The sequence below is a fragment of the Ornithinibacillus liuyingii genome (assembly GCF_055550225.1).
Window position 1 is genome coordinate 115,343 of sequence record NZ_JBPWOS010000009.1, and the last position, 101,040, is coordinate 216,382.

84 protein-coding genes, 1 rRNA gene, 1 pseudogene, 1 riboswitch and 1 other annotated feature (1 of these 88 running past the window's edge) are annotated in these 101,040 nt (G+C 36.4%); of the genes and pseudogenes, 72 read left to right on the forward strand and 14 right to left on the reverse strand.

The window, feature by feature from the left end:
* The 4 genes from ACSKT4_RS13395 to ACSKT4_RS13410 all read left to right on the forward strand — a co-directional run.
* Positions 1-421, forward strand: the final stretch of a protein-coding gene (locus ACSKT4_RS13395) for an ATP-grasp fold amidoligase family protein (protein ID WP_465823572.1). Its footprint begins 1,022 nt before the window's first position; the window shows 421 of its 1,443 coding nt (coding positions 1,023-1,443); its start codon lies off the left edge, out of view; its stop codon occupies positions 419-421.
* 38 nt (positions 422-459) lie between these two features.
* Positions 460-2,082, forward strand: coding sequence for an acylphosphatase (locus ACSKT4_RS13400; RefSeq protein ID WP_465823573.1), 1,623 nt, complete (start codon positions 460-462; stop codon positions 2,080-2,082).
* Positions 2,083-2,114: 32 nt separating this feature from the next.
* The gene (locus tag ACSKT4_RS13405; RefSeq protein WP_465823574.1) at positions 2,115-3,755 is read left to right on the forward strand and encodes an acylphosphatase; all 1,641 of its coding nucleotides are present in this window, start codon (positions 2,115-2,117) and stop codon (positions 3,753-3,755) included.
* An 85-nt stretch (positions 3,756-3,840) separates the two neighbouring features.
* On the forward strand, positions 3,841-4,872 hold the full coding sequence (locus ACSKT4_RS13410; protein WP_465823575.1) for a CapA family protein: 1,032 nt from the start codon (positions 3,841-3,843) through the stop codon (positions 4,870-4,872).
* Between the two features lie 206 nt (positions 4,873-5,078).
* Here the strand turns inward: ACSKT4_RS13410 and ACSKT4_RS13415 are convergent, their stop codons facing one another.
* Positions 5,079-6,731 carry an ATP-binding protein gene (locus ACSKT4_RS13415; protein ID WP_465823576.1) on the reverse strand — a complete coding sequence of 551 codons (1,653 nt, stop codon included), beginning with the start codon at positions 6,729-6,731 and terminating at the stop codon, positions 5,079-5,081.
* A gap of 368 nt (positions 6,732-7,099) precedes the next feature.
* Between ACSKT4_RS13415 and ACSKT4_RS13420 the strand changes: the two genes are divergently transcribed.
* The 4 genes from ACSKT4_RS13420 (at position 7,100) to ACSKT4_RS13435 (ending at position 16,211) form a co-directional block, all read left to right on the forward strand.
* Entirely contained in the window at positions 7,100-8,551 is a 1,452-nt protein-coding gene (locus tag ACSKT4_RS13420; RefSeq protein ID WP_465823577.1) for an acylphosphatase, read from the forward strand.
* Between the two features lie 431 nt (positions 8,552-8,982).
* The gene (locus ACSKT4_RS13425) at positions 8,983-11,193 is read left to right on the forward strand and encodes a peptidoglycan-binding protein (RefSeq protein WP_465823623.1); all 2,211 of its coding nucleotides are present in this window, start codon (positions 8,983-8,985) and stop codon (positions 11,191-11,193) included.
* A gap of 168 nt (positions 11,194-11,361) precedes the next feature.
* Positions 11,362-14,946 (forward strand): peptidoglycan-binding protein, encoded by a 3,585-nt coding sequence (locus ACSKT4_RS13430; protein WP_465823578.1) that lies wholly within the window; start codon positions 11,362-11,364, stop codon positions 14,944-14,946.
* Between the two features lie 179 nt (positions 14,947-15,125).
* A complete protein-coding gene (locus ACSKT4_RS13435) occupies positions 15,126-16,211 on the forward strand; it encodes a glycosyltransferase family 4 protein (protein WP_186868392.1) in 1,086 nt (361 codons plus the stop codon).
* Between the two features lie 228 nt (positions 16,212-16,439).
* On the opposite strand, the gene ACSKT4_RS13440 is transcribed toward ACSKT4_RS13435, so the two are convergent.
* On the reverse strand, positions 16,440-17,474 hold the full coding sequence (locus ACSKT4_RS13440; protein WP_186868393.1) for an LCP family protein: 1,035 nt from the start codon (positions 17,472-17,474) through the stop codon (positions 16,440-16,442).
* 455 nt (positions 17,475-17,929) lie between these two features.
* On the opposite strand from ACSKT4_RS13440, the gene ACSKT4_RS13445 reads away from it, so the two are divergent.
* Positions 17,930-19,096, forward strand: a complete 1,167-nt coding sequence (locus ACSKT4_RS13445) for a nucleotide sugar dehydrogenase (RefSeq protein ID WP_465823579.1) — start codon at positions 17,930-17,932, stop codon at positions 19,094-19,096.
* Between the two features lie 162 nt (positions 19,097-19,258).
* Here the strand turns inward: ACSKT4_RS13445 and tagD are convergent, their stop codons facing one another.
* The gene (gene tagD / locus ACSKT4_RS13450; protein ID WP_186868395.1) at positions 19,259-19,657 is read right to left on the reverse strand and encodes a glycerol-3-phosphate cytidylyltransferase; all 399 of its coding nucleotides are present in this window, start codon (positions 19,655-19,657) and stop codon (positions 19,259-19,261) included.
* Between the two features lie 230 nt (positions 19,658-19,887).
* Between tagD and ACSKT4_RS13455 the strand changes: the two genes are divergently transcribed.
* From ACSKT4_RS13455 to ACSKT4_RS13585, 27 genes are all read left to right on the forward strand, one after another.
* A complete protein-coding gene (locus ACSKT4_RS13455; RefSeq protein WP_465823580.1) occupies positions 19,888-20,820 on the forward strand; it encodes an LCP family glycopolymer transferase in 933 nt (310 codons plus the stop codon).
* On the forward strand, positions 20,798-20,938 hold the full coding sequence (locus tag ACSKT4_RS13460; RefSeq protein WP_465823581.1) for a hypothetical protein: 141 nt from the start codon (positions 20,798-20,800) through the stop codon (positions 20,936-20,938). Before ACSKT4_RS13455 ends, ACSKT4_RS13460 begins: the two co-directional genes overlap by 23 nt.
* Positions 20,939-21,176: 238 nt before the next feature.
* A complete protein-coding gene (locus ACSKT4_RS13465; protein WP_465823582.1) occupies positions 21,177-21,401 on the forward strand; it encodes a DUF1659 domain-containing protein in 225 nt (74 codons plus the stop codon).
* Between the two features lie 48 nt (positions 21,402-21,449).
* Positions 21,450-21,665 carry a DUF2922 family protein gene (locus tag ACSKT4_RS13470; RefSeq protein WP_186868398.1) on the forward strand — a complete coding sequence of 72 codons (216 nt, stop codon included), beginning with the start codon at positions 21,450-21,452 and terminating at the stop codon, positions 21,663-21,665.
* Positions 21,666-21,728: 63 nt separating this feature from the next.
* Complete coding sequence (locus ACSKT4_RS13475; RefSeq protein WP_186868399.1) at positions 21,729-21,863, forward strand: YvrJ family protein; 135 nt, start codon at positions 21,729-21,731, stop codon at positions 21,861-21,863.
* A 104-nt stretch (positions 21,864-21,967) separates the two neighbouring features.
* A complete protein-coding gene (locus ACSKT4_RS13480; protein WP_465823583.1) occupies positions 21,968-23,203 on the forward strand; it encodes a serpin family protein in 1,236 nt (411 codons plus the stop codon).
* 81 nt (positions 23,204-23,284) lie between these two features.
* Positions 23,285-24,025: a hypothetical protein gene (locus ACSKT4_RS13485; protein ID WP_465823584.1), complete on the forward strand. Its 741-nt coding sequence runs from the start codon at positions 23,285-23,287 to the stop codon at positions 24,023-24,025.
* A 427-nt stretch (positions 24,026-24,452) separates the two neighbouring features.
* Entirely contained in the window at positions 24,453-25,190 is a 738-nt protein-coding gene (locus ACSKT4_RS13490) for a YveK family protein (protein WP_465823585.1), read from the forward strand.
* Between the two features lie 2 nt (positions 25,191-25,192).
* The gene (locus tag ACSKT4_RS13495; protein WP_465823586.1) at positions 25,193-25,885 is read left to right on the forward strand and encodes a CpsD/CapB family tyrosine-protein kinase; all 693 of its coding nucleotides are present in this window, start codon (positions 25,193-25,195) and stop codon (positions 25,883-25,885) included.
* 238 nt (positions 25,886-26,123) lie between these two features.
* Positions 26,124-26,900, forward strand: coding sequence for a tyrosine-protein phosphatase (locus ACSKT4_RS13500; RefSeq protein ID WP_465823587.1), 777 nt, complete (start codon positions 26,124-26,126; stop codon positions 26,898-26,900).
* 187 nt (positions 26,901-27,087) lie between these two features.
* Positions 27,088-27,855, forward strand: a complete 768-nt coding sequence (locus tag ACSKT4_RS13505; protein WP_465823588.1) for a tyrosine-protein phosphatase — start codon at positions 27,088-27,090, stop codon at positions 27,853-27,855.
* A 54-nt stretch (positions 27,856-27,909) separates the two neighbouring features.
* On the forward strand, positions 27,910-28,566 hold the full coding sequence (locus ACSKT4_RS13510) for a response regulator (RefSeq protein WP_465823589.1): 657 nt from the start codon (positions 27,910-27,912) through the stop codon (positions 28,564-28,566).
* Positions 28,567-28,698: 132 nt separating this feature from the next.
* A complete protein-coding gene (locus ACSKT4_RS13515) occupies positions 28,699-28,995 on the forward strand; it encodes a hypothetical protein (protein ID WP_465823590.1) in 297 nt (98 codons plus the stop codon).
* A gap of 13 nt (positions 28,996-29,008) precedes the next feature.
* Complete coding sequence (locus tag ACSKT4_RS13520) at positions 29,009-29,266, forward strand: response regulator transcription factor (RefSeq protein ID WP_465823591.1); 258 nt, start codon at positions 29,009-29,011, stop codon at positions 29,264-29,266.
* A 7-nt stretch (positions 29,267-29,273) separates the two neighbouring features.
* Complete coding sequence (locus ACSKT4_RS13525) at positions 29,274-31,097, forward strand: polysaccharide biosynthesis protein (RefSeq protein ID WP_465823592.1); 1,824 nt, start codon at positions 29,274-29,276, stop codon at positions 31,095-31,097.
* A gap of 24 nt (positions 31,098-31,121) precedes the next feature.
* Positions 31,122-32,003 (forward strand): UTP--glucose-1-phosphate uridylyltransferase GalU, encoded by an 882-nt coding sequence (gene galU, locus ACSKT4_RS13530; RefSeq protein ID WP_465823593.1) that lies wholly within the window; start codon positions 31,122-31,124, stop codon positions 32,001-32,003.
* 71 nt (positions 32,004-32,074) lie between these two features.
* The gene (locus ACSKT4_RS13535) at positions 32,075-32,710 is read left to right on the forward strand and encodes a sugar transferase (RefSeq protein WP_465823594.1); all 636 of its coding nucleotides are present in this window, start codon (positions 32,075-32,077) and stop codon (positions 32,708-32,710) included.
* Positions 32,707-33,573: an NAD-dependent epimerase/dehydratase family protein gene (locus tag ACSKT4_RS13540; protein WP_465823595.1), complete on the forward strand. Its 867-nt coding sequence runs from the start codon at positions 32,707-32,709 to the stop codon at positions 33,571-33,573. The genes ACSKT4_RS13535 and ACSKT4_RS13540 overlap by 4 nt, the downstream gene beginning before the upstream one ends.
* 68 nt (positions 33,574-33,641) lie before the next feature.
* Positions 33,642-34,445 carry a glycosyltransferase gene (locus ACSKT4_RS13545; protein ID WP_465823596.1) on the forward strand — a complete coding sequence of 268 codons (804 nt, stop codon included), beginning with the start codon at positions 33,642-33,644 and terminating at the stop codon, positions 34,443-34,445.
* 43 nt (positions 34,446-34,488) lie between these two features.
* Positions 34,489-35,742 (forward strand): TolB-like translocation protein, encoded by a 1,254-nt coding sequence (locus ACSKT4_RS13550; RefSeq protein ID WP_465823597.1) that lies wholly within the window; start codon positions 34,489-34,491, stop codon positions 35,740-35,742.
* Between the two features lie 36 nt (positions 35,743-35,778).
* On the forward strand, positions 35,779-36,930 hold the full coding sequence (locus ACSKT4_RS13555; protein WP_465823598.1) for a polysaccharide pyruvyl transferase family protein: 1,152 nt from the start codon (positions 35,779-35,781) through the stop codon (positions 36,928-36,930).
* A gap of 23 nt (positions 36,931-36,953) precedes the next feature.
* Positions 36,954-38,432 (forward strand): flippase, encoded by a 1,479-nt coding sequence (locus ACSKT4_RS13560; protein WP_465823599.1) that lies wholly within the window; start codon positions 36,954-36,956, stop codon positions 38,430-38,432.
* Positions 38,429-39,580, forward strand: a complete 1,152-nt coding sequence (locus ACSKT4_RS13565; protein WP_465823600.1) for a glycosyltransferase family 4 protein — start codon at positions 38,429-38,431, stop codon at positions 39,578-39,580. Before ACSKT4_RS13560 ends, ACSKT4_RS13565 begins: the two co-directional genes overlap by 4 nt.
* The gene (locus ACSKT4_RS13570; protein ID WP_465823601.1) at positions 39,581-40,909 is read left to right on the forward strand and encodes a hypothetical protein; all 1,329 of its coding nucleotides are present in this window, start codon (positions 39,581-39,583) and stop codon (positions 40,907-40,909) included. It abuts the gene before it with no gap.
* The gene (locus ACSKT4_RS13575; protein ID WP_465823602.1) at positions 40,875-41,987 is read left to right on the forward strand and encodes a glycosyltransferase family 4 protein; all 1,113 of its coding nucleotides are present in this window, start codon (positions 40,875-40,877) and stop codon (positions 41,985-41,987) included. The genes ACSKT4_RS13570 and ACSKT4_RS13575 overlap by 35 nt, the downstream gene beginning before the upstream one ends.
* Before the next feature lie 59 nt (positions 41,988-42,046).
* Complete coding sequence (locus tag ACSKT4_RS13580; RefSeq protein ID WP_465823624.1) at positions 42,047-43,072, forward strand: GDP-mannose 4,6-dehydratase; 1,026 nt, start codon at positions 42,047-42,049, stop codon at positions 43,070-43,072.
* A 51-nt stretch (positions 43,073-43,123) separates the two neighbouring features.
* On the forward strand, positions 43,124-44,290 hold the full coding sequence (locus tag ACSKT4_RS13585) for a nucleotide sugar dehydrogenase (RefSeq protein WP_465823603.1): 1,167 nt from the start codon (positions 43,124-43,126) through the stop codon (positions 44,288-44,290).
* 408 nt (positions 44,291-44,698) lie between these two features.
* Here the strand turns inward: ACSKT4_RS13585 and ACSKT4_RS13590 are convergent, their stop codons facing one another.
* Together ACSKT4_RS13590 and ACSKT4_RS13595 are read right to left on the reverse strand one after the other, a co-directional pair.
* On the reverse strand, positions 44,699-45,439 hold the full coding sequence (locus ACSKT4_RS13590) for a YdcF family protein (protein ID WP_465823604.1): 741 nt from the start codon (positions 45,437-45,439) through the stop codon (positions 44,699-44,701).
* Positions 45,440-45,505: 66 nt separating this feature from the next.
* Positions 45,506-46,222, reverse strand: coding sequence for a metallophosphoesterase family protein (locus ACSKT4_RS13595; protein ID WP_211741162.1), 717 nt, complete (start codon positions 46,220-46,222; stop codon positions 45,506-45,508).
* Between the two features lie 203 nt (positions 46,223-46,425).
* Here ACSKT4_RS13595 and ACSKT4_RS13600 point away from each other — a divergent pair, with 203 nt between their 5' ends.
* Both ACSKT4_RS13600 and ACSKT4_RS13605 read left to right on the forward strand, forming a co-directional pair.
* Positions 46,426-47,655, forward strand: coding sequence for a Bcr/CflA family efflux MFS transporter (locus tag ACSKT4_RS13600; RefSeq protein ID WP_465823605.1), 1,230 nt, complete (start codon positions 46,426-46,428; stop codon positions 47,653-47,655).
* A 190-nt stretch (positions 47,656-47,845) separates the two neighbouring features.
* The gene (locus tag ACSKT4_RS13605) at positions 47,846-48,403 is read left to right on the forward strand and encodes a PepSY domain-containing protein (RefSeq protein ID WP_465823606.1); all 558 of its coding nucleotides are present in this window, start codon (positions 47,846-47,848) and stop codon (positions 48,401-48,403) included.
* Between the two features lie 193 nt (positions 48,404-48,596).
* On the opposite strand, the gene ACSKT4_RS13610 is transcribed toward ACSKT4_RS13605, so the two are convergent.
* Positions 48,597-49,085, reverse strand: coding sequence for a pyridoxamine 5'-phosphate oxidase family protein (locus ACSKT4_RS13610; RefSeq protein ID WP_343458021.1), 489 nt, complete (start codon positions 49,083-49,085; stop codon positions 48,597-48,599).
* 764 nt (positions 49,086-49,849) lie between these two features.
* Between ACSKT4_RS13610 and ACSKT4_RS13615 the strand changes: the two genes are divergently transcribed.
* Complete coding sequence (locus ACSKT4_RS13615; protein WP_186868488.1) at positions 49,850-50,110, forward strand: CPCC family cysteine-rich protein; 261 nt, start codon at positions 49,850-49,852, stop codon at positions 50,108-50,110.
* Positions 50,111-50,274: 164 nt separating this feature from the next.
* Here the strand turns inward: ACSKT4_RS13615 and brnQ are convergent, their stop codons facing one another.
* On the reverse strand, positions 50,275-51,588 hold the full coding sequence (brnQ, locus tag ACSKT4_RS13620) for a branched-chain amino acid transport system II carrier protein (protein WP_465823607.1): 1,314 nt from the start codon (positions 51,586-51,588) through the stop codon (positions 50,275-50,277).
* A 53-nt stretch (positions 51,589-51,641) separates the two neighbouring features.
* Positions 51,642-51,889 (reverse strand) — a binding site (T-box leader).
* Positions 51,890-52,386: 497 nt separating this feature from the next.
* On the opposite strand from brnQ, the gene mbcS reads away from it, so the two are divergent.
* From mbcS to ACSKT4_RS13635, 3 genes are all read left to right on the forward strand, one after another.
* Complete coding sequence (gene mbcS, locus ACSKT4_RS13625) at positions 52,387-53,964, forward strand: acyl-CoA synthetase MbcS (RefSeq protein ID WP_343458023.1); 1,578 nt, start codon at positions 52,387-52,389, stop codon at positions 53,962-53,964.
* A gap of 953 nt (positions 53,965-54,917) precedes the next feature.
* Positions 54,918-55,859, forward strand: coding sequence for an LCP family glycopolymer transferase (locus tag ACSKT4_RS13630; RefSeq protein WP_186868420.1), 942 nt, complete (start codon positions 54,918-54,920; stop codon positions 55,857-55,859).
* Between the two features lie 247 nt (positions 55,860-56,106).
* The gene (locus tag ACSKT4_RS13635) at positions 56,107-56,832 is read left to right on the forward strand and encodes a hypothetical protein (RefSeq protein WP_465823608.1); all 726 of its coding nucleotides are present in this window, start codon (positions 56,107-56,109) and stop codon (positions 56,830-56,832) included.
* A gap of 243 nt (positions 56,833-57,075) precedes the next feature.
* Here ACSKT4_RS13635 and nhaC read toward each other — a convergent pair whose 3' ends face one another.
* The gene (nhaC, locus tag ACSKT4_RS13640) at positions 57,076-58,455 is read right to left on the reverse strand and encodes a Na+/H+ antiporter NhaC (RefSeq protein WP_465823609.1); all 1,380 of its coding nucleotides are present in this window, start codon (positions 58,453-58,455) and stop codon (positions 57,076-57,078) included.
* A gap of 234 nt (positions 58,456-58,689) precedes the next feature.
* Positions 58,690-58,862, reverse strand: a riboswitch (Lysine riboswitch).
* 263 nt (positions 58,863-59,125) lie between these two features.
* On the opposite strand from nhaC, the gene ACSKT4_RS13645 reads away from it, so the two are divergent.
* Complete coding sequence (locus tag ACSKT4_RS13645; RefSeq protein ID WP_465823610.1) at positions 59,126-60,811, forward strand: DUF2207 domain-containing protein; 1,686 nt, start codon at positions 59,126-59,128, stop codon at positions 60,809-60,811.
* 75 nt (positions 60,812-60,886) lie between these two features.
* Here ACSKT4_RS13645 and ACSKT4_RS13650 read toward each other — a convergent pair whose 3' ends face one another.
* Together ACSKT4_RS13650 and ACSKT4_RS13655 are read right to left on the reverse strand one after the other, a co-directional pair.
* Complete coding sequence (locus tag ACSKT4_RS13650) at positions 60,887-61,870, reverse strand: NAD(P)H-quinone oxidoreductase (RefSeq protein ID WP_186868424.1); 984 nt, start codon at positions 61,868-61,870, stop codon at positions 60,887-60,889.
* A gap of 151 nt (positions 61,871-62,021) precedes the next feature.
* The gene (locus ACSKT4_RS13655; protein ID WP_465823611.1) at positions 62,022-62,873 is read right to left on the reverse strand and encodes a MurR/RpiR family transcriptional regulator; all 852 of its coding nucleotides are present in this window, start codon (positions 62,871-62,873) and stop codon (positions 62,022-62,024) included.
* 216 nt (positions 62,874-63,089) lie between these two features.
* Here ACSKT4_RS13655 and ACSKT4_RS13660 point away from each other — a divergent pair, with 216 nt between their 5' ends.
* Together ACSKT4_RS13660 and ACSKT4_RS13665 are read left to right on the forward strand one after the other, a co-directional pair.
* Positions 63,090-64,472 carry a 6-phospho-beta-glucosidase gene (locus tag ACSKT4_RS13660; protein ID WP_186868426.1) on the forward strand — a complete coding sequence of 461 codons (1,383 nt, stop codon included), beginning with the start codon at positions 63,090-63,092 and terminating at the stop codon, positions 64,470-64,472.
* 165 nt (positions 64,473-64,637) lie between these two features.
* Positions 64,638-64,766 (forward strand): hypothetical protein, encoded by a 129-nt coding sequence (locus tag ACSKT4_RS13665; RefSeq protein ID WP_465823612.1) that lies wholly within the window; start codon positions 64,638-64,640, stop codon positions 64,764-64,766.
* Positions 64,767-64,925: 159 nt separating this feature from the next.
* Here the strand turns inward: ACSKT4_RS13665 and yidA are convergent, their stop codons facing one another.
* From yidA to ACSKT4_RS13680, 3 genes are all read right to left on the reverse strand, one after another.
* Positions 64,926-65,756 carry a sugar-phosphatase gene (gene yidA / locus ACSKT4_RS13670; protein ID WP_186868428.1) on the reverse strand — a complete coding sequence of 277 codons (831 nt, stop codon included), beginning with the start codon at positions 65,754-65,756 and terminating at the stop codon, positions 64,926-64,928.
* Between the two features lie 251 nt (positions 65,757-66,007).
* Positions 66,008-67,177 carry a hypothetical protein gene (locus tag ACSKT4_RS13675; RefSeq protein ID WP_246521276.1) on the reverse strand — a complete coding sequence of 390 codons (1,170 nt, stop codon included), beginning with the start codon at positions 67,175-67,177 and terminating at the stop codon, positions 66,008-66,010.
* A 142-nt stretch (positions 67,178-67,319) separates the two neighbouring features.
* Positions 67,320-68,585 (reverse strand): metal-dependent hydrolase family protein, encoded by a 1,266-nt coding sequence (locus tag ACSKT4_RS13680; protein WP_465823613.1) that lies wholly within the window; start codon positions 68,583-68,585, stop codon positions 67,320-67,322.
* Positions 68,586-69,634: 1,049 nt separating this feature from the next.
* On the opposite strand from ACSKT4_RS13680, the gene ACSKT4_RS13685 reads away from it, so the two are divergent.
* From ACSKT4_RS13685 to ACSKT4_RS13760, 16 genes and pseudogenes are all read left to right on the forward strand, one after another.
* A complete protein-coding gene (locus tag ACSKT4_RS13685) occupies positions 69,635-70,723 on the forward strand; it encodes an NAD(P)-dependent alcohol dehydrogenase (protein WP_186868430.1) in 1,089 nt (362 codons plus the stop codon).
* 697 nt (positions 70,724-71,420) lie between these two features.
* Positions 71,421-71,531 (forward strand): annotated as a pseudogene (locus ACSKT4_RS13690) (family 1 glycosylhydrolase); the annotation flags it as partial.
* A gap of 267 nt (positions 71,532-71,798) precedes the next feature.
* On the forward strand, positions 71,799-72,824 hold the full coding sequence (locus ACSKT4_RS13695) for an STAS domain-containing protein (protein ID WP_186868431.1): 1,026 nt from the start codon (positions 71,799-71,801) through the stop codon (positions 72,822-72,824).
* Positions 72,825-73,529: 705 nt separating this feature from the next.
* Positions 73,530-74,477 carry a hypothetical protein gene (locus tag ACSKT4_RS13700; RefSeq protein ID WP_465823614.1) on the forward strand — a complete coding sequence of 316 codons (948 nt, stop codon included), beginning with the start codon at positions 73,530-73,532 and terminating at the stop codon, positions 74,475-74,477.
* A gap of 527 nt (positions 74,478-75,004) precedes the next feature.
* Positions 75,005-75,916 (forward strand): DMT family transporter, encoded by a 912-nt coding sequence (locus tag ACSKT4_RS13705; protein WP_255488053.1) that lies wholly within the window; start codon positions 75,005-75,007, stop codon positions 75,914-75,916.
* 257 nt (positions 75,917-76,173) lie between these two features.
* Positions 76,174-77,283 (forward strand): CdaR family transcriptional regulator, encoded by a 1,110-nt coding sequence (locus ACSKT4_RS13710; protein WP_465823615.1) that lies wholly within the window; start codon positions 76,174-76,176, stop codon positions 77,281-77,283.
* A 139-nt stretch (positions 77,284-77,422) separates the two neighbouring features.
* On the forward strand, positions 77,423-78,838 hold the full coding sequence (locus ACSKT4_RS13715; protein WP_186868491.1) for an FAD-linked oxidase C-terminal domain-containing protein: 1,416 nt from the start codon (positions 77,423-77,425) through the stop codon (positions 78,836-78,838).
* Entirely contained in the window at positions 78,831-80,156 is a 1,326-nt protein-coding gene (locus ACSKT4_RS13720; RefSeq protein ID WP_186868435.1) for a (Fe-S)-binding protein, read from the forward strand. The genes ACSKT4_RS13715 and ACSKT4_RS13720 overlap by 8 nt, the downstream gene beginning before the upstream one ends.
* Positions 80,157-80,169: 13 nt before the next feature.
* On the forward strand, positions 80,170-81,177 hold the full coding sequence (locus tag ACSKT4_RS13725) for a DctP family TRAP transporter solute-binding subunit (protein WP_186868436.1): 1,008 nt from the start codon (positions 80,170-80,172) through the stop codon (positions 81,175-81,177).
* Between the two features lie 19 nt (positions 81,178-81,196).
* Positions 81,197-81,676, forward strand: a complete 480-nt coding sequence (locus ACSKT4_RS13730; RefSeq protein WP_465823616.1) for a TRAP transporter small permease — start codon at positions 81,197-81,199, stop codon at positions 81,674-81,676.
* Positions 81,673-83,022 (forward strand): TRAP transporter large permease, encoded by a 1,350-nt coding sequence (locus ACSKT4_RS13735; RefSeq protein ID WP_211741176.1) that lies wholly within the window; start codon positions 81,673-81,675, stop codon positions 83,020-83,022. The genes ACSKT4_RS13730 and ACSKT4_RS13735 overlap by 4 nt, the downstream gene beginning before the upstream one ends.
* Before the next feature lie 23 nt (positions 83,023-83,045).
* On the forward strand, positions 83,046-83,810 hold the full coding sequence (locus tag ACSKT4_RS13740) for an SDR family oxidoreductase (protein WP_186868439.1): 765 nt from the start codon (positions 83,046-83,048) through the stop codon (positions 83,808-83,810).
* Positions 83,803-84,294: a PPC domain-containing DNA-binding protein gene (locus ACSKT4_RS13745; protein ID WP_255488054.1), complete on the forward strand. Its 492-nt coding sequence runs from the start codon at positions 83,803-83,805 to the stop codon at positions 84,292-84,294. The genes ACSKT4_RS13740 and ACSKT4_RS13745 overlap by 8 nt, the downstream gene beginning before the upstream one ends.
* Positions 84,295-84,299: 5 nt before the next feature.
* Complete coding sequence (locus ACSKT4_RS13750; RefSeq protein ID WP_186868441.1) at positions 84,300-85,793, forward strand: class I adenylate-forming enzyme family protein; 1,494 nt, start codon at positions 84,300-84,302, stop codon at positions 85,791-85,793.
* Positions 85,790-86,920 (forward strand): thiolase C-terminal domain-containing protein, encoded by a 1,131-nt coding sequence (locus ACSKT4_RS13755; RefSeq protein ID WP_465823617.1) that lies wholly within the window; start codon positions 85,790-85,792, stop codon positions 86,918-86,920. The genes ACSKT4_RS13750 and ACSKT4_RS13755 overlap by 4 nt, the downstream gene beginning before the upstream one ends.
* Positions 86,921-86,924: 4 nt before the next feature.
* Complete coding sequence (locus tag ACSKT4_RS13760; RefSeq protein WP_186868443.1) at positions 86,925-87,230, forward strand: Zn-ribbon domain-containing OB-fold protein; 306 nt, start codon at positions 86,925-86,927, stop codon at positions 87,228-87,230.
* Between the two features lie 178 nt (positions 87,231-87,408).
* On the opposite strand, the gene ACSKT4_RS13765 is transcribed toward ACSKT4_RS13760, so the two are convergent.
* A complete protein-coding gene (locus ACSKT4_RS13765; protein ID WP_465823618.1) occupies positions 87,409-89,187 on the reverse strand; it encodes a PrpR N-terminal domain-containing protein in 1,779 nt (592 codons plus the stop codon).
* A 221-nt stretch (positions 89,188-89,408) separates the two neighbouring features.
* Between ACSKT4_RS13765 and ACSKT4_RS13770 the strand changes: the two genes are divergently transcribed.
* The 11 genes from ACSKT4_RS13770 to ACSKT4_RS13820 form a co-directional block, all read left to right on the forward strand.
* Complete coding sequence (locus ACSKT4_RS13770) at positions 89,409-90,434, forward strand: zinc-dependent alcohol dehydrogenase (RefSeq protein ID WP_186868445.1); 1,026 nt, start codon at positions 89,409-89,411, stop codon at positions 90,432-90,434.
* Between the two features lie 18 nt (positions 90,435-90,452).
* A complete protein-coding gene (locus tag ACSKT4_RS13775; protein WP_211741181.1) occupies positions 90,453-91,451 on the forward strand; it encodes a TRAP transporter substrate-binding protein in 999 nt (332 codons plus the stop codon).
* A 65-nt stretch (positions 91,452-91,516) separates the two neighbouring features.
* On the forward strand, positions 91,517-91,993 hold the full coding sequence (locus tag ACSKT4_RS13780) for a TRAP transporter small permease (RefSeq protein WP_211741182.1): 477 nt from the start codon (positions 91,517-91,519) through the stop codon (positions 91,991-91,993).
* Positions 91,993-93,255, forward strand: a complete 1,263-nt coding sequence (locus ACSKT4_RS13785) for a TRAP transporter large permease (protein ID WP_211741183.1) — start codon at positions 91,993-91,995, stop codon at positions 93,253-93,255. The genes ACSKT4_RS13780 and ACSKT4_RS13785 overlap by 1 nt, the downstream gene beginning before the upstream one ends.
* Positions 93,256-93,299: 44 nt before the next feature.
* Positions 93,300-94,577 (forward strand): 3-oxo-tetronate kinase, encoded by a 1,278-nt coding sequence (gene otnK, locus ACSKT4_RS13790; RefSeq protein ID WP_465823619.1) that lies wholly within the window; start codon positions 93,300-93,302, stop codon positions 94,575-94,577.
* Positions 94,570-95,172: a class II aldolase/adducin family protein gene (locus ACSKT4_RS13795; protein ID WP_211741184.1), complete on the forward strand. Its 603-nt coding sequence runs from the start codon at positions 94,570-94,572 to the stop codon at positions 95,170-95,172. Before otnK ends, ACSKT4_RS13795 begins: the two co-directional genes overlap by 8 nt.
* 51 nt (positions 95,173-95,223) lie before the next feature.
* Positions 95,224-95,355 carry a hypothetical protein gene (locus tag ACSKT4_RS13800; protein WP_255488055.1) on the forward strand — a complete coding sequence of 44 codons (132 nt, stop codon included), beginning with the start codon at positions 95,224-95,226 and terminating at the stop codon, positions 95,353-95,355.
* 175 nt (positions 95,356-95,530) lie between these two features.
* The gene (locus ACSKT4_RS13805) at positions 95,531-96,778 is read left to right on the forward strand and encodes a SulP family inorganic anion transporter (RefSeq protein ID WP_211741185.1); all 1,248 of its coding nucleotides are present in this window, start codon (positions 95,531-95,533) and stop codon (positions 96,776-96,778) included.
* Positions 96,779-96,913: 135 nt separating this feature from the next.
* Entirely contained in the window at positions 96,914-98,878 is a 1,965-nt protein-coding gene (locus ACSKT4_RS13810) for an acetate--CoA ligase (protein WP_465823620.1), read from the forward strand.
* Positions 98,879-99,502: 624 nt separating this feature from the next.
* Positions 99,503-100,444, forward strand: coding sequence for a nuclease-related domain-containing protein (locus ACSKT4_RS13815; protein ID WP_465823621.1), 942 nt, complete (start codon positions 99,503-99,505; stop codon positions 100,442-100,444).
* Positions 100,445-100,943: 499 nt separating this feature from the next.
* A 16S ribosomal RNA gene (locus ACSKT4_RS13820) occupies positions 100,944-101,040 on the forward strand; the annotation flags it as partial.

Here is a 101,040-nt window from a genome sequence, read left to right on the forward strand (position 1 = left end):
GCTTCCCTCACGTGATATAAAATTTTATTGCTTTTATGGTAGGGTTGGACTTATATTGGAGATATCTCGTTATCCAGAGTTGAAGTATTGCTGGTGGACAGAAAATGGTGAACGAGTAAAAACAGGAAAATATACGAATGATTTGTTTAAAGGGAAGGGATGCACTCAAGCGGAAGTTCAGCTTGCAAAGGAAATTAGCCAATTAATCCCCGCTCCATTTATTAGGATTGACTTCCTCCGTTCGGATAAAGGACTAGTGTTTGGGGAATTTACGCCTAAACCAGGAAACTATGATGAATTTGATGAAGCCACAGATAAGTGGTTAGGTGATTATTTTAACGAAGCTGAAGGTCGATTAATAAATGATTTACTAAATGGTAAGGAATTTAGTTATTTTAATGAGATGATAAAAACGTTTTAAGCACAACTACTTTGGAGAGAAATTTAGGAGGATTTTCAATGGAAGATGAGAAACAATGGCTACCACACCTTTCGAGTAAGTTTGTTTCAGATGTACATGGTAATCTGTTAGATGCTTATGCTGTTTCACTAGAAGGGTGGAGAAGAGGTCTGAAATTAAGATGGCATGTGAAAGATTCTGAAAAGTTTAAGGAAATGAATACTTGGTTTGTAGATAAGCCTGGGCAGCTGTTTTCATTAAGTTCTGACGAGAAAACGCATTATTTCTTTAGAACAAGAGGAGACCTGGTTACGAACGAAGCCGTTTCCATTGGGATGAATAAAGAAAAAACGAAACAAATGCTAATGCAAGCAGGGATTACAGTTCCTGAAGGAAAACGTTTTTTACCAGAGGATTCGAATCAAGCTATTATTACATATGCTGAATCTTTAGGCTATCCCATTGTTTTAAAGCCAACAGATGGTAGTTTTGGTAGAGGGGTTATTGCTAATATAACAAGTGCAGGTGAATTGGAATTCTCTTTAGATTATGTTCGAAATGAATTAAATTATAAAGATGTCATCGTAGAACAATTTGTTACAGGCGATGATTATAGAATATATGTTATCGATAATGAAGTGATCGGCGCTATTAAAAGGATGCCTCCAAACATTATTGGAGATGGGATCAATTCGATAAGGTCCTTAATTGAATTAAAAAATGAGGAACGTAGTCTAAATCCACGTTTAGCAAGCTGTCCGATCAAAATGGAAAAGGAATTAGTCGAATTTATAAGCAGAAAAGGATATACATTAGATTCCATATTGGATAAAAATGAGCAATTATTCTTGAGTGCTAAAAGTAATATCTCTCTCGGTGGAGATCCAATAGATGTAATGGATGAGCTTCCTGAAGATGTAAAGAAAACGGCAGTTGAAGCATTAAAGGCAGTTCCCGGTCTAATACATGGTGCAGTAGACTTAATGTATGATCCGTCTACCTCAAACAATTCCGGAGTTATTATTGAACTTAACCCAACAGCACAGCTAGGTGGGATCTTGTATCCAATTAAAGGTAAGTCAAGAGATGTACCTGCTGCTATAATTGACTACTATTTCCCAGAGACAAAAGGAGATATAGAGAATAAAGGGAAGGTTTACTTTGATTTCCATGATGTTTTAGACCCTTTAAATTCGAGACAAGGTTATATTACTACTGTAACGCCATGTCCAGTAGGAACCATATATGCAAAGAAATATACAGTTTCTGGAGATGTGCAGGATATTGGATATCATCGTGGTTTAAGAAAGCAAGCATTCGAAAGAAATTTACAAGGTTTTGTAAGTAATCTTGAAAATGGTGATATTGAGGTAGTAGTAGCTGGAACAAATATAAAAATGGTTGATGAATTTAGACATGCTTTATTAGAAGATCCAGAAAGAGCACATGTAATAGAAATTCAAGAAGAAATCTATCATGAACCAATAAAAGTAGGCTTTGAAATAAAAGCAGACTTAAAAACGCAGTTAGAGGAATTAAAGCTATTACTTCAAGATTTAGAAGTTACGGAGCTTGCTCTAAAAAAAGCAGAGGTTAAGAATCGAAAACTAGAACAAAGTTTTTCTTGGAGAATTTCTAAACCAATTCGTTTTGCGGGAGCAGTCTTTAAGAAGTTCAAATAATTTTTCGTGTTTTTTTGAGGAGGAAATCATCCATGAAAGAAGAACAGGGTATCAGTTTACCTCAATTACCCAATGAAATCGTAGTTAACGCACAGAAAACAAGATTAGATTCTTTTGCTATAGCTCTGGAAGGTTGGAGAAGAGGACTAAAATTAAAATGGTATACGAAAGACTCTGAGTATTACAAGGATATGATTATATTTGGGGTTAACCCTCCAGGAAGATTATACTCACTTAGCTCGGACAAGCGTACCCACTTTTTCTTCCGTTCAAGAGGGGATAAAGTTTCGAATCAGGCAGTTGAAATAGGTTCAGAAAAGGACGATACAAAAATCTGGTTAGAAAAAGCAGGTGTTCCTGTTCCTCAGGGGAAAGGCTTCGATTATGAAGCAACAGATGAAGAAATCATTAATTTTAGTAAATCAATACCATACCCACAAGTATTAAAGCCGACAAATGCAAGCTTAGGAAACGGCGTTGTAACGAATATAAAAAATGAAACCGATTTTCAAAAGGCATTGCATTATGTTCGAGAAGAACTAGGATACCGAGAAGTGCTAGTGGAGCAGCATATATCTGGAAAAGAGTATAGAGTATATGTAGTTGATAATAAGGTAATAGCAGCCTATAATCGTGTGCCTGCCAATATAAAAGGGAATGGTTTTAGTACCATTGAGGAATTGATAAACTTAAAAAACCTTGAACGAAAAAGAAATGCACGTTTAAAAAGCTGTCTTATAGAAGTTGATAAAGAAATTCTAGAATTTGTCCAAGAAGCGGGATATTCCATGCAAGATGTTCTTGAAAAAGGTGAGGTCTTATACCTTAGAGAGAAAACGAATGTATCTTCTGGGGGGGACCCAATAGACGTTACAGACACCATGCCGGATGAAATAAAACAAGTAGCTATTGATGCTTTAAAGGCTATTCCTAACTTTCCTCATGGAGGAGTAGACATTATTGTGAATGAAAATCCCGATATTAAAGATCCGGCAGTTGTAATTGAACTAAACCCAACCGCCCAAATTGGTGGAGCTTTGTATCCGTTAAGAGGAAAGGCGAGAAATATTCCTGCTGCCATAATTGATTATTATTTTCCGGAAACGAAAGGAATAGATACTTCTAAATCAAAGATATATTTTGATATGACAACGGTATTAGAACCATTAGAAAATCGTTCGGTAGTAGAAGTAGAAGTTTCTCCAGCTCCTATTGGCGAACTGTATGCCAAAAAGTATGTTATTTCGGGAAATGTACAAAGATTGAGTTATCATCAATGGCTTAAGCAGCAAGCTTTAGATCTTGGACTAAATGGGCATGTAAAAAATAGACTATTTAACGAGATCGAAGTTTTAGTAGCAGGAACCGATAGATCTGTTATAAATGAATTCAGAAATGTTATTCAAAAGTATCGAAATATTAAGATTGACAAAATGCATGAAGAGGTCTGGAAGGAACCAGTAGTTATAGGATTTGAGATAGAGGAGAATTATAACACATCGAGTCTAAAATCGATCCAATACAAAATTAGAAAAATAGAAAAAGACCTTGGAAATAAAGTGAAACGTAAAAATCGCTTAGAGAAAGATAATCGTTATATAATAAATAGTACTTCTTGGAGAATTACAGCTCCATTTAGGACTATAGGTTCAATATTAAAGAAGAGAAAGTAATATATTTATACTGTCTATCACTAAATGTTATTCTATAATAAGAGAATATGTAAGTTAGCAGTTCTCTTTAAAACGGAGGGAAAATATGTCAAAATTAAAACTTGTAGCTACTGGTGATGTGTTACTTCATGATAGAATCTATAATTTATGTAAAACGAATAATGGTACCTATGATTTCACAAAGAAAATGGCCCCAGCAGAAAAATTACTTAAATCAGGAGACATTACGTTGGTAAATCTAGAATCGATTGTTGCCGGGGAAGAATTAGGGCTAGCATCGTTTCCTAAGTTTAATAACCCAGTGGAGTTGGCTGAGAATTTGAAGCAATTTGGAACGGATATCGTCTCCAACTCTAATAACCACACAATGGATTTTGGAGAAGAAGGTGCTCTAAAGTCAATTGAAAATCTAGAGAAGATTGGCTTAATGTATGTGGGTTCATATAAATCAGAAAAAGACCGGAAAAAATATCGAATTATTGAAAAGAACGGAATTAAGTGTGCATTCCTATCCTATACTTGTGTAACTCTAGGAAGTAATCCACCAAAAAACAAAGATTATTTGTTAAATAGAATTGTTAAAAATCAAACGAAGGATGTCAGAAGAGAGATTGAACGCTTGAAGGAGGCACATTCACCAGATGTAGTAATTGTTTCTTTACATTTCGGTAGAGAGTACCCATTATATCCGGTTTCTTCTCAAAAAGAGGTAGCAGCCTCTATTTCTGATGCAGGTGCAGATATAATCATTGGTCACCATCCACATGTATTGCAACCAGCAGAATGGATTACGAACTCTCGTGGAAGAAAGACATTTGTCATATATTCGTTAGGGAATTTCTATACAGGTCAAAAAGGACTTTATAGACAAATAGGTGGAGCATTATCTCTAGAGATTAGCAAAGATTCTTATGGTGCAGTGGTAAAGAAACCTACTCTTGATCTGACATTTGTTGATTCTAATAAAGGTGGGGGATACCAAATGTATCCGTTTATAGACTATATACAGAAAAACCCATACATTAAAACGCCACATGGGGAGTTTGATTCCTTAGAAGTGTATAGTGAAATTTCTAATCGATATAAAGATTGGATGCCGGAAATAGAAATAAAATAAGAATAGCTTAAGTATCTTTCAGACTGTCGAGAAACCCTCGATAGTCTTTTTAGTTATAAGAAATTTTAAAAGCTTATCGTGTAAAAGTAACACCGAAGGAAGAAGTAGAATTTCTTGTGCTTACCTTACCGTCATGCCAAAATGAAAAGAAGTCCCAAGCAATTAGTACTTGGGACTTGATATTTAGTGCTTTAACACTTTTGTTCTTATTTGAAAACTTTAAGTACTTTTCTTAGTGGTTTTGTTACTTTCCACGAGGTGCTGGATTCCATCTGTTTTAATCTTTTCTTCAGTTGTTTATTTTGCTTCATCGTGATGTCTGTAAGTCTTTCTCTTTGTTCATACTCTGCAACTTTACGAACCAGTCTCTGATAGTCTCCTTTTAGATTACTATATTTCTTCATATAAGAGATATCATTTGATTCATTCGAGTTATTAGTTGGCTCTAGAATATGGAAGCCATGTTGAATTGGTGTTTTGCGTACTTTCCTAATTATTTCTGAACCAGGTGCACTCTTTGTTACTAAGCTTTCAAGCTTTTTCTCAAATATTCCAAGTTTTGCTTTACTTGAACCAGCTATAATGGCGATATTCCCGTTTTCTAAGTGTTTAATATACCCATTAATCTTATGGTTAAAGGCCAGACGTTTTACTTTTTGAGCAAACTCCTCTGTATATTCACAATTTGTTATGAGAAATCTCCTTAAAACAATTGGAAAGTTTGATATTTTTGGCACTTTAATTTCTGCTGCATTCCTAGCTATACAAGCATCATAAATAAAATCATAATCTATATAGAGCTTATTGGCCTCAGTACGATTGTAATTGACTGTTTCTGGGAAGTAAAAGTCTATGATATGGGATGGAATGTCTCTAGCAGCACCTTCCATAGGAAATAAATGCTGCGTTATATGTGCTCGAGAGTTAATCTCGATTACGACACCACTATCATTTTTTTCATCAACTATCATATCAATTCCGCAATGAGGTAATGAAGGAATACTGTTTGTGGCTGCTACTGCAATTTGTTTAATGTTATCGGATATGCTATCGGTAATATCAATTGAGTCCCCACCAGCAGACACATTGTTCTTCGTTTTTAGATAGAAGACTTCTCCTTCTTTTAACACAGTATCCATATCATAGTTTTTGCGTTTTAATAATGTTCTTGTTTCCTTATCAACTGTAATAGGACGATTAGTTAATGAAGGAAGAGCAGAACGCTTCTTGTTTTTACTATCAATTAACTGTTTGATAGTTGATTTTCCATCACCTATTACGTGTGATCGAACTCTCTTTAAAGCTCCTACGACTTTACCATCAATGATATAAAGTCGATAATCATCACCTTCAAAATATTTCTCTACAATTATATGAGGACGTTTTAACTCTCTTCTAACGTACTCCAGTGCTTCTATTAACTCATCCTCATTTTTGATGTCCGCTATTACCCCTTTACCACCAGTTCCGTTTAATGGTTTAACGACTAACGGGTATTGAAGTGTATTAGCATATTGAATAATGTCTTGATCTGAGATAGTTTCATCAAATTCCTTACCAACAGGTGTTGGAACATTATTCTTTAATAAAAGCTCTTTAGTAGTTTGTTTGTTTTTGGTTAATTCTTTAGCTTCAACAGAAACTAAATCTCCACGAGTAGCAGAAAAATGATGTGTTTTATTACCATCGGAAATGGAATAATAGGGTTCTATTGCTCCCGATTTTTCCAATAAGATTCTTATATTAATCTCTAGTCCTCTTCGCCAAGCCTCTAATATAATACTATAAGTACTTAGCATATAATTATTTGCTTTCTCAGGAATACAGTTTTCTAAATGGCTTAAATATCTTTCATTCATATAATCAAATTCCTTCCTAATACAAGGTAATAGATGTTTATTTAATATGTAGATTGCCTATTTTATTTTAACATAAAAGTGGAAAATGAAAAATTATTATTCAATAATACATGTATTATTTCTTTACTAATGGATTAATTTAAAGATAGACTACTTGTAATGAATCAGGTCCTTGAAAGAAGATAGAATCTAAATTCAAAACTAAAGCATAAACGATATATAATTATACCCTATTTTCACATTTTTAGTTATAGTAGAAGAATAAGATTAGTTGGATTATACGTTTCCAAATAGGAGGTAGCTATTTGTATAATATCTTGTCTTTTTTAAAACGTAATCCGAAGAATACATCTAGGAGGAAATCGAATATGGAACAAAACAGTATTGAATTGTTTCCACACTTAACACATGAGGTTGTTTCAGATATTACTGGATTCAAGCTTTGTTCTTATTTAGTAGCATTAGAAGGTTGGAGAAGGGGATTAAAGCTTACTTGGTATAAAGATGAGACTGATCTTTGCAAATTAGATAGACTAAAGAGCAGTACCCAAGGGAAGTTTTTCTCGTTGAGCAGTGATACGTCTACACATTACTTTTTCAGATCAAGAGGAGACTTTGTTTCTAATAAATCTGTTCGAATCTGTCAGAATAAAGATAAAACGAAAGAATTATTAGCTCAAAAGAATGTACCAGTACCAATTGGGGATATATTCAACCCAAATAATGAAGAAGAAATAATTAACTATTGCACTGAAATTGGTTTTCCGGTCGTTTTAAAACCTTTGAATGGAAGTATGGGTAAAGGCGTATTTACCAATATAAGTAATCAGGATGAACTGAAAGAGATCTTGGAAAACATAAAGAAATTATATAATTACAAGGAATACCTTGTTGAAAAGTATTACCCGGGTAAAGAATACCGTATTTACGTAGTAGGTGATAAAGTAGTTGGAGCTACAAATCGAGTACCTGCAAATGTCGTTGGAGATGGAATCCACACGATAAAAGAGCTAATAGATCAAAAGAATGAAGATAGAAAGAAAAATCCATATCTTGCTCCAAAACCAATTAAAGTTGATTTCGAAGTTAAGCAAATCCTTAAAAAGGCTGGTTATACAACGGACACCATCCCTTCAAAAGGTGAGGTTGTTGATCTTAGAGAAAAAAGTAATCTATCTTCAGGTGGGGATCCAATCGAAGCAACAGACGAATTATCTGAAGGAGTTAAACAAATTGCAGTAGATGCTTTCAAAGCACTTCCAGATATACCACATGGTGGGGTAGATATTATTGTAGACCCGGTTTCGAAGGATAAAGGAGTCGTATTAGAAATTAATGCAACAGCAGAGATAGGGTTTCACTTATTCCCATTACGTGGGAAAGCAAAAGATGTTCCGGGAGCTATTATTGACTATTATTTTCCTGAAACAGTAGGTAAACCAAGAAGTAACTTTTATTTCGATTATAATAGTATTTTAGAACCATTAAGCAAGTGGGCTACGGATCAAATAGTTGTTAGTAACCCAATTATAGGACAAGTTTATGCTCGGAAATATATCGTTTCTGGAAAAGTACAAAAAGTTGGGTATTTGACTTGGATTAGAAGACAAGCTTTAAGAAAGAATATAGTAGGATTTGCTAAAAAATTGGAAAACGGCTCAGTAGAGATACTGGCGATAAGTAATTCGGAAAAGGTATTAGATGATCTTAAGGAACTATGCTTTAAAGGCTCCAAAAAATCAAAGGTAGAAAATGTTGTCGATGAAGTCGTAACATTGTCTAATCAGCCCATTAAAATTGGATTTGATCTGATACTTTGACCATAGAAACATGGGGAGCTGGGGACATATGTAATAGAATAAAAGTAAAAGTCAACTAAATTTATGGTGAAATATACGAAGTTAAAGCGACGAGGATCGGATATGTTGGGAAAATTCTACGGTGTAACGCATCCCTTGGGATGAGACTAGTGTAGTAACTAACCTTAACAATACAGGGAGGAAAAATTAGACACTGCGAGGCTATTTTTGCTAGATGTCGCTCCCTTGTATTGGATAGGACAGAAAAGTAAACTTCAGGGGCGGTCTTCCTTAGCGTTTGGCTTATTTTACTGTAATGCATGTGACTCATGTTCTTTCCCATTTATTAATAGAAAAATAGGAAAAATTTATAAATGATGTGCAGATAGTGACTAGTTTGAGCTATAATAAATTGGTAGAAATGAACAAGTGGGGGAGAGCTACAGGTGAAAATGATAAAGAAAGCTATTATTCTATCATTTGCAATAGTCATATTATTATTCATTCATTCCAAAACAACCTATGCAGAGAATATTGACGATGGCGTTGAAGGTTTTACTGCTGATTCATCTGATGTCGTGGTAGATACAGAAGATGAAGATCTTGTAGAAGAAGATAAAGAAGATAGTATAGAAGAAACTGAAACGCCAGTAGAAAATGATACGGAATATGATTCAGGAAGTACGGATTCGACTGATGAGAAGGAAGAAGTAGCAAAGGATAACCAAGAGGAACATGATAATGTAGTAGAGTCCGAATCTGATCATCATTCACCTGATGAAGTAGAATCAGAGGAGCAGGTAAGTCAAGAAATCCAAGAAAACGTTACAAATGAGGTTCTATTAAAGCAAGATACTAATTTGATAGAAGAACAAAAGACGTATAAGTTAGGTGACAGAAATGTTCATCTAATAAGGATTAAAGAAAAATTAAACGCTATTGGTTTTGATAGAATAAGTGAAACAGACTATTTTGGTAGTTGGACTGAAACAAGAGTAAAACAATTCCAAGCTAATTATGGATTAGGAGTAACAGGGGTTCTTGATGAGAGAACAATATCTAAATTAGATGAGGTATATAATTCCCCTTTCCAACTTGGTGGTAAAAGTTCACAAATTATTGATTTAAAAGTTAAACTAAATGCAATTGGATTTAATGGTATTAGTTTAACTGCTAATTATGGTAGTTGGACAGAAACAAGGGTGAAGCAATTTCAAAGACATATTGGTCTAAAAGATAATGGAATAGCAGACGCGTATACGAGACTAAAACTAGATGAATTTTTAACAATAGGCTTTCAAACAGGTGACCGTCATACTTCTATAGTAGATTTAAAGGTGAAACTGAATAAATTAGGATTCAACGGAATTGCAGAAACGGACTATTTTGGTAGTTGGACCAAAAAACGTCTGACAGAGTTTCAAACGTATTATGGATTAAAGGCAACTGGGACAGCAAACGTAGACACGCTTAAGCTATTAGACGAAATTGCTAATACTCCGTTTCAAGAAGGGGTTCGAAGTGAAGGTACCAAAAAGTTAAAAAACGATTTAAATAATTTAGGGTTTGGAAAAATTACCGTATCAACATTATATGGTTCATTTACTAAAAAACAAGTCAGCAATTTTCAAAAGTATTACGGTTTGAAAGTAAATGGCATTGCTGATACAAAGACGTTGGCTAAGATAGAAGAAATTTTAAAAAGTCCTTTTCGAAAAGGTGTACGAAGTGAAAAGGCGCTTCAATTAAAAGAAAAATTAAATCGTCTTGGGTTTGGTTATATAACGGTAACTACCCTATACGGTTCCTTTACAGAAAAGCAAGTACGTAAATTCCAGCAACATTATGGTCTACGAGTAACTGGTATAGTAGATAATATGACCAATAAAAAGATAGATGAGTTGATAAATAGTCCTCTTCAAAAAGGGAAGCGCCATAAAGATGTCATTCCAGTTAAACAAAAATTAAATGCACTTGGCTATGATGGAATAGCCTTAACGGATTTATTTGGAAGTTGGACAGAAACGCGATTAAAACAGTTCCAAAAAGATTATGGATTACCTGTTAGTGGAATTGCGGATAAGGAAACTGTAAAAGCGTTGGAAAACAGCTCAGTACATATATTCATAGATCCAGGGCATGGAGGTAGTGATCCAGGAGCTTCAGGTTATAGCCTTAAAGAAAAGTCCGTCGTGTTAGATATAGCATTACGAGTAGGAGAAGTATTATCATCTAAATATCGTGGTGTAGTAGTTAACTACTCTCGACAAACCGATACTTTTATTCCATTAGAAGAAAGAGCTAATAAGGCAAATAATGGGGGGGCAGATTACTTTGTGAGCCTGCATTTGAATGCCTCTAATGGACAAGGGAAAGGCTTTGAAACTTATATTTACAATGGAATAGTAACGAATGAAACAATTAGAAGGCAAAATGATATTCATTCTTATTTAATTGATAAGATCAATATTATGGATAGAGGAATGAAACAGGCAAACTTTAGCGTTCTCCGAAATACTAATATGCCTGCTCTATTAATAGAATATATGTTTATTGATAATAAAGCAGAGAATCAAAAGTTGAGTAGTAAGCAATATCGCAACTGGCTAGGTGAAATTACTGCTGATGCAATTGCAAAATCATTTGGATTAAAGAAAAAGTAGATGAAACGTATCAATGAGAAGAGAGATAATCCCTCCATGGATGTCTCTCTTTTTACTTGGATAAGATTCGATAAAATAATACAAATAACAACAAAATCTATTGAAAAAATGCTAGATTTGGACGATACTAGAGTAGTGATAAAATAAGTAAAGGAGGTGAAACTAAAGTTGAAAAATAGAAAATCCTTTATGCTCTTTTTAAGTATGGTTTCTATAATCTGCTTTAGTCTACAACCTATTAATGTATTATCTGCTGAGGATTCTGAAAATTCAGAAGATGCAGGGGCCGTAACAAATGCTGAATCACTAGAAGAACCTGATGTTATAGAAGAATCCGATGCTAATGAAGAAGAAGCAATGGATGAGGTTAAGGAATCAAGTGAAGAAGGATTTGAATCACCCCAAGATACTGAAATAACGGATGAGGAAGAACCAGTGGAGCAGTCGACAGAGGAAAAGGCTGCTAACGAAGAAGAGGAGTCTAAGCAGCAAGAAGAAGTGACTGCTGAAGAGACAGAAGAACCTGAGGTATCTACATTTACAACAAAGTCTGTCCAAAACGGTTATACCGTATTTAAGCTTGGAGATAGACACGAAGGCATTATTGAGTTAAAAGTGAAATTAAATGCTATCGGTTTCGATAATATTAGTGAAACCGATTATTATGGTAGCTGGACTGAGACTCGGGTTAAACAATTCCAAGCCAATTATGGTTTATCCGCTACTGGTGTAGCAGATGAAGAGACGCAAGCAAAATTGGATGAAGTATATTATAGTCCGTTTCAGCGTGGGGGAAGTTCCGAGGAATTTATTGATTTAAAGAGAAAATTAAATCTAATGGGTTTTGATGGAATTAGCTTAACCACTAATTATGGAAGCTGGACTGAGACACGAGTTAAACAGTTTCAAAGCTTCATCGGTCTAAAAGCTAATGGTATAGCGGATGCTTATACTAGACAAAAGCTAGATGAGTTTTTAGCAGTCGGCTACGGTATGGGAGATCGACATCATTCCTTAGTTAACATGAAAAGGAAGCTAAATACTATCGGGTTTGATAGAATATCAGAAACCGATTTATTCGGAAGCTGGACTAAAACTAGAGTAGAACAGTTTCAGGCTAATTACGGTTTAAAAGTTACAGGAAGAGCAAATGCTGAAACCTTGTCTACACTGGACGAAATAGTAAATAATTCATTCCAGGTTGGTGATCGGGACGAAGCAATTATTGAATTAAAGAAAAAATTAAACCGTATGGGCTTTGATAGAATATCAGAATCTGATTTATACGGTAGTTGGACAAAAACACGTGTGAAGCAGTTTCAAGAGTTTATTGGATTACAACCTAACGGTATTGCGGATGCATATACAATCCAAAAACTAGATGAGTTCATGAACAAAGGGTATAAACTAGGAGATCGTCATGAAATCTTAGTCACCGTTAAAGAAGGGCTAAATAAAATCGGTTTTAGTGGAATTCAAGAGACAGACTATTTTGGTAGCTGGACCGAAACACGTGTAAAACAGTTCCAAGAATATTATGGAATTGAAGTAACAGGAACCGTCAATGCAACTACTTTAAATAAACTTGATGAGGTTCTAAATAGTCCACTTCAATTAAATAAGCGCCATGCTGATTTAATCCAATTAAAACATAAACTGAATTGGTTAGATTATGGATATATTACTGTTACGGATTTATATGGATCCTTCACAGAAAAAATGGTGAAAAAATTCCAGAAAGACCATGGACTACCTGTGAGTGGTATTGCTGAACCTAATACGATTGCCAAGATTGATGAAGTATTAGAAACAACATTCCAACCAGGACAAAGACATGATGGAATTGTTGTGTTAAAGAAACATCTAAATAGTATTGGTTTTGGTAATATTTCTCTAACTACGCTATATGGAGACTTCACTACGAAAAAAGTAAGAGACTTTCAAGAGTATTATGGTCTAAATGTAACAGGGTCTGCTGATTTTGCTACTTTAGAAAAGATTTTAAGTATTGTAGATAGTCCTTTCCAGGAAGGGAAGCGCCATAATGACACGGTAACGTTAAAAGAGAACCTAAATCAACTTGGATTTGGTTATATTACAGTTTCAACATTATATGGTTCATTTACAGTACAACAAGTAAAAGCATTCCAAGAATATTACGGTTTAGTTGTAAATGGAATTGCAGATGATAGAACCATTGCCAAAATAAATGAACTACTAGAAAGTCCTTTCCAAGTTGGTAAACAGCACAAAGATACAGCAACTCTCAAAGCGAACCTAGACAGATTAGGCTTCGGTCCATTGGATTCAACGAGCACGTATAATGCTTCCACTGCACAAGCAGTTACAAACTTTCAGAAGCATTACGGATTAAGAGTGAATGGAATAGCGGATGAGGTTACCTTAGCAAAGGTGAATTCTATTCTTGCTAGTCCGTATCAACTAGGAAATCGGGATAATTATATCATTACCATTAAAGAGTACTTGAATTATTTGGGTTATAATAATATTCAGGTCTCAGATTACTTTGGTGATTGGACAGAAACGCGATTAAAACAGTTCCAAAGAGATTATGGCTTACCTGTAAGTGGTATAGCAGATGAGATTACGTTAGCTGTACTGGAAGAGGCTGCTAGTGTTAAAGAGATTTATATGAAAACACAATATAATATAACGCTTGATAAGGCATTGGAATTACAAATGGCATTAAAAAACCCAGCTCCTCAAACCGATAACTCAACTGGCTATATTAGTAGCAAGTATTTAGATGTATACAGCGGTGGTAGAATTACTGGGATAGTTGTCAATCTGCGTTTATCCCCAGAAATAAAAAATGGGAATATATTAATTAGTGTTGAAGCAGGTACTCAGTTTGTCGTGTTAGATGATAATGTTACAGGAAGCATGTATGATGGAAGTACTAGATGGATCAAGGGGCAATATCAAGGTGAAGTGGTATATGTTCACAGCTCATTAGCGGCTGTTAGTGGGAAAGTAGGAATCACTAATGGTAGAGTAAATGTTAGGGCTGGTCAAAGTACTAGTACGTCCATCTATCAAACAGTAGATCCAGGTACTATATTCACTGTGAAACAGGAAGGGAATCTTTGGCATAAAGTACAACTAAGTTATGCATGGAGAGACGCGAATCCAGAAGATACGAAATACTACTTGGATCCAACGAATTTTGTTAATGATGCAACACAGAAATACCAATTCCTAGACTTACGCCATTTTACAGGAGTTCCAGCTTCAGAACTTAATGAACTTCTTGTAGGTGCTGGGGTATTGGAAGGTAAAGGTGAAGTATTTAGAGAGGCAGCACGACTTGCGGATATTAATGAAATTTATTTAGTATCCCATGCGCTTCTTGAAACAGGAAGAGGAAAATCACCTTTATCTACAGGTGAAATTAAGCATAATGGTAAGCCGGTATATAACCTTTTCGGTATTGGTGCTTTCGATGGTTGTGCTAAGGATTGTGGTACGCAAAGAGCGATTGCTGAAGAATGGTTTACTGTTGATGATGCCATAATGGGTGGTGCGCAATTTGCTGGGAACTCCTATATTTATGCTGGACAGCATACGCTATATTTAATGCGCTGGAATACACCTTCTATGGATAAGAATGGTAGAGCATCTCATCAGTATGCAACAGACATAGCCTGGGCATCGAAACAAATCTCCAATTACAAAAGGATTTATGATAAAGGAAATTATAAACTAATTTTCGATATACCAGTTTACAAGTAATCTATAAGTCTAGTTCTTCGTTACGATGGAGAACTAGACTTTTTATTTTCTCATTCATCTACTAGAATACAATATTCTATCAAGTTTTAATTAACGTGGTTACACCTTAAAATTAAGAGCTACATTTCGAATAATATGTTAGAATACTAATAGAAAAAAATTATTAGAGTTGGTGCATTATGTTTAATGTGAAGGAATTAATTATCGCTTTTTGTATAGCAACATTAACCACTTTATTCATTACTCCTCTAATCAAAAAAATAGCATATAGGTGTAATGGCGTTGATAAACCAGACCAAGACAGAAAAATGCACGGTAAAGAGCGTGCGAGTATGGGAGGTTTAGCTATTTTTATTGGTGCCTCTGTGGGGTTTCTATATTTGAAGCCATATGACCCGCACATGAACGCCATTATCATTGGTGCAGTGATTATGATTATTACTGGCTTGATAGATGATATTTTTAACCTTAAACCGTTACTTAAACTGACTGGTCAAATTATGGCTGCAGTTGTAGTGGTCTCCTCTGGATTAATTATAGAAAAATTGACCATTCCTTTTATTGGAACAGTTTATATAGATTATTTCGGAATCGTACTAACAATCATTTGGATTGTTGCTGCTTCTAACGCAATTAACCTGATTGATGGGTTAGATGGATTGGCTGCTGGCGTTTCAGCGATTGCGTTAATTAGTATGTTAGTTATGGGGATAATGGACGCGCGTTTAATAGTCGTGTCATTATGCATTATTTTAATTGGAAGTTGTCTAGGTTTTTTATTCCACAACTTCTATCCAGCCAAGATATTTATGGGAGACACCGGGGCATTATTTTTAGGCTATTCTATTGGAATTATATCCATGCTAGGTCTATTTAAGAATGTTGCCTTCTTTAGCTTTATTATTCCTATTATCGTAATAGCTGTCCCAGCTTTTGATACCGTTCTTGCCATAATAAGAAGAATTCTGAACAGGCAGGGCATTGCTACTGCTGACCGAGATCATATCCACTATCGTTTAATGAAAATGGGATATTCACATCGTACTACAGTACTTATTATATACGGATTTAGTGCGTTTTTTGGTAGTATGGCAATTATATTTAACAGTACAAGGCTCCTTACTTCATTAGCTATTTGCTTTTTTATTAGTTTAGGAATCCAGTTAATTTCTGAATTAGCAGGGATTACACGTGATAACCGACAGCCGCTATTAAATAGCTTACGAAAGATATCCTTATTTAGTAAGGGACCAAGGGTAAAATAAGAAAGAACAACTTAATCTTAAGCGGTAATGCCCACTGAAAGGGAGAGTTTCAAATCTTACTTTCAGTGGGATTTTTAGTTTGGTTAAATATCATGAGAAACGTAGATATTCATAATGGAATGGAAATATTTCTAAGGAGATGGAAATTAAAACTAGGGATAATAAAAAGTACCGCTCCCTAAAAGATTTACTTTTAGGGAGCGGTGCCTAGATTGAGTTTATCTATACTTAAGGAGTACTATTACTATTATCTATAGATTGGTTAACTACTTCAGTATTTTCCAACTCCAAATGGTTCTTAAGCAGTGTTTTTACATCATAAAGTGATGTTTGATCTAACTGCCAGTAGTAAACCGATCCTGGTTGATAATCTGAACCTTGTACGGTCATCGATTCCATATCCAGGCCGTCTCCATTTAAGGCATAGGAAACTAAACTTGTCATTTCATCAAATGTCATATTTGTTGTCATGTTGGACCCTACTGCTTCAATCACATCTCCTAGTTTTAGAATGGAACTAGCAGACATGGATTCTTTAACTACTGCTTTGATGATTTCCATTTGGCGTTTTCCACGTTCTATATCGTTATCTAGCTTTCTAGTACGAGCTAAAGCTAGTGCCTCTTCACCGTCTAATACTTGCTCACCTGGTAATAGGTGGATAGAATTTTTCTTGTCTTCTGAATTGGATTCCCAAAATTCATATGGTACTTCAACTGTAATACCACCAATTGCATCAATTACTTCAACGAAAGCGTGGAAGTTGACCTTCACATAATAGTCGACAGGTATTTCTAATAAATTTTCTACTGTTTCAATTGATGCTTCTACCCCACCGAATGCATGGGCATGAGCGATTTTATCTTCATAACCAACCTCTGGTATATAAACATAAGAATCACGAGGGATACTTAATAATTTTACACTTTTATCTTTTTTATTCAAAGTGGCTAGAATTAATGCGTCGGATCTTGAGTTTCCTTCGTTAGCACGATGGTCACTTTCATCAACACCAATAATTAAAATCGATACATTATCCACATTAGGATCTACAACCACATCCCTAAATTTGGACTTCTCTCTTCCATCATCTTCATATGAGTCGGTAATAGCAGCGTCTGCCTTTATATATAAAGATATAGCGTAGCCAACTCCAGCAAATATAACCAGTAGTGGCACTAAGAGTATAAATACTCTTTTCCTTAACTTTCTTTTTTTCTTTCGTTGTACCATCCGAGACTGGTCGGAATCCTGTTTAACCATTTTAATTTTTCCCCTTTTTCTTAAAAGACTTGTAGATTAAAAGCTATCCTTTATTTTACTATGAATTAAGACACTCGTACATTAAAAATTTATTACATGTACATGAAAAAACTGTCATTACATTAGACGAAACTTAACTAAAGATGTTTCAAAAGACACAAACTATTCTAGCATATTTAGATCATTTCAACTACAACTTATTAATAGTAACCAATTTAGGTTAGAAACTTATTTAATGGGATTAGTATGTGAATTGTCACACAATGTAGGTTGTGTATGGATATTACAAAGAATATTGGAAAAGTAATAGGTTACCCTATATAGTAAACGCTGGGACATTTGCTTAATGGAGATGTTGTCTTCTTATGTATATGTCCACGAAAACGAATAAAATTATCCTTACTCACTATAACATAATGGTATAATTAGGAGAGGAATTTTAAGGAGTGACTACAATGAATATAACAGTAGCTGGCATTGGATATGTCGGATTATCCAACGCTATCTTACTAGCTCAGCATAATGAAATAATTGCACTAGATATAGTGAAAGATAAAGTAGATATGATTAATAATAGAAAATCTCCGATAGAAGACAAAGAGATTGCGGAATATTTAACTTCAAGACAATTATCCTTAACCGCAACAACTGATGATACCCTAGCTTTTCAACATGCAGATTATGTAATCATTTCTACACCAACCAACTACCATCCTGATAAAAACTATTTTGACACTAGTAGTGTGGAGAATGTAATAGAGAAAGTGTTGTCGATAAATCCTAATGCTGTAATGGTAATAAAGTCTACTATTCCGGTTGGATTTACGGATAAAGTTAGAAAGCAGTTTAATACAGATAAGATTATTTTCTCACCAGAATTTTTAAGAGAAGGGAAGGCTCTGTACGATAATTTGTATCCTTCTAGAATTATAGTTGGGGAGCAATCAGATCGAGCAAAAACTTTTGCTGATTTGCTAGTACAGGGAGCTATTAAGGAAGATATTCCGGTTCTTTTTACAAATTCAACAGAGGCTGAAGCTATTAAACTTTTCGCCAATACCTATCTTGCTATGAGGGTTTCTTTCTTTAATGAGCTAGATACGTATGCAGAAATAAAGGGGCTAAATACTCGTCAAATAATTGAGGGAGTTGGATTAGATCCGCGAATTGGCGATCACTACAATAATCCTTCCTTTGGGTATGGTGGCTATTGTCTACCAAAAGATACGAAACAGCTCTTAGCTAATTATAAAGATGTACCGAATGTTATTATTAAGGCTATTGTTGAAGCAAACGACACTAGAAAAACCCATATTTCTCGTATGATTTTGGAACGAAAACCAAAAACGGTTGGAATTTTTAGGCTAACAATGAAATCTGGTTCGGATAATTATAGAGAATCGGCAATACAGGATGTGATGAAACAAATTAAAGACCATGGTGTTGATGTTGTTATTTATGAACCTACCTTAAAGGAAAGTACATTTATAAATTCAAGTGTGGTTAATGACTTTGAAGAATTTAAACAGATTAGTGATGTCATTGTTGCTAACCGTTTTTCGGAAGAATTAAGAGATGTGAAAGATAAAGTTTATACAAGAGATGTGTTTAGCAGGGACTAATAACAGAAGCTCCATTGGCACTTTCAATGGGAGCTTCTTTCTATTATGGGAGCTTCTTTCTATTAGAGGACACTTTAATCGTAAACGCGTATAATTGAAATCTTTGGCTTGTTAAATATGGCCCAAAATCCAATGTCTTCTTTTTTTCGTACAGGTACTTTTTTATCGGTTATTGTCGTTACATAAATCTTGCATTATCTTTGTGGTGGAGATGCCGATGGTCCTTGGTAAATAGATAACTTCACAATACTCCCTTAAGAAATCAAACTTCCCTTCCCAGTCGTCACCCATCACGAATACATCAATCTCATGTTTAATGACATCATCAATCTTTTGTTCCCAAGTGTTCTCTTGGATGACTTCATCGACATAGCGAATTGCTTCTACGATCGCTTTTCTATTGTCGAAGCTGTGATACGCTTTTTTATTTTTTAACTGGTTAAATTCGTCTGTAGACACGGCTACGATTAGATAATCACCTAAATTCTTAGCTCGCCTGAGTAGATTAATATGTCCAGTATGAAGTAAATCAAATGTACCATATGTGATAACCTTCCTCATCCTACATGCACCTCCAGTTATTAGTATCATAATAGCATAGTTCCACCAATACTTAATAAATAATAAGAAAATGTAAATTCGATTAATTCCTCATATATTCCTCTACAAGTAATTTATCATACTAGCAAGTCTTCCAATTATTATCAATAATAAATGGTAAAACCCTCCTAAAAAATGTATAATAAAATAAATTATAAAGAAAATTCTAAATTCGAATGAGGTAGGCGAGAATGTCCAATTCCAATCAGTCTGAAAAAACAAAACTACATTGGCTAACCATTAGTATAGGAGCTGTCATCTTATGCGTCATTATAACAGTAGTTCATATAGATAACTATTATAGTAGTGTAATGGAAACCTTTCATGATCGTATGTATCAACCTCTTTCAACAATTGACCACGAGCGTTCAAAGGAAAAGCTTGCTAATAAGGAGAGACTTAACTTTCTTCTTCTAGGAGTAGAGCAACGTGCCGGAGATATAGGTAGAGCCGATTCAATCGTTGTTTTATCCTTAAATCCAAGTACAGATTCGATTAAGCTGATTAACATTCACAAGGATACACGGGTAAGTATGATTAGCGAGGATACGGAGGGTAAATTAGCACATGCGTTTGCTAATGGAGGAGTTGAAATGGTAGTGGAATCCGTGGAGAATTTACTCGATATGGAGCTAGATTACTATGTTCAATTGAACCTAACTGGTATAGCGGATTTAGTTGATTCCCTCGGTGGTATTATGATAGACAATCAGTTGGACTTTGAAGTAGATGGTGTTCACTTTGCTAGTGGTGAGCTTCATTTGAGTGGTACACAGGCAATGCGATATGTTCAGAAGCTCGCTGATAACCCTATGGATGACCTTACTCAAATGATAAGACAACGTCAAGTACTGGACGCAATAATCGATACAGCTTCTAAGGAGCTAACGATACATAAGGTAGAGGTTTTACTAGATTTTCTTTTAGAGAATGTGAGAAGCAATTTACATGTTGACCTGATGAAGGATTTCATTGTGAACTATGCTGATGTTCATAAAGAGGTTTCGAGCTATATGCTTCAAGGGAGCATAGAGGAAATGGATGGTGTCTATTATTTTATTATTCCGGATGAGGAAGTGGAAAAGGTTCAACATATGCTCGGTGATTCCGCGGGAGAGCTTTAAGACACGTAAATCAGACGTAATGTTAGGTTACCTGTGGAGGATTTATCAAGAGTTGGAAAATGGACAAATTGATGAAGAGGAATTTTATGATATTATCGAACAGGCAGATAGCCAGTAAGCTAGTTTGACTGGAAAATTAGGTAGTTGTTATAACAATAGTTTGTAAGAATTTATTGAGGTGGTTGATTAAACTAAGATATTAATCAACTGCTTTTATATATAATCAAAAATTTCTTTAGGAAAGTGGCTGTGATTTTGGATGATATAGAACAGGATAGTGTTTTAATTTTTTTAAAATTATGTGCCCCTTTTTCCTCCTTTCTCACGATTATAGTAGTGAAAGGAGGTGCTTAAGCATGGCTGTGGCAGATTTAATGAATTCTCAGCTGCGTCTGGTGTTTCATGATGGGAATGACCCAGTTAATGGGAGTCCTATTTATAAAGCGAAGAGCTTTAACAATGTGAAGACAGACGCAACACCAGATCAGCTTTATGCAATTGCAAATGCGTTTTCTGGATTGCAGGAGCGTCCATTGTTTAACATCGAGCGTAAGGATAGTTCTGATATTCGTCAAGGTTAAGGGACTATTGCGAAGCGGCTTTGAATACAGGGGAAAGGAGGAGCTTAAGTGAAGGTACTAGAGTTAAAGTTCGAAAATACGGACGGTAAAATTGTAACCTATTCATTGGAGCAACCAATCGAACCAGTTGATCCTGCTAGCGTTTCGGAAGCAATGAATGAAATCATTGCACAAAACGCATTCACGTCAAGTGGCGGGGATTTAGTAGCGAAGCATAGTGCACGTATCGTTGACCGCACGGTGGAAGAAATTGAATTAGTCTAACGATGAGGGAGGTTACCTTAAGCGCAAGGTAGCCTCTTTTTTACTTGTATGGAGGTGAGCACGGTGGAAAATTGGATATCACTCATCACAGATTTAGGCTTTCCGGTAGCGGTAACGTTTTATTTACTGCATCGTATTGAAGGAAAGCTAAACCTTTTGATTGAGTCGATTCATGCACTGCCAGAGAAGATGAAGTAAGATTAGGAAGGGGGACAGGCTTGTTAACCATCTTGTCCCCAGTCTTAACTAATTGAAACATTTGCTTAATTTGTATCGTCTTATTCGTTACGGGGGTGGTCTTGATGAAAAAGCAATTCAAACTATGGATTTGCTATGGCGGAATATTGTTATTACTAATTGGTTGTGCACAAGAAAGGAATAGCTCCATTATTAACGAGGATGTAGAGTTTGATCGTGAAGATTATCAGAAGGTTGTTTTACATAACAATCAACTAGGATTCGACTTACTAGCTTCTGAAGAATTAAAGCAAGATGGAAATCTATTCATCTCGCCGATAAGTTTATTCATGGCGTTGTCGATGGTCCAAAACGGTGCAGATGGCAATACCTTAGATGAAATGAATGCTGTCTTACATAGTAACGGAATGGACTCACTGGAGCTAAGTAAGGCTAATGCTTCATGGATGGACATCCTTCATCGAGATTCAGACCATATTCAACTACATGTAGCGAATTCCATCTGGTTAAATAATCGATTTTCCTTCCAAGAGGAGTTTACTCAATTGAACCGGGATTATTTCAATGCACACATAGAGGAATTCGATATTTCTACTGATGATACAGTAAACGAAATGAATGATTGGATCAAGCGTTCCACCAATCAGAAGATTGATGAGGTCATAACATCGCCACTTGATTCCGATACGGTGGCTATTCTTCTAAATGCGATTTATTTCAAAGGTGATTGGAAGTATGAATTTAATAAGAAAAGAACAGAAGTGAGCTCTTTTTATCTTGATGATGAAACATCCAAAGAAATACCGCTAATGATGCTTGAGGAAGAGTTAGCATACCTTGCTACTGATGATTTCCAAGCTGTATCACTACCATATGGAAATGAAGAAATGAGCATGAAAGTATTCTTGCCAAAAGAAGAAAAGGGCTTAAAGGGATTTTTGGAAATGCTGACTTATGATAATTGGAAGAAATGGACAGGAGATTTCAAGAAAAAAGAAGGAACAGTTTACCTACCTTCATTTGAGCTGGAATATGAACTAGTCTTGAATAATATATTGAAAGAGCTTGGGATGGAGTCTGCCTTTGATTATAATGCGGATTTCACACGAATGATTGAAGAAAAGGATCCAATTTGGATTAGTGAAGTGAAACAAAAAACATTCCTTGAAGTGAATGAAGAAGGTACCGAGGCAGCTGCCTCTACCTCTGTTGGAGTGGTCACGGAATCGGCTACTTTGGATGGACCATTCTACATGAGGGTTGACCGGCCCTTTTTTCTAGCCATTGTAGATGATGAAACAGAAACAATATTATTTATGGGAGCGATTCGTAATCCATAACGGATAATGTCACATCCCCCCTCCTTGTAATAACGATCCAAATACTAGTACATACTAGTAATCACAAAGGAGGGATTGATCATGGCGGATGAAAAAATAAAAGCACCATTCTACAAAAAATGGTGGTTTTGGTTACTTGTTATCATTATACTGTTATTTGTCCTTTTCGGTAGAGGGAATGAAGAGGATTCCTTAGAATCCCCGGAAAACGATAATGAACAAACGGATACAATAGACAGAGATATAGAAGAACAAAATACGAATGAAGATGCGACAGAGGGAGAAAATCCTGACGATGAGCAAGCTACGAGAGACAATTCCAATGCAGAAGAGACAACACTTCATGCTGGAAACTTTATAGTAGGGGAAGATATCCCAGTTGGTCGTTATGTCATTACTGGTGATGGTACGGGTAATTTATTTGTGTATGATGAAGATGGCTTACCTACTGTCAATGAAATTCTTGATAAATCTGGCGAGATGGGCGTAACCAGTATTACGACGAATTTGGAAGCTGGACATGAGATCGAAATCTCTGGCCTTGATAATGTAACATTTACCCCGGCAGAAACGTCCTTATCTAACACACTCTCCACAGGAACTTGGCAAGTGGGATTGGATATTGAACCTGGTCGATATGATGTCACCGCCCCAAGTGGCGTGGGGAACTTTGTTATCTATAACGCTATGGACCTGCCCGCAACAAATGAGATTCTCGATGCTTCTGGTGAACTAGGTGTCACGCAAATAACAGTAAATTTAGAAGAAGGCCAAGTGATTCAGATTAGTGGATTGAATGAAGTGAATTTTGAACCGAAATAATAGTGAGGCTGCTGACTTGGAGTTGGCAGCTTTACTTATGGGGAGATGAATATAGTTAAAGTGATTTAGAAAGTATAAAGTTCCCCCTAGTCTGAACGATAAGGTAAATGCCTGTACCAACAGATTCTGCTAGCTCAGTAACTGAACTAAACTAAAGCGCCTAGACAATTACTTCAACCAAAAGGAGCTCCGTAACAACTCAATTCACCCTAATGTCAAAAGTCAATATGAAGACTTAAGATTTTTTTAGATTTTTCATTCAAAATGTCATCTTCTGTGATATAATGTCGTTTGTATGTAACATTTTTACTTTTTGGGGTTTATAAGTATTTTTTAATAGATGCTTTTTAGGAAATAGATGGAAATAGGACAAGAGGTATAGTAGCCTTTTCTTTTATCCCAAAGAAGAAACTATGGAGGTTGAAGCATGGAAGAGACAATTTCCTTAAAGGAAATATTTGATGTTATCAAGAAAAGGATAAAGCTCATAATTGCTATTACGGTAGTTGCGGTGTTAGTAAGTGCTATTATTAGTTTTTTTGTTTTAACACCAACCTATCAATCTAGCACAGAGGTTATTGTTAACCAAAAGCCAACTGATCCAGCAGTGCAGTATAGTGTGAATGATGTAAGATTAAATGTAGAACTGATTAATACATATAGTCAAATAATTAGAACGCCTCGTATTTTAGATGGAGTAATTGAAGAATTAAATCTAAACCTTACTGCTTCAGAATTACAGGATAAAATAGCAGTAACTAGTCCGAATTCTTCACAGATTGTAATTGTTACAGCAACTGATACCGATCCAGAAACGGCGACGCAAATTGCTAATACGACGGTGTCTGTGTTCCAACGTGAAATTCCGGTACTTATGAATGTAGATAATGTAGAAATTCTATCACCTGCAATTACAGCAAGCAATCCATCACCAGTAAGTCCGAATAAGAAGTTAAACATTGCCATTGCACTTGTTTTAGGATTAATGGTTGGGGTTGGATTGGCATTCTTATTAGAATATCTTGATAACACGGTGAAGACAGAAAGTGATATTGAAAAGCGCTTCAATATTCCAGTAATTGGTGTTATTAGCCATATTGATGAATCGGATATTCAAACTTCTGCAGCGAATTATTCTCAAAATCGAAAGAATAGGGGGGCTTAAGGATGGCACGTAAAAAAAGACCAACAGTATCCAAGATGAGACATTTAATTACGAAGTTGAATCCTAAGTCACCTATAGCTGAGCAATTCCGTACCTTACGTACAAATCTTCAATTTGCATCGGTTGATGATGAAGTGCGCACAATGCTTGTATCCTCTTCTGGACCAGAGGAAGGTAAATCATCAACAATCGCTAATCTAGCAGTAGTTTATGCTCAACAAGGGATGAGGGTATTATTAGTTGATGCCGATTTAAGAAAACCAACCGTTCATTATACGTTCCGATTTGATAACTTAAAGGGATTAAGTAATATTCTAGTTGGTGATCTGGACATTAATGATGCTATTGTGAATACAGATGTAGATGGTTTAGATGTAATTGGTTGTGGCCCGATTCCGCCGAATCCATCAGAATTGCTTGGTTCAAAGCGTATGGAGAAGTTTATTGAAGAGGCAAAAGAATTATATGACATCGTACTATTCGATACTCCTCCTGTACTCGCGGTTGCTGATGCGCAAATTCTCTCGAACAAATGTGATGCTTCGTTAATCGTAATTCGTAGTAAGAAAACAGAATTTGATGCTGCGGAGAAATCGATAGATGTATTAAAGCAAGGAAAAGCTAAGTTCCTAGGTGCGGTGCTAAATGACCGTGATAAAAAAGAAGCGAATTACTACTATTATTATGGTAGTTGATAAAGTAAGTCTATCCCTTCTGTATAAAGATGAAGGGATAGACTTTTTTGTCGACTTTTGTCGAATAAACAGAATATTTAAAAAAACAATTACAAAAAGTACCTCATCTGCTATAATATTCATGTGGTTAATTCTAACTAGATAATTTTATATATGAGAAAATAAATTGAAAATAAAAGAGGAAAAAGAGCTTCATTGAGTAGGACAAGTAATGATTATCATTTCCGTGGATTAGGTGGTGGATGAAGTCATGATTGATGTGCATTGTCATATTTTGCCTGGTTTAGATCATGGACCCAGTACATTGACAGAAACTATTCAAATGGCAAAACAGGCAGCGAAATTTGGGATCAAAAGGATTGTAGCAACACCACACAATCAGAATGGAACCTATATAAATGAAGCAGAAGACATTCAAGCAGTAGTAGATTATATTAATGAGAAGATACGAGAAGAAAAAATACCTGTCAAAGTACTACCAGGCCAAGAAACCCAATTATATGATGGGATTTTACGTGATTTAAAGGCTGGAAAGATTAAAGCCTTAGCAGACACACAGTATATAAATATTGAATTATCGCCGGATGAGATTTCTGTGGATATGGAGAGTATTTTTTATGATATTCAACTAGCGGGCTTTGTCCCTGTTGTTAGTAATCCTGAGCTACATCCTCTCGTTCAGGATAATCCGAACCTATTGTATCGGATGATTAAGAATGGAGCATTGGCTAACTTCTCGGCTAGCAGTGTCATCGGTGCTCATGGGAAAAAGGTGCAAAAGCTCACTGAACAACTATTGAAGGCGAATCTTTTACATTTTTTAGGTACCAATGCACATATTAGTAAAACATATGGTATTCATTTTAAAGAAGCTATAGAGCAATTAACGAGAATGAATAGAGGCCATGCTTATCAGTTGATACGTAATAATGATTCCCTTATTCAAGGTTATGCGATTGAAAAAGAAGAACCAATGCGAATTAACGCTAACAAGTGGCAGTTATTTTGGAAATAGCATTATACTTTATAAAGTGTTATTGTTGTTGTATTATATTCTACTATTTCCATAGATGAAAATGCTCTTTTAGTTTTTTGCGGTGAGTGGAAGTTATGTACATAAATAATTTTAACTAGTTCCTATGAAACTATAAAACAACCTGATTAATTTGATATACTAAAGAAAAGTAGGAAGTGAGATTACAATGATCGACATTCATAGTCATATTTTGCCTGGAATTGATGATGGTGCGAAAACAATAACCGATAGCCTAGTAATGGCACAGGAAGCAGTGAAGCAAGGAATTCACACGATTATTGCAACACCACATCATCAGAATGGTCAGTTTATCAATGTTAAAGATGATATTGAAAAATATGTGGCAATACTAAATGAAACATTACAGGAAGAGAATATTCCTCTTACCGTACTAACAGGTCAAGAAACACGTATCCATGGAGATATGTTGCAGGAATTAGAAGCTGGTATTATTGCAACACTTAACCATACTCAGTATGTATTTGTTGAGTTTCCTTCTGGAGATGTGCCTCGTTATGCAGAGAAAATGCTATTTGATATTCAGGTTGCGGGTTACAAGCCAATTATTGTACATCCCGAACGTAACCGTCATATAGCTGAGCATCCCTCTACACTTTATAATTTCGTTGAAAAAGGTGCCCTTACCCAGGTTACCGCGGCAAGTCTAGCTGGTAAATTTGGAAAGACGGTGCAAAAATTATCCCATCAATTAATTGATCATAATCTAGCTCATTTTATAGCATCAGATGCTCATAATACAACTTCACGAGGATTTATTATGAAGGAAGCTTATCGCATTTTGAAGAATGAGCATGGAAATGAGACCTATTATATGTTCATGGAGAATGCGCAGTTAGTTGTTGACGGACAATACGTGCATCGTATTGAACCAGAACGGATTCAGAAAAAGAAAAAAGTATTTGGCCTCTTTTAGACAGAATATTATGTGAATCATTTACCATGAACTTAGCAAGAGGGGATGGATTTTTTGATTTCAGTATTAGTAGTAGACCCCTGGCGGATAATTCGGGAGGGTATACGAACACTAATCGATAATGAGCCGGATATAGAAGTAATCGGAGCTGCAGGAACAGGAGAGGAAACCATTCAGATAGTAGAGGAGCTTCAACCAGATGTGGTAGTAATGGATATAGAATTACCAGATCTAAAAGCGATTAAGGCTCGCTCCTTAATCAAAGAGATAAACCCAGATACTAGAGTTATTTATTTAACAGACATGAAGGATTCGGACATGATTTTCCAAGGGATTGCCAATGGGGCAGATGGTTTTCTTGTTAAACAACTCTATCCGGACATGTTGTGCCAAGCCATTCGTGATGCTGCGAGAGGTCAATATGTTATCTCTGGTGAAATTGCAAAAGTAATAGTAAACAGTGTGAGGAAATTGTCATTAAATAATAACCAGCTATTGGCAAAGCGATTGGAGCATAAGGGGATACATTTTACAAGACGAGAACTGGAGATTGCTAGGTTCATTATGGATGGTGATACAAATCAACAAATTGCCAATCAATTACATATTTCCGAGGGAACCGTAAAGAATTATATAAGTTATATTTATATGAAACTTGGTATTAAAAAGCGCGATAAAGTAATCCAGTTTTTAACGAACTTGCTGAAGTGACAAATTACGACTAATTCCTACAATTTCATGACTTTGGTTACTGAAGTCACTATGAAACGTGACTGCAACTATAGTAAGATGATTGTGGTTAAGAAAAATAGGTCCAAAATAATAGGGGAGCTATAAATTAGGATGAAAATTTGTTTGCTTCAAGAAAGCAAGTTTTTTCTTTTACTTAATGAACAATTAATTAAATACGACCATGTGTGGATAGTGACGAGATTACCAGCGGATGTCGTGTTATTAGATGATGAGGAATTCACAGAACAAGATGTGACGAATATAGTACGTGTTCTGAAAGAAGAAAAGGTCATTTTAATCACGAATAAGTATGAGGAGTTACCTGTTCTTTCGTTAATAGATGCTGGTGTCTGTAGTATGCTTCCTAAGCAGAAGTTACTCTATAACGATTTGGTAACATTTTATTGACCATACTATTCGTATGAAACGTGTGGAATATGATCAGTTCTCGATCCGTGCACAATTGGAATGTGATTTAACACTCAAGCAAACTAAAGTTGCTTCATTAATGCAACATGGGCATTCAAATAAAGAGATTGCGAGTTTACTAGGGATTTCTGAAGGTAGTGTGAAAGTGCATGTTAGTCAGATTTATGTGAAGTTAGGCATAAATGAACGAGCAACAGCCATTAAGGAGCTAGGGAAATATAATAAGCAAAGATTGAGAAAGAAAGAGTGATCAAACATTGAGCTATCGCCAGAGATTATTAGGACTAATTTTATTAGATTCAGTGATTGTAACATTTGCCGTTTTCGTTGCGGCGTGGATTGCTTATCCTAACGCACCAGATGGAGAGTATTCCGTTTTAATCTATACTTCTATATCATTATTACTATTCCATCATCTATTTGCATTTATGTATAAGCTATATAATAAGGTATGGGCATATGCGAGTGTCGGTGAACTAGTTGCCATAGTTAAGGCAGTGACATTCTCCGTGGTGTGTGCTGGGGTTGTCCAATTTTTAGTTAATGACTTTACCATATTTCGTAAAGCATTAATCGTAACATGGTTATTACATATCGTATTAATTGGTGGTTCTCGTTTCATCTGGCGTATCGTTCGGGACCGTTATATTATGAATGATGCTGGTAAGAAACGGACTTTAATTGTTGGTGCTGGTGCAGCAGGTTCTATGATTGCTCGTCAGTTTCATTTTAATAATGCTCAGAGTGAACTATTGCCAGTAGCATTTGTAGATGATGATATACATAAGCAACGAATGGAAGTGTATGGTGTTCCTGTACTTGGAATGATAAAGGATATTGAGTCGATAGTAGAAAATCATCATATTGAGCATATTGTTATCGCCATTCCGTCATTAAAAAATGATGAGCTTCAACGGATTGTAACTTTATGTAATAAGACGAAAGCAAAGGTAAAAATGCTACCGAAAATTGAAGATTTAATGAGTGGGAAAATTTCGGTTAATACCCTTCGCAATGTAGAGGTAGAAGATGTACTAGGTCGTAAACCGGTCGAGCTTGATATTAATAAGATTTCAGAATATGTTACTAGTAACACCGTAATGGTTACAGGTGCGGGTGGTTCGATTGGTTCTGAGATCTGCCGTCAGTTGATGAAATTCACTCCAGGTAAGATATTATTAGTTGGTCATGGAGAATACAGCATTTATAAAATTGATATGGAATTACGTGAAGTGTATGGTCAAAGCGATATCGAAATCGTACCAATCATTGGTGATGTGCAAGATAGACAACGTATGTTTAACATTATGGAAGAACATCGACCTTATGTCGTATATCATGCAGCAGCCCATAAGCATGTACCACTAATGGAATATAACCCACATGAGGCAGTGAAGAATAATGTGATTGGAACTCGTAATGTTTCAGAAGCAGCAGATGCCTATGGTGTGAATACGTTTGTTTTAGTTTCAACCGATAAAGCAGTCAATCCGACGAATGTAATGGGGGCCACGAAGCGTGTTGCTGAAATGATTGTACAATCAATGGCCCAACATAGTAAGACGAAATTCGTTGCGGTACGTTTCGGTAATGTTCTTGGTAGTCGTGGAAGTGTTATTCCACTATTTAAGAAGCAGATTGAAAAGGGTGGACCAGTTACAGTTACACATCCAGAAATGACGCGTTACTTTATGACGATTCCAGAAGCTTCTCGCCTTGTGATTCAGGCCGGTACGCTTGCTCGCGGTGGGGAAATTTTCGTGTTGGATATGGGTGAACCTGTCAAAATAGTAGACTTGGCGAGAAACCTTATTAGATTATCTGGCTATACGGAGGAAGAGATTCCGATTGAGTTCTCGGGGATAAGACCTGGGGAGAAGATGTATGAGGAGCTTCTTAATGAGAAAGAGATTCTTCCGGAGGCTGTGTATGAGAAAATATATATTGGTAGGACAGTAGATGTTAATACGCAAGCTGTACAGAACTTGATAGATAAATTTAACTCCTATAATACGGTAGAGTTGAAGGATGCATTGATGGGGATTGTGTTTGAAGAGCAGCAAATGGCTGTATCAAAATAATTAAAGGTAATAGGGGATGGAAAAATGAAAACAGTAAAAAAAGCAATTATACCAGCAGCTGGATTAGGGACTAGGTTTTTGCCTGCTACGAAAGCAATGCCTAAGGAAATGTTACCTATTGTAGATAAGCCGACCATACAATACATTATTGAGGAAGCTATTGAATCTGGTATAGAGGATATAATTATTGTAACTGGTAAAGGGAAGCGTGCCATTGAAGATCATTTCGATCATAACTTTGAATTAGAAGACAACTTAATCAAGAAGGAAAAATTTGAATTACTTGATAAAGTTAAGGCATCAACTAATGTTGATATTCATTATATTCGTCAAAAGGAACCAAAGGGTTTGGGGCATGCAGTTTGGTGCGCCCGAAAGTTTATTGGTAACGATCCTTTTGCGGTTTTACTAGGGGATGATATTGTGCAAGCTGAGACTCCCGGTTTAAGACAGTTAATTCAACAATTTGAAGAAACTAAATCATCCGTAGTGGGCGTCCAGCAAGTTGCAGATAGCGAAACTCATCGTTATGGTATCGTTGACCCTAGTACAATTGAGGGAAGACGTTATCAAGTTAATAACTTTGTTGAGAAACCTGCGCCTGGTACTGCGCCCTCAAATTTAGCTATTATGGGTCGCTATGTTTTCACTCCTGAGATATTTGATTATCTTGATAAGCAGCAAATTGGAGCAGGTGGGGAGATTCAACTAACAGACGCTATTCAGATGTTGAATGAAGTTCAGAAAGTATACGCATATGATTTTGAAGGTAAGCGATATGATGTAGGTGAAAAACTAGGATTTTTGACTACAAATATCGAATTTGCATTACAAAATGATGGTATGAAAAAAGAATTACTAGAATATTTAACTGATCTATTAGGCGAGAAAACAGTTAAAGGTTAAGGGGATGGTGATAGGTATCTTTTTTAAAGGTGTCTTTCACCACTTATTCATAAAATACAAGGAGAAGAAAAATGTATTTGAAGGTGAAAAGGTTAATTGACATAATTCTATCGTTAATGGGATTAATCGTTCTATCCCCAATTTTTTTAATTTTTATTCTTGCTATTAAAATTGATTCTAGGGGACCCGTTTTGTTTAAGCAAAAACGAGTAGGTATTAATAAGACTCACTTTAATATCTTGAAATTTCGTACTATGAAAATCGATACACCAAGAGATACTCCAACGCACATGTTAGATAATCCAGAACAATATATTACTCGAGTAGGAAGATTCTTACGAAAAACTTCTTTAGATGAGTTGCCACAAATTTGGAATGTATTAATTGGGGAAATGAGTATTATTGGCCCTAGACCTGCATTATGGAATCAGTATGATTTAATTGCTGAGAGGGATAAGTATGGTGCCAATGACGTTCCTCCTGGATTAACTGGTTGGGCACAAATTAATGGTAGAGATGAACTTCCTATTGACGTGAAATCAAGGTTAGATGGTGAATATGTGGCAAAAATGAGTTTTGCTTTGGATGTAAAATGCTTCTTTGGCACAATTGTAAGTGTTGTGAAAAGTGATGGAGTAGTTGAAGGTGGAACAGGCACAACTACAAAAGACGAAATTGCTGGTAGTAAGGAGAATATTTCAAAATGAAGAGAGTACTTATTACTGGGAAGAACAGTTATGTTGGGAATTCATTTGAGGAATGGGTCGCAAATATTTCCCCAAAGAATTTCTCAATTGACAAGATTAGTGTAAGAGACGATTCTTGGAAAGATAGAGACTTTTCTCAGTATGATGTTGTATTGCATGTGGCTGGGATTGCACATGTTTCTACGGATCCTAAAATGGAAGAACTGTATTATAAGGTTAATAGGGACTTGACGATAGAACTTGCTAAGAAAGCAAAAGTAGATGGTGTCAAACAATTTATTTTTTTGAGTAGTATTATCGTTTATGGTGATGGGGGAAGTGCAAGAAGATTTATTGATCGCAATACCATTCCAACCCCTAGTAATTTTTATGGAGAAAGTAAACTACAAGCAGAAAAAGGCATAAAGAAATTAGATGATATAAACTATAATATTGTAATTATTAGACCACCTATGATATATGGTAAAGGTTCAAAAGGGAATTATCCCAAATTGGCAAGATTAGCAAAAAAGTTACCTATTTTCCCAGATTTCGATAATGAAAGAAGCATGTTACATATTGACAATCTCTCTGAGTTTATCAGATTAATAATTGATAATGAAGAAGAAGGTTTGTTCTTTCCACAAAATAAGGAGTATGTTAAGACGAGCGAAATGGTACAATTGATTGCGGAAGCTCATGGAAAGAAAATAAGGTTAGTGAAATTGTTTAATCCAATTATTAGATTACTATTTAATAGAGTTGGGATTGTAAATAAAGTCTTTGGTAATTTAGTTTACGAACAAAAAATGAGTATTTACAAGAATTCATATCAAAATGGTGATTTAAAACAAACGGTCTTCAAAACGGAAAGGTTAATCTAATTATGCTATATGAGACAAAAACAAAATCAAGTAAAATAAAAAAAGAACTTCCGAAATATTCAGTTCTAATGTCCATCTACTATAAAGAAAAACCGGAATATTTAATAGAAAGCATAGATAGCATGCTTTCACAAACGGTGTTACCCGATCAAATAGTAATTGTAAAGGATGGTAAATTAACTAATGAACTGGATATTTTAATTGATAAGTATAGGGTGGAATACCCAAATTTATTTACTATTCTTCCTTTATCAAACAATATAGGTCTTGGGAGAGCTTTAGATGAAGGGTTAAAATACTGTAATAATGAACTAGTTGCTCGTATGGATACCGATGATATTTCGTTGTCTACTAGATGTGAGAAGCAACTGCAAGCTTTTGTAATTGATCCAGATTTAAGTATTGTTGGTACTATGATTGATGAATTTTATGACAACCCTTCTAATATAGTTTCGTCTAGAACAGTACCTACAGAACATAACGAGATTTATAGCTTTATTAGGAGAAGAAGCCCATTCAATCATCCAACTGTAATGTTTAAAAAGTCAGAAGTGGTCCGTTGTGGTGGATATGGTTTGTTGAGAAGAAAACAAGACTTAGATTTATTTTCTAGGATGATGAATAGTGGTTGTAAAGCAGCTAATATAAATGAATCACTTCTACTTTTTCGCTCTAATGAAGATAGTTTTAAACGTAGAAAGAGCTGGTCCTACTGTAGGAGCTATATAGTCGTAGAGTATACAATATGGAAAAGAGGCCATTGTTCAATTATGGATTTACTTTATGTAATAATGGGACAGATTGTGATGTTTCTTTCACCTATGTGGTTATTAAAGTGGTTATCTAATAATTTTCTAAGAAAACAAGTATAGAATTAGATATAGATATAACTAAGATAGTGGGGTTAAACTTAAAATGATAAAATCCATAGAATCTAATGTGAATTCATTTCTACAAAAATTTCCTGTATTAAAAAAAATTGTAAAACGAAGTTACCAACTAGGAATGTATTTATTATCTCCTAAAATAAAGGCTGAAGGTGAAATTATACGTATATCACCAAATGATGGCATGGAATATTTTTTTGGTTATTATGATAAGTCACCTTGGGATGCAAGTGATAGGTATATGCTATGTTTAAGGGCAAAAAATACTTATTCTTCTGTTGCACCTAATGATCCTGCAGAAATATTGTTGTTTGACACATATGATAATAACTCATATAGAATCTTAGGGAAAACAAATTCATGGAATGTCCAACAAGGTTGCATGTTACAGTGGTTAGGTCCACGCTATGACAAAGAAATAATTTATAATGACTTTAGAGACGGGGAGCATTGCTCCATAATAGTTAATATTGAAACTAATGAAGAAAGAGTTATTCCCGCGCCAGTTTATAGTGTTTCGAATGACGGGAAATTTGCTCTCACTTTAGACTTTTCACGATTACATCGACTAAGGCCTGGATATGGTTACTCCAATAAGGTAGATAAATTATCTAATAGTAAGTGCCCAGATTCCCCTTGTATTTGGCATGTTAATCTAGAAAATGGTCAAATTAAAAGCATATTGAATTATACTGATTTTTTTAATTTCGATACAAGACCTGAGATGATAGACGCAGAGCATAAGGTAAATCATATCATGTTAAACCCCTCGGGTAGTAGATTTATGGTTTTACATCGATGGTTAAATGGTAATCAAAAATTTACACGACTTGTTACCGTTGGAACAGACGGTAAAGAAATGTTCAATCTAAATGATGATAATATGACATCTCATTGTTATTGGAAAAATGATTTTCAGATAATTGCCTATGCTAATAAAAAGTTAGAAGGTAATGGCTATTACTTAATGGAAGATAAAACTAATAAGTATAAAAAAATGTGGACAGAGCTAGCATCAGATGGGCATCCAAGTTTTTCTCCTAATGGTAAAATGGCTGTCACCGATACGTATCCTAATAGAGCAAGAGTTTCTACTATATCTATAATATTAGGTAATAAAGTAAGAAATTTAGCAAGAGTTTTTGCGCCATTTAAGTATGATAACGATGTCAGATGCGACTTACATCCTAGATGGAATAGAAAAGGAGACAAAATTTGCTTTGATTCAGTGCATGAGGGTACTAGGGGGCTATATGTTGTTAATGTACAAATAAAGAATTGATTTATTTATTTTGAACATATGTGAGAGGAGTAATTTATGAACAAAATAATGATTATAGGTTCTTTTAATGGGAACAATTTAGGCGATAACGCTGTGTTGGAAACGATTATTGAATCTATAAAAGAAAAACAACCTGATTGTAAAATTTATATACCGGTTTCAAATATATCATATATAAAGAATAGTTACTCTAATGATAAAAATGTAATACCCGTGAATATTAATAGAAAAACTGGTGCATTACGATTCTTTAGTATACAGACAATTATCACACTGCTTAAATGCGATGCAGTTATTACTACTGCTGGAATATTATTTGATTATAAATGGTATAAAATATTTACTTTTAGTTTTATAACTACTTTGGCTCCTTTACTGACTTTGTCCAAGATCTTTAAAGTTAAAGTTATTGGCTTTAACGTGGGAATAATTAATAGGGGATCTTTTGTTGGAAGCAAAATATTAAGATATGTCCTAAATCTACATGATGAAATATATTTAAGAGACCCTCTAGATATAGTTGTTTTAAAAGAACTGGAGGTTAAAAGCAAATTCCATGAATCTGCGGACGTTGTATTTATGGGAAAGGTTAAAGCCGATTTTAGCCATATTATCACTGAAAATCACAGGTATAGCTCCTCATTAAAAATTGGGATTAATATTAATTCGTACCTTGGTGAATATGCAGATAATGCTGCAGAGATGAATAATAGCAATGTGTTAGACTTTATTGCAAATAACGTTAACTCTATGATAGAAAATGATAATGATATACTTATTTACTTATTACCTACTGCTAGAATGGATTTAGAGATTAATCAAAGGTTAGTAGATAAAATATCTAATAGAGATAATGTGATTTTTCCTAATATTACTAGTACTGCAGAGTATATAAGTTATATTAATAATATTGATTTATTTATTGGTATGAGAATGCATTCTTTAATATTTGCAACATTAGCTGGCAAACCTGTTATTAGTTTAAATTACAGTTCGAAAGTTACGGGATTTATGAAGAGATTAGGATTTAATAATTACTCTGTGGATATTTCAGAGATTGACAATAAGATAATTAATAATAAAGTTAATTTACTAATAAAAGATATGAATAGAGTTAGTGAAATGCAGTCCAATAATATGCAATTGTTGAAAGAAACAGTAAATAATTCTTTAGATTGGCTGAAATAAAAACATAGCAAGGAATTGTATAAATGAAGAAAATATCGTTAATTTCTGGAGCAAAGTGGTCATTACTAAGTAATATTATTCAGCTTATATTCGGCGTTATAACTATACTTATAGTTACAAGAATGTTAGGGCCAAGTAATTATGGTTTTCTAGAGACTATCTTAGCAATAATAGCTATATCAGTACTTGTTAATGACTTTGGGATTTCTCCATCAGTTTCAAGATATATAGCTCGTAGTTCTCATGATATTACAAAAGTTAAAGTTTTATTTTCTATGGGATTCTATGTGAAATTATTTACTGCTTTGTTGTCATCTATAATTATATTTACAATACTTCCGCTTTTAGATAATTTATTAAATATTGATCTTCAAAGTTATAATATATTGATAGTCATACTTATTTTTCTAAAATCTTTTAATGACTATTTTGGCAAAGTGTATCAAGGAGTTAAAAGGTTAGATATACTAAGCAAAATAAATATTTATAAAAACATTGCCCACCCTTTGCTTGTTTTCTTACTTATTTCTTTAGATTTAGGAGTAAGTGCTTATCTTTTAGCTGAATGTTTTATACTAGTTTCAATATTAATAGTAAGTTTAATTTATATAAATAAAGAAAGATTGTTAAACTTTCAATTAGATAAAAGTACTTTAATGTCAATTATTAAATACGCATTTCCAATGTTTATTATTTCTATAAGTTTTGTTATTTTTATGCGAAGTGATATTTTTATGATTCAATATTATAGTAATTCTACTGATGTAGGATTATATAGTTTAGCTGTTATTATTGTAAGTAAAATTCAGATTTTATTTGTTGCGATTGGAACAGCAGTAGGGCCAGAATTTGCGAGTATGGATGAAAATGGAAGGCGTAAACTATTTCTTAAAGTTTATAAATTAGTTTTAATGCTAGCTTTACCAATGGCAGTTGGTTTATTCTTACTAAGTGATTTAATAATTACAGAATTTTTTGGAGAGAGTTATGTAGAAGCTATTACAGTTTTACAATTTTATTGTATATTTATGTTCTTTTATTGTTGCAATGCTGTGTTTAGTCCTCTACTCGATTATATAGGAAGAGCAAAGTTACGTTCAGTATTAGTAGGAATTGCTGCTGTTTCTAATATAATATTAAATTTATATCTAATACCAACCTATGGAATTAATGGGGCAGCATTAAGTACAGTGATAACTTATACTGTTTATTCTATTATAGTAATTTATATTACTGTGCGCTTTTCAGTTAGTTCAAACGATTATAAATTCATCTTGTTAATAAACATAAAGGTTATTTTATCGGTATTCATTATGTCTACTTCTATATTACTAATAAGATTGTTCGTCAATAATAGTATCATTAATATTTTTATATTGATAGTAACCGGTATTATATTTTACTATATTAGCATTTTTATTAGCCGTTTGAGTACAAAAGAAGAAGTAATGAGTCTATTAAGAACTCGAAAGAATAAAATGGGAGAATCAGAATTAACATGAAAAAAACACTTCATATTTTATCACTATCTCGTCAAGCGGGTGTAGAAGTAATGTTTATAAATTACTTAAATTACCTAAAAGATAGAAACCCTGAGGATTTAAAAAAACAAATTGTATTTGCCTTTAGTATTTCTAATTATTTTATAGAACAGTTAAATCTATTGGGAGTGGAATATCATATTGCACTTAGATCAGGTAAGTATGATTTTAGATTTTTGAAACAGATAAGATTACTGCTTAAAAAGAATAAGGTTGAAAATATTTATGGTCAAAATTTTATAGGTAATATAATGGTAGCAATTATTAGTTTGTTATATAGAAAAAAAGTTAATATAATATGCCATGAACATGGAACAGCGTGGAGCGCTAAGGGGTACAAGGTATTATTAACTTATTTTTGGGTTTGGAAATCAGACACAATAATATGTAATTCTAATGCAGCTAAGATTATTCTAACACAGAGGTTCAAGGCGGATAGTAATAAAATTAAGATAATTTATAATGGGGTACCTTCTGAAACCAGGAGAGAAGAAACTAAAAACAAAGATCAAATTTTATTTGTTGGAAGATTAGAAGCAATAAAGTCACCAGAAACAGTTATTGAATCAATGAAATATATAATAAAAGTGAAGCCTAAAATGCAATTAATTATGATAGGAGATGGAACTAAGCGACAAAAATTGGAAGAATTAACTTATAGACTTGGTTTAGAGAAGAATATAATTTTTACTGGTTATTTATCCAGTGACATAATAAAGAAATATATGGCGGGTTCTAGCCTTCTTATTCTCCCTTCAATAAGAGAAGCTTTAGGAAATGTTATATTAGAAGCTGCTTTTCAAGGTACCGCAACTATTGCAACAAAGGTTGATGGTATCGCGGAAGTTATAGATCATAATTATACTGGGGTTTTGATAGATCCCACTTTGGATGTAAATCAGAAAGATGCACCTTTATTTGTTGTTGATCCAGAAAGTAACATATTGAAAAAACCAAAAAGAATAAATCCTAAGATTCTAGCTGAAAAGATTATAGAAGTATTAGATACCTCAGCTTATATAGAAATGGGAGATAATGCGAGAAATAAAGTAATTAATAATTTTAATTTAGAAAAATATATAGAAAATATTAGTAAGGAACTTAGTTAAATGAACAAATTTCCAAAAGATGAATCCCTAAATAGCCAATTAAATAATAAAAAGTTAGATCCAATACATAACTTTTTTATGAGATTAACTATTTTATATTTCGTAATGTTAATTTTTGGTTACTCTTACGGAATAACAGTAATGGGTAATATTAGTTTAAGGATTCCAGATATATTGTCAATATTTTTAATTGTTGCTGGATTCAGTATAATATTGCTCCAAAAAAAATTTAATATGAATCCACTCGTATTTCTACCAATTATACCTTTTCTGATTTTAGAGGTCACATTTCCAATACTTGGTGGATTTTTTGAAACAACAATATTAGATGCTACTAGTGGTTTGAGAATATTATTACTCTATGGTCCCGTAATAGTATATTTTTTAGTATTTGGATATCAAAATATTACACTTTTTGAAACCAAGTTTCATAAAACCCTTAAAGCAGTAGTGATTATCAATATTTTATATAGTACTATACAACTTTTAGTTGTATTTAACTTAATACCAGACACTATCTTAATAACTAAGTATTTACAAAGTTTGTCCGTCGATGAGCATTTTCAAATTACTGATGCTCTTCGTGCTAGTGGTTTTTTTGCGAATTCAACTTCGCTATCAGTATTTGGAATATTAAGCATGTCTTATTTTTGGGCTAAGTTTATAAGATTTAACAGCAATGTGGATTTAATTTATGGAATTGCTTCACTTTCCTTAATAGTAGTATCTACTTCTAGAACAGCTTATTTAACTGCATTTATAATTATACTTGTAACAGCATTAATAAAGTATAAGCAATCACTCAAATTTATGATCTCAATCTTTATCATAATAACTATTCTAATTATCTTTTTGCAAAATACTGTAGGAGTCGACACCTTTTTTTCAAGGTTTATTAGGCTGGAAGATGGTATACAGAATGATTATTCACTAAGTTATAGAACCCAATTAATATGGCCGTATGTTATCGAGGGACTTAATGGATTTCCATTAGGTACTCTTATACCACCTACTCAAGTTTTTGGGGTGATTGATTCTGGGTATTTAACATATTTTGCTCAAGGGAAATGGCTTTTTATAGTGAGTATAATTTTCTTATACCTAAGTTTAATACTTATATTTATTAAACAGGTTTTAAAAAAGAAAAAAGGTTGGACCCATATATTATTATTATTTATTTCTATTTATATTATCTCTGCGATGGTAATTAGTAATCCATTGAGATCTCCAATGGTAATTTTCTTTTTGTTGATTACGATTATATTCATTAATTTTGAAAGAAGGTCAATATCAGGTGAAAATTCTATACATAGTATCAACATTAGCTAGAACTGGTCCAACTAATCAGTTACTAAATATCGTTAGTAATTTGGAAGATAATGAATTCGAATCAATGATAATAACATTATCCCCAGAACCTAAAGATTCATTAATTGATAGATTTTTGGAGAGAGGTATTAAAGTTAAATCACTAAATTTTTCACGATATCAAGGCATTGTTAGTGCTGGAAAAGTAGTCAAAAAAATTGCTAATAATTATGCTCCCGATGTTATACACACTTCTGGCATAAGGGCTGATGGAATTGCGACAAAACATCTAAAAAATTTCAACTTGGTTTTAAGTGTTAGGAACTTCCCATTTGAAGACTATCCAATGAAATTCGGGAAGATTCTGGGGAATATTATGGCTCGAAAACACTTGAAAGTTATTAAAAGTAATAACCATTCTATTGCTTGTTCAAGCACATTAGCCAAAAAATTTAAGGATAAACTAGGTGTTGAATTAAAAGTTATTCAAAATGGTGTAGATACAAATACCTTTAAAAAATTAGAAGATTCTTCTAAAAAGGAACTTAGGAAAAAATTAGGAATAGATGTTCAAAAGAAAGTGTTTATCTCAGTTGGATCAATAATCAGGAGAAAAGATCCAAGAACCGTTATAGAAGGATTTCTCAATTCTGCAAATAGTAAGGACAGTTTGCTGTATATGCTTGGAAATGGGAATCTATTAGATGATTTAAAAAAGGACTTTGCTAATGAAGACAATGTGGTTTTTTTAGGGTCTATCCCTAATGTGGTGGAGTACCTTCAAGTTTCAGATTACTTTGTTTCAGCGTCTTTGTCTGAAGGGTTACCCAATACTGTGTTAGAAGCATTGGCGGTAGGCTTACCTGTTTGTTTATCAAATATAGACTCTCATGAAGAAATACTAGATTTAAATTGGGAAGCTGGTTTTACCTTTGAAATAAATAACATAGAGGAACTATCTAATAAACTAACCGAGCTAGTAAAAAGCAATAAAGAAGATATGTCAAATAGTGCTCTTAATTTAGTAAACAATAACCTCAGCGCTAAGATAATGTCGAAAAGGTATCAAGAGTTATATAAAAAGGTATCAGATTTATAAACTATTGTTTTAATATTCAAGTTGATATCCTAAGCAGAAATTGGAGTTGATTTTATTTGTTGAAAAACAGATTACATTCTAAAAAAAAAGTTTACCTAATAACAGGTACAGCAGGTTTCATAGGATACTATCTATCAAAAAAACTGCTAGATCATGACTGTACAGTGATAGGTGTAGACAATTTAAACGACTACTACGATGTGAATCTAAAACAAACAAGACTGGGATTACTAAAACCTTATGAGAACTTTACTTTCATCAAAGCAGACATTTCTAACAGCAAGGTGATTGACAGTCTATTTGAGGAGTATAAGCCAAACATAGTAATAAACCTAGCTGCTCAAGCCGGAGTTCGCTATTCCATAGAAAATCCAGATATATACATGCAAAGCAATGTGATTGGTTTCTATAATATTCTTGAGGCATGTAGACATTATCCAGTGGAGCATTTAATTTATGCTTCTTCTAGTTCTGTCTATGGAGCAAATAAAAAGGTTCCATTTGAAGAAACGGATTTTGTGGACAACCCTGTGTCGCTCTATGCTGCGACGAAAAAATCAAATGAGTTAATGGCACATACATATAGCCATTTGTATAAGATTCCGGCAACTGGCCTGCGTTTCTTCACTGTATATGGTCCAATGGGGCGACCAGATATGGCTTACTTTGGTTTTACAGATAAATATTTCGCTGGAGAACCTATAAAAATCTTTAATAATGGAGATTTTGAAAACGATCTATATCGTGATTTTACTTATATCGATGACATTGTTGAGGGGATTGATAGATTAATAGAGAACCCTCCTACAGAAACGGTTCCACATACTGTCTATAACATTGGCAATAATAATCCAGAAAAATTGATGGTGTTTATTGAAACACTGGAAAAAGCATTAAGTAATGCATTGGGTAGAGAAGTAGAATTTAAGAAAGAATTTGAACCAATTAAGCCTGGTGATGTACCTGCTACTTATGCCTCAACTGATAGATTACAAGCAGCTGTAGGCTTTAAACCAAAAACATCGATAGAAGTAGGATTACAGCAGTTCGCTAATTGGTATGTTGATTATTATAACAAGAATTAGGAATTAAATTGTCTTATTAGTTAAAAGACTTATATAAGGAGTTATATTAAAATGAAAATAACGGTTGCGGGAACAGGTTATGTTGGTTTATCCAATGCGGTTCTCTTAGCGCAAAATAATGAGGTCATCGCACTAGACATAATCCCTGAAAAAGTAGATATGATTAATAATAAGAAATCTCCAATAGTTGATGAAGAGATTTCAGAATTTCTAGAGACAAAAGACTTACATTTAAAGGCAACAACTGACGAACAGGAAGCGTATCAACAAGCCGAATTTGTCCTTATATCTACTCCGACTAATTACGATCCAGACAAAAATTTCTTTGATACTTCTTCTATAGAGACAGTAATTGGAAAGGTGTTAGCGATTAATCCAAATGCGATTATGGTAATTAAATCAACTATTCCAGTTGGTTATACACAATCTGTTCGTGAGAAATTTAATACAGAGAATATTATTTTCTCACCAGAGTTCTTACGCGAAGGAAAGGCATTATATGACAACCTATATCCTTCACGAATTGTAGTAGGGGAAAAATCAGAGCGTGCAAAGGTGTTTGCTGATTTACTAGCTGAAGGTGCTTTGAAAAAAGATATACCTGTTCTATTTACAGACTCAACCGAAGCAGAAGCTATCAAACTCTTTGCTAACACTTACCTAGCAATGCGAGTCTCATTCTTTAACGAATTAGATACCTATGCAGAGTTAAAAGGTTTGAATACCCAACAAATCATCGAAGGAATCAGCCTAGACCCGCGTATAGGAGGACATTACAATAACCCTTCATTCGGTTATGGTGGTTACTGCTTACCTAAGGATACGAAACAATTATTAGCTAACTTTGCAGATGTTCCTAATACGATTATTAAAGCAATTGTTGACGCAAATGATACGAGAAAAGAGCATATTGCGGATATGATCCTGAAGAGAAATCCTAAGGTAGTAGGCATCTATAGATTAACAATGAAAACAGGTTCTGATAACTTCCGAGAATCAGCTATTCAAGATGTCATGAGTCGCATTAAAGGTAATAAAGTGGAAGTTGTTATCTATGAACCTGCTCTAATAGATGATATATTCTTTGATTCTAGAGTAATTCATGATTTTGAAGAATTTAAGAGTATTAGTGATGTCATCGTTGCGAATAGACTTTCAGCTGACTTAAAAGGGGTTGAAGAAAAGGTTTATACTAGGGATGTATTTAGTAGAGATTGAAATGAACCTTAGATTAAGTTTTACTTTTGGGTTAGAGAAGAGACTAAAGATCAAAGCGGCAAAAAGTTAGAGAATAAGAAGAGAAGTTATGAGTCTAGTTAATAAGGATGAGAAAACTAGAGTTAAGTTAAGAGTCATATTCTAAATAAATCATACCATTAGCCCACATCTTAGAAATAGATGTGGACTGTTTTATGTTTACAAAATATTAACGTTACTGTTATGAGATCAAAAGGAACCATTGTGTTGCTTGCAGTTTTGATTCATTAATCATGAATTTGTTAAAGTGCTAAATGTATAGTGATAGTCCACCCACTAGTGAAGTGGTATTTTCAAAAATCCTAGTTCACAAGATCCTCAGCCCCCAAAACCACGAGGCTGGACAAGAAACCTGTCTCCGCGTCCCATCTATTTCTGAAACAAAAATGAATTAATAATAGCAAAGTATTCCCGAATATGCGTTTGAACAAGAATGTGTTTTGGTGTTTTAGACGGTGCTGCATATACGGTAAAACCAACTCGGCTACCAATCATTTTGGCCCGAAACATATGAAAATCATTCGTGACAACAATGATTTCTGGATTTAATTCAGAGGGCGCGAGTAGTTCCTTCGAAAAAAGAAAGTTCTCATGTGTGCTCGTTGACTTATCTTCTACTAAAACATCCGTTGGTTCTACCCCAAGAGAAACTAAGTACCTTTTCATTGCTTCACCTTCGGAAATTTGCTCATTGTAATCCACTCCTCCAGAGGTCACAATAGTGGTTGGATTCTGCTGATAGAGTTCATACGCTTTATTTAATCTCCTTTTTAATGTTGGAGATGGTTCTCCGTTAATCAAACCAGCACCAAGTACTAAGATTGGAGCATTGGAACTGGGAGGTGGATCTTCTTGTGCCTGATACATTAGAATTTCGAGAAACACAATCATAACTACAGATAGCACGATAAGTACTGTGAGCATGTTTCGTAGCCACTTTTTCTTTCTTATAAAAGAAAAAAATCTTTGATGAAATATAGCTAATAATAGAAAGATAATTCCCATCACCGTAATAACGATAATACCAAAATCAATATTCCCACTTACATAATAAAGGGAAAAAACATAAAGAAAACAACTAATTGCCAATAGGCCGAAAAGAATAGACATAGGATACAACCTTTCGTAGTTTACTAGAATATATGTTAAAGAATATGTAGATCAGGCTAATAGTCCCTATTTATCTCTAAATTGGTCATGCATAATCTCTTTATAGTATTCCGCATAACCAACCATTCCCAGTTCCTTTGCTTCCCTAAGCTCTGTCTCTCTGTCATAAGGGACACGTACAAAGTTAATCGAATTCGCCCCATACGAACCATCAACGATGACATAGGTAGCGTCCACCACATCTAAACCGACACTTCCAACATTGCAGAGGATTCCAATATCGTAGGTTCTAAGCCAGGTCAGGTGAATATCACCATAAAATACCATATCAGGCTTACGAGTGGAGTGAAGGGATTCGGTTTCTTCACTATTCTCAAAAAGGGACAAACACTTTTCAGTTGGATGATACTCCGGGGCAATTCGTTCAAAAACGCTCCTCGGTGATGCATGGAAACAACGTGCTAGTTTGCCGTTCAATTCAAATTCAATATAGAAAGGCAAGGAAGCAAGATACTTATAATCCGCTTCTGTTAAGCGATTCTGAATCCAATTAATCGATTCATGATCAATCTCATCCCGAATAAATACATCCCAATTACCATAAATAACTTGATCGCAATGCTGTTGAACAAGTTCAATACATTCCGAACCACGTGGCCCCTTTCCAACCAAATCCCCTAAGCAAAATATCTGATCAACACCACGCTTTTCAATATCTGCAAGAACCGCCTTTAGAGCCGTTAAATTACCATGAATATCTGAAATGATAGCAATCTTTGACAAACTAGCTTCCCCCTTTGATAGCTTTGATTTTAGTTTATACTAATTTTTGGAAAAATTGAAGAAGGGACAGAGGTTTAGGTTTCTCGTCCAGTAGGACAACTAACCTATCCCTATGTCCCACCGTTTACTTCGCCCACCCGAATCAATTATAATGTATTAATTAGGAGGGGATGGTTATTCAACACGAGAAACATTATGAGGTTATGAAGAATCCAACAGGTAAGCAGCGGTTAGGGTTGGCCTTTTTGCTTGGTCTGTTATGTATGTTAGGGCCATTTAACATAGATATGTACTTACCGAGCTTTCCAGACATTGCCCAAGATCTGAATGTCCAACAATCACTTGTGCAGTTAAGTTTAACTGCATGTTTAATCGGCCTTGCTGTGGGGCAACTTATTGTCGGACCAATTAGTGATGCAAAAGGAAGAAGAAAACCGATATTATTATTTATTAGTTTATTTGCTTTAGCTTCTATTCTTTGTGCACTTGCACCGAATATTATAGTTTTAGTGATTGGTAGATTTCTACAAGGATTTACTGCATCAGCTGGTATTGTTTTGTCTCGGGCTGTTGTACGTGATGTCTTTACTGGTAAAGAACTTACGAAGTTTTTCGCATTATTAATGGTTATAAATGCAACAGCACCAATGGTTGCGCCAATTAGTGGTGGTGCATTATTACTTTTACCATTTACTTCATGGCATACGGTCTTTATCTTTTTAAGCTTACTGGGTGTTGCAATAGTTATTACCGTAGCTTTTAAACTAAAAGAAACGTTGCCAGAAGAAAGACGACAACCTAGTTCGATTGGAAATTCGCTAAGAACGATGGGGAGTTTGTTTCTTGACCGTTCGTTTATTGGTTATGCTATTGTTGTCGGCTTTGTTCAAGGGGGAAGTTTTGCTTACGTTGCTGGAACACCATTCGTATACCAAGGGATATATCATGTTTCACCACAAGTATTTAGTATTTTGTTTGGAATAAATGGGTTAGCTATTATATCAGGAAGTTTTTTAGTTGGACGTTTGAGTGATATTTTTGAAGAAAGAAGCTTACTTCGTACAGCAGTATTAGTCTCCGTTAGTGCGAATGCAGTCTTACTTTCGATGGCTATTCTAAAAGGACCGCTATTTATGATTGTTATACCGATATTTATTCACATGATAACGATTGGAATTATTTTAACGAGCACATTTACATTAGCAATGAAAAATCAAGGTCATCGTGCAGGAAGTGCCAGTGCTTTATTAGGCATGTTTCCTCTAGTAATTGGGGCAATCGTAGCTCCCATTGTTGGAATTGATGAAACAACAGCAATTCCAATGGCAGCTATTCTATTTAGTTGTTCCTTCATAGGGTCCATCGCATTTTTTGCATTAACTAGAAAGTTGGACAGCCATACAGAAAGTGCTGAATTAGTTGCAGAGGGTTAAAGTATTGAAGTGAAGCATAGGGGAGTTCCCTGCGCTTCACTATTTTTATTAGGGGGACAGTCCCTCCCTGCTTAACGCGGTAAATCGTTGAGGGGATTGTCACCTCTCATCAACTTCTAATCTTCTTCTCGTTTTTCTCTAATTATGATGGTCTAAAGTTAAGATATCGAATATGAAGGAGGAAATTAAAATGAATAAGAAATTAGTTACAGGTGTGTTGATTATCGGTTTATTATTAAGTGGTACGACAATTGCAGCAGCAAACTTGAATGATAATGCAACAACAACGAAGAAAGATGATACGGTGAAAACAGAAGTAGTGAAGGAGAAGGAGGGGATAATTTCCCTAGAAGAAGCGATAGAAATTGCTTTAGCTGAACATCATGGATATGTGGAAAGTATTGAGTTAGAGAGAAAACGTGGTAAAGTTTATTACGAGGTGGACTTCGAAAACCCCGATGTGGATGTATATATTGATGCTTCTACCGGTGAAGTATTACGAGTGGATTGGGATGACGATGATGATCGTTATGACGAAAACCATAAGCCAAACATGGAGAACATTATATCAATAGAAGAGGCGAAAGAAATTGCTGTTGCTGAAGTTGGTGGAAAGGTTATTGAAATCGATCTAGATAAAGATGATGGTCGATATGAGTATGAATTGGAATTAAGAACAGATCGTGGCGAAGCAGAAATTACGATTGATGCGGAGTCTGGAGAAATTGTAGAACTGGAATTAGACTAACGTACCCATGGTTCCGCCAGAAGAGTTTGGCGGAACCTTTCTACTGCATTTGTTTATGAAAGTAGTAGGGTTTTATAATTGTAGGGTTACTAATAAAAGTCATGAAATAGCGTTCTTATAGCAATAATAGATAAACAACCGCCAACCAAGTGAAAAATGGATTCCCTGAGAACCGGACTATCCACTTTTGTGGTTAATCATTCAATTCCAACGTCTCATTGATATCTGTTGATTTAGAATCTTGCCCGGTCAAGCGTTTATAGTAATAGGCAATCTTCTTTATAAGATTGCCGCTTTCCCAATATTCTGCTGCTTCCACATTGACTTTTAACAGGATAACGTTAGGATCATCATACGAAGTTTGCATGATTTTCTCGTGTACTTTGCTCCAATATTCTTTTTTCTTATCTGTATCTTCCACGATTTCCGCCTTTCCACGGACGGAAACATAAGATTTACCTACATATGCTACATTAACATCTTGGTTATGTAATATTTCCTCATATTTATCTGTCGCTTTTTTAGTGAAAAACCATAAGTCACCGTCAAATTCTACTTCTTGTGTTTTCATGGGACGAGAAACAAGCCCTTCTTCCGTAGCCGTAGTCAACATGGCCGTGTCTACATCTCTAATTAACTCTCTTAAAGTTTCAATTTCTTCTTTCTTCATCTTGTTAGACATTTTTACCACCTCTTTCATGGTTATATACTAACCTGGATACCAACTTTTATTCAGGTATTGCGGATTACTAAACATACGCTTAGATCTTGAAAATGTTTGATCTTTTCCTGTTATACTTCTAACCTTATTTTGTGAATATGATGTTATTATGGAGGTGATAAAAATTATGGGTTCATTTTTAGTCTTTGTTCTGATTATTTTAACCGTTGTGATTGATTTTTATTGGTTGGATATAGATCGTAAAAGATGGGGTTGGATGAATAATTGGTCTAACAGGAATAAAACATTATTTTTAATCGGTTTTATTGTAGTTTCCAGTTTGATCTATTTCGGCTTGAGTACTGAGTACCTTAGGAGGGGATAGATGTACCTTGGACCCGGGAGGTGATGGGGAAAGGACCGTTAGACCTGTCCCTATGGTCCATCTTTGAGATAGAAGTTATGAAGCTAACGAAGCAATTTAGTGAAAAAGCAATTAGTAGAAATATTTTAATAGTTGCACCCCAACAAAGTTTGGCGAATTTCTTGGTTCCTCCTAATAGTAATATTTTTATATTTTTGGGAAACAGGTCTTCGTTCAAAAATTGGAAATGGATTGTATAATAATCGAGGGCGATTGTTGGAGTGTTGAGCAACTTATATGGTTCACGTGGTCCACGAAAATATCAAGTAGAAATGAGGAATGAACCATGAAGATATTAGCACTATGTAGAAGCTCTCGAACGAAGAACTTTATAGATAGATCAACTTACAGAGGTGAAGTCGTGAAATATACTTGCCCTTGCTGTGGTTATAAAACATTGGATGAAGAACCACCAAACACTTACGACATTTGTGAGATTTGTTTTTGGGAAGATGATGGCTACCAATATAAATATCCTGATGAAACAGGCGCCAATTATGTTTCCTTTAGGGAAGCACAACAAAACTTTATTAAATTTGGAGCTAAAGGTAAAAGAAGTCTAAATTTTGTAAGACCTCCAAAGAAATCAGATAGGAAAGACGCTAATTGGAAACCGTTATAGTGTATAATGTTTTTCTTGTTCAACTATTCCTTATATTAGCGGGACTTTTTTATAATAGAGTAACAAGATAAGTATGTAGGATTATTTTGGGAGAGTGAATACATATGGGGGAGAATTGGATGGGACAAGGAACCTAGGCCCCTGTCCCATCTCTCTTCCTTTTGCTACTCTAGTACAGGCTCTCTTTTAAAGCTTAGCTTAGCGATTATCACACCAAGTAATGCCCCAACGACTGCTGGAACAACCCATTCAAGGTCAACATCTGCTAATGGTAAGGAGGCGTGAATCTTCTCAATCAGTTCTAACTTCATTCCAAAAGCATTTAACCCACTGATGACAGCAAACACACCTGTAAAGGAAAGGGCACTTACATAGACGATTCTTGAGCCTTTAAACTGACGATGGAAAAATGTTAGTACAATTAATACGATCGTCAAAGGATAAGCAATTACCAAGAAAGGTACGGAGACTTTTAATATTTGGCTAAGTCCCATATTGGTCAGTGTAAAGCCAATTAAAGCTGTAACGAAGACAACTGTTTTATAATTTGCTTTCGGAATTAATTTAGAAAAATATTGACCACAAGCTGATGTTAGGCCAACCACGGTCGTAAAGCAGGCAAGTGTAAATATTAAACCTATTAGCACCGTTCCACTCTGTCCAAATAAACTCGAAGAAACGGCAGATAGAATTTGAGTACCATCTGCAAATTCACCCGTAACCGCCATTTTACCACCAATAATCCCAAGAGAAACATAGACTACAGTGAGTAGTATACCTGCAATAAGTGCTGCTTTTAGCATGTAGCCTTTTAATTGCTTATCATCAGAAACACCCCGCTGACGAATAGCTGTCAAAATAACAATTCCAAAGGCAAGTGTAGCTAAGGCATCCATAGTATTATATCCTTCTAAAAATCCTTTAAAAAACGCTCCCGACTCATACCCACCAGTTGGTGTTTGAAAGCTTCCATTCAGTTGCATGAAACCAGTGACACATAGGATGACTATTGCCACTAGTAAAATTGGCGTGATAAAGCGCCCTAGATACCTTTCTAGATTAGTAGGATTTAAACTAATGAGATAAACGAGTATAAAGAATACAACAGAAAACACTAGTAAAGCGATGGTTGCTTTCGGTCCATCCATAAAAGGCATGAGTCCCATTTCAAAAGCGACATTTGCATTTCTTGGAATAGCTAGAAAAGGTCCGATAGATAAATAGACAATTACCATAAATACGGTACTAAATACCGGGTGAACTCGATTTCCTATTGCTTGAATTCCTCCCTTAACCCGGGCAATCGCAAATATAACCACTAATGGCAACCCTACGGCAGTAAGAACAAACCCAGCCATCGCTAGCCAAAATGTAGTACCAGATTGAGCACCTAAAAATGGTGGGAAAATTAGATTTCCAGCTCCAAAGAACATAGAAAATAACATAAGACCGATAAAAAATGAATCAAATTTACGCATGGTGTTTCTCTCCTTTAAGTTGTTTTTGAATATAAAAAAACCCGCCCCTTAAAAAAAGGGACGAGTTTATACTCGCGTTACCACCCTAATTCCGCAGAAAACTAAAAAACTGCAGCGCTCAAGTCAACGTACTATCATACGCGTTCCATTGTAACGGAGGACAACCCGTCAAAGCTTACTAGATTTTCAGCTTTGCATCTCAGAGATGATTTTCGGATAGGGGCTGAACACCGACTCTCACCAAACGCCGGCTCTCTTTGGATCAGGATTCCTAACTTACTGCTCTCGTCATCGATTTATGTATTAAAAGTAACTTATCAGATAATAATAGACTTGTCAATAATTTTTGAAAAACAAATACGGGGATAGCGCTACAACTTGAGATGGGACAAGGAAGCTGTCCCACCTCATTTAACTTTCCGTGTTTCGTGCGTTGGATTTTCCTTTATTTCGTCTTTGCTCATCTGGTCTTTTGGCTTTATTATGTTTTTCCTTCGGTGCGTGTGAGTCCTTAACCATATTTATCCCTCCGTTTTCACCATAATGTCATGAAGGTTCTATAGGTTTATTGTTATCGAATTGTGTGAAAATATGCAGTAGAATGTTGTTGTGTTTTCGAATTATTTTTTTAGCGTAAAGGCAGAGCTAGTACCTTTACGGTGGTTCTCATGCTTTACTTAAAGCACGTTGATGCCTATCGATGATCTAATCACAAAAGTTGCATTGCTTACTTAACGATATAGAATCTGATATAATGATTGGATATTAGCATCTAGTACTAAAAATGAGGTGATATTGTTGAATAGAGAAGATTTAATTGCACCGGAAAATTATAATATCGTGATGGAATTTGAAAAATATGCTACTGAACCTAATCGTGTTGCCGTAATTTTGGAAGACGAGCAGGGGGACCAACGAAAAATAACCTATCAAAACTTAATTAAAAATGCGAATAAGATCGGAAATATATTTAAGGAACAAGGTCTTAAAAAGGGAGATAGATTACTAGTTATGTTGCCCCGTCTCATTGAAACATATGAAGTATATATTGCAGCATTAAAAACTGGCATTATCATTATCCCTAGTTCAGAGATGTTGCGAACAAAAGATTTGCAGTATCGAATTTCGCATGGAGAAGTAAGCGGAGTCGTATGCCATTCAGATTATACGGACGAATTTAGGGCGATTGACCAGTATGAGGAGCTTACGAAATTTACTATAGGTAATTCTATTGATGGATGGAATCATATAGATAGTCTAAAGACTTCTGTATCCGATCAATTGGATATCGTTCCAACATCCAGAGATGATCTTGCATTTTTACCATATACATCAGGTACAACGAGTAATCCAAAGGCGGTTATGCATACCCATGCTTGGGGCTATGCCCATATGAGTTCTGCACCAGTACATTGGCTTGGAATCCATGATGGTGATACCGTTTGGGCGACGGCAGCTCCAGGCTGGCAAAAATGGGTATGGAGTCCATTTTTATCTGTATTAGGAACGGGTGCCACCGGGTTTGTATATAGCGGAAAATTTGAACCAAAGAAATATCTATCATTAATAGAGACTAATAAAATCAATGTATTTTGTTGTACACCAACTGAATATCGTCTCATGGCGAAACTAGATAATCTACAGGACCATGATTTATCAGCAGTCCACAGTGCTGTTTCCGCTGGAGAACCTTTAAATCGTGAAGTTATCGACCAATTTGAAAAGCATTTTAATATTACGGTTAGAGATGGCTATGGTCAAACGGAAAATACATTATTATTAGGATTTTTAAAAGGTATGAAAGTAAAAGCGGGCTCAATGGGGAAACCAACTCCAGGAAATAATGTACAATTAATTGACGAGGACGGAAATCCTGTCAAAGTTGGAGAAGTTGGCGACATAGCAATTCCACTAGATACCCCAGCACTATTTAAAGGGTATTACAAGGATGAGGACCGTACGAGGAAAACCCGTCGTGGTAACTTCTATATTACAGGTGACCAAGCTTCATTAGATGAGGAAGGATATTTCTGGTTTGAAGGTAGAAATGACGATATTATCATTAGCTCAGGCTATACAATCGGTCCCTTTGAAGTAGAAGATGCTTTGGTCAAACATTCAGCGGTAAAAGAATGTGCTGTCATCGCTAGTCCAGATGAAATTCGTGGAAATATCGTGAAGGCATACGTTGTTCTACAAAGTAACGTGGTAAATAAAGGGGAGAAGTTAGTGAAAGAATTGCAGGATCATGTGAAACAATTAACTGCTCCATATAAATATCCAAGGGAAATTGAATTTATTGATGAACTACCGAAGACATCATCAGGTAAAATCCGCCGTGTTGAGTTAAGACAGCGTGAAAAAAATCAAGCATAAGAATAAACTTCCATCTATTGAGGTACTATCCTTTAAAGATGGAAGTTTTTTATTGGTTATGAGGGAAGGGGAGCGTAGAAAGGTAACAGAGAGAGTGCTGTCTGTGCCCTAAATGCCGAGTGGAAGCGAGAAGAGGTAATAGATAGAGTGTGTCCGTGCCCTAAATGCCGAGGAGAGGCTGAAAAAGGTAACAGAGAAGTGATATCCGTGCCCTTTTACCGGAAAGGAAGCGGAAAAAGGTAACAGAGAAAGGTGATCCGTGCCCTTTTACGGGATTGGAAACAGGAAAAGGTAACAGAGAAGGCTGATCCGTGCCCTTTTACCGGAAAGGAAGCGGGAATAGGTAGCAGAGAAATGATATCCGTGCTCTTTTACCGGAAAGGAAGCGGGAAAAGGTAACAGAGAAAGGTGATCCGTGCCCTTTTACGGGATTGGAAACAGGAAAAGGTAACAGAGAAGGCTGATCCGTGCCCTTTTACCGGAAAGGAAGCAGGAGAAGGTAATAGAGAGGAAGCCTCAGTGCCCTAAATGCCGGGGGGAAAGCGGGAAAAGTAATAGATAGAGTGTGTCCGTGCCCTAAATGCCGACGGAAAGCAGAAAAAGGTAATAGATAGACTGCATCAATTCCCTAAATGACGAAGGGGAGCGAAAAAAGGGCACAGATGGCTACGTGGTGGATATGGAGTAAGTTCATATAAGTGACACCCCTTCTTTTTGAATCAGTACTAGTTTAATATAATAAAAATCGCCATGCCAATATCATGACAATTTAACGGTTGGAGCGCCTTTATTTCACTATTGTATAGGTAATGAGCATCCTAATCAGAGATTACTTTTACCAAAAAATCAATCGATTGAAAAAATATTTCTAATATTATGTTACAAATCTATATAAAATGTGACAAAAAATGGTATAATTTTCAATGAAAACTTAATTGAAAGAAGAGGTTAACATGTCAAAAGTGACAAAACCAAAGAAAAAGATGGCTTTATGGAAAAAAATAGTGATTTCGGTGCTTGCCGTGTTATTAGTTGCTGTAGTTGGTGGGGGTGTTTATGCATATTCCATCTATAGTAATGCAAAGAAAACCGTTAATGAACATATGTACAAAGAGGTAGTTAATATTGATCGGGAAGTAACGAAGCAGAAGGTAGAGAATCTAGATAACTTGAATATTCTATTAGTAGGGTTAGATGCTCGTGCTAATGAGAGGGGACGGTCCGATACGTTAATGATCCTATCGTTATATCCGGATAAAGACCAGATGCAGCTTGTAAGTATTCCGCGTGATACACGTACTATGATTGTTGGTAAAGGGTATGAGGATAAGATTAACCATGCGTATGCTTTTGGTGGTATTGACATGTCAATTGCTACAGTAGAGAATTTACTCGATATAGAACTAGATTATTATGTTGAAATGAACATGGAAGGGTTAACGGAATTTATTGATGAATTGGGCGGAATTACCGTACAGAACGAACTAGATTGGAAATCTGATGGTTACCATTATAAGAAGGGTGAGCTTAACTTAAATGGTAAAGAGGCTCTAGGCTATGTGCGTATGCGTAAGCATGATTCTACTGGGGATTTTGGTCGTACGGGACGTCAACGACAAGTAGTGGAAGCGGCGATTAATAAGGGGGCGAATATCGCTTCTATTGGGAAGATTAATAGTTTTATAGACATTCTTGGTAATAACATGCATACCAATATGGATTTTGACGATATGAAAAACCTATTATTGAATTATAAAGATGTTCGACGTAACACGACAGAGTATATGTTACAGGGTAGCGGTAAGATGATTGATGGAATCTATTATTACCTAGTTCCGGACGAGGAATTGCAGAAGGTTCATGGAATGATTGTTGGGGATAGTAGTTTGGAATAATCATAGATGGATATAGGGTAGCATTAATTGTTGATATTAGTGCTGCCTTTTCTTTAGGCATGACTCTGATTAATTAAGTAGATGCTACTTATTTGAGAGGTACTTACTATTCTATTGAATTGCAGTGGCTAGTCAAAGTAAGTATAAAGGCTATATTATTCGCAGTAATCGTATTGTTTAGTATTTCAGGAATTTTATACTATATTATATATAATGAAATTTAAACCGTTTAGAAAGGAGGATGAAATTGGAGGTAAAGAAAGAAACCATTGGAATATTGGCATCATTTCTATTGGCCCTTCCTCTTCTAGGTGGAGGGTATTGGGTGATTAATAGTTTAATGAATCAGCCTGCGAAAACGATAACAGATCAAACGTCACCTCAATCTATAGAAGAACCAGAAAGCAATGTAGACGGCACTCATATTTTTGTTAAAGATGAGATATCCATTACCGATTTAGACGATAGCTATCGGTATAATTCAGAGGAAGAGACTGAAGCGATGGTTTTAGAAGATACGGAGGATACGGAAGATAATTCAATGGAAGAGGAAGTTGATGTGTCGGATAGTATCCACGAGGACAATGTAGGAAATGAGAATCAAAACTCTTCAGTGGCAAACAGCACAGAAAGAACTAATGTAAGACAAGATAAACAACCTGTTCAAGACAAAACGAATAACAAGCCAGCTACTACGCGACCAGAAAAGAACGAACAAAAAGAAAAAACGACAGATTCTAAAAACAAAAAAGATGACAAGCAAACGTCACCACCTAAAAAAGAAGAAAAAGTCCCACCAGAAGATAATAAAACGGATTCTAATCCAAAGGATAATGAAGAAAAACCAACAACACCTAGTGATACCAATGAAGATAATACAGGTTCACAAAAGCCACCATCAACGGATAAAGGTGATCCAACAGATGAACCTGGAGGTGGAGATGCTAGTGAAGTACCGGAAGCACTGGGATAGTACGGTTAAATTAGCCTTCTAGCGTTAGACTAGAAGGCTTTTAACATTATTATTTGGGTTTGTTCTTAAATATGAATATTACCTTTGGAATTGAATGGGATTTATCCGGTGATGATGAGTTTTACGGTATAATTTTAGTGTGGTTGAGACAAATCGTTTTAATTCCAATTTTATATAAAGGGAGGAACAATCCCTCGCCACTTTAACGTGATAAACCACTAATCACTGTTCTTCACTAGGTTACTATTCCCCCTTATTCCCTTGCACCTTCGTAATGCCAATTCCACTAAAGATATAAATCAAAGCAAAGATTATTCCAAGATAAGTCATCGGAGCATAAAGGAAGAATTCTCCAGTTGATACTTGTAGTGTTTCCGCTACAAATGCTCCTGTAACGCCCCACGGAATGAGTGGGGCTAGAGCGGTTCCGGTATCCTCCATCGTACGAGACCAGTTTTTACGATGTAGACCAAATTTGTCATATAGTGGACTAATAATTGGACCGATGACAGCATATGTCACATAGTAACTTCCTGTAATGGTGAATAGAATACCGTGTAGAGCTAAACTAGAGCTCATCATAGCCTTACCACTTTTAGCTAATGCGACAATTTTGTCTAGTAGAATTTGAACCACTCCGGCTGATTTTAATGGGGATCCAAATACCGCAGCACTAATAAGCAAAGCAACGGTACCCAACATACTCGACATTCCGCCTCGTTGTACAATCTCATCCACGATTGGTATGTTTGTTGCTTGAGAATACCCATTATTTAATGCTGAAAACACTTCCAAAACATCTCTTCCTTGGAAAATAACCGCCAATACACAACCAGCAATAATACCTACACCGAATACAGGAAGTGTTGGCTTTTTAAAATAAATTAAGAGTAAGACAAGTAGTGGTGGAATAATTAATATCGGGTTGAGATTAAAATTCTTGCTCAACGTGGATAGAATCAAATTCACATTCTCACTATTCTCGATTTGCCCACCGAATTGGTAGCCTAGAATCAAATAAAGGACTAATGAGATAAGATAACCTGGAATCGTTGTCCAGAGCATATGTTTAATATGGTCAACAAGCTTCACCCCAGCCATGGTTGGTGCCATAATCGTGGTGTCAGATAAGGGAGAGAGTTTATCTCCAAAGAAAGCCCCAACGACAATAGCTCCAGCCGTGTAATGTACGGGAATACCAAGTCCAAGCGACACACCCATTAAGGCAACCCCTACTGTACCAATGGTTCCCCAGGAAGTTCCTGCCATAATAGACATAAACGAACAGACAAGTGCAGTAATAATTAAGAAAAAGGACGGGTCAATGCTTACCAAGCCATAATAGACAATTAATGGAATGGTTCCAGACAGCATCCAAGCACCGATTAGCATCCCAACAGCTAGCAAAATCAAAATAGCTGGAAGCATCGATTTAATTGTTTCAATTAAGTCTTCTTCTATCTTTTCCCAGGATATTCCCCAGATAAGTGATAAGGTGATCACGACTACCCCAGCTGTAATGAGTGTAATAGTGGTAGGGGTTCCAAGATATATGATGCCGCCTAAAACGACAGTAAATGATAACACAAGCAGTAGAATCGCTTTCCAAGTTGATAGTTTCATAGTTTTTTCTCCTTTTTTATGAACTTGCTTTGTAACGATGTATGTAGCCTTTTATAATTCGCACAGTAAATCAAGTGCGCTTTTGTCGACTATTCTCGTTGAGCTAGTTTATTCATTTACCTTACCTCCAATGCCTAAAAAGTAGCCTGTCTTAAAAATGGAGATAGAAAAAAAGACACAAAAAAACAATGATAGAAAATAACCTATCATTGTTTCCAATATGGCATCTTCCATTCGATCAGTAGTTCTCCATGCAGACCTGCATGACAGTATGCCTCTTATTCAAAGACATCCCAGCAATAATAAGATTGACCCTTATTACGCTTCGGCGAGCATTCCTTTCCACAATCATCATCGATGTCATACTCCGATTGATTACTCATAATGTTCGCGCCTCTACCTCACCGACCTGGTAAGGTATTATTAAATTTTTCAACAAATTATACTATACTAGATAATTTGGTATGTTTGCAAGTATTTGGAATCATCAGGGTATTGGATTGTATGCAAGCAGGAGTATGTTAGCATTCTACTATATTGGTAGCTGGTAGGGCTTGTTTTACAACTCCAATTCAATTCGTATAATTGCAATTAGATGTACACCTCTATCTAACATACCTGAAACCAAATCCATCCAACATCCGTATATAAACTAAAGGAGTTGCTTTTTATGAAAAAACTGATCGTTACGATCATTTTCCTATTTACCTTTTTCATTTTTGTAGAGCCAGCATTTGCCGAAGTGGATTATGTTATTAAGGATGTTCAGATAGATGCCTATTTAATGGAAAGCGGGGATGTTGCGGTAAAAGAAAGGTTCACGTATGATTTTGAAGGTGAATTTAATGGTATTACTCGCACGATAATTCCGAAGAAAGGTACCGCTATTGAAGATTTTGTAGCAAGTGAAGCTGGATCGCCATTGAAGGTAGAAAAAGAGGATAGCGAATATAAAATCTATCGAAAAGGTAATGAAGAAACGGTAACGATAGAACTCGGTTATACGATTATGAATGGGGTAGAGGTGTATCAGGATGTTGCCCAGTTCTACTGGCCATTTTTTGATAGTAGTAATGAATCGGTATATGAGAACATGACGATTTATGTACATCCACCTGCTAGGGCGGTTCAGGTTACGGCTTATGGTTATGATGAAGCATATGATACAGCAGAAGTAACAGCGGATGGTGGTGCCGTATTTTCATTAGGTTATGTGGAAGATGGGAAGAATGGGGACATTCAAGTAGTATATGATGAGACACTTTTTGGTGCTGCTCCATTAACCAGTGAAAAAATGATGAAAGATTCGATTCTGGAACAAATAGCAGATAATGAAGCTAAGCTAGCCGCGTTCCAGGATAGGAAAGCATGGTTAAATCGTATCGCTCCTTATATAGTTGGTGGCTTTGGACTATTTCTTGTTCTATTGCTCTTCGTCAGCATACGGCAAAAAATGGAGCTAAAACATGATGTGCAACGCCGTATAAAAGAGGAGTTAACGATACCTAAGCTTAACATGAGCATACCAGCAACAATCTATTATACTAATTCATTCACACCGAAAGACCAGTTACTAACGTCATCTTTATTAGAATTAGTTCGGAAAGGTTATGTGCGAACAAAAAATCAAGAAACGTTCTTGTTAGTCGATCGTTATACCGAGTATGACCATGAGTACATGTTAATCAACTTTTTATTTGATACGATTGGTAATGGAAAAACATTTAGATTTAAAGAACTGCAAACATTTTTAGAGGATGAATCGAATCATAATGATTACAACGAACATGTTCAAGCATGGATATACGCAATAAAGCAAGAAGTAAAATCGAAAGAACTTACTAAAGCAAAGAAAGGCTTTAGATGGACGGTTGCCCTCTTGAGCTTGCTACTTGTTCCATTAGCCGTTTTCTTTGGTATTCATGAACTGTTTATGTGGATGGCAGTTTCTATTATTCTGTTTCTTGGATTACTTGCTTTTAGTATTTTTTACAATCCGAAGACATTAGAAGGTGCGAAGATTTGGGAGGAATGGAAACAGTTTAATAAGAACTTCGATAGAATACCACCCAATCAATTGGAGAAATGGAGCACAGATGAGCAAATCATCGCTGTTAACTATGCATATGGTATGAATGATAAGGGAATAAAAATATGGAATAACCCAATATTCACATCGAATAAAAGCATGGATTCATCGAACGTTATGATGTATCTGCTTCTTGCATCAACTGCGAATCTGCACTTTAGTGAGGCAGATACGGTTACTGCTGCAACTACTAATTCATCCTCCACGACGACTGTAGGGACTGGTACAGGAGTAGGCGGTGGTGGTGGAGGTTCGGGTGCTTTTTAACCATGTAAAGTGCTTAGTGGGAGGATGCCCACTAAGCATTGTTTTTTTGTGCAATAGGGTAACGTGCACATTTGTTTAGCTTGATGAATCGACTTTTAAGATGATTTTCCCGATGTTTTTATTCTCTTCCATGTGTCGATGTGCTTGTTGAACATCCTCAAAAGCAAAGACAGAATCGACAATCGGTTTAAGCTGTTTTGATTCAAATAATTCTATCGTAGCTTGGGAAAAATCAACTGTTAGCTTCGCCTTATATTCATCACTTCTAGGTGTCAGTAATGTGCCTGTTAGTTGAACTCGTTTGCTCATTAGTTCCATCAAGTTCACTTCTACTTGTGCTCCCCCAAGGATACCAATTAATACCCAGCGACCATCCACCTTAATACTAGATAGGTTTTTGTTCCAATAGGATGCACCGACAAAGTCTAGTATCAGATCGACCCCTTGACCATCGGTAATGTGCGATACTTCCTCAGAAAAATCCTTTTCCTTATAATTGATTCCGTAATCTGCGCCTAAGGATTGTGCAAAATCTAGTTTTGCTTTTGAGCCAGCTGTTGTGATAACGTTTGCTGAAGAAATCTGTTTTGCCAGCTGAATTGCTGCAGTTCCGACACCACTTCCGCCAGCATGGACAAGTACGGTTTCCCCTTTGTTCAGGCTACCTAACCAATATAAGGTTTGATATGCGGTTAGAAATACTTCTGGAATGGCCGCTGCCTCTTCAAAGGATAAGCCTTCTGGAATAATCATTGCTCGCTCTGCTGGCATGATTGCATATTCTGCATACCCTCCACCATTCACAAGCCCCATCACCCGAGTACCGACTTTTACTTCTGTATTCGGTCCGACTTCTTCCACGATACCAGCTACTTCAATTCCTAGAATGGGATTCGTCATATAACCGGTCCGACCTTCACGATTAAGAATATCCGTACGATTAATTGCTGCGGCTTTTACATTAATTAATAGTTCACCTTCACGGGGTTCTGGCTTCGGTACATCTGTCACATGTAATTGTTCCGCTCCACCCGGTTGTTTCGTCATAATCGCTTTCATATTGATAACCCTCTTTTATGTGGATTTTTTTAAAATATAATTCCTTTTTAGCGTATCAGATGTTGGTGGGGGGATTCAAGTGAGGGTGTTTGGGGCGCTTTTCGCTGTCAGTATGAACACACTCACTTAACGAATATGTATTTGACGTATACTATTCCTCTTCCATAACCTTATTCGAACTCTTCCGATGATCATAACGTTCTGATATTTGAATTTTATATTCGAGATTCTTCTGATAATCCTTCGAGAAAACACAGGCATAGAGAACGTCTAATAAGAAGCCTATTGAGTTATTGGAGCTAAAGCTGCCTATTTTGGAATATAATTTTTCCCTTGTTGTAATTCGAAATACACAATCGGCTTGTTTGCTTAATGTATTGTCTCCAATGCTTGTTATTGCAATGATAGGTGTTTTTCTTTTTTGTAGTAACGGGAGAATGTTATGAGAGACGTGACTTTCTCCACTATAAGAAATAAGAATAGCCACTGTCTGCGAATTAGAACTTGCTGCTTCAAATTCCGAATCAATAGAACAGATGCTAACTCGCTTCCCAATCCGGTTCATATGTGCTTTAAAATCATGGCAGAGGATGAGGTTGTTTGTAATGCCAAAAATTTTAATTTCTGTTGCCTGATCTAGTAGTGTTGTTGCCTTTTGTAAATCATCAAACTTCATAAGTGACAGTGTGTCTTTGATGGTGTTTTGATGTAATGTTGCCATTTTATTGGCGATATTTAGTAAATGATCATGCTCATGGAATGGGAAATTGGCATCTACATTGGTAAAATGGCTATTTAAATATTCCATTTCATGAAGAAAATGATCTTTAAGCTCAATCCATCCATTATAGCCGAGCTTTTTAGCGATTCGAACTAATGTGGAGGGATGTGTAAATGTTTCTTCTGCTATCTGCTTTGTCGTTTTGTCTCGGATTAATTCAAGCTGTTCAAACATATAGTTGATAATGGCCCTCTCAGAAGGGGAAAAAATGTCATCTTTCATTTTTTCGGTTAGTAACATAGCGCATCACCTCTCTTTACTATACCAATATGTAAATGCTATTTACAAAAATAATAGATTTTTGTAAACGAATCTGTGAATCTATAATAATTATCACCAAAGTCACTTGTTTATCTTATCCTCCTACTTATAATGAAGATGTAATAATGAAAACAGTTACAAACTACCAACTGCAATTAGAATAAGGAGGAAAAAGTAATGACTAAAGGTGTTAAAATAGTAACCATTGGTGGAGGAAGTAGCTATACTCCTGAACTGATGGAAGGTTTTATTAAACGATATGACGAACTTCCTATTCGAGAAATTTGGCTTGTGGATATAGAAGATGGAAAAGAAAAACTAGAAACAGTAGGTACCATGGCACAAAGAATGTGGGATGCTTCCCCTTATGATGTAAAAGTACATCTAACGTTAGATCGTCGTGAAGCATTGAAAGATGCGGATTTCGTTACCACGCAATTCCGTGTTGGTTTATTAAATGCTCGGGTGAAAGACGAACGTATTCCGCTTTCTTATGGAATAATTGGTCAAGAAACGAATGGACCTGGTGGAATCTTTAAAGCATTTAGGACTATTCCAATTATCTTAGGTATAGTAGAAGATATGAAGGAACTATGCCCAGATGCTTGGCTGATTAACTTTACAAACCCTGCTGGTATGGTAACCGATGCGATTATACGTTATGGTAAATGGGATAAAGTTATCGGACTATGTAATGTTCCAGTTGGTGCGATGATGGCAGAGCCCGAACTAATCGGAAAATCTCTAGATGAGCTTGTATACTCATTTGCCGGTATAAATCATTTCCATTGGCATCGTGTGAAAGACTTACAGGGGAATGATGTAACAGGCGAAATCATCGAAAAGATGTACAGTAGTGATGCCGGTATTCCAGCAAATATTCATGATATCCCATTCTTTATTGATCAAGTGAAAAAAATGAATATGATTCCATGTGGATATCACCGTTATTATTACCGTTATGAAGAAATGCTTAACCACATGCTTGAGGAATACAATGATCCGGAGATTGGGACACGTGCACAGCAAGTGAAGCAAACAGAAGCTGAATTATTCGAGCTGTATCAAGATCCCAATCTAGATTATAAGCCAGAGCAATTATCTAAACGTGGTGGTGCACACTATTCTGATGCAGCATGCGAAACAATTGCATCGATTTATGCAAACAAAAATACACATATTGTGGTATCAACGAAGAATAATGGTGCAGTTCCAGACCTTCCAGCGGATACGGTTGTAGAAGTTTCTGCATATATCGGTGCAACCGGTGCAAGGCCAATTGCATTTGGTTCACTTCCACCAGCAGAAAGAGGCTGGCTACAAGTGATGAAGAATATGGAACTAGTAGTAGAAGAAGCAGCTGTGACCGGTGATTATGGTTTAGCTCTTCAAGCCTTTATTATCAATCCATTAATTCCAAGTGGTGAAACAGCAAAGCGTGTGCTAGATGAATTATTAATTGCCCACAAGAAATATTTACCACAGTTTGCTGAAAAAATTGCCGAGCTAGAAGCAGCTGGCGTGACAGTAAAAGATGAGATTGCTAGGGAATTAGTTTAAGGGATAGTATTATTTTATAGCGTAACAGGTGTTCTGGAATGGAGCACCTGTTTTTTCTGTGAAAGGGTCGATTGTAGCTGGTGAATGTATTAGACATGGTTAGTACATTGTTTGATTAGGTTGCTCATAGATTGAAGGTTCTCTTAATGAACACATAATATAGCCTTGACTACTTATATAAAGCTATTAAATGGTAGAAGTAAGGTGGACTTAGAAAATGGACCGAGTTACAGACTACCAAATGAACCAACAGGTGAACTTGCACACGGACCTAAGTACGGTCCCTTTAAATAAACAATACAAAAATAAACCAAACATGTCCTGTCTAGTAGTTGACGAATATAAAAAAGCCAACCAGAAATAAGTCCTTTTCTGATTGACCATTATTAAAAGGCAGATAAATTCAATTAGACATGATACTGAAGGAAACTTCAATTCATCCTGCCCAATCTATTATGTGAGGCTTTCGCTTAAATCTTTGAGCGCCACTTTTTCAATGACATATGCTACGCCGCCTTCATTATTACTAAGTGTTTCAAAATCTGCTACTGCTTTTACCTCTGGTATCGCGTTCCTCATTGCCACGCCACACCCTGCATATTCAATCATGGAAATATCATTTCCGTTATCACCAATACACATAACTTCCTCTTGTTTAATACCAAGTAGCTCTGCTAGCTTTCTTACCGCATTGCCTTTACTTGCATTTGGATGGACGAATTCTAAGAAGTATGGTGAGCTTTGAACGATATTATATTGATCCGTTAGACTCTCTGGAAGGGATTGAATGGTATGGGTGAGCTTTTCCGGTTTATTAATATACATAATTTTTGGTATGGATATATCCTTTGGTACATCACTTACCTGGCGATATCCTAGCGGGATCTTGTTTAAATAGGATTCTAGCACGGTATATTCACTAATATCAGCATTAGGTGTATAAAGTCCATTTACATCAAAGAAGTGCATAGGAGTGTTCAGTTCCAAACTATGGTCGTAAAGGTTTTGCAAATCATCGTGTTTTAGTGATAATTCTGCTACCACTTCGTTTGAATACGTGTTTTGTACAAATGCACCGTTATACGCAATGGCATAGTCACCGTCTTCATCTAAGTTTAGTTCCCTAATATAGCTCCGCATCCCACCAATGGGGCGCCCGGAACAGAGGACTACCTTGATTCCTTGTTTTTTCGCTTGGTGTAAGGCAGCTTTTACATTTTCAGGTACTTCATGATGGTCATTTAAAAGTGTACCATCCATATCAATTGCAATTAATTTGTACATAATAATCTCCATTCTTTAACTGATAACTCTATTATAAAATAATATACGATGTTTAGCATGTGTTTGGTCTTAATGGTTTCATTTCATGTACAGGTGTCTTGTGGTGGGAGAGTGTGTTTTAGGCGGAAAATATTTATGTGAGGAGTATAAGTGGCAGAAAATATGTAAACGTGGCTTGACGGATGAGGGTTCAGTATTTTTTAAATCAATAAATAACGAAGGGACGCTGCCATAAAACGCCCCTTCGTTTCTTACAATGTCTGAACTAGAATACTAGCGATTACAATAGAAGCTGTGGTGACAGTGGTGAAGCCGCCGACGAGCATGGGGGTAAGGATTTCATTGAAAATTGCTTGTCGTTCTTTCTCATTATCAGCTACACTACGGCTGACCTCCTCGCAGATAATATAATCGCCTGGGAATCCAAATAAAGCTGTTAAAGCAACAGGTACCCCTTTATTCAAATCCCATTTCATGAGTTTAGAGGCAATAATTCCTCCAGCAATAATACCAAGAATCCCGACTACCATAATCGTGAGTACAACTGGGATGTAGCCAACAAACATACTCGGTGTAATGTCATTCATCGCTCCTAATGAATAAATAATCAGGCCAACCATAGCGATCCCGAATGAATTGGAACGATCCATCATTTTATCATTGTAGAATCCTAAGAGTGCACCAACGACACCAACAATAAGTGCCCAAAGGCTATAGCTTATTCCAGTAAGATTTCCTAAGAAGATAGCTAATGCTCCACCTATAAATAGCTGTAAGAGAAGAATGACATTGGTTTGGTATTTTTCCGGAATCCATGTTTTTCTTGTCTTCTCCTTGATAGAGCTAGTACTTGTCGCTGCTATTTCGATAGTGCCATTAGAGGATAATTCCCTTTTTATGTGATAAGCATGCCGCCGTAGATAGTGTGTCGCTAGTGGCATGCCGATTAATCCTTGAATGGCAATAACTAGTGCAGGTATGGTAATTAAGCTAACCAACCCTAGCTCCTGAAGCCTGTCTGTTGTTAAGATAAAGGCAATCGTTCCTCCTGTAAGCGGACCAATTCCAGCAACTGCTGAGGCGTAGTCAAAGAGTATTGGGACAAGGAGCAATACGAAGACCGCTGCAACAATAATCCCGAATAATGCGATAAATACAGCCCTAATCTGCGCCTTCAGAAGTTTGAAGGGTACCATCGTTCCCATGTGTACGATTAATGGTGCAATCATGAGTCCGCCAAATGCAGTTAATGCGGATGAACCGATTAGGTCCTTTGGAAAAATGCCTGTCCACAGAAGTAATAAGTATCCCAACATGACTACTAGAAGCATTGGAATACGTGCTCTAGACTTAATCGATAAAAATTCACCTACACCTAATAAAAGTAAAATAAGCATTGTCGCAACGACAGGTTCATTCATGATGGTCATCCCCTTAAAGTGTATTTAATTTGAATTTTCAAACATCGAAATATATTACGTAGCCATTGCCGCAGTGAATTTCACGCCACTAAACATAATGATTGGGAGGAGAAGCCCTGTTTGAGGGATTCTCCTGTATCATTTAGTTACTCGTTGCGGGTACTTTATTTAGCTTATTTTTTACTAATTCGCCATCTTTAAAAACAGCGACAATGTTATCGTTGTTCTCTAATGAGCGGATATCGGTTAATGGATCTGTACTCGTAATGACGATGTCAGCTAGTTTACCAGCTTCTACTGTTCCAATTTGGTCATCCCAGCCCATGCATTCTGCCGCAGTCTTGGTAGTCGCAACAAGGGATTCCATAGGAGACATTCCGATCTCACACATCAGACCTAGTTCACGTAGATTGGTACCATGAGCCATTACTCCTGCATCCGTTCCCATGGCGATTTTAACACCGGCTTGATAGGCGAGTGCGATACTTTCTTTATGGTATTCCACGACTTCGCGACATTTTTGCACACCATATTCTGGCATGGAGCCACTTGCCTCAGCATTCTCTAATACCGATACAGGTGCTAGTAGGGTTGGTACGAGATACGTACCATGCTGAACCATTAAGTTTGCTACCTCATCATCGATGAAAATTCCGTGTTCAATCGAATGTATCCCGGCAAGAACCGCATTTTTAATTCCTTCTTTGCCTTGTGCATGGGCCATTACTTTCAAGCCACGCCGATATGCTGCTTCACGAACCATTACTTCAAGCTCTTCCTGGCTGTACTGGGTAAACTCTGGGTGATCGGTTGGGCTAAGCACCCCACCGGTTGCGTGAACCTTGATTACATCTGCTCCAGCTCGAAGTACCTCGCGAACCTTTTTAGTGACTTCTTCAACACCATCACACAAACCGTCCGGGCTTCCCGGATAGCCGTGTAAGGTCAGGTCGACACCAGAACGCATCCAACTGTCCCCATGCCCACCAGTGATGGTTAGTGGTGTGATACTAATTTGCATTCGTGGTCCTGGCACGATACCATCCTTTATGGCCTGTTTGACACCGGCATCCGTTCCTCCTGCATCACGTACAGTTGTAATACCAGCATCGAGTGTTCGTTTCATAAATTGAGTAGCCTGGTAAAACCGGTATGAAAAAGGCGTGGTTACTTGTTTTTCCACCGGTCCAACCTCGAACATCATATGTACATGCGTATCGATAAACCCAGGTAAAATAAATCCACCATTTACATCAACTTCCGTAACATTTTCACTTGGAATTTGAATGTCAGCCAATTTTCCCGCTGCTTGAATCACATTATCTTTTACTAAAACGCAAGCATCCACAATTGGTTGTCCGCCATTTCCATCGATTAATGTACCATTTTTGATAAGTGTATAAGCCATTACCAGCACGCTCCTTTAAATATTATGTTCATTGTAATTACAAATTCGAAACTAGAAACGAATCCCATTTATATCTGCGGAATGTATCACCTTCTAAATTGTTATGTAGTTGAATTAGAAATTTTTGATTTTAAAGGATTCTACCACATGAAAATTCCTTTGACTAGATATTTTCTAAAAATTCTTTTATATATGGTAATTTTAAATATTAAAAGAAAACGCAACCATTACGTTTGTTATCGAAATAATGAAGGTTTTATCAAAATGAAAAATAGGTCTAAATACCTATAAGGGGATGGGAGAAAGGTAAGGGTGCTTATTTCAATAGGAGTTGGCTATTGGAGAGGATGCCAGATTTAGCTCCTATCCTTGTTAGGTTAGCAGCTTCTATATTTTCGCGCGGGTTTATGGAAAAATCGCGCGAGAACGTTCGGTATTCGCGCGAGAGTCAAGGGAAATCGCGCGAACATGTCCAGAAATCGCGCGAGTACTACAGTGTCGCGCGAAATTCATATGAGGTCGCGCGAAACGCAGCCAGCCCCGAGCGAAACGTAGTCAAGCCCGCACGAATTCCAGACAGCCCCCTCGAAATCCAGTCAGCCTCGCGCGAAACACAGCCAACCTCGCGCGAAATCCAGTAATTTTCGCGCGAAAGACCAGGTCGTTTAAAGCAAAAAGGAAAGTGGAATGGCCTAGTCCGAGGAAAATCCAGAGTAAAAGTAGCCGGCGGTTTTGGAGCTTAAGCCGGAGTTGCTTGGGGGGATTAGAGGGGGAATTATTCAAGCAGCGAAAATCGTTTAAATGAGTAGACCAGCGTACAGGTAACCATTCTGGAATCAGACTTTAGTAGGATAAATTTTCCTTGCATAGGAGCTACTGGTTGGGGGAAATTTAGCGAGGAAAATAATATTTTTTTTGCGTGGTTTAACGGCTATAGCGCCTATGTGGTAGCGGTTTCGACAAAAAATGACAAAAGTCGTTTATTTTTACCTTTGATATTTTATTACTTATAATTATTATGAACTACATAAATAGGAGGTAGATGTAAGATGCAAATTAAAGGTGCAGTTGTTCATGAAAAAGGACAAGAGTTCAAAATTGAAAATGTTGAGCTTGCTGAACCAAAGGCAAATGAAGTTCTAGTTAAAGTTGTTGCAGCTGGTGTATGTCATACAGATGCTGTTGCGCGTGATCAAATTATTCCGGTGCAACTTCCAGCGGTGCTAGGGCATGAAGGTTCTGGTATTGTTGAAAAGGTTGGCTCTAGTGTTACAACCGTTGAGCCAGGTGACCATGTTGTTTTATCTTTCTCATCTTGTGGACATTGTGAGAATTGTTTAACTGGCCATCCTGCTTCTTGTATCTATTTAACAGAGTTCAACTTCGGTGGTAAAATGCAAGATGGTACGCATCGTATCTCTCAAGGAGATCAAGAGGTTTCTACTTTCTTTGGTCAGTCTTCATTTGGTACGTATGCTGTTTCTAACGAAAGAAACGTAGTAAAAGTGGATAAAGAAGTTGACCTTAGACTTCTTGGACCATTAGGATGTGGAATCCAAACTGGAGCAGGTACTGTTATCAATAAATTACAACCAGAATTCGGATCATCAATTGCTGTATTTGGATGTGGAGCTGTAGGCTTAAGTGCTGTAATGGCTGCTAAAATTAGAGGCTGCTCTAAAATCATTGCTGTAGATGTACATGAAAATCGTTTAGAACTTGCGAAAGAATTAGGCGCAACACATGTCATCAACGGATCTAAAGTAGATACAGTAGAAGAGATTAGAAAAATCACAGATGGCGGAACTCATTATGCAGTTGAAACCACTGGCGTTTCACCAGTAGTTGTGCAATCTGTTCAATCACTTCGTAGCTTAGGTACAGTTGCTGTTGTCGGTGCAACTGGAGAAGTAACATTAAACGTACAACAAGACTTATTGAACGAAGGAAGATCAATTGTAGCGGTAGTTGAAGGAGATGCTATCCCACAATTATTCATTCCACAACTTATCGAGTATTATAAAAATGGCCAGTTCCCATTTGATAAATTAGTAAAATTCTATGACTTAGAAGAAATAAATGAGGCATTCGCTGATTCCGGAAAAGGAATTACTATTAAACCAATCTTGACTATGTAAGGCTATTCTAAGTTTAACTACTAGTAAGTAGTATTGGCTGCTATGAAGTCGGTATTAGGCCGAAATCATAGCAGCCAATTTTTCTTATTATAGGTCGTGGTTAATGATTTGAGACAAACTTTGTTTCCAGGCTATGTTGTAGATAGAACAAATAATGCTATCAATGAAATAGAGACTTGCTGTGTTTATTTTAATGAATTGTATTGTTTTCGTTTTCATCATTCTCATTAATGATAGAAAACAAAGAATGTACTAAGCTTAATCGATTCGCTTTCAACACAATTTCCTCCCTTGGAAGTTTGCTTTTCTTATGTCTCGCAAGCACTTTCATTATCTACCTTTATTGTAGCAAGCTCAAATTTAGGATGGGGTGCAAGATTTGACACCTTGTGTAAAATAGGTGTTGGTGCTTTATAATAGAACCTTATTTAAAAAGGATAGTTTATAAAATAAGGGAAGTTCAAAGCGATTAATAGTTAAGGATGAGTGTAAAAAAATTGAAGTTTGCTTGTTAAATGGGATTCGATATGTAATTAAGATGATAGATTATAATAGACACAATTCCTTAATTATTAGAAGATTTTAGCAAAACTATAGGAATATAATAGCTTATAGTGTATAGATGAGGTTATGACATAAGCGAGATGAAGTGATTTTACTCGTATCCTATTAAAGAATATTGTTAGCTAGTTTTACTGGTGACGAAACAGAACCAAATGAAGAAGGACTTCAATTTTATGAGGAATTATTTGATGAACTATTATGCTATGGAATTAAACAGTTAGTTACACTATCCCACTTTGAGATGTCATGTCAAAAGTAGTTCAGTTTTCAATTGCTATGGTGGCTCACTATTAAGTTACCATATACAATTACCTATTGGCTTACTTTTAACGAAATTAATAATCAGCGAATACTAGATAATCCTACTTAATTCTTGGACTAACTCTGGAATTCCCTGTCTATTACCCTGGAATTTTGAAAAATAAAGATTATTGAACTTATGCTATAATAAGAATATTATTTTTGGCTACATACCTACATAATTTATATCTAATATCTCGTGAGGTGGAAGATGACAAATTCAAAAGTAAGCGTACAAGTGAAATCGAGCAACTTTATTTGGCATACTCATGAAGGGCAGTTAACTCTTGATGGAGCTCCGATACTATTGTTTTGGGAATCTGCCATTGAACTATTTATGAATACAATTGAGGAAGTTTCAGGATCAGAGGTATCAAAGACGGTATTTGAAGCCACAGGTTATCGAATGGGGCATCTTGTAAGTAGTTATTATGAAGGTCGTACAGATATAGAACAAGTTCTTAAAGAATACAATGATGTTTATAGGAATTCTGGATGGGGTAACTTCATGCTTGCGGATTACTCCTTTAAGGAGAAGCGAGCAGTTATCCGGCTAACAAATAGTTGGGAACACCGGATTTTTAAACATTCGGACCGTGACAAAGCAGGTGTTCTATTACCAAGTCATTGGGCAGGTATTTTTGCCGGATTATTGAAGGAAAATATGTGGTATAACATTAGAAAAAGTCAATTGAACGGTGATCCGTACGATGAAATTGAAATCTATCCTTCTTCCATCACCGTTACCCAAAATATTCATGAATTAACTAGGCAGACCGAAACCAGATATATTCAAGAATTGGAGAAAAAGGTGAATGAAAGAACAGCAGAATTAACCTCTTTGGTTAGAGAGTTATCCGCACCAATCATTCCAGTTTTACAGGGGATTTTAGTTACCACTTTAATTGGAAACTTTAATGAGGAACGGATATCAGATTTAATGGAAAAGGCATTAGTAGAGATTTCCAGACAACAAGCGAATTACCTTTTGATTGATTTAACTGGATTAACCAATATTGATGCATATACCATTAGCTGCATTCAGAGCTTAGTTCAGGCAATTCGCTTGCTCGGGGGAGAGTGTGTTTTAGTTGGGATATCGAAGGAATTAAGTATTAAAATTAGCCAATCAGAAATTGACATGTCAGCTATTACTTCCTTTTCTACTCTTCAACGGGGAGTAGCATATGCTCTAGAACAAACAGGGTATGAATTAATAAAAAATAAAAGGATATAGCGATTTTTTAGGGCCAGATGAATAATAGTAGTTATTGAAAACGGGATATGAGTAATACAACAATCCACCTTGTAATCGTATTTGTTGATGCGATTACAAGGTGGATTGTTAGTTAAATGGTATTAAACTAAAGTGGCTTCGGTTTATAGAAGAGTGGTAGTTGATAAAACCTTATTAATGTAGAGGTAACATTACAAACTTATATGTTTGAAGAATAAGATACCATCTCTATTTCTATCTGCCGAATGGCAAATATTCAATCCATGTATAAGGAATAGGAACACTCGAATTTTAGAAAAAGTTATATGCAGTACTTTTTGGAGAAGGTAGGTTAACCAAAGCACGATTATAGACTGATATACATCATCACAAACTAATCGTAGTTCACAAAAAGGGGTGAAACAGTAACCTGTTCCGTTCCACCATAATTTGTTAATACCACTTTCCTAATAATTTTATGATTTGATTTCTTCAAGTTGTTTGATAATAGCATTTAGCTCTTCTTTCATTGCTCATGTTGTTTTATCATAGAATAACGGATTGCTTTGAGAGGTATGATTCTTTATTCATGCAATTAAAATCGAAAATAGTACTTAAACCGCATTATAATCACCAAATACCTAACCAAGTAATCTTTAAATACAATCAACCATAAGATAGTACTAAATACAGATTTAAAACTGCTCAAACACCAGGAGGGGAATTATGAAAAAAACAAAAATCAGTTTCCACCACCTCATCATCATCCTAATTCTCATCTTCATCAGTTCCATCATCATCTGGTCGTTATATAAGAATATCGTTTTATCCCCTGAGCATGTTGCTTTAATCATGCTCATCGCACTAGTTGGTCTTAGTTTTTCCTTTGATAAGTTGAGCTTGGGAAGGATATTCTCTGTGGAGAAGAAAATGAAGCGGGTGGAAGAAAAACAGGAGGAATTAACAGAAGTCAATAACAGACTAAGCGTAGAATATAGTCATTTCAAACAAGAAATGCTTACATTTATGGTGAATTCCATGAATCAGATATCCAACCAACTGAGCAACCAAACGGTTACGATAAACACGGCAGCTAATGTTGTCCCCGCTTCGGAAAAGGAAAAAGAAAATGACGATGAAGTCATGTCCTACTCCAGTAAGGAATCCCCTACTAATACCCCAGAAGAAAATGAAGCCATTCCTACATTTAAACAGGAACATAGTAAGCTAATTAAAGGAACGAGTACGGATCTAGAGGAAAACATTGAACGACAAGCTCTGAAACAGGTTGCTCACAACCTAGGACTCCCACTAGAAGATATCGCTTATCATGTAAGAATTGATTTTCCGGATCAACACACCATTGAGAAGCGAAGAATTTACAATGCCTTTCTACATGTAGACGGAATGCATTACTTCTTTAAGATGATGTATTCACCATTCAGCATGGCAAATGTGGACCGAATTCAAAACATGCTCAATGATATTAACCTCTATACTGGAAGGAATCATGTAAGAGCAAAGTTAATTCTCGTTTTAGTAAACTGCAATAAGGAGGAGCTTCAAAAAGAGAAGGACTACCTAGAGAAGTTTCAACGACGGTATATGCACTACTTCCAGCCAGCTTTGGAGAGAGGGTATTTGATTATTGATACATTTGAGGTGAAAGATTAACAAGACGATATTCCGAAAGAGATAAACTATGACAGAGTGTTAGAAAGATGTGGCAGAATGAATGTGTTGAAGGTAACGACTAATCGGCTAGTATAAAACGGTGACCAACCGGATTTATAGTAGTCGGTTTTTCATGTAGTAATAAATTTAAATGAGGGTTAGCAAATCAGAAATTTTATGGAATTAATCGATAAAAAGGCTCAATCCAGTTAATAGAGTAGGTGTCTTCCTTATTGGATTGATAAAGGGAATTTTTCTCCTAATCATTCACATGTCTTTTCCATCGAGACGATTAAAGAGAGTGGGAGGACTTTGTTTATAGTTGACTAAAAGCTATTCGTATTCGGTGCAGTAGTATAACGACGAATTTTATAAAATGAAATTAAAGGGATTTTACGCAAAATAGTCGAATAAATAGTGATAAATTGGATTAGAGGAATACGATTATTTAGGGAGATGGCAGATATTAAACGTTTGTTGTGGAAGTAAGGTTCTAAATGGAAGACAGTCAGATGGGAGAGGACATCTTGAAAAAGCTTTATATCATTTTACTAGTAGTTATGTTCATGTGGGGTTTAAATGTCTCTGCGTTAAAAATGTTAGTCATTAGCTTTGATCCGATATTAATAACTGGATTTAGAATTTTAGTTGCAGGAGTTGCGGTATTAATTGGATGTTATGGGTTAGGGATTTTTCGTCTCCCGTATAAAAATGAATGGAAGATTATTTTATCCATATCCGTTTTTAATGTTGTGCTCCATCATATATTTATTGCGGTTGGCTTAGAAATTACGTCTGCTGTCAATGGTAGTTTAATTATCGGGATGGCTCCATTAATTACGATGATTATTTCAGGAATACTATTAAAACAGTTTGTATCACGGTGGAGAGTATTTGGGTTTATCCTCGGATTTGTAGGTGTGGCGATTACGACATTAGTAGGGGAAGATGGATTTGCAGCTGTCTCTATAGGGGATTTGCTTGTGTTTTTAGGTATCGTTGTACAAGGCTTGAGTTTTGTGTTTATAAGTAAGTTAAAGCCATCATTTGATCCAAGACTACTTACTGGTTATATGATGATGGTTGGTTCAGTTTGTATTATATTGTATAGTTTTATATTAAAGAAAGACTTTAACGAATTAGCGAGTTTAGTAGATTGGAAAATGGCTTCTATCTTTATCTTTAGTGCTATCTTTGCTACGGCATTCGGTCATATGACATATAACTATGCGATAAAGAAGGTAGGACCTGCAGAGTCAGCCATTTTTCTCAATTTAAACACCTTATTTGCGTTAATTGGTGCAGCTATCTTTTTGGGCGAAATGATACATCTGTTTCATGTAATTGGATTTATCTTTATTATCGTTGGGATTGTTTTCGGTACGGGAGCTAGTGAGAGTATGTATAGGAGATACAAGGTTAGAAGGGAGGCGAGTTAAGGAAATCAGAATGCTATTTTCAAGAATTATAGTCGATACGATGGAAAGTGCTTTAACTTATATAATGGAAGAAGAATGTATTAACAAATCCCACTAGGAGATGCTTAGTGGGATTTGTTTTTGTAAAACAATATCGCTATTTAAAGGAATCTGTCTAATTATGTCGAATTAACAAATGTAATAGCGCGGAAATTTTGTGCTACAAGCAAATTATCTAATGTCTCTGTCAAATGGCCAGTATAAAGGAGGAATGGGGAATGAGCGAACTTTTCCATACAGGAAGATTTTATTCGCGAGTTGTTCAAGAAGTACAGCGCTTAATTAATGAGGATGTCATTTTGACGGATCAAGATGGGATTATCGTTGCTAGTAGTGATCCATCAAGAATGAATGATTTTCATGAAGGTGCTTTGTTAGCTATGCAAACGAAGCAAAATATGTTTATGACAGAGGAATTGACATCAACATTAAAAGGTGTACGCAAGGGGGTTGTTTTACCAATTATTATTGAGGAAAAGCCAATTGGTTGTATAGGAATTACTGGGGAGCCTAAGGTAGTACAGCCTTTTGCCATGTTGGTACAAAAGGTTGCGGAGCTTTTTGTACAGGATTCTATTATTCAAGCAAATGAAGAGAGACAAGCACGTGAGCTAGAGTTTTTTGTGTTCGATTGGATAAATTCTAAAGAAGTGACCAAATCTCTTTTGGAACGAAGTCGTTTTTTTAGTATTCATATGAGTAAATATGAACGAGTATTAGTATTAAAGAACAATCTATCCACTTTACAATTCTCCTACAAGGATATCAATCTATTACATACGGTTTGGGATCAAGATGGGGACACACTATTTATCAGGTGGGGGCAGGATAAGCTATTAATGCTGCTAACTGATAAATTCAATCAAAATATCCTACAACAAAAATTGGTGAATTTTATCCGAGATATGGAGAAGACATTGAAAATAGAGATGGTAGTGGGTGTTGGACAAGTTACATCTTATGAACAATTGTACCTCTCATTTGAACAAGCAGACCGGGCGTGTGAGGCAGCCTCCAATGAGAAACCAATTGTATTTGAGGAAGAACTACGCTTCGATATTTTACAGCAGGCATTAGATGATGTCACTAAGAATAATTTTATCAAACGAACGATAGAACCACTAAAAAGTGAAGTGATATTGCTACAAACACTGACAAGTTGGTTTCGAAATGATATGTCTAATCAAGTAACGGCAAAGGAATTACATATTCATAAAAATACATTGCTTTATCGCTTAAAACGAATAGAAGAATTAACAGGATTAAAGACTAGTAAAATACATCATCTAGTCATTTTGTATATTGGTTATCGTTTTTTAAGTGAATAAGTCTGATAAATTGTGCTGTAGCACAAAAAATATTCTTAAAACCCTTATTATATTTGTTCTCTGGTATATAGATTTCTATGATTCTGAATAATATAATAAATTTCAAGGCGCCAATATATTGAGATAGAGGGGGATATCTATAATTACGGAAAACTTAATTCAGTCCTTTCAAGCAATTTGTGGGATTGAAAATGTAGAATATTCCAATGCAGCAAGACTAGCATATTCCTATGATGCAACTGCCAACTTCCAAGCCTTGCCGGATTTGGTTCTTGCACCTCGGAATAGAGATGAGGTAGCTGCGATTGTAAAAATGTGTGCGGAGCATCATATCCCGATTGTTCCAAGAGGATCTGGTACTAACTTATCAGCAGGAACAAGCCCATCAAGTGGCGGGGTGGTGTTACTCTTTAAGAATATGAATCAAATTCTGGAGTTGGATCAAGAGAATTTGACGGTAACCGTACAACCAGGCGTTATAACGAAAACGCTAATTGATTATGTAGAAGGACTTGATTTATTCTATCCTCCTGATCCGAGTTCACTGAAAATTTCAACTATTGGAGGAAATATAAGTGAAAATTCTGGTGGGCTACGTGGTCTCAAGTATGGTGTAACTAAAGATTATGTTTTAGGGTTAGAAGCCGTTTTACCCAATGGGGATATTATTCGAACTGGGGGCAAACTAGCAAAAGATGTTGCAGGTTATGATTTGACTAGTTTACTAGTTGGATCAGAAGGAACACTAGCTGTTATTACCGAAGCTACGTTGAAATTAATTCCAAAGCCACCATTTAAAGAGACAATTCTTGCGATGTTTCAAACATTAGAAGAGGCAGCCGAAGCTGTGTCGGCTATCTTAGCAGCGAGAATCATTCCAACGACACTGGAGTTTATGGATCAAGGAACTGTTCAGGTGATAGAAGATTATAAGCAAATTGGCCTTCCTACTCATTGTGAAGCGGTTCTATTAATAGAACAAGACGGCCCACTTGAATCGGTTGAAAAAGATATGGATAAAATGTATCAAATTTGTTCAGAACATGGGGCAATCGAGTTGCGAAAGGCAGAGTCGGATGAAGAGGCAGAGGATTTGCGCTCTGCAAGACGTGAGGCATTATCCGCATTAGCAAAACTTCGTCCAACAACGATATTGGAGGATGCCACTGTACCAAGGTCTAACATTGCACCAATGGTTCGAGAGATTATCCGAATTGCTGCGAAGTACAATGTAACCATCCGTACATTCGGTCATGCTGGTGATGGGAATTTACATCCGACTTGTTTAACGGACTTACGAGATAAAGAGGAAATGGAGAGGGTGGAACAGGCATTTGAGGAAATATTTCACGCTTCGATCGAACTCGGAGGAACTATTACGGGAGAGCATGGGGTTGGCGAGATGAAAGCTCCTTATTTAGAGTGGAAAATTGGTGAGGCAGGAATCCAGGTTATGAAAGCAATCAAGCAAGGTATTGATCCAATGAATATCATGAATCCTGGAAAGATGTTTGCTAAATCAACTAAGGAACGTTTGGTGATGTCTAATGTCTAACTTAGCATTGTCCGAGCAAATTCAAAGAGGATTTCAAGAGAACTTGGAAGAAGAAAAGCTATTAGATTGCATGCGCTGTGGATTCTGTTTACCTGCTTGTCCAACCTATATTCATTCCAATTATAATGAAGCCCAATCACCTAGAGGTAGAATCGCGATGATGAAAGCAGTTCGGGATGGTGATATTCCGTTTGATGACTCGATAGCGGAATCATTAGACTTATGCCTAGGGTGTAGAGCATGTGAACCTGCATGTCCGGCTGGTGTGGAATATGGACATTTGTTAGAACATGCGCGAGATGTAATCCAGCGGGAAAAGAAGCCATCTATTAAAGAGAAAGTTGTTAGAAAGGTTGCCTTTGATCACTTATTTCAAGAACCAAATAAAATGGAAAAAACCGTGGGATTAGTGCGGTTTTATCAAAGGTCTGGAATGCAAGCGCTTACTCGGAAGATGAATATCCTTTCCTTTTTCCCTGATATATTGAAAGGCATGGAAAGGGTGTTACCGCCAATAGAAAAGAAACGAACTATTCAAGGTGGAGTATTTCCTGCGGAGAAGAAGTCGACTAGGGTAGCATTTTTTACTGGGTGCTTAATGAATTCGGTCTTTTTCAAGACAAATGAAGCAACCATTAAGCTACTGCAAAAGGTAGGTTGTGATGTTTGGGTCCCGGAAAACCAGGTATGTTGTGGTGCACTACATGGACATAGTGGAGAACTAGAAAAGGCAAAGAAAAACGCAAGAAAAAATTTAGACAGTTTTGATGTGAACGAAGTGGATTATATCGTGAATAATGCTGGAGGCTGTGGAGCATTCTTATCCGAGTATGAGCATCTCTTGAAGGATGAACCAGATTATTTGGACAAGGCAAGGGCTTTTTCTAGAAAAACGGTTGATATTACATCACTGCTATATAAGCAAGGAATAATGGATTTATCTTTACGTTATACCGGAGGCGAGAAGATTACCATTACTTATCAGGATTCTTGCCACCTACGAAATGTAAATCATGTTGTAAATGAACCTAGGGAAATCTTAAAATCTATTGAAAATGTAGACTTTGTCGAGCTAAAAGGGGCAGATCAATGCTGTGGCTCAGCAGGTATTTATAATCTGATACATGAAGATATGTCTATGAGGATTTTAGATGATCGAATGGAGAATGTGAAAGATACGGATTCACAAATTATTATTACGACCAATCCAGGGTGTTTGTTACAGATGAAGTTGGGGATTGATAGAGCTGGGCTTTCTGATAAAATGGAAGCGCTTCACATTGTGGATTTTATTTATGAATACTTAATAAAGGATTAAACTATGGGGGGTAATGTTATTGAATAAGATTATTAGTATGCTAGTTTTCGCGTGTGTCATTTCTCTTGTAAGTGCCTGTTCATCGGGTTCGAATTCAGATGGAGAGAAGGAGTATAAGCTCCAAATGTCTGTTACGGTTACTGATACTTCGACTTGGTATCAAGCGGCTGAGAAGCTTGCAGAAGATTTAGAGGCAGAAACCGATGGCCGTATTACAGTGGAAGTGTTTCCGAATGAACAATTATCTGGAGGGGATTCGGGAAAAGCAGTAGAGCTTCTTTCTAAGGGAAATATCGATTTAACCTTTAACTCAACTATCATCTATTCGATTTTAGATGAGCGTTTCGGTGTAGCAAGTGCACCATTTCTATTTAAAGACTTAGATGAAGTGGATGAAGTGTTTAATGGTGATGGTGGAGAAGCATTGAAGGAGATTTTAAGGGAAATTGGTGTAGAGCCTCTTGGTTATGGTCAGAATGGCTTCCGTCAAGTAACCAATAGTGTTCGCGAAATTAAGACTCCGGAGGATATTAAGGGGCTTAAAATTCGAATCCCTGGAATTACGATGTACACAGACTTATGGCGTGAACTTGGAGCAAATCCATCAACCATGACATTCTCAGAAGTTTTCACATCGCTTCAACAGAATACAATTGATGGACAGGAAAACCCAATTGATGTCATCCACTCTTCTCGATTAGAAGAAGTTCAAGATTATATTTCTATGTGGAACTATTCTTATGATCCATTAGTGTTAGGGATTAATAAAAAACTATTTGATTCCATGAGTGAAGAAGATCAAGAATTAATTACGAGATTAGGGGCAGAAGCTGCTAACTATCAGGTGGAACTAGCACGAAAGGTAGAGGCAGAACAAATTACTGAATTAGAAGAAAAAGGGATGCAATTCTACTATCCAACTGAAGAAGAACTTGCGTTGTTTAAAGAAACTGTTCAACCAGTCTACGATAAATATGAAGCTATTTGGGGTGCGGATTTATTAGAGGCATTTACCCCTTAAATCGAAAGGAGGTAACGACGTGGCTAAATGGTTTAACCGTTTGGAAGAAATTATAGTTGTTCTTGCTTTAGTGGTTATGTCGATTATCGCTTTTAGTAATGTTATCACTAGAAATTTTTTCGACCTTTCATTGGCTTTTACGGAAGAGGTAACTATCAATTTATTTGTCTTGTTAACGTTTATTGGAACATCTATTGGGGTGCGTAAAAACGCGCACCTTGGATTTTCCTTGATTTATGATAAATCGCCAGAATCACTGAAGCGAATACTTACGATTATAATCGGTGTAATCTCGGTTAGTATCTTTGGACTATTTAGTTATTTTGGTTTTGAAATGGTTCAATTTCAACTGGATATGAATTCAACGACTCCAGCATTAGGTTGGCCACGTTGGATATTCTCTTTGGGATTACCTATCGGAGCATTATTATGTGCGATCCGTTCAGTTGAAGCGGTTATAAAAGAGTGGAAAGAACTGAGCCAGGAGGGGACAACATGATTGCATTATTACTATTCGGCGTATTCTTTTTACTTATTTTATTAAGAATACCGATTGGCCTTTCTCTTGCTGTTTCCTCGATGATGGTTCTATTCGTTACGCTTGGTACAAGAGGGTTTAACCTGATAGCGGATATTATGTACGCAAGTGTTGCTAAATTTACATTACTTGCGATTCCTTTTTTCATTTTAGCTGGTGTCATTATGGAGCATTCCGGCATCTCCAAAAGATTAATTAATTTTGCACAAGCTTTAGTTGGACATTATAAAAGTGGCATTGTATTTATTACCGTTATTGTAGCGGTATTCTTTGCGGCAATCTCTGGTTCAGGGCCAGCGACAGTTGCAGCTATTGGGGGAATTCTCATCCCTGCTTTAGTGAAAAATGGTTATAAGAAAGAAACAGCTGCAGGTTTAGTAGCTAGTTCTGGTTCGATTGGCATTATAATTCCACCGAGTATCGCGTTTATTGTCTTTGCGGTTGTAGCGGGAGACCAAATTCCAGTGTCGATTGGTCGATTGTTTATAGCTGGTATTGTACCAGGTGTTTTATTAGGAATTGGATTGGTTCTAGCGATGATATATGTTCGCTGGAGAAGTGATCGCAGTGAACGGAAGCTTACTACAGATGAGGCAAATCTGGATGGAGAAATAGCAGCAACGACAGAGCGTGCGTCACTACCTGAAGTCGGTAAATCATTTTATCAAGCATTATGGGGATTATTGATTCCAGTCATTATTTTAGGTGGGATTTACGGAGGTAAATTTACTCCTACTGAAGCAGCAGTAGTTGCGGTGTTCTATGGACTTTTTGTCGGGGCTTTTATTTATCGTGAATTAACTTGGAAGAAGCTTTACAAGATCTTTGTTGATGCGTCGGTACAAACAGCAGTCGTGATGTTCATTGTTAGTACAGCATCTATTTTTGCATATATCATTACGACGGAACAGATAGCTAGAGATATTTCAAATGCATTATTAAGTATATCAGAAAATCCTATTGTGATTTTACTTTTGATTAACATCATCCTCCTAATTGCAGGAGCTTTTATCGATGCGATATCTGCATTGTATATATTCGTGCCAATATTGTTACCAGTTATTTTATTTTTTGACATTGATCCAACGGTATTTGGTGTGTTTATGACGGTTAATTTAGCAATCGGATTATTTACTCCTCCAGTTGGACTGAATTTATATGTTGCAAGTGGAATATCCAAATCATCTCTAGTAGATGTATCGAAGGCAATTATTCCATTCGTTATCGTAGCAATAATGGTATTGCTGTGCATTACGTATATTCCTGCTATATCTAACTTCTTACCAGATTTATTAAATGTAGATTAATAGTTGAAGGGAGAGATTTTACTGTGGATTTAAAAGGGCAAGTGGCTATTATAACGGGTGCCGCAGGTGGTATTGGGGGTGCATCTGCATGCAAGTTAGCAGAACGAGGTGTGAACATCACATTAGTAGATTTGAAGTCTTGTGAAGAAACGATAGCGAAAATTCGTACCATTCGTGAGGATGTTAGGATATTGGAAAAATTAGGTGACATTCGGGATGCCTCTTTTGTCCAAGAAGTGGTGGCTGATACGATAAGGGAATATGGTCAGGTTCATATTTTAGTAAATAATGCTGGAACATGTGGGAGAGTTGATTTAGAAGAGACGACAGAGGAAATCTGGCATCGTGATATGGATACAAATGTTAAGGCAGCGTATCTATTCTCGCAGGCAGTGGTGTATCCGCATATGTTGGCAAATAAGTATGGTCGAATTATTAATATTAGCTCCGTTTCTGGAATCAATGGTGGTGTACTATCTAGTCATCAAGGCTCGAAAAAAGGCCGTTCAGGGCCAGCATATGCCGCTTCAAAGGGTGCATTAATTGCATTAACAAAATGGATTGCTAAAGAATTAGGCGAGTATGGCATTACCTGTAATTCGGTGGCGCCTGGTGCTACTGAAACAGGTATTACCCAAGGTCTTGACTACAATTTTGATCAGCAAGTGATTAAGCGGATGGGGACACCAGATGATATTGCCGAAGCGGTATGTTATTTTGCTTCTCCTTCAGCTGGCTATACGACGGCACAGACATTACGTGTGGATGGAGGTGTCGATATTGGCTAAAACCTATTTTGCCGAACAAATCCAAAGTGTTGTCGGTACGAACGACCAGTGTGTAATGGGTAGATTGACGAAAGATGTGGATTTATTCGAAGGCATTATTCAAGTATGTGAAGAGCATGGTATTCAAACAGCAACCTTTCAGTGTATCGGCTCCTTAACAAGAGTAGGATTAGTCCAGATTGCACTAAATGAACAAGGGGAAATCGGTTATTCTGAGCCGATTTATTTGGAAAATCCAGTGGAGTTGTTGGCAGGTACGGGATTTATCGGATTAGATGCAAAGGGGGAGTTGGATATTCATTATCATGGCCTTTATGTAGATAGTAATGGGACGATTTCTGGTGGCCACTTCCTGCGTGGTGAGAATCCAACGGCTGTCACGATGGAGTATGTCATTCAACCTACAAGTGATATTCATTTACAACGAAGGATTGATCCTATGTGGAATCTTCCAGTATTTCAATTTACACAAAGGGGGGAATGAGCATTATGGGGACAATAGGATCACAAGCGAATAAAGTTATTCGTGCCTATTCGAATAAAATTGCAGTAAAGTTTGGAGACAAATCGATTAGCTACCGTACACTGTACACACGGGCTATGGCAATCACATCATTTCTTAAACGTAAGGGACTAAAAAAAGGAGACCGTTTTGGGGTTCTCATGTCGAATCGGCTAGAGTATGTAGAGCTGGATCTTGCTGCTGCATATGGAGGGTTTATTAAAGTACCACTTAATTATAAGCTTCATCCAAATGAGCATAAATTTCAGGTAGAGGATGCGAATTTAGCTATTTTAATTGGAGAAAAAGATCTGATTAATCCGATTGAGGTAGAGGTGGAAAGTCTTTATGTTGGAGAGGACTATGAACGAGTGTTGGCAGAATATGAAGGGGAAGTTGTGACGGAAACTGTAGATGAGAATGATATATTTGCTATCATGTATACCTCTGGAACAACTGGGAATCCAAAGGGAGTTATGCTTAGTCATAAAAATATTTTAGCAGGAGCACTATCGTTGAGTTTAGTATGTGAAGTTAATAATCAGGATGTGATTGGACATGTTGCACCGTTAACCCATGGTGCTAATTTCTTATCCCATGTCGCTTGGTTACACGGGACCACACAAGTTATCTACAATAAATTTAACCCAGAAGATTTTATTGATGATATTGCTAGGGACAATGTATCCGTCATTTTTCTAGTACCAACAATGGTAAATTTGATGATTCAACATCCAGGATTTGATCCTAGTAAAATGGTTGGGGTGAAATCAATTAATATGGCGGGCTCTCCAATCGCTGCTAGTAAATTGAAGTTAGCACTAGAGAAGCTTGGAACCAAGTTTGTTGAGACTTATGGGCAGGTTGAAGCGCCCATGTGTATTACGGTCATGCCAAGAAATGAATTATCCAATCGTTTGGAATCCTGTGGAAGAACAGGTCCCTTTGTAGAAATGAAGATTGTTGATCAAGATGGAAAAGAACTACCCACCGGGGAAGTTGGGGAAATTGTGTGTAAAGGTCCCTTGGTTATGCAAGGGTATTGGAATAATAAAGAAGCGACAGAGAAGACGCTGGTTAATGGTTGGTTGCAGACTGGAGATTTAGGCTGGGTTGATCAAGAAGGGTATTTACATATTGTCGACCGAATTAAAGATGTAATTATATCTGGTGGTGTCAATATTTATCCTCGTGAAGTAGAAGAGGTATTGAATAAACATACCGGTGTGAAAGAAACGTGTGTGATCGGTGTTCCTGATGACAAATGGGGAGAATCTATTGTCGCTTATGTTGTGCCAAATGGAACAGAGATTGTCGATGCAGACGAGTTAATTGAGCTATGTAAGCAACACTTAGCTAGCTTTAAGAAACCGAAAGAAGTGTATATTGTTGAAAGTCTTCCAAAAAGTTCATATGGAAAGATACTGAAGAGGGAGTTAAAGAAACAGCATCTTGAAGCGGTGGGAGTTGTGAAAGAATGAGTGTATATGTTCATGGTATTGGAATGACTCAATTTGGAAAATTAGAAAGCCGCACGTTAAAGGATTTATTGTTAGATGCATCTATAGAAGCGTTACATGATGCTGGAAATCCTAGAGTTGATGCGGTATTTGTTGGGAACTTTATGGGCGGTTCGATTTATAACCAGGAAATTCTAGGGGCGATTATTGCGAACGACTTAGGTCTGGGTTATATCCCGACGGCAAAAGTGGAAGGTGCATGTGCATCAGGCGGAATAGCAATAAGGCAAGCTATTTTAGGAATCATGAGTGGTGAGTATGAGACTGTATTAGTCGCTGGAGTGGAAAAGATGAAACATGTGTCCACCTCTGAGGTAACGAAAGCAATTAATGCAGCTATGGATAATGATTCCAATGAAAAACATGCTGGATTAACATTCCCAGGTTTCTTTGGTGTACTTGCTAATCGGTATATTTATGAAACCGAAGCAACTAAAGAACATCTTGCCATGGTAGCGTTGAAAAATAGAGAGAATGCGTTAAATAATCCACTAGCTCAGTTTAAAAAGGCAACTTCTATGGAGGAAATTATGGCTGCGCGAATGATTACTGAGCCACTTGGATTGTTTGATTGCTCGCCGACAACGGATGGAGCATCAGCAATCGTACTTTCTAAGAAAAAATCGGATATTCACGTATTGGCAAGTGCACAAGCTTCCGGTCCAACACAAATGCAAGATGCGGTCGAACTTTTATCGATTCCTGCTGTAGGAGAATCTGGTCGAATCGCGTATGAGAAAGCAGGACTTGGGCCGAAGGATATTGATGTAGTCGAAATTCACGATTGCTTCTCGATGACGGAGATTCTTTCCTCTGAAGAATTAGGATTTTTTGCAAAACGAGAAGGATATTTAGCTGTAGAACAAGGTAAAACAAAGCCAAATGGTGAGGTACCGATTAATACAAGTGGTGGCTTATTATCAAAAGGTCATCCTATCGGGGCAACAGGGATTTCTCAAATTTATCAAATCGTACTGCAATTACGTGGAAAAGCACCGAATCAGGTTGATGGGGCTAGGATTGGATTAGCGCAAAATTTAGGCGGAACGGGATCGTATTCCACCGTTCACATCTTGGAGAGGGTGTAACGATATGGAAGCATATAAATGTAAGAAATGCGGATATGAATCTATTACGAGTAAATACTATTGTCCCACATGTCGTTCTTCAGAATTTGAAAAGGTGGACGTACCCAACAGTGGCACTGTCTACAGCTACACAACGATTCATATCGCTCCACCAGAATATGTTGATTTAGCACCTTATCAAGTGGTGTTAGTTGAGCTAACTGAGAAGCTAAAGGTGACCGGATTTATGAAGGAACGTGTAAAAATTGGTGACCAGGTTATGTTTAAAGATGTTAAAGATAGTGCTTATATGTTTGAACGGGTGGGATAAAAGTTGGAGAAGTTGTGGGCTTAGGCTCACAGCTTCTTTGATGGTAAAGGATTGGAGGAGTGACTTTCCCCCTCCCTTAGTAGTATTACGCTATTTATACTAAAGAAAATAGTCTATAAAGAGAAGTAGGAGATTTGCCTGTACTTACACAGATTGGAGACAGTAATCCTGTCCCCAATCACTTAATCTTACGCCATAGTGTACTTCTACTTATACCTAATCTATTTGCTGCTTTCGTTTGGTTGTAATTTTCTTCTATTAGGACCTGTTCAATGATTTCCTTATTTAGTTGATCTAATGTTTTATTAGTATGGATTAGTGGATTCGTAGATTCTGGAGTTGTAATAGTAATGCTGTTTAAAACGATTTTAACTGTATCTTCATCCACATAAAAATCATTCGTTAAAACAAATAATTCTTCAACTGCCCTTTTTAATTGGTCTAAATTATAAGTCCAGTGAAAGTTCTGTAATCGATTAAGTGCCTCAGGCTTTAGTCCTAATATCTGATTGCTGTATTTGGGCGCCATTTCACTTAAGAATAGACTGACAATGCTTGGAATATCTTCTTTTCGTTCATTTAAAGAAGGTAAAGTTAATGGAAATACAGCTAATTCATTTCTTAGGTAAAGCATAAATGGCCCTTGTTCCATGGCTTTCGAATAATTGCTATCACATGTGAAAACTAACCGGTTCCTTTTGTGCACAAATGAATTACTAAAATAGGACTCCAATAATAGCTGGTATTCATCGTTTAGAAGATGTAAGTTACGGATGTAAATTGTCATATCTTCTTCTAAAAAAGGTGAGTTGTCAGATTCGAAAAGCAACTCCCACTTTTTATCATTCATATACATGACATCAATGATTACCATTGGTTTATTGCGAAAGCGGCTTCTTTGAAAAATTGCATGGGCTAACGTATCTTTTCCGGTTCCTTTTTCACCATACAGCAGTATCGGTGTGTCCGTTTCAGCCAGTGACCTTGCATTTTCAATGACATTGGTAAATAGTTTATTGGATGTCGTGAACGTATCTAGATCTACTTGTGGTGAATCGGTACTATTTTTATAGAGAATAGACTTATCCATCGGTTTCAAAGGTGAATGAAGCTTTTTCAAATAGTACGTAGGATAGGTTTTACCCACTATGGAAAGCTTCTTTCTAGTAATATGATAAGAATCTTGTTGGATTGACTTCACTATAACAAGGTCGTCCTCATCTTCTATGTTACTGCACGCTGAAGCGCATTCCTTTACTAGAATAGAGGAAATCTCATCGTTTTCTTTCATGCTTGAATAAATAACCTCTTTCCCCTCATTAAAGACTAAAACGCTTTCATTTGAATGGCGTATGATATTCTCTGTTATAATCGTTTTCTCCTTGGTTGCTGATAAATAATGATTGACCGAAATAATATCGGAAAATGCATTCATCACCGTTTCTCTACCAGATGTAACAAGGATAGAATGCAGTCCCATTTTCTTAGCGTGTCTAACAGTGATAACATCGCCTACTATCAAGCTAACTCCATTTGCTTTTAAATGAGCGATGGCTTTTTCTATTTCGGCGATAGAGTGCAACGTTTGAATTTCAAGATCGTCGTTATTAAGTTGTCCAATTATATTTGCGGTATCTGTTATACTCTTAAATCCTACTATTCCAAACCTACCAGAATAGTTCTGTGCAAGTTTAATCGCTCGCATCATATCAATAATAGATAGCTTCATGTCGATAACCGGTAAGTCCGTTATCTTTTGAATTAATTCTGCCGTCCCAGCCCTGGAAAGAATAAAATCATAATCCAGATCTGCTTTCGATTGTACAAGCTTTACACCATTCAACATATCCCCAACAAATGTGTGAACCTCTAACTCATTCATTTCACCTGCCACTTTATCAATGAGATCCTTTAAGCCTTGATAAGGGGCTATGGCGAGAACCTTTATCTTTTTCAAATGCAACACCTCTAGTTCCATAATCATACTCACATTCTATCATATTTTAATTTTCAAACAAGAGAACGTTTTAAAATGATACTAAAAACAGTTTGCTAATAATTAGAAAAATGTAAAACGTTTCAAAATGAAACGAATATGAATATTTTAATAGTTGAAAGCGCTTCAGGATGTGTTAATATGAAAAGTAAGTTTTCTAATAACAACTTGGGGGGAGCAATTTGAAAGCAGCAGTAGTAGTAGAACCAACAAAAATTGAAATACAGGATATAGAGGTTCCAAAGATTAAAGCGAACGAAGTACTTATCAAAGTGAAAACGGTAGGTGTCTGTGGTTCGGATTTACATCTATTTAAAGGGACCCATGCATTCCGTAAGCCACCTGCAATACTAGGACATGAAATCGCGGGTGAAGTGGTTGAAGTTGGACCAGATGTAACCAAATTTCGTATCGGTGATCGTGTAACAGTAGAGCCGCATATTGGTTGTGGTGAGTGTGAGTTTTGTGAAAAGGATTTATTAAATCTATGTACCGGTAAAAAGGCACCTGGTGTCCCAGGATGGATTGGAACATTCTCTGAATACTTTAACGCACCTGAGGATATTGTCTATAAAATAGCAGATGATATTAGCTATGAGATTGGTACATTAGTAGAACCACTAGCGGTAGGTATTCATGCGATTGAACGAATTACCGTACCAGAGAAAGATACGATTGCTATTTTAGGTTCTGGAACAATCGGATTGTTAACATTAGTAGCGGCTAGAGAAGCAGGCTATAAAAATATCATTTGTACCGATACACAGCCTTTTAACTTGGAAATGGCTAAAAAGCAAGGAGCCATATTAGCATTAAATCCAATCGAAGATGATGTTGAGGCAAAAATTAAAGAATTTACTAATGGTAGAGGTGTTGATGTGGCAATTGTAGCTGCTGATGCTCCAGGTATCATAGATCAAGCATCGTCTATCGTAAGAAAACGTGGAGAAGTAGGAATTGTTGCAATGATTACGAAGCAAATACCAGTGGATACGTATAGCTTTGTATTCAATGAAATATCCTTATTTGGCGCAATGACGTATGAAACAAAGGATTTTGAAAAAGCTAATCAGTTAGTTAATGAGGGACTAGATTTAAGCGATTTCATTACACAACGTGTCCCATTAGAGGAATCACAAAAAGCGCTAGATATACTTAACGAAAAGAAAGAAAATGTCGTTAAAGTAATTGTAGAAGTAGATAAATAGAAAAGGGGAATGGAAAAAATGAAAAGGACTTCAACGAAATTAATTGCACTACTTATCATCATAGGCTTTGTAATGGCAGGGTGTTCAGATGATTCATCTTCTAAAGGAGGAGATGCGGTAACACTTAAATTAGGACATATTCAATCAGAGAATGATCTTTGGCATGATGGAGCAGTGAAATTTAAAGAAGAAGTAGAACGACTTTCAGAAGGTAATATGAAAGTTGAAATCTATCCAAACTCTACACTTGGTGGAGATAGAGATATGGCAGAAGGTATGCAAATTGGTACGGTTGACTTTGCTTTAGTTGCAGGGGTTTTAGGAAATTTTGAAGACTCTATTCAATTGTTAGAACTTCCGTATTTATTTAGTAGTCAAGAAGAATATAACAAAGTAATTCATGGTGAAGTAGGACAAGAAATTGCTAATCGTGTCTTAGAAGCATCTGATATTAGAATCTTAAATTGGTGGGATCGCGGACCAAGACATATTACGGCGAACAAACCAATCGAAACAGTAGCCGATATTAAAGGCTTGAAAATGAGAATACCGGAAATCAAAGCGATGGAACATACATGGCAAGCAATGGGAGCTTCCCCAACAACAATGGCATGGAATGAAGTGTACACTGGTTTAGAGCAAAATGTTATCGAAGCACAAGAAAATCCTATTCCATTTATTTTTGGTGGACGTATCCATGAGGTACAAGATTATTTATCTCTAACAGCACATAAGTACGAGTATGTGACACTAGCAATGAGTGATATGACTTGGTCTAAGCTATCAGCTGAACAACAAGAAATTATACAAGAAGCAGCAGATATCGCGACAGAATATGAGAATCAACTTGTAAGTGAACAAACAGATGAAATTCTTGAAACAATGAAAAGTGAAGGGCTAGAAGTAATAGAGCCTGATGTAGAAGCGTTCGCTGAGGAAGCTAGAAAATCTCACAGCGAATTTGCAGAGACAATTGATATCGATCTTTATAACCGAATTGTAGAAGCACTTAAATAGAAAAAAGAAGTAGGAGTGAAGAGTTTTCTTTGCTCCTCCTTTATTACAGATGAGAGGTGTTAACAGTGCAAAAGCTGGATAAGATTCTGGTGAAGACATTGTATTATGTTTGTGGATTCCTGATGTTTTTAATGGTATCCGTTGTTACTGCGCAAGTAATATCTAGGTATCTATTTAATAGCCCGTTGACATGGACTGAGGAATTAGCCCGTTATACATTTGTTTGGGTTTCATTTTTAGGGATGGCTGTTGCGATAAAATATGGATCCCATATTGCATTAGATATGTTAGTTCGAAAATTAACTGGTGTTAGTCGTAAAACGCTCATGGTGTTTAATAATATGCTAGTTTTAATTTTCTCAGGAATATTAACTTATAGTGGATTTGAATTTGTTAAATTAGGAGCTAGACAATCCAGTCCATCTTTATCATTACCGATGGAGCTCGTTTACATTGTTATTCCGATTTCAGGAATACTATTAATCTATTTTGTTTTAAGTGAAACCATACAAATCATTAGAAAGGCAGGGGATGAGCAATAATGGGTGCTATTTTATTTGGAACGTTTGTAGTACTTCTTGTGTTAGGCGTACCAATTGGTTTTGTTCTAGCACTTTCCTCAATCGGAGCGATGCTGGCTAGTGATTATCCAATTGTTGTCTTAAGTCAACGATTATTTACAGCACTTGATTCATTCCCTTTTATGGCCATTCCTTTATTCATGCTAGCTGGGTCAATTATGGGGCATGGTGGAATTACTAGAAGAATCATCGATTTTGCATTATCGATTGTTGGGAATATTAAAGGTGCTTTAGGGCATGTTGTTGCCACAAGTGGAATTATGATGGGTGGTATTTCAGGCTCTGGTGTAGCAGATACAGCTGCTTTAGGTTCTGTTATGGTGCCAGAAATGAAAAAAAGAAAGTATGATGCCGGATTCTCTGCTGCTTTAGTAGCCGCATCAGGAAGTATTGGGCTAATCATACCACCAAGTATAGCGTTAATTATCTATGGTGTAACAACACAATCCTCGATTGGAGACTTATTCGTAGCTGGTATTATTCCCGGTGTGTTAATTGGATTGGGATTCTTTGTGTATTCTTATTTTGTAGCGAAGCGAAAGAATTACCCGAAAGAAGGGAAAGTTAGCTTAAAAGGTGTATGGACTAGCTTTAAGCGAGCTGCTTTCGCGTTAGCGATGCCTGTTATTATTATTGTAGGTATTAGAGGTGGCGCATTCACAGCTACAGAAGGTGGAGCAATCATTGCTGTTTACGCCTTTATCATTAGTGCATTTGTTTATAAAGAAATTAAATTAAAGGACTTACCGAAGATATTTTTTGATGCAGCATTAAGTACAGCTATTATTTCTACTATTATTGCTGCTACGTCACTATTTGGATGGTTATTATCAAGTGAACAAATTCCACAACAAATAACCTCTACATTATTGAGTATTACAGATAATCCAATTTTATTATTACTAATTATCAACTTAATTTTATTAGTAGTAGGGATGTTCTTAGATAGTGGCCCGGCCATTATGTTATTAGCACCGATTTTAGCCCCTGTAGCAGGAAGTTTAGGTGTAGATCCTGTACAGTTCGGTTTAGTCATGGTTATTAACTTGACGATTGGTTTATTAACTCCACCTGTAGGAACTTCTATGTATGTGGCAAGTAATATTTCAGGAGTCCCTATTATGGAATTATCGAAAAAGCTATTACCGTTTTGGGTAATTATGATCGCTGTTTTAATGCTCGTGACATTTGTTCCTGAAATAACAACTATTTTCACAAAATAAGTATTGGCATAGGTAAATAAATAGGTTAAGAAAGGAATTTAGATATGGGGAAGATTATTTTAGGTATCGTAGCAGATGATTTTTCAGGTGGGAGCGACGCGGCTTCCTTCCTGGCTAAACAAGGTATCAAAACGTATCTATACAATGGGATACCGGCAGAAGATTATCAGGTAGATGAGGAAAATATCGCCGTTGTCATTGCCTTGAAAACAAGAACAGAAGAGAAAGCAAAAGCTGTATCAGAATCATTAGAGGCTTTCCAGTGGTTGAAGAATCATGGCGCAACACAATTATATAGTAAGTATTGTTCTACATTCGATTCTACTGAAGAGGGCAATATTGGTCCTATCATTGATGGGGTATTAGAAAAGTACGATATTCATTATACAGTTCTTGTCCCAGCTCTTCCGGTTAATGGAAGAATCGTGAAGGATGGGCAATTGATTGTGAATGGTGTGCCTCTAAATGAGACGCACATGAGACACCATCCGTTAACACCAATGTGGGATGCTAACATAGCGAATTTAATGGAGCCACAAGGGAAATATCCAAGTCTTAAGATTAACCATGAACAATTAGAATTACCTAATGAAGAAATTTTATCCTTAATTGAGGATTTTGGGAAAGATAAAGAACATTTTTATGTGATTCCTGATTATGTGGAGGAAAAACACGCACAAAAAATAGTAGAGTTGTTTGGTGATTTACCGTTATTAACCGGTGGATCAGGTCTAATGACGGAACTTGGTCGTAAATACCTTCATGAGAATTCTCAGGTGGAATTTCAAAGAAGCTCCACTAATGGAAAGGCGATTATTCTAGCGGGAAGTTGTTCGGTAGCAACCCTACAACAAATAGAAGAATTTAAGAAATTAAACAAGCCTTCATTTAGAATTGACCCATTCCAATTGGCTGATGGGACACAAACAAAAGAAATGTTATGGGAACAAATTCAAGCTTCAGAAGAAGATGAAATCTTAGTTTATAGCTCTGATAAGCCTGAGAATGTGAAAGAGGCTCAGAAGGCTGGAAGAGAAAAAGTATCAGAACTATTGGAGAAAACAACAGCATTTCTTGCGAAGAATGCAGTTAGCAATGGCTACAATCGTATTATTGTAGCAGGTGGTGAAACTTCTGGGGCGGTAACAAAAACACTAGGATACAATTCCTATTTAGTGGGCGATAGCATCGATCCAGGTGTTCCAATCATGGTACCAACCCAAAATAAAGACATACGTCTAGTGTTGAAATCAGGGAACTTTGGAGATAAGGATTTCTTTATCAAAGCTGCCAACATGACAAAGGGTGATTCCATTGACTAGCCTAGAGAAAAAAATATCAGATGCTATATGGATTGGGAAGGCTTTATTTGATAGAGATAAGGCTACAGGCTCCTCTGCCAACATGAGCTTTATCCACGAAGGTAACATTTATATTACTGGTAGCGGAACTTGCTTCGGAAATTTAACGAAAGAAGATTTTTCCGTAACGAGTCGTGATGGGGAACATCTTACGGGGATTAAACCAAGTAAGGAGCTTCCTCTTCACAAAACGTTATATGATAAGGATGATTCCATACAAGCTGTTATCCACACACATAGCTTTTATTCAACGTTATGGTCATGCTTAAAGCATGAGAATGAAAGGGACATCATCCCATCCTATACCCCGTATTTAAAAATGAAAATTGGAACGATTGGTCTAGTACCATATGGTAAGCCAGGCTCAGAAACCTTATTTCAATATTTCAAGGACAGACTTCATGATAGCGATGGATACATCCTGCAAAATCATGGACCAGTAGTAGGCGATAAGGATTTATTATCTGCCTTCTACGCACTAGAAGAGTTAGAGGAAAGTGCAAGAATAGCCTGGGAGCTACGTAATGACCAAAAAAGAGCTAACTTGATAACGTGATGGGTAGTAATTAGGGATTGGAAGAGTGCTGCAAAAGCAGAAAAGAGGGGCTTGGAAACGGGAGAGGGTGTAGTAAATCCTGAAGAAGGTGCTGCAAATCCTGAAAGAAGACGCTCAAATCCTCAAGAAGGTGCTCCAAATCCTGAAAAACCCCCTCCAAATCCTGAAGAATATGTCAACTAGATAAAACCGAACGGATTCTCTGAATCGTAGTTCGGTTTTTTTCTATAGAATGGTATCTGTCATGATCGCAATATGCGCTGGAATATTAGTAAACATGTCCATCTGTTCAGTAATAAAAATCCGACTTGTCTAATATAGTACAGATATAGCTTGGACAATAGGAGGATTTAAAAAAATGCATAAGCTATTTCCAGGGTTAGGACCGTTAGCATCCTATCGACTTTCCTATTTAACAGATGATATTACGGCGGGGATTATTGTTACATTTTTATTACTTCCTCAAAGCATGGCATATGCACTTGTTGCTGGGGTTCCTATTGCGATGGGATTAATTGCGGCCACGATTCCGTTGTTCGTTTATGGACTTTTTGGCGGGTCGAGATATCTGTCCGTAGGTCCAGTATCTGTTATATCACTTTTATCATTAACAGGCTTATCCAGTATGGCTCAACCAAGTTCGAAAGAGTATATCATGCTAATTATTATGTTAGCCTTCTTAGTTGGGGCTATCCAACTTGTCATGGGGCTAGTGAGGGTTGGATCCATTCTAAAATATATTTCAACTTCCGTCATCTATGGTTTCACTTCTGCACTTGCCATAATCATTATGCTTAATCAACTCCCTTCGATTATAGGGGTAGATTTGCCGAGCTACCAAGGATTCTTCTCCTATTTGAATCAGGTATTTACTCATCTTCCTATGATGAACATATTAACCTTGGCAATTGGACTAGGAAGTATTTTCATTCTCATACTTTTTCAGAAAAAGTTCCATGTAAAGATTGGCCCGTTAGTAGTGATTATCCTTTCGGTGTTAGTAGTCGATTTTTTTCATTTAAATAAAGAAGGGATTGAAATAGTTGGCTCGATTCCGCGGGATATAATCGGAGTAGGTTTACAAATGCCAACTGTCGATATCATCCTGTCACTTTTACCCATCGCCATAACCATTAGTTTTATTTCCTTTTTTGAATCGTTTTCCGTAGCGAAGACATTGGCAGATAAGGATCGTGAATCGTTAAATCCGAATCAAGAGTTAATTGGTATAGGATTTGCCAATATGGCAAGCTCATTCGCAGGCTCCATTCCGGTTGCAGGTGCCGTATCGCGAGCAGCAGTAAGCTATGAGTCCGGTGCAAAAAGTAACCTATCTATCATCATTACAGCGTTATTTATGTTACTAGCAATCTTTTATATCACGCCATTTTTATACTTCTTACCGAAAGCTACATTAGGGGCAATCATTATTATTGCGGTAAAGAATTTAATCAACTTTACACCGTTAAACTTGAAGCGTAATAGCCTGCAGGCACTACCGTTTATCGTTACATTTGCCACTACATTATTTATCGATGTGTTTTTGGGGATTGTATTTGGGATTATAGTGTCTTTGGGATTAACACTATTAACAAACCAAAAATAAGAGATAAGTGGACGTTATCTTTTCTGAATTAGTATCAACTCATAACAATTCATACTAAAGTTATATTCCATATTTTCAGAATATTAGTTATAATGGGAGGTGGAAAAAAACATTGAATACGAGGAGGCAATGAAGATGGATGTAAGTGGAATTTTACAGGTAGTGGAAAATAGTAAACTTGTCTACCCGGATGAAGAAAAAACACGTACTACATCAATTGGATCTACAGAAGCATTCCAAAAACTATTAGCCCAATCTCAAGCTGATCCGGCAAGCTTCTGGGAAAGTGTAGCCAAGGAGCTGGAATGGTATGAGCCATGGGAAACTACGATGTCTGGAAGCCTTCCTGATTTTCACTTTTTTGAAGGGGGAATTAGCAACCCTAGCATCAATCTACTAGACCGGCACATTGCAAAGGGAGCGGGTAATCGTACCGCACTGATTTGGGAAGGAGAAAATGGCGATACGAAGTTTTTTACGTATAATATGTTACTAGCAGAAGTGAATCGTTTTTCCAATGCATTACGTTCTCTAGGTGTGAAAAAGGGGGATGGCATCGCGATTTACCTTCCGAATTTAGCAGAGGCGTTCATCGCAGTGCTTGCTTGTTTCCGTATTGGTGCGGTTTATAACGCGATTTTCTCAGGGTACTCCGAAAAGTCGTTGAAAGATCGTTTGACCGCCTTTGAACCAAAAGTAATGGTAACAGCAGATGCTACCCAGCGTCGTGGTAATACGATTTACTTAAAGGAAAAAGTCGACCATGTTGTTCCGGAGATTCCTTCTGTTGAGGCGGTCATTGTGGTCAATCGATTTGGAACAACGGTTAACATGGAACCAGGCCGCGATTATTGGTGGGAGGATTTACGAGCAAAAATGAGTAAGGACTGTGAGCCAGAAAGAATCGAGGCGAATGAGCCAGGGATTGTATTTTATACAAGCGGAACAACCGGTAAGCCAAAAGGGGTAGTTCATTCTGGAATGGCGTTTGTAGTCCAAAATTATATTTATGCCAAATATCATATGGATCATAAAGATGACGATGTGTTCTGGTGCTCTGCGGATATCGGATGGTTAACGATGCATATATGGGGAATTGTAGGTTCCTTAGCAAATGGTGTCACAACAGTAGTTTATGAAGGGGCACCAGATTATCCGACCAAGGACCGCTTTTATCAAATTATAGAAAAATATCGTGTGAACAAGCTTTTCACCGCACCAACCGCATTGCGGATGTTAAAAAGCTTAGGAGATGAGGTTCTAAATCAATACGACCTAAGTGACCTTGATGTGATTTCCTTAGTTGGTGAGCCGTTTGATGCGGAGACATGGCGTTGGACTTATGAAACCCTTGGGAAGAAGAACATTGCCGTAAATAATACATGGGGACAAACGGAAACAGCAGGCTGCCCGATAGCAGGAGCTGCCTGGCTAACACCGATGAAGCCTGGATCAGCGGGAATTCAATTCCTAGGTGCGGATGTCGCGGTTGTTGATTATGACGGAAAACCAGTGGAACCGAATACGTTAGGGAACCTTGTTATCCGAAAGCCATTCCCAATGCTCTGCCGTACGTTATGGAAGGAACCCGAACGCTATTACAATGCCTATTTCAGCCAAGTAGAGGGCTGCTATTTTGCCTCTGACTTAGCATTAATCGATGAAGACGGCTACATATGGGTCGTTGGCCGTTCTGATGATGCATTCAATGTTGCCGGACACCGATTAAGTACAATGGAAATGGAAAGTGCCGTTCTAGAGGTAGATGGGGTGTCAGAGGTTGCTGTCATTGGAGTACCCGATACCATCAAAGGAGAAGTACCAGTAGTGTTTGTTCGACTTGCAGAAGGATATATAGAATTAGATGAACTATTAAGCAACATAACTGCCAGTATCGTGGATCAAATTGGGGCAATTGCAAGACCAAAGGAAATTATCGTTTCAAAGAGCCTACCAAAAACAGTAAGTGGAAAAATTATGCGTAGGCTATTGAAGGAAATTGTAGTAAAAGGTAACGTCACGGGAGATATTACAGGGCTTGAGGACCCAAGTACCGTTGCACACATTCAAGAGACCATTAATAGTCGAACAAAAATATAAGGGCTTTAATAAGCGGGACAGTAGGTTGCTGTTCCGTTTTTTGTTGGGATGTGGGGAGGGAGTGGGTTCTCAAGGATGTTTAGAAGTCGCGCGCGGGAATAATGGGGAATCGCGAGAGGATGAGCAAAAGGCGCGCGGAGAGTTCTGGGGTCTTGCGGGGATGGCTAATATCGCGGGGAGAATCTGAAAATCGCGCGAGAAGTTCCGGGATGAGTGGGTATCGCGCGAGAAAACCAAAAATTGCGCGAAAACGCTCCAAAGTCGCGCGAGAACCTCAATGTTTCGCACGAAGAATACTGAAACCGCGCGAGAAGTTCTGATATTCGCGCGACAAACAATCTGTCGCGCGATTTACAATGAAGCCCGCGCGAAATTTATTATTAGTTGCGCGAGTTTACGTCCATTCCGCGCGAAACACATCATGGGATTAGATTTACATTGGTTGCGAAATGTAATTTTATCAAATGTTAAATTTATATATAATAGGTAAACTAAAATTATCTTCTATTATAGGCAATCAAAAATATTAACTATTAATTTCAATGCGACTTTACTAATTTATCAATATGACAAGGAACCACACCTTAACTATAATCATTATAAAAATGATGGGGTGTTAAGGGCATGGTTATATTAAATAGAAAAGTTCCTATTACATTAAAGAAATTACAAGCACTTATTCCGCGACTAAGACCAGACTTCCCTAGGATTTATGAAATCAAACAAGATGAAAGAAATAGAAGAAAGGGATATGAAGGAGAAAAACATATTGATTACTATATTGAGCTATTAGCGGATAAATTTACTATTCTTCATGATGTTTGCTTGGAAGTGAATAAGAGAATTTTTCAAATGGATTCTATCATAATTTCGAAAAAAGCGATTTATATTATAGAGATGAAGGATTATAGTAATAAAATTACTTTCGATACTAATCTAAACCAGTGTATTCGTAGTGATGGTGATATTGAGATGGGGTATCGTCATCCTATTGCACAGGCTGAAAATCAGAAGTTATTATTGGAAACTTGGCTAGAGCAAAACCTTTCCCGTCACATACCAGTACGTTATTTCGTGGTTTTTAGTGACCCAAATACAATTATTGATGTTATAGGAGATCAGGCGGCAATTGCAGAAATTGTACTCCACGCTAATCACCTTCCAAATAAAGTACTTAATATAGATAATGAAATAAATACTACTATGAAACAGAAAAGTCATCTAATTGGTAAGAGGATATTAAAAGAGAATAAAGACTTCGAAATTGATATATTGCAGGAATACCAAATAAGTCGTAATGATTTTCTTTCTGGAGTTCAGTGCCCAAAATGTCAAACACTAGGGATGAAGAGAGGGCATGGCAAGTGGATTTGTATGCGATGTAAGTCTGTGTCCAAACAGGCACACCTCAAAGCATTGTCTGATTATCTTATCTTAATAAATCCTTATATAAGTAACAAAGAGTGTATGAAATTATTAAATGTATCGAGTAAGGATGTTACTACACGCTTATTAAAATCTAGTAACCTTATGTATGATCCACTTCATAGGAGATGGAGAAGGTAGTATATGATCAAAAATTAACTTTCTTAAAGACAAACTTGATTTTATTTTGTTTTATTTATTTTATTATTTTACTTCTGAACTTATTACTTTATAAGGTTAAGTGAAGGGAGTGCTTGAATTGAAATATGTATTTTAGGTATTGCAATTGATCGTGATATAAGGTATATTATTAATCTATCATATTATTTATCATAGATTTTTAAAAAAGTATTTGACTTTATGATTAATAGTATGATATATTATTTCTTGTCGCTAAATTAAGCGGCAAAAGCAAATAAAAACTTTTAAAAAAACTATTGACATTGATTGAGCAATAGTGGTATGATATAAAAGTTGTCGTTGAAATAACGATAAACGATTTGCTCCTTGAAAACTGAACAAAACAACCAGTATGTCAAGAAAAAACATACCCTGTTTTTTCTATGTAAAGAATTACAGAAGCTAGCAGCTTCTTTGCTAAGAATTACCTATGATTGATTGGTGTCAATCGTAGACAAACTTTTTGGAGAGTTTGATCTTGGCTCAGGACGAACGCTGGCGGCGTGCCTAATACATGCAAGTCGAGCGAGTGAAATTAATTGATCCCTTCGGGGTGA

Bases quoted from the DNA above. Each gene is read 5' to 3' on its own strand.
- ACSKT4_RS13400 (WP_465823573.1), top strand. From the start codon at position 460: ATGGAAGATGAGAAACAATGGCTACCACACCTTTCGAGTAAGTTTGTT.
- ACSKT4_RS13405 (WP_465823574.1), top strand. From the start codon at position 2,115: ATGAAAGAAGAACAGGGTATCAGTTTACCTCAATTACCCAATGAAATC.
- ACSKT4_RS13410 (WP_465823575.1), top strand. From the start codon at position 3,841: ATGTCAAAATTAAAACTTGTAGCTACTGGTGATGTGTTACTTCATGAT.
- ACSKT4_RS13415 (WP_465823576.1), bottom strand. From the start codon at position 6,731: ATGAATGAAAGATATTTAAGCCATTTAGAAAACTGTATTCCTGAGAAA.
- ACSKT4_RS13420 (WP_465823577.1), top strand. From the start codon at position 7,100: ATGGAACAAAACAGTATTGAATTGTTTCCACACTTAACACATGAGGTT.
- ACSKT4_RS13425 (WP_465823623.1), top strand. From the start codon at position 8,983: ATGATAAAGAAAGCTATTATTCTATCATTTGCAATAGTCATATTATTA.
- ACSKT4_RS13435 (WP_186868392.1), top strand. From the start codon at position 15,126: ATGTTTAATGTGAAGGAATTAATTATCGCTTTTTGTATAGCAACATTA.
- ACSKT4_RS13440 (WP_186868393.1), bottom strand. From the start codon at position 17,474: ATGGTTAAACAGGATTCCGACCAGTCTCGGATGGTACAACGAAAGAAA.
- ACSKT4_RS13445 (WP_465823579.1), top strand. From the start codon at position 17,930: ATGAATATAACAGTAGCTGGCATTGGATATGTCGGATTATCCAACGCT.
- tagD (WP_186868395.1), bottom strand. From the start codon at position 19,657: ATGAGGAAGGTTATCACATATGGTACATTTGATTTACTTCATACTGGA.
- ACSKT4_RS13455 (WP_465823580.1), top strand. From the start codon at position 19,888: ATGTCCAATTCCAATCAGTCTGAAAAAACAAAACTACATTGGCTAACC.
- ACSKT4_RS13465 (WP_465823582.1), top strand. From the start codon at position 21,177: ATGGCTGTGGCAGATTTAATGAATTCTCAGCTGCGTCTGGTGTTTCAT.
- ACSKT4_RS13480 (WP_465823583.1), top strand. From the start codon at position 21,968: ATGAAAAAGCAATTCAAACTATGGATTTGCTATGGCGGAATATTGTTA.
- ACSKT4_RS13485 (WP_465823584.1), top strand. From the start codon at position 23,285: ATGGCGGATGAAAAAATAAAAGCACCATTCTACAAAAAATGGTGGTTT.
- ACSKT4_RS13490 (WP_465823585.1), top strand. From the start codon at position 24,453: ATGGAAGAGACAATTTCCTTAAAGGAAATATTTGATGTTATCAAGAAA.
- ACSKT4_RS13495 (WP_465823586.1), top strand. From the start codon at position 25,193: ATGGCACGTAAAAAAAGACCAACAGTATCCAAGATGAGACATTTAATT.
- ACSKT4_RS13505 (WP_465823588.1), top strand. From the start codon at position 27,088: ATGATCGACATTCATAGTCATATTTTGCCTGGAATTGATGATGGTGCG.
- ACSKT4_RS13515 (WP_465823590.1), top strand. From the start codon at position 28,699: ATGAAAATTTGTTTGCTTCAAGAAAGCAAGTTTTTTCTTTTACTTAAT.
- ACSKT4_RS13520 (WP_465823591.1), top strand. From the start codon at position 29,009: ATGAAACGTGTGGAATATGATCAGTTCTCGATCCGTGCACAATTGGAA.
- galU (WP_465823593.1), top strand. From the start codon at position 31,122: ATGAAAACAGTAAAAAAAGCAATTATACCAGCAGCTGGATTAGGGACT.
- ACSKT4_RS13535 (WP_465823594.1), top strand. From the start codon at position 32,075: ATGTATTTGAAGGTGAAAAGGTTAATTGACATAATTCTATCGTTAATG.
- ACSKT4_RS13540 (WP_465823595.1), top strand. From the start codon at position 32,707: ATGAAGAGAGTACTTATTACTGGGAAGAACAGTTATGTTGGGAATTCA.
- ACSKT4_RS13545 (WP_465823596.1), top strand. From the start codon at position 33,642: ATGTCCATCTACTATAAAGAAAAACCGGAATATTTAATAGAAAGCATA.
- ACSKT4_RS13550 (WP_465823597.1), top strand. From the start codon at position 34,489: ATGATAAAATCCATAGAATCTAATGTGAATTCATTTCTACAAAAATTT.
- ACSKT4_RS13555 (WP_465823598.1), top strand. From the start codon at position 35,779: ATGAACAAAATAATGATTATAGGTTCTTTTAATGGGAACAATTTAGGC.
- ACSKT4_RS13560 (WP_465823599.1), top strand. From the start codon at position 36,954: ATGAAGAAAATATCGTTAATTTCTGGAGCAAAGTGGTCATTACTAAGT.
- ACSKT4_RS13565 (WP_465823600.1), top strand. From the start codon at position 38,429: ATGAAAAAAACACTTCATATTTTATCACTATCTCGTCAAGCGGGTGTA.
- ACSKT4_RS13570 (WP_465823601.1), top strand. From the start codon at position 39,581: ATGAACAAATTTCCAAAAGATGAATCCCTAAATAGCCAATTAAATAAT.
- ACSKT4_RS13585 (WP_465823603.1), top strand. From the start codon at position 43,124: ATGAAAATAACGGTTGCGGGAACAGGTTATGTTGGTTTATCCAATGCG.
- ACSKT4_RS13590 (WP_465823604.1), bottom strand. From the start codon at position 45,439: ATGTCTATTCTTTTCGGCCTATTGGCAATTAGTTGTTTTCTTTATGTT.
- ACSKT4_RS13600 (WP_465823605.1), top strand. From the start codon at position 46,426: ATGAAGAATCCAACAGGTAAGCAGCGGTTAGGGTTGGCCTTTTTGCTT.
- ACSKT4_RS13605 (WP_465823606.1), top strand. From the start codon at position 47,846: ATGAATAAGAAATTAGTTACAGGTGTGTTGATTATCGGTTTATTATTA.
- ACSKT4_RS13610 (WP_343458021.1), bottom strand. From the start codon at position 49,085: ATGTCTAACAAGATGAAGAAAGAAGAAATTGAAACTTTAAGAGAGTTA.
- brnQ (WP_465823607.1), bottom strand. From the start codon at position 51,588: ATGCGTAAATTTGATTCATTTTTTATCGGTCTTATGTTATTTTCTATG.
- ACSKT4_RS13630 (WP_186868420.1), top strand. From the start codon at position 54,918: ATGTCAAAAGTGACAAAACCAAAGAAAAAGATGGCTTTATGGAAAAAA.
- nhaC (WP_465823609.1), bottom strand. From the start codon at position 58,455: ATGAAACTATCAACTTGGAAAGCGATTCTACTGCTTGTGTTATCATTT.
- ACSKT4_RS13645 (WP_465823610.1), top strand. From the start codon at position 59,126: ATGAAAAAACTGATCGTTACGATCATTTTCCTATTTACCTTTTTCATT.
- ACSKT4_RS13650 (WP_186868424.1), bottom strand. From the start codon at position 61,870: ATGAAAGCGATTATGACGAAACAACCGGGTGGAGCGGAACAATTACAT.
- ACSKT4_RS13655 (WP_465823611.1), bottom strand. From the start codon at position 62,873: ATGAAAGATGACATTTTTTCCCCTTCTGAGAGGGCCATTATCAACTAT.
- ACSKT4_RS13660 (WP_186868426.1), top strand. From the start codon at position 63,090: ATGACTAAAGGTGTTAAAATAGTAACCATTGGTGGAGGAAGTAGCTAT.
- yidA (WP_186868428.1), bottom strand. From the start codon at position 65,756: ATGTACAAATTAATTGCAATTGATATGGATGGTACACTTTTAAATGAC.
- ACSKT4_RS13675 (WP_246521276.1), bottom strand. From the start codon at position 67,177: ATGAATGAACCTGTCGTTGCGACAATGCTTATTTTACTTTTATTAGGT.
- ACSKT4_RS13680 (WP_465823613.1), bottom strand. From the start codon at position 68,585: ATGGCTTATACACTTATCAAAAATGGTACATTAATCGATGGAAATGGC.
- ACSKT4_RS13685 (WP_186868430.1), top strand. From the start codon at position 69,635: ATGCAAATTAAAGGTGCAGTTGTTCATGAAAAAGGACAAGAGTTCAAA.
- ACSKT4_RS13695 (WP_186868431.1), top strand. From the start codon at position 71,799: ATGACAAATTCAAAAGTAAGCGTACAAGTGAAATCGAGCAACTTTATT.
- ACSKT4_RS13700 (WP_465823614.1), top strand. From the start codon at position 73,530: ATGAAAAAAACAAAAATCAGTTTCCACCACCTCATCATCATCCTAATT.
- ACSKT4_RS13710 (WP_465823615.1), top strand. From the start codon at position 76,174: ATGAGCGAACTTTTCCATACAGGAAGATTTTATTCGCGAGTTGTTCAA.
- ACSKT4_RS13720 (WP_186868435.1), top strand. From the start codon at position 78,831: ATGTCTAACTTAGCATTGTCCGAGCAAATTCAAAGAGGATTTCAAGAG.
- ACSKT4_RS13725 (WP_186868436.1), top strand. From the start codon at position 80,170: ATGTTATTGAATAAGATTATTAGTATGCTAGTTTTCGCGTGTGTCATT.
- ACSKT4_RS13735 (WP_211741176.1), top strand. From the start codon at position 81,673: ATGATTGCATTATTACTATTCGGCGTATTCTTTTTACTTATTTTATTA.
- ACSKT4_RS13750 (WP_186868441.1), top strand. From the start codon at position 84,300: ATGGGGACAATAGGATCACAAGCGAATAAAGTTATTCGTGCCTATTCG.
- ACSKT4_RS13755 (WP_465823617.1), top strand. From the start codon at position 85,790: ATGAGTGTATATGTTCATGGTATTGGAATGACTCAATTTGGAAAATTA.
- ACSKT4_RS13760 (WP_186868443.1), top strand. From the start codon at position 86,925: ATGGAAGCATATAAATGTAAGAAATGCGGATATGAATCTATTACGAGT.
- ACSKT4_RS13775 (WP_211741181.1), top strand. From the start codon at position 90,453: ATGAAAAGGACTTCAACGAAATTAATTGCACTACTTATCATCATAGGC.
- ACSKT4_RS13785 (WP_211741183.1), top strand. From the start codon at position 91,993: ATGGGTGCTATTTTATTTGGAACGTTTGTAGTACTTCTTGTGTTAGGC.
- otnK (WP_465823619.1), top strand. From the start codon at position 93,300: ATGGGGAAGATTATTTTAGGTATCGTAGCAGATGATTTTTCAGGTGGG.
- ACSKT4_RS13805 (WP_211741185.1), top strand. From the start codon at position 95,531: ATGCATAAGCTATTTCCAGGGTTAGGACCGTTAGCATCCTATCGACTT.
- ACSKT4_RS13810 (WP_465823620.1), top strand. From the start codon at position 96,914: ATGGATGTAAGTGGAATTTTACAGGTAGTGGAAAATAGTAAACTTGTC.
- ACSKT4_RS13815 (WP_465823621.1), top strand. From the start codon at position 99,503: ATGGTTATATTAAATAGAAAAGTTCCTATTACATTAAAGAAATTACAA.